This window comes from Pseudomonas sp. HD6515 (assembly GCF_024971855.1).
GTDB lineage: Bacteria > Pseudomonadota > Gammaproteobacteria > Pseudomonadales > Pseudomonadaceae > Aquipseudomonas > Aquipseudomonas alloputida.
Map to the genome: position 1 here is coordinate 662,501 of NZ_CP079827.1, position 109,938 is coordinate 772,438.

Annotated in this window: 118 protein-coding genes, 6 tRNA genes, 2 rRNA genes and 1 pseudogene (2 of these 127 only partly in view); 78 read left to right on the forward strand and 49 right to left on the reverse strand. The window is 61.7% G+C overall.

Annotated elements, in window-relative coordinates; genetic code table 11:
- The 5 genes from KW568_RS03015 to KW568_RS03035 form a co-directional block, all read left to right on the forward strand.
- A 23S ribosomal RNA gene (locus KW568_RS03015) occupies positions 1-504 on the forward strand (it extends 2,393 nt beyond the left edge of the window).
- 131 nt (positions 505-635) lie between these two features.
- Positions 636-751 (forward strand): 5S ribosomal RNA (gene rrf / locus KW568_RS03020).
- Positions 752-991: 240 nt separating this feature from the next.
- Positions 992-1,651: a paraquat-inducible protein A gene (locus tag KW568_RS03025; protein WP_003247631.1), complete on the forward strand. Its 660-nt coding sequence runs from the start codon at positions 992-994 to the stop codon at positions 1,649-1,651.
- The gene (locus KW568_RS03030) at positions 1,638-2,261 is read left to right on the forward strand and encodes a paraquat-inducible protein A (RefSeq protein WP_003247629.1); all 624 of its coding nucleotides are present in this window, start codon (positions 1,638-1,640) and stop codon (positions 2,259-2,261) included. The genes KW568_RS03025 and KW568_RS03030 overlap by 14 nt, the downstream gene beginning before the upstream one ends.
- Positions 2,254-4,554, forward strand: a complete 2,301-nt coding sequence (locus KW568_RS03035) for a PqiB family protein (RefSeq protein ID WP_004577289.1) — start codon at positions 2,254-2,256, stop codon at positions 4,552-4,554. Before KW568_RS03030 ends, KW568_RS03035 begins: the two co-directional genes overlap by 8 nt.
- A 247-nt stretch (positions 4,555-4,801) precedes the next feature.
- On the opposite strand, the gene rpsT is transcribed toward KW568_RS03035, so the two are convergent.
- Entirely contained in the window at positions 4,802-5,080 is a 279-nt protein-coding gene (gene rpsT / locus KW568_RS03040; RefSeq protein WP_003247625.1) for a 30S ribosomal protein S20, read from the reverse strand.
- Positions 5,081-5,330: 250 nt separating this feature from the next.
- Here rpsT and murJ point away from each other — a divergent pair, with 250 nt between their 5' ends.
- From murJ to ispH, 6 genes are all read left to right on the forward strand, one after another.
- A complete protein-coding gene (gene murJ, locus KW568_RS03045) occupies positions 5,331-6,869 on the forward strand; it encodes a murein biosynthesis integral membrane protein MurJ (protein WP_004577288.1) in 1,539 nt (512 codons plus the stop codon).
- A gap of 118 nt (positions 6,870-6,987) precedes the next feature.
- A complete protein-coding gene (ribF, locus tag KW568_RS03050; protein ID WP_003247613.1) occupies positions 6,988-7,938 on the forward strand; it encodes a bifunctional riboflavin kinase/FAD synthetase in 951 nt (316 codons plus the stop codon).
- The gene (gene ileS, locus KW568_RS03055; protein ID WP_003247611.1) at positions 7,935-10,766 is read left to right on the forward strand and encodes an isoleucine--tRNA ligase; all 2,832 of its coding nucleotides are present in this window, start codon (positions 7,935-7,937) and stop codon (positions 10,764-10,766) included. Before ribF ends, ileS begins: the two co-directional genes overlap by 4 nt.
- Positions 10,759-11,274 carry a signal peptidase II gene (gene lspA, locus KW568_RS03060; protein ID WP_003247609.1) on the forward strand — a complete coding sequence of 172 codons (516 nt, stop codon included), beginning with the start codon at positions 10,759-10,761 and terminating at the stop codon, positions 11,272-11,274. The genes ileS and lspA overlap by 8 nt, the downstream gene beginning before the upstream one ends.
- Positions 11,267-11,704 (forward strand): FKBP-type peptidyl-prolyl cis-trans isomerase, encoded by a 438-nt coding sequence (fkpB, locus tag KW568_RS03065; RefSeq protein WP_003247607.1) that lies wholly within the window; start codon positions 11,267-11,269, stop codon positions 11,702-11,704. The genes lspA and fkpB overlap by 8 nt, the downstream gene beginning before the upstream one ends.
- Positions 11,705-11,718: 14 nt before the next feature.
- A complete protein-coding gene (gene ispH / locus KW568_RS03070; RefSeq protein WP_004577287.1) occupies positions 11,719-12,666 on the forward strand; it encodes a 4-hydroxy-3-methylbut-2-enyl diphosphate reductase in 948 nt (315 codons plus the stop codon).
- Between the two features lie 76 nt (positions 12,667-12,742).
- Here the strand turns inward: ispH and KW568_RS03075 are convergent, their stop codons facing one another.
- Positions 12,743-13,225 (reverse strand): GspH/FimT family pseudopilin, encoded by a 483-nt coding sequence (locus KW568_RS03075; RefSeq protein ID WP_004577286.1) that lies wholly within the window; start codon positions 13,223-13,225, stop codon positions 12,743-12,745.
- Between the two features lie 109 nt (positions 13,226-13,334).
- On the opposite strand from KW568_RS03075, the gene KW568_RS03080 reads away from it, so the two are divergent.
- The 5 genes from KW568_RS03080 to thiO are packed head-to-tail and all read left to right on the forward strand — an operon-like array spanning position 13,335 to position 16,156.
- Positions 13,335-13,517, forward strand: coding sequence for a prepilin-type N-terminal cleavage/methylation domain-containing protein (locus tag KW568_RS03080; RefSeq protein ID WP_004577285.1), 183 nt, complete (start codon positions 13,335-13,337; stop codon positions 13,515-13,517).
- Complete coding sequence (locus tag KW568_RS03085) at positions 13,514-14,152, forward strand: PilW family protein (protein ID WP_004577284.1); 639 nt, start codon at positions 13,514-13,516, stop codon at positions 14,150-14,152. The genes KW568_RS03080 and KW568_RS03085 overlap by 4 nt, the downstream gene beginning before the upstream one ends.
- Positions 14,149-14,613: a hypothetical protein gene (locus KW568_RS03090; RefSeq protein ID WP_004577283.1), complete on the forward strand. Its 465-nt coding sequence runs from the start codon at positions 14,149-14,151 to the stop codon at positions 14,611-14,613. Before KW568_RS03085 ends, KW568_RS03090 begins: the two co-directional genes overlap by 4 nt.
- A gap of 1 nt (position 14,614) precedes the next feature.
- The gene (locus KW568_RS03095; protein ID WP_003247577.1) at positions 14,615-15,004 is read left to right on the forward strand and encodes a type IV pilin protein; all 390 of its coding nucleotides are present in this window, start codon (positions 14,615-14,617) and stop codon (positions 15,002-15,004) included.
- A gap of 54 nt (positions 15,005-15,058) precedes the next feature.
- The gene (gene thiO / locus KW568_RS03100) at positions 15,059-16,156 is read left to right on the forward strand and encodes a glycine oxidase ThiO (RefSeq protein WP_004577282.1); all 1,098 of its coding nucleotides are present in this window, start codon (positions 15,059-15,061) and stop codon (positions 16,154-16,156) included.
- Between the two features lie 212 nt (positions 16,157-16,368).
- Here thiO and KW568_RS03105 read toward each other — a convergent pair whose 3' ends face one another.
- From KW568_RS03105 to KW568_RS03150, 10 genes are all read right to left on the reverse strand, one after another.
- A complete protein-coding gene (locus tag KW568_RS03105; protein WP_004577281.1) occupies positions 16,369-17,778 on the reverse strand; it encodes an amidase in 1,410 nt (469 codons plus the stop codon).
- A gap of 1 nt (position 17,779) precedes the next feature.
- The gene (locus KW568_RS03110; RefSeq protein ID WP_004577280.1) at positions 17,780-19,057 is read right to left on the reverse strand and encodes a Zn-dependent hydrolase; all 1,278 of its coding nucleotides are present in this window, start codon (positions 19,055-19,057) and stop codon (positions 17,780-17,782) included.
- A 150-nt stretch (positions 19,058-19,207) separates the two neighbouring features.
- A complete protein-coding gene (locus KW568_RS03115; protein WP_004577279.1) occupies positions 19,208-19,903 on the reverse strand; it encodes an ABC transporter ATP-binding protein in 696 nt (231 codons plus the stop codon).
- Complete coding sequence (locus KW568_RS03120) at positions 19,903-20,655, reverse strand: ABC transporter ATP-binding protein (RefSeq protein WP_004577278.1); 753 nt, start codon at positions 20,653-20,655, stop codon at positions 19,903-19,905. The genes KW568_RS03115 and KW568_RS03120 overlap by 1 nt, the downstream gene beginning before the upstream one ends.
- Complete coding sequence (locus tag KW568_RS03125) at positions 20,655-21,674, reverse strand: branched-chain amino acid ABC transporter permease (protein ID WP_004577277.1); 1,020 nt, start codon at positions 21,672-21,674, stop codon at positions 20,655-20,657. The genes KW568_RS03120 and KW568_RS03125 overlap by 1 nt, the downstream gene beginning before the upstream one ends.
- 1 nt (position 21,675) lies before the next feature.
- On the reverse strand, positions 21,676-22,536 hold the full coding sequence (locus KW568_RS03130; RefSeq protein WP_003247565.1) for a branched-chain amino acid ABC transporter permease: 861 nt from the start codon (positions 22,534-22,536) through the stop codon (positions 21,676-21,678).
- 65 nt (positions 22,537-22,601) lie between these two features.
- Entirely contained in the window at positions 22,602-23,804 is a 1,203-nt protein-coding gene (locus tag KW568_RS03135) for an ABC transporter substrate-binding protein (RefSeq protein WP_003247562.1), read from the reverse strand.
- Between the two features lie 90 nt (positions 23,805-23,894).
- A complete protein-coding gene (locus KW568_RS03140) occupies positions 23,895-24,659 on the reverse strand; it encodes a FadR/GntR family transcriptional regulator (protein WP_003247561.1) in 765 nt (254 codons plus the stop codon).
- 221 nt (positions 24,660-24,880) lie between these two features.
- Positions 24,881-25,111 (reverse strand): PP0621 family protein, encoded by a 231-nt coding sequence (locus KW568_RS03145; protein WP_003247559.1) that lies wholly within the window; start codon positions 25,109-25,111, stop codon positions 24,881-24,883.
- A 94-nt stretch (positions 25,112-25,205) separates the two neighbouring features.
- On the reverse strand, positions 25,206-26,225 hold the full coding sequence (locus KW568_RS03150; protein WP_004577276.1) for an outer membrane protein assembly factor BamD: 1,020 nt from the start codon (positions 26,223-26,225) through the stop codon (positions 25,206-25,208).
- 147 nt (positions 26,226-26,372) lie between these two features.
- Here KW568_RS03150 and rluD point away from each other — a divergent pair, with 147 nt between their 5' ends.
- The 8 genes from rluD (at position 26,373) to KW568_RS03190 (ending at position 31,773) form a co-directional block, all read left to right on the forward strand.
- A complete protein-coding gene (rluD, locus tag KW568_RS03155) occupies positions 26,373-27,335 on the forward strand; it encodes a 23S rRNA pseudouridine(1911/1915/1917) synthase RluD (protein ID WP_003247554.1) in 963 nt (320 codons plus the stop codon).
- Positions 27,332-28,072, forward strand: coding sequence for a peptidoglycan editing factor PgeF (pgeF, locus tag KW568_RS03160; RefSeq protein ID WP_003247552.1), 741 nt, complete (start codon positions 27,332-27,334; stop codon positions 28,070-28,072). The genes rluD and pgeF overlap by 4 nt, the downstream gene beginning before the upstream one ends.
- A gap of 249 nt (positions 28,073-28,321) precedes the next feature.
- Positions 28,322-30,886, forward strand: a complete 2,565-nt coding sequence (gene clpB, locus KW568_RS03165) for an ATP-dependent chaperone ClpB (RefSeq protein ID WP_003247550.1) — start codon at positions 28,322-28,324, stop codon at positions 30,884-30,886.
- Positions 30,887-31,330: 444 nt separating this feature from the next.
- Positions 31,331-31,406, forward strand: a tRNA-Asn gene (locus tag KW568_RS03170).
- A 4-nt stretch (positions 31,407-31,410) separates the two neighbouring features.
- Positions 31,411-31,487 (forward strand) — tRNA-Pro (locus KW568_RS03175).
- A gap of 6 nt (positions 31,488-31,493) precedes the next feature.
- Positions 31,494-31,569, forward strand: a tRNA-Lys gene (locus KW568_RS03180).
- Between the two features lie 46 nt (positions 31,570-31,615).
- Positions 31,616-31,692 (forward strand) — tRNA-Pro (locus KW568_RS03185).
- A gap of 5 nt (positions 31,693-31,697) precedes the next feature.
- Positions 31,698-31,773 (forward strand) — tRNA-Lys (locus KW568_RS03190).
- Between the two features lie 191 nt (positions 31,774-31,964).
- On the opposite strand, the gene KW568_RS03195 is transcribed toward KW568_RS03190, so the two are convergent.
- The 4 genes from KW568_RS03195 to KW568_RS03210 form a co-directional block, all read right to left on the reverse strand.
- Positions 31,965-33,260: an NAD(P)/FAD-dependent oxidoreductase gene (locus KW568_RS03195; RefSeq protein ID WP_004577275.1), complete on the reverse strand. Its 1,296-nt coding sequence runs from the start codon at positions 33,258-33,260 to the stop codon at positions 31,965-31,967.
- A gap of 84 nt (positions 33,261-33,344) precedes the next feature.
- Positions 33,345-33,518 carry a DUF3094 domain-containing protein gene (locus KW568_RS03200; RefSeq protein ID WP_004577274.1) on the reverse strand — a complete coding sequence of 58 codons (174 nt, stop codon included), beginning with the start codon at positions 33,516-33,518 and terminating at the stop codon, positions 33,345-33,347.
- 132 nt (positions 33,519-33,650) lie between these two features.
- Positions 33,651-34,280: a DUF1780 domain-containing protein gene (locus KW568_RS03205; RefSeq protein WP_003247546.1), complete on the reverse strand. Its 630-nt coding sequence runs from the start codon at positions 34,278-34,280 to the stop codon at positions 33,651-33,653.
- 55 nt (positions 34,281-34,335) lie between these two features.
- A complete protein-coding gene (locus KW568_RS03210; RefSeq protein WP_004577273.1) occupies positions 34,336-34,767 on the reverse strand; it encodes a hypothetical protein in 432 nt (143 codons plus the stop codon).
- 86 nt (positions 34,768-34,853) lie between these two features.
- Here KW568_RS03210 and KW568_RS03215 point away from each other — a divergent pair, with 86 nt between their 5' ends.
- Positions 34,854-35,561 carry an energy-coupling factor ABC transporter permease gene (locus KW568_RS03215; protein WP_014755237.1) on the forward strand — a complete coding sequence of 236 codons (708 nt, stop codon included), beginning with the start codon at positions 34,854-34,856 and terminating at the stop codon, positions 35,559-35,561.
- A gap of 187 nt (positions 35,562-35,748) precedes the next feature.
- Here the strand turns inward: KW568_RS03215 and yacG are convergent, their stop codons facing one another.
- Genes yacG through KW568_RS03235 form a run of 4 tightly spaced genes read right to left on the reverse strand, consistent with a single transcriptional unit; the run spans position 35,749 to position 38,646 of the window.
- Positions 35,749-35,949, reverse strand: a complete 201-nt coding sequence (gene yacG / locus KW568_RS03220; RefSeq protein ID WP_003247540.1) for a DNA gyrase inhibitor YacG — start codon at positions 35,947-35,949, stop codon at positions 35,749-35,751.
- Complete coding sequence (coaE, locus tag KW568_RS03225; RefSeq protein ID WP_004575721.1) at positions 35,946-36,569, reverse strand: dephospho-CoA kinase; 624 nt, start codon at positions 36,567-36,569, stop codon at positions 35,946-35,948. Before coaE ends, yacG begins: the two co-directional genes overlap by 4 nt.
- Entirely contained in the window at positions 36,569-37,435 is an 867-nt protein-coding gene (locus KW568_RS03230; protein ID WP_004575720.1) for an A24 family peptidase, read from the reverse strand. The genes coaE and KW568_RS03230 overlap by 1 nt, the downstream gene beginning before the upstream one ends.
- A gap of 2 nt (positions 37,436-37,437) precedes the next feature.
- The gene (locus KW568_RS03235; RefSeq protein ID WP_004575719.1) at positions 37,438-38,646 is read right to left on the reverse strand and encodes a type II secretion system F family protein; all 1,209 of its coding nucleotides are present in this window, start codon (positions 38,644-38,646) and stop codon (positions 37,438-37,440) included.
- 216 nt (positions 38,647-38,862) lie between these two features.
- Here KW568_RS03235 and KW568_RS03240 point away from each other — a divergent pair, with 216 nt between their 5' ends.
- The 3 genes from KW568_RS03240 to KW568_RS03250 all read left to right on the forward strand — a co-directional run bounded on the left by KW568_RS03240 (position 38,863) and on the right by KW568_RS03250 (position 40,793).
- A complete protein-coding gene (locus KW568_RS03240) occupies positions 38,863-39,273 on the forward strand; it encodes a pilin (protein WP_004575718.1) in 411 nt (136 codons plus the stop codon).
- A 71-nt stretch (positions 39,274-39,344) separates the two neighbouring features.
- Positions 39,345-39,420, forward strand: a tRNA-Thr gene (locus KW568_RS03245).
- A 164-nt stretch (positions 39,421-39,584) separates the two neighbouring features.
- Positions 39,585-40,793 (forward strand): integrase arm-type DNA-binding domain-containing protein, encoded by a 1,209-nt coding sequence (locus KW568_RS03250; protein WP_259537605.1) that lies wholly within the window; start codon positions 39,585-39,587, stop codon positions 40,791-40,793.
- On the opposite strand, the gene KW568_RS03255 is transcribed toward KW568_RS03250, so the two are convergent.
- The 16 genes from KW568_RS03255 to KW568_RS03330 form a co-directional block, all read right to left on the reverse strand.
- Positions 40,794-41,006 (reverse strand): AlpA family transcriptional regulator, encoded by a 213-nt coding sequence (locus tag KW568_RS03255; protein ID WP_259537607.1) that lies wholly within the window; start codon positions 41,004-41,006, stop codon positions 40,794-40,796.
- Positions 41,007-41,015: 9 nt separating this feature from the next.
- Entirely contained in the window at positions 41,016-41,228 is a 213-nt protein-coding gene (locus tag KW568_RS03260) for a hypothetical protein (RefSeq protein ID WP_259537608.1), read from the reverse strand.
- Positions 41,225-42,172 carry a hypothetical protein gene (locus KW568_RS03265; protein ID WP_259537609.1) on the reverse strand — a complete coding sequence of 316 codons (948 nt, stop codon included), beginning with the start codon at positions 42,170-42,172 and terminating at the stop codon, positions 41,225-41,227. The genes KW568_RS03260 and KW568_RS03265 overlap by 4 nt, the downstream gene beginning before the upstream one ends.
- Positions 42,169-42,789 (reverse strand): hypothetical protein, encoded by a 621-nt coding sequence (locus tag KW568_RS03270; RefSeq protein ID WP_259537610.1) that lies wholly within the window; start codon positions 42,787-42,789, stop codon positions 42,169-42,171. The genes KW568_RS03265 and KW568_RS03270 overlap by 4 nt, the downstream gene beginning before the upstream one ends.
- 11 nt (positions 42,790-42,800) lie before the next feature.
- Complete coding sequence (locus KW568_RS03275; protein WP_259537611.1) at positions 42,801-43,118, reverse strand: hypothetical protein; 318 nt, start codon at positions 43,116-43,118, stop codon at positions 42,801-42,803.
- A 41-nt stretch (positions 43,119-43,159) separates the two neighbouring features.
- Positions 43,160-43,771, reverse strand: coding sequence for a 3'-5' exonuclease (locus KW568_RS03280; protein ID WP_259537613.1), 612 nt, complete (start codon positions 43,769-43,771; stop codon positions 43,160-43,162).
- 74 nt (positions 43,772-43,845) lie between these two features.
- Positions 43,846-44,676, reverse strand: a complete 831-nt coding sequence (locus KW568_RS03285; RefSeq protein WP_259537614.1) for a DNA translocase FtsK — start codon at positions 44,674-44,676, stop codon at positions 43,846-43,848.
- Between the two features lie 9 nt (positions 44,677-44,685).
- On the reverse strand, positions 44,686-44,886 hold the full coding sequence (locus KW568_RS03290; protein WP_259537616.1) for a hypothetical protein: 201 nt from the start codon (positions 44,884-44,886) through the stop codon (positions 44,686-44,688).
- A complete protein-coding gene (locus KW568_RS03295) occupies positions 44,886-46,562 on the reverse strand; it encodes a YqaJ viral recombinase family protein (RefSeq protein WP_259537618.1) in 1,677 nt (558 codons plus the stop codon). Before KW568_RS03295 ends, KW568_RS03290 begins: the two co-directional genes overlap by 1 nt.
- Positions 46,549-47,310, reverse strand: coding sequence for a recombinase RecT (locus KW568_RS03300; protein ID WP_259537621.1), 762 nt, complete (start codon positions 47,308-47,310; stop codon positions 46,549-46,551). The genes KW568_RS03295 and KW568_RS03300 overlap by 14 nt, the downstream gene beginning before the upstream one ends.
- Positions 47,307-47,621, reverse strand: coding sequence for a hypothetical protein (locus tag KW568_RS03305; RefSeq protein ID WP_259537623.1), 315 nt, complete (start codon positions 47,619-47,621; stop codon positions 47,307-47,309). The genes KW568_RS03300 and KW568_RS03305 overlap by 4 nt, the downstream gene beginning before the upstream one ends.
- Positions 47,618-47,767, reverse strand: coding sequence for a hypothetical protein (locus KW568_RS03310; RefSeq protein ID WP_259537625.1), 150 nt, complete (start codon positions 47,765-47,767; stop codon positions 47,618-47,620). Before KW568_RS03310 ends, KW568_RS03305 begins: the two co-directional genes overlap by 4 nt.
- A complete protein-coding gene (locus KW568_RS03315) occupies positions 47,757-48,014 on the reverse strand; it encodes a hypothetical protein (protein ID WP_259537627.1) in 258 nt (85 codons plus the stop codon). The genes KW568_RS03310 and KW568_RS03315 overlap by 11 nt, the downstream gene beginning before the upstream one ends.
- A gap of 59 nt (positions 48,015-48,073) precedes the next feature.
- Positions 48,074-48,214, reverse strand: coding sequence for a hypothetical protein (locus tag KW568_RS03320; protein WP_259537629.1), 141 nt, complete (start codon positions 48,212-48,214; stop codon positions 48,074-48,076).
- A gap of 326 nt (positions 48,215-48,540) precedes the next feature.
- On the reverse strand, positions 48,541-49,014 hold the full coding sequence (locus tag KW568_RS03325) for a hypothetical protein (RefSeq protein ID WP_259537631.1): 474 nt from the start codon (positions 49,012-49,014) through the stop codon (positions 48,541-48,543).
- A 3-nt stretch (positions 49,015-49,017) separates the two neighbouring features.
- A complete protein-coding gene (locus KW568_RS03330) occupies positions 49,018-49,752 on the reverse strand; it encodes a S24 family peptidase (protein ID WP_259537633.1) in 735 nt (244 codons plus the stop codon).
- Positions 49,753-49,856: 104 nt separating this feature from the next.
- Between KW568_RS03330 and KW568_RS03335 the strand changes: the two genes are divergently transcribed.
- From KW568_RS03335 to KW568_RS03510, 37 genes and pseudogenes are all read left to right on the forward strand, one after another.
- Entirely contained in the window at positions 49,857-50,087 is a 231-nt protein-coding gene (locus tag KW568_RS03335) for a helix-turn-helix domain-containing protein (protein WP_259537635.1), read from the forward strand.
- A gap of 2 nt (positions 50,088-50,089) precedes the next feature.
- Positions 50,090-50,401, forward strand: coding sequence for a transposase family protein (locus tag KW568_RS03340; RefSeq protein ID WP_259537637.1), 312 nt, complete (start codon positions 50,090-50,092; stop codon positions 50,399-50,401).
- Positions 50,402-50,403: 2 nt separating this feature from the next.
- Positions 50,404-51,348 carry a DnaT-like ssDNA-binding domain-containing protein gene (locus KW568_RS03345; protein WP_259537639.1) on the forward strand — a complete coding sequence of 315 codons (945 nt, stop codon included), beginning with the start codon at positions 50,404-50,406 and terminating at the stop codon, positions 51,346-51,348.
- Positions 51,305-51,892, forward strand: coding sequence for a hypothetical protein (locus tag KW568_RS03350; protein ID WP_259537640.1), 588 nt, complete (start codon positions 51,305-51,307; stop codon positions 51,890-51,892). Before KW568_RS03345 ends, KW568_RS03350 begins: the two co-directional genes overlap by 44 nt.
- Complete coding sequence (locus KW568_RS03355; protein ID WP_259537641.1) at positions 51,885-52,247, forward strand: DUF1064 domain-containing protein; 363 nt, start codon at positions 51,885-51,887, stop codon at positions 52,245-52,247. Before KW568_RS03350 ends, KW568_RS03355 begins: the two co-directional genes overlap by 8 nt.
- Before the next feature lie 9 nt (positions 52,248-52,256).
- The gene (locus KW568_RS03360; protein WP_259537642.1) at positions 52,257-52,526 is read left to right on the forward strand and encodes a hypothetical protein; all 270 of its coding nucleotides are present in this window, start codon (positions 52,257-52,259) and stop codon (positions 52,524-52,526) included.
- Positions 52,523-52,744, forward strand: coding sequence for a hypothetical protein (locus KW568_RS03365; protein WP_259537643.1), 222 nt, complete (start codon positions 52,523-52,525; stop codon positions 52,742-52,744). The genes KW568_RS03360 and KW568_RS03365 overlap by 4 nt, the downstream gene beginning before the upstream one ends.
- On the forward strand, positions 52,725-53,078 hold the full coding sequence (locus KW568_RS03370) for a hypothetical protein (protein WP_259537645.1): 354 nt from the start codon (positions 52,725-52,727) through the stop codon (positions 53,076-53,078). The genes KW568_RS03365 and KW568_RS03370 overlap by 20 nt, the downstream gene beginning before the upstream one ends.
- Positions 53,079-53,199: 121 nt before the next feature.
- Complete coding sequence (locus KW568_RS03375) at positions 53,200-53,448, forward strand: holin (RefSeq protein ID WP_259537646.1); 249 nt, start codon at positions 53,200-53,202, stop codon at positions 53,446-53,448.
- The gene (locus tag KW568_RS03380) at positions 53,445-53,954 is read left to right on the forward strand and encodes a glycoside hydrolase family protein (RefSeq protein ID WP_259537648.1); all 510 of its coding nucleotides are present in this window, start codon (positions 53,445-53,447) and stop codon (positions 53,952-53,954) included. The genes KW568_RS03375 and KW568_RS03380 overlap by 4 nt, the downstream gene beginning before the upstream one ends.
- Positions 53,955-53,963: 9 nt before the next feature.
- Positions 53,964-54,545, forward strand: a complete 582-nt coding sequence (locus KW568_RS03385) for a hypothetical protein (protein ID WP_259537649.1) — start codon at positions 53,964-53,966, stop codon at positions 54,543-54,545.
- A complete protein-coding gene (locus KW568_RS03390) occupies positions 54,542-54,982 on the forward strand; it encodes a lysis protein (RefSeq protein ID WP_259537650.1) in 441 nt (146 codons plus the stop codon). The genes KW568_RS03385 and KW568_RS03390 overlap by 4 nt, the downstream gene beginning before the upstream one ends.
- Before the next feature lie 74 nt (positions 54,983-55,056).
- Complete coding sequence (locus tag KW568_RS03395) at positions 55,057-55,464, forward strand: hypothetical protein (protein ID WP_259537651.1); 408 nt, start codon at positions 55,057-55,059, stop codon at positions 55,462-55,464.
- 4 nt (positions 55,465-55,468) lie between these two features.
- The gene (locus tag KW568_RS03400) at positions 55,469-55,672 is read left to right on the forward strand and encodes a hypothetical protein (RefSeq protein WP_259537652.1); all 204 of its coding nucleotides are present in this window, start codon (positions 55,469-55,471) and stop codon (positions 55,670-55,672) included.
- A complete protein-coding gene (locus KW568_RS03405; protein WP_259537653.1) occupies positions 55,669-57,288 on the forward strand; it encodes a portal protein in 1,620 nt (539 codons plus the stop codon). The genes KW568_RS03400 and KW568_RS03405 overlap by 4 nt, the downstream gene beginning before the upstream one ends.
- Complete coding sequence (locus KW568_RS03410; RefSeq protein ID WP_259537655.1) at positions 57,285-57,527, forward strand: hypothetical protein; 243 nt, start codon at positions 57,285-57,287, stop codon at positions 57,525-57,527. Before KW568_RS03405 ends, KW568_RS03410 begins: the two co-directional genes overlap by 4 nt.
- A gap of 2 nt (positions 57,528-57,529) precedes the next feature.
- On the forward strand, positions 57,530-57,967 hold the full coding sequence (locus KW568_RS03415) for a crAss001_48 related protein (protein ID WP_259537657.1): 438 nt from the start codon (positions 57,530-57,532) through the stop codon (positions 57,965-57,967).
- The gene (locus KW568_RS03420) at positions 57,964-58,806 is read left to right on the forward strand and encodes a hypothetical protein (protein ID WP_259537659.1); all 843 of its coding nucleotides are present in this window, start codon (positions 57,964-57,966) and stop codon (positions 58,804-58,806) included. Before KW568_RS03415 ends, KW568_RS03420 begins: the two co-directional genes overlap by 4 nt.
- A 203-nt stretch (positions 58,807-59,009) precedes the next feature.
- On the forward strand, positions 59,010-59,882 hold the full coding sequence (locus KW568_RS03425) for a phage capsid protein (RefSeq protein WP_259537661.1): 873 nt from the start codon (positions 59,010-59,012) through the stop codon (positions 59,880-59,882).
- Between the two features lie 36 nt (positions 59,883-59,918).
- Positions 59,919-60,380: a hypothetical protein gene (locus KW568_RS03430; RefSeq protein ID WP_259537663.1), complete on the forward strand. Its 462-nt coding sequence runs from the start codon at positions 59,919-59,921 to the stop codon at positions 60,378-60,380.
- Between the two features lie 73 nt (positions 60,381-60,453).
- A complete protein-coding gene (locus tag KW568_RS03435; protein WP_259537665.1) occupies positions 60,454-61,050 on the forward strand; it encodes a hypothetical protein in 597 nt (198 codons plus the stop codon).
- Positions 61,050-63,200, forward strand: a complete 2,151-nt coding sequence (locus KW568_RS03440) for a hypothetical protein (protein ID WP_259537667.1) — start codon at positions 61,050-61,052, stop codon at positions 63,198-63,200. The genes KW568_RS03435 and KW568_RS03440 overlap by 1 nt, the downstream gene beginning before the upstream one ends.
- Before the next feature lie 9 nt (positions 63,201-63,209).
- Entirely contained in the window at positions 63,210-63,665 is a 456-nt protein-coding gene (locus KW568_RS03445; RefSeq protein ID WP_259537669.1) for a GNAT family N-acetyltransferase, read from the forward strand.
- Positions 63,655-64,158: a hypothetical protein gene (locus KW568_RS03450; protein WP_259537671.1), complete on the forward strand. Its 504-nt coding sequence runs from the start codon at positions 63,655-63,657 to the stop codon at positions 64,156-64,158. The genes KW568_RS03445 and KW568_RS03450 overlap by 11 nt, the downstream gene beginning before the upstream one ends.
- Complete coding sequence (locus tag KW568_RS03455) at positions 64,158-66,176, forward strand: hypothetical protein (protein WP_259537672.1); 2,019 nt, start codon at positions 64,158-64,160, stop codon at positions 66,174-66,176. The genes KW568_RS03450 and KW568_RS03455 overlap by 1 nt, the downstream gene beginning before the upstream one ends.
- Positions 66,173-68,155, forward strand: a complete 1,983-nt coding sequence (locus KW568_RS03460) for a hypothetical protein (RefSeq protein ID WP_259537674.1) — start codon at positions 66,173-66,175, stop codon at positions 68,153-68,155. The genes KW568_RS03455 and KW568_RS03460 overlap by 4 nt, the downstream gene beginning before the upstream one ends.
- A 62-nt stretch (positions 68,156-68,217) precedes the next feature.
- Positions 68,218-70,656 (forward strand): hypothetical protein, encoded by a 2,439-nt coding sequence (locus KW568_RS03465; protein WP_259537677.1) that lies wholly within the window; start codon positions 68,218-68,220, stop codon positions 70,654-70,656.
- Position 70,657: 1 nt separating this feature from the next.
- On the forward strand, positions 70,658-70,996 hold the full coding sequence (locus tag KW568_RS03470) for a hypothetical protein (protein WP_259537679.1): 339 nt from the start codon (positions 70,658-70,660) through the stop codon (positions 70,994-70,996).
- Positions 70,986-72,614, forward strand: a complete 1,629-nt coding sequence (terL, locus tag KW568_RS03475) for a phage terminase large subunit (RefSeq protein ID WP_259537681.1) — start codon at positions 70,986-70,988, stop codon at positions 72,612-72,614. The genes KW568_RS03470 and terL overlap by 11 nt, the downstream gene beginning before the upstream one ends.
- Before the next feature lie 23 nt (positions 72,615-72,637).
- Positions 72,638-75,694: a phage tail fiber protein gene (locus tag KW568_RS03480; protein ID WP_259537683.1), complete on the forward strand. Its 3,057-nt coding sequence runs from the start codon at positions 72,638-72,640 to the stop codon at positions 75,692-75,694.
- Positions 75,695-76,160: 466 nt separating this feature from the next.
- Positions 76,161-76,297 (forward strand): annotated as a pseudogene (locus KW568_RS31020) (Fic family protein); the annotation flags it as partial.
- A gap of 139 nt (positions 76,298-76,436) precedes the next feature.
- Positions 76,437-77,837, forward strand: coding sequence for a PAAR domain-containing protein (locus tag KW568_RS03485; protein ID WP_003247530.1), 1,401 nt, complete (start codon positions 76,437-76,439; stop codon positions 77,835-77,837).
- A complete protein-coding gene (locus KW568_RS03490) occupies positions 77,830-78,219 on the forward strand; it encodes a hypothetical protein (RefSeq protein WP_003247529.1) in 390 nt (129 codons plus the stop codon). Before KW568_RS03485 ends, KW568_RS03490 begins: the two co-directional genes overlap by 8 nt.
- Positions 78,220-78,465: 246 nt before the next feature.
- A complete protein-coding gene (locus KW568_RS03495; RefSeq protein ID WP_176393428.1) occupies positions 78,466-79,830 on the forward strand; it encodes a type II toxin-antitoxin system HipA family toxin in 1,365 nt (454 codons plus the stop codon).
- Positions 79,827-80,294 (forward strand): helix-turn-helix domain-containing protein, encoded by a 468-nt coding sequence (locus tag KW568_RS03500; protein ID WP_003247525.1) that lies wholly within the window; start codon positions 79,827-79,829, stop codon positions 80,292-80,294. Before KW568_RS03495 ends, KW568_RS03500 begins: the two co-directional genes overlap by 4 nt.
- A 521-nt stretch (positions 80,295-80,815) precedes the next feature.
- Positions 80,816-80,944 carry a hypothetical protein gene (locus KW568_RS03505; protein ID WP_256559744.1) on the forward strand — a complete coding sequence of 43 codons (129 nt, stop codon included), beginning with the start codon at positions 80,816-80,818 and terminating at the stop codon, positions 80,942-80,944.
- Complete coding sequence (locus tag KW568_RS03510) at positions 80,937-81,164, forward strand: hypothetical protein (protein ID WP_003247523.1); 228 nt, start codon at positions 80,937-80,939, stop codon at positions 81,162-81,164. The genes KW568_RS03505 and KW568_RS03510 overlap by 8 nt, the downstream gene beginning before the upstream one ends.
- Positions 81,165-81,228: 64 nt before the next feature.
- Here KW568_RS03510 and KW568_RS03515 read toward each other — a convergent pair whose 3' ends face one another.
- Complete coding sequence (locus KW568_RS03515) at positions 81,229-82,614, reverse strand: GntP family permease (protein ID WP_033725223.1); 1,386 nt, start codon at positions 82,612-82,614, stop codon at positions 81,229-81,231.
- 432 nt (positions 82,615-83,046) lie between these two features.
- Between KW568_RS03515 and KW568_RS03520 the strand changes: the two genes are divergently transcribed.
- Complete coding sequence (locus tag KW568_RS03520) at positions 83,047-83,976, forward strand: malate dehydrogenase (protein ID WP_004575717.1); 930 nt, start codon at positions 83,047-83,049, stop codon at positions 83,974-83,976.
- 105 nt (positions 83,977-84,081) lie between these two features.
- Here KW568_RS03520 and KW568_RS03525 read toward each other — a convergent pair whose 3' ends face one another.
- Positions 84,082-84,903, reverse strand: a complete 822-nt coding sequence (locus tag KW568_RS03525; RefSeq protein ID WP_003247513.1) for an amino acid ABC transporter permease — start codon at positions 84,901-84,903, stop codon at positions 84,082-84,084.
- A complete protein-coding gene (locus KW568_RS03530) occupies positions 84,900-85,721 on the reverse strand; it encodes an ABC transporter substrate-binding protein (RefSeq protein WP_003247511.1) in 822 nt (273 codons plus the stop codon). Before KW568_RS03530 ends, KW568_RS03525 begins: the two co-directional genes overlap by 4 nt.
- A 118-nt stretch (positions 85,722-85,839) precedes the next feature.
- Between KW568_RS03530 and KW568_RS03535 the strand changes: the two genes are divergently transcribed.
- Complete coding sequence (locus KW568_RS03535) at positions 85,840-86,724, forward strand: homocysteine S-methyltransferase family protein (protein WP_193774180.1); 885 nt, start codon at positions 85,840-85,842, stop codon at positions 86,722-86,724.
- 147 nt (positions 86,725-86,871) lie between these two features.
- Here KW568_RS03535 and KW568_RS03540 read toward each other — a convergent pair whose 3' ends face one another.
- The 3 genes from KW568_RS03540 to KW568_RS03550 form a co-directional block, all read right to left on the reverse strand.
- Entirely contained in the window at positions 86,872-87,825 is a 954-nt protein-coding gene (locus KW568_RS03540) for an arsenic resistance protein (RefSeq protein ID WP_004575715.1), read from the reverse strand.
- A gap of 288 nt (positions 87,826-88,113) precedes the next feature.
- Positions 88,114-89,367 (reverse strand): serine hydroxymethyltransferase, encoded by a 1,254-nt coding sequence (gene glyA / locus KW568_RS03545; protein ID WP_003247505.1) that lies wholly within the window; start codon positions 89,365-89,367, stop codon positions 88,114-88,116.
- A gap of 306 nt (positions 89,368-89,673) precedes the next feature.
- Positions 89,674-93,504: an EAL domain-containing protein gene (locus KW568_RS03550; RefSeq protein ID WP_003247503.1), complete on the reverse strand. Its 3,831-nt coding sequence runs from the start codon at positions 93,502-93,504 to the stop codon at positions 89,674-89,676.
- A 248-nt stretch (positions 93,505-93,752) separates the two neighbouring features.
- Between KW568_RS03550 and KW568_RS03555 the strand changes: the two genes are divergently transcribed.
- The 3 genes from KW568_RS03555 to gdhA all read left to right on the forward strand — a co-directional run bounded on the left by KW568_RS03555 (position 93,753) and on the right by gdhA (position 97,692).
- Complete coding sequence (locus KW568_RS03555; RefSeq protein WP_004575714.1) at positions 93,753-94,157, forward strand: hypothetical protein; 405 nt, start codon at positions 93,753-93,755, stop codon at positions 94,155-94,157.
- A gap of 304 nt (positions 94,158-94,461) precedes the next feature.
- On the forward strand, positions 94,462-96,129 hold the full coding sequence (gene ettA, locus KW568_RS03560; RefSeq protein ID WP_003247499.1) for an energy-dependent translational throttle protein EttA: 1,668 nt from the start codon (positions 94,462-94,464) through the stop codon (positions 96,127-96,129).
- Positions 96,130-96,351: 222 nt separating this feature from the next.
- Complete coding sequence (gene gdhA / locus KW568_RS03565; protein WP_003247498.1) at positions 96,352-97,692, forward strand: NADP-specific glutamate dehydrogenase; 1,341 nt, start codon at positions 96,352-96,354, stop codon at positions 97,690-97,692.
- 196 nt (positions 97,693-97,888) lie between these two features.
- Here the strand turns inward: gdhA and KW568_RS03570 are convergent, their stop codons facing one another.
- From KW568_RS03570 to KW568_RS03585, 4 genes are all read right to left on the reverse strand, one after another.
- Entirely contained in the window at positions 97,889-98,386 is a 498-nt protein-coding gene (locus KW568_RS03570; protein ID WP_004575713.1) for a GreA/GreB family elongation factor, read from the reverse strand.
- A 67-nt stretch (positions 98,387-98,453) separates the two neighbouring features.
- Positions 98,454-98,810, reverse strand: coding sequence for a hypothetical protein (locus KW568_RS03575; RefSeq protein ID WP_004575712.1), 357 nt, complete (start codon positions 98,808-98,810; stop codon positions 98,454-98,456).
- Between the two features lie 101 nt (positions 98,811-98,911).
- Positions 98,912-100,765 carry a DUF4105 domain-containing protein gene (locus tag KW568_RS03580; RefSeq protein WP_004575711.1) on the reverse strand — a complete coding sequence of 618 codons (1,854 nt, stop codon included), beginning with the start codon at positions 100,763-100,765 and terminating at the stop codon, positions 98,912-98,914.
- A gap of 71 nt (positions 100,766-100,836) precedes the next feature.
- Positions 100,837-101,325 (reverse strand): DUF3015 domain-containing protein, encoded by a 489-nt coding sequence (locus tag KW568_RS03585; RefSeq protein ID WP_003247492.1) that lies wholly within the window; start codon positions 101,323-101,325, stop codon positions 100,837-100,839.
- Between the two features lie 249 nt (positions 101,326-101,574).
- Between KW568_RS03585 and KW568_RS03590 the strand changes: the two genes are divergently transcribed.
- From KW568_RS03590 to KW568_RS03610, 5 genes are all read left to right on the forward strand, one after another.
- Positions 101,575-104,013, forward strand: coding sequence for a Lon protease family protein (locus KW568_RS03590; RefSeq protein ID WP_004575710.1), 2,439 nt, complete (start codon positions 101,575-101,577; stop codon positions 104,011-104,013).
- A gap of 162 nt (positions 104,014-104,175) precedes the next feature.
- Entirely contained in the window at positions 104,176-104,514 is a 339-nt protein-coding gene (locus tag KW568_RS03595) for a hypothetical protein (protein ID WP_003247487.1), read from the forward strand.
- 191 nt (positions 104,515-104,705) lie between these two features.
- Positions 104,706-105,194 carry a TIGR00645 family protein gene (locus tag KW568_RS03600; protein WP_003247486.1) on the forward strand — a complete coding sequence of 163 codons (489 nt, stop codon included), beginning with the start codon at positions 104,706-104,708 and terminating at the stop codon, positions 105,192-105,194.
- 128 nt (positions 105,195-105,322) lie between these two features.
- A complete protein-coding gene (locus KW568_RS03605; protein WP_003247483.1) occupies positions 105,323-105,628 on the forward strand; it encodes a DUF6482 family protein in 306 nt (101 codons plus the stop codon).
- Between the two features lie 85 nt (positions 105,629-105,713).
- Positions 105,714-106,331 (forward strand): FKBP-type peptidyl-prolyl cis-trans isomerase, encoded by a 618-nt coding sequence (locus KW568_RS03610; protein ID WP_003247482.1) that lies wholly within the window; start codon positions 105,714-105,716, stop codon positions 106,329-106,331.
- Between the two features lie 26 nt (positions 106,332-106,357).
- On the opposite strand, the gene KW568_RS03615 is transcribed toward KW568_RS03610, so the two are convergent.
- The 3 genes from KW568_RS03615 to KW568_RS03625 form a co-directional block, all read right to left on the reverse strand.
- Complete coding sequence (locus tag KW568_RS03615) at positions 106,358-106,603, reverse strand: hypothetical protein (protein ID WP_003247479.1); 246 nt, start codon at positions 106,601-106,603, stop codon at positions 106,358-106,360.
- A gap of 84 nt (positions 106,604-106,687) precedes the next feature.
- A complete protein-coding gene (locus tag KW568_RS03620; RefSeq protein ID WP_003247477.1) occupies positions 106,688-107,029 on the reverse strand; it encodes a zinc ribbon domain-containing protein YjdM in 342 nt (113 codons plus the stop codon).
- Between the two features lie 159 nt (positions 107,030-107,188).
- Entirely contained in the window at positions 107,189-108,157 is a 969-nt protein-coding gene (locus KW568_RS03625) for a polyprenyl synthetase family protein (RefSeq protein WP_003247469.1), read from the reverse strand.
- Between the two features lie 244 nt (positions 108,158-108,401).
- Between KW568_RS03625 and rplU the strand changes: the two genes are divergently transcribed.
- From rplU to cgtA, 3 genes are all read left to right on the forward strand, one after another.
- Entirely contained in the window at positions 108,402-108,716 is a 315-nt protein-coding gene (rplU, locus tag KW568_RS03630; RefSeq protein WP_003247466.1) for a 50S ribosomal protein L21, read from the forward strand.
- A 38-nt stretch (positions 108,717-108,754) separates the two neighbouring features.
- Positions 108,755-109,012 carry a 50S ribosomal protein L27 gene (rpmA, locus tag KW568_RS03635; protein WP_003247464.1) on the forward strand — a complete coding sequence of 86 codons (258 nt, stop codon included), beginning with the start codon at positions 108,755-108,757 and terminating at the stop codon, positions 109,010-109,012.
- A gap of 188 nt (positions 109,013-109,200) precedes the next feature.
- Positions 109,201-109,938, forward strand: the 5' portion of a protein-coding gene (cgtA, locus tag KW568_RS03640; protein WP_003247460.1) for an Obg family GTPase CgtA. 489 nt of this gene lie beyond the right edge of the window; only the first 738 of its 1,227 coding nucleotides appear in the window; it begins with the start codon at positions 109,201-109,203; the stop codon falls past the right edge of the window.

A 109,938-nucleotide genomic window follows, 5' to 3' on the forward strand; every position in this document is an offset into this window, starting at 1 on the left:
TTCTGTATGGAAGGGCCATCGCTCAACGGATAAAAGGTACTCCGGGGATAACAGGCTGATACCGCCCAAGAGTTCATATCGACGGCGGTGTTTGGCACCTCGATGTCGGCTCATCACATCCTGGGGCTGAAGCCGGTCCCAAGGGTATGGCTGTTCGCCATTTAAAGTGGTACGCGAGCTGGGTTTAGAACGTCGTGAGACAGTTCGGTCCCTATCTGCCGTGGACGTTTGAGATTTGAGAGGGGCTGCTCCTAGTACGAGAGGACCGGAGTGGACGAACCTCTGGTGTTCCGGTTGTCACGCCAGTGGCATTGCCGGGTAGCTATGTTCGGAAGAGATAACCGCTGAAAGCATCTAAGCGGGAAACTTGCCTCAAGATGAGATCTCACTGGGATCTTGAATCCCCTAAAGGGCCGTCGAAGACTACGACGTTGATAGGTTGGGTGTGTAAGCGCTGTGAGGCGTTGAGCTAACCAATACTAATTGCCCGTGAGGCTTGACCATATAACACCCAAGCAATTTGCTGACGCAGATTGCGGTGGTGAAGACGAAAGACCCGAAAATTCGTAAGACCACAAATATCGCATATCCGAATTCGCTGGGCTGTCCATCTGGACATTCTGGCAACAGAATTTCTTGACGACCATAGAGCATTGGAACCACCTGATCCCATCCCGAACTCAGTAGTGAAACGATGCATCGCCGATGGTAGTGTGGGGTTTCCCCATGTGAGAGTAGGTCATCGTCAAGATTCATTTCGCAAAACCCCTATCTGCGCATGCAGGTAGGGGTTTTGTCTTTGTGGGCAAAAAAACTGGACCTGCTCGAGAGCGGAGATGGCACCGGCTTCGCCGGTGTTCGCGGGTAAACCCGCTCCTACGGGGAAGGGGGCAACGCCAGGCAGGGCGCATACCCTCCAGGCCAATGTCGCCTCCCACAATTCGAGCCAGAACACTAGAATAGCCACCACGCACCTATTCAGAAGCGCCATATGTCCAATTCTGTCGAACCTGAAACCCTGGACCAGCTGCCGTTGGACGAGCTTGTCGCCTGCCATGAATGTGACCTGCTGCTGCGCAAGCCCGTGCTGCAGCATGATGAGAAAGCCCAATGCCCGCGCTGCGGCTACGAGCTCTATGCCCACCGGCACAATGTGGTCAATCGCAGCCTGGCCTTGGTACTGGCGGCCCTTTTGCTGTTCGTGCCGGCCAATTTCCTGCCGATCATGCAGTTGCACCTGCTTGGTCAGACTTCGGACGATACGGTCTGGAGTGGCGTGCTAGGCCTGTACAACTCGGGAATGCGCGGTGTTGCCGTAGTGGTGTTGCTCTGTAGCATGGTCATTCCGCTGGCGAAGCTGCTCTGTCAGCTGGCCGTGCTGTTGAGCATCCGCTTGAACTTCGGACGTGACTACGGCCTGGTCTTCTACCGCATCTATCACCATCTGCGTGACTGGGGCATGCTCGAGGTCTATTTCATGGGGGTGCTGGTGGCCATCGTCAAACTGGTGGACCTGGCCGAACTGACCGTGGGCCTTGGGCTGTTCTGTTTCATCAGTCTGTTATTGATCCAGGTGTGGCTCGAGGTGGTGATGTCGCCCCACCAGATCTGGAGTGCGCTATCGGGGGAGGACCTGCATGCGGGCGATTGACGCAGGCATTGTTGTCTGCAATGAGTGTCACGAGCTGAACAGGCAAGAGCCAGACAGCACTTCGCAAACCTGCACACGCTGCGGCGCTATCGTGCATGCACGCCGGCCGAACAGTATCGCGCGCACCTGGGCGTTGCTGATTGCGGCGTCGATCCTCTACATCCCAGCCAACATACTGCCGATCATGACCGTGAGTACCCTCGGTCAGGGCAGCCCGGACACCATCATGTCCGGTGTCATCACCCTGCTCAAGCATGGCATGGTGCCCATTGCGGCTGTGGTGTTCATTGCCAGTATCCTGGTCCCCACGTTCAAGCTGGTGGGCATCGGCTTGCTGTTGTACTCCGTCCAGCGGCGGCAACCGCTTTCGGCCCGGCAGCGGATATTGATGTACCGCTTCATCGAATTCATCGGGCGCTGGTCCATGCTGGATATCTTCGTCATTGCCATCCTGGTGGCAGTGGTGAATTTTGGCCGAATAGCCAGTGTCGAAGCCAACCTGGGCGCTGTCGCCTTCGCAACTGTGGTGATCCTGACAATGCTTGCCGCTTTAACTTTCGATCCCCGACTGATTTGGGATAACACGGAGTCGGATGACGACCATGAGTGACCTGCCAACGGCTAAAACCCGCCCCGCCTCGAACTGGTCGGCCATCTGGATCCTGCCCTTGATTGCGCTAATGATCGGTGGCTGGCTCGCGTGGCAGGCCTACCGCGACGCTGGCGTGGAAATTGAAGTCCGCTTCGAGTCGGGAGAGGGTATCGTCGCCAACAAGACCGAGGTCATCTACAAAGGCATGCCGGTTGGCAAGGTGAAAAGCCTGGTGCTCGACGCCAAGGGCGACACGCAGGGGGTGATCGCTACCATCGAGATGAACAAGGCTGCCGAGCCCCATCTAACCAAAGGCACGCGTTTCTGGCTGGTGAAGCCGAGTGTCAGCCTGGCCGGTATATCTGGCCTTGAAACACTGGTGTCGGGTAACTACATCGCTGTTAGCCCGGGAGAGGGGGAGCGTACCAAACGCTTTGTGGCATTGAAGGTGGCGCCACCGCTCTCGGATTCTGAACCAGGCCTGCACCTGACCCTCAAGGCCGACAGGCTGGGCTCGCTCAACCGTGACAGCCCGGTGTTCTACAAGCAGATTCAGGTTGGCCGGGTGAAAAGCTACCGCCTGTCCGAGGACCAGAGCACCGTAGAGGTGAAAGTCTTCATCGAGCCGGCCTACGCCAGCCTGGTGCGCAAGCACACGCGTTTCTGGAACGCCAGCGGTGTCAGCATCGATGCTTCGCTTTCGGGTGTGAAGGTGCGCAGTGAGTCGTTGTCGAGCATTGTGGCGGGTGGTATCGCCTTCGCCACGCCGGAGTACCGCAAGGACAGCCCGCCCACCGATCCAAGCCTGCCGTTCCGCCTGTACGAGGACTTCGATGCAGCCCAGGCGGGTATCCGGGTAAAAGTGAAGCTGAGCGATTATGAAGGCCTGCAGGCGGGTCGCACGCCGGTCATGTACAAGGGCATTCAGGTGGGCTCGCTGAAAGCCCTGAAGATGGAAGACAACCTGGCCAGCGCTTCTGCCGAGCTGACACTCGACCCGCTGACCGAGGACTACCTGGTAGACGGGACGCAGTTCTGGGTAGTCAAACCGTCGATTTCCCTGGCGGGAATCACGGGCCTGGAAGCGCTGGTCAAAGGTAACTACATCGCCATTCGTCCTGGTGAGAAGGGCGCACGGCCAGAGCGTGAGTTCGAGGCGCGTGCCAAGGCGCCGCCGCTCGACCTCAAAGCGCCGGGCCTGCACATGGTGTTGTTCGCCGACACCTTGGGTTCGCTGGAAATCGGCAGCCCGGTGATGTATCGCCAGGTGAAGGTGGGTAGCGTGCAGAGCTATCAGTTCGCCCGTAACAGCAACCGCATCCTGATCGGTGTGCATATCGAGAAGGAGTACGAGAAGCTGGTCAATGGTTCGTCGCGCTTCTGGAACGTCAGTGGGATCACCCTGACCGGCGGCCTGTCGGGCATCAAGATCAAGAGTGAGTCGCTGCAAACACTGATGGCCGGCGGTATTGCGTTCGATACGCCACGGCCCGATGTACCGCTGAAGCGACACATTCCACGCTTCCGCCTGCATGACAGCCAGGAGGCGGTAAACCGTGCGGGTACGTTGATCACCATCCGTGTAGAGCGTGCTGATGGCCTGAAACCGGGCACGGCCATCCGCTTCCGCGGCCTGGATGTGGGCAGCATCGAGAGCGTCGACCTCACCGATGACCTGCAGGCGGTGCTGCTACGGGCGCGCATTACCGAAGCGGCGGATCGTATTGCCCGTGCCGGTACGCAGTTCTGGGTGGTCAAGCCGGCCCTGGGCCTGGTGCGCACTGAAAACCTGGACACCTTGATAGGTGGGCAGTACCTGGAAGTGCAGCCAGCAGCCAAGAACCGTGGGCCACAGCGCGATTTCATCGCCTTGGCCGAAGCACCGCAGGTAGCAGGGCCAGAGGTCGGCCTGCCATTGACGCTCAGTGCGCCACGCCGCGGCTCGATCAAGCCGGGTGTGCCGGTTACCTATCGTGAGGTTACGGTGGGCAAGGTGACAGGCTTCGAGCTGGGCCAGAGCGCTGACCGCGTGCTGATTCATATCCTCATCGAGCCGCGCTATGCCGCCTTGGTGCGCAGCGGTAGCCGCTTCTGGAACAGCAGTGGTTTCGGTTTCGACTGGGGTCTGTTCAAGGGCGCTACAGTGCGTACCGAGTCGGTGGAAACCCTGATCGATGGCGGTATCGCCTTTGCAACGCCAGATGGCGAGCAGATGGGTAACCCGGCACGGCCGCAACAGACCTTTGCCTTGTTCGAAAAGGCCGAGGATGAATGGCTGCAGTGGGCACCGAAGATTCAAATCGCCAAGTGATGTAAAAGTAGGGCCGCCAAACGCGGCCCCGCTTTTTTGTGGGAGCGGCCTTGCGTCGCGACAGGGGTGCGTAGCGGCCCCTCGGCCTCAGCGCAGAAGCTGAGATTGCCGGGGCTGCCCCGCAGCTCTTCCGCGACGCAAGGCCGCTCCCAAAGAGATCAAGTACCACATGGAGCTGTGCCCGCAAGCATAAATCGCAGGCAACAAAAAACCGACCCTAGGGTCGGTTTTTCGACTAGCGCGTCGCTTAGGCAGCTGCAGCTTCTTTCAGCGCCTTGATGTGGCCATTCAGACGGCCTTTGTGACGAGCAGCCTTGTTCTTGTGGATGATACCCTTGTCGGCCATACGGTCGATTACAGGTACAGCCAGAACGTAAGCGGCTTGCGCTTTTTCGGCGTCTTTTGCGTCGATGGCTTTAACTACATTCTTGATGTAGGTGCGGACCATGGAACGCAGGCTGGCGTTGTGGCTGCGACGCTTCTCAGCCTGTTTTGCACGTTTCTTGGCGGAAGGTGTGTTGGCCACCGTCGAGCTCCTCGAAAGACTTTAGGTAAATAGCAAACAAAATAGGCCGCGAATCATGCCGATCAGTCGAGCAGATGTCAAGGCCACCTGCAAGGTTCCGCCGAGCGGTGCGCCAACAAGCGGGAAAGATTCCTTTCTGCTGCGCGACCTGTACACTCGGGAATTTTTGGCTCCCCTGCGAAGGCGCGGGAGTATCGCACATTCGGACGCTATCTGGCAGCGTCCTCTGTCATTGGCGTGAATCTTTTCGATGAACCTGCTCAAATCCCTGGCTGCAGTAAGCTCGATCACCATGATTTCGCGGGTGCTGGGCTTTGTTCGCGACACCATCCTGGCCCGCATCTTTGGTGCTGGTGTCGCTACCGATGCCTTCTTCATCGCGTTCAAACTGCCCAACCTGTTGCGGCGCATCTTCGCCGAAGGCGCATTCTCCCAGGCCTTCGTGCCGATTCTGGCCGAGTACAAGACCCAGCAGGGCGAGGAGGCGACGCGCACCTTCATTGCCTATGTCAGCGGCCTTCTGACCCTGGTGCTGGCCCTGGTGACCGCCATCGGCATCCTCGCTGCACCGTGGGTGGTGTGGGCGACGGCCCCGGGTTTTGTCGACAGCACCGAAAAATACGCGCTGACCACCGACCTGTTGCGGGTGACGTTTCCTTATATATTCCTGATCTCGCTGTCTTCCCTGGCCGGAGCGATCCTCAATACCTGGAACCGCTTTTCGGTGCCGGCCTTCACGCCTACCTTGCTGAACGTGGCGATGATCGCCTTCGCCGTGTTGCTGACGCCGTACTTCAACCCGCCAATCATGGCGTTGGCCTGGGGCGTGCTGGCGGGTGGCCTGGCGCAGTTGCTGTACCAGCTGCCAGCGCTGAAGAAGATCGGCATGCTCGTGCTACCGCGTCTGAACCTCAAGGACGCGGGTGTGTGGCGGGTACTGAAGCAGATGCTGCCGGCGATCCTGGGGGTGTCGGTGAGCCAGATCTCGCTGATCATCAACACCATCTTCGCCTCCTTCCTGGTGGCCGGCTCGGTGTCGTGGATGTACTACGCCGACCGCCTCATGGAGCTGCCTTCCGGTGTGTTGGGCGTTGCTCTGGGCACCATCCTGCTGCCGACCCTGGCCAAGACCTACGCCAACAAGGACCGTGAGGAGTACTCACGGATTCTCGACTGGGGCCTGCGCCTGTGCTTCCTGCTGGTGCTGCCCTGCACCCTGGCTTTGGCCATTCTTGCCGAGCCGCTGACCGTTGCGCTGTTTCAATATGGCAAGTTCAGCGCGTTTGATGCGGCCATGACCCAGCGGGCGTTGATCGCCTATTCCGTGGGCTTGCTGGCGATCATTCTGATCAAGGTACTGGCACCTGGCTTCTATGCGCAGCAGAATATTCGCACGCCGGTGAAGATCGCAGTCTTCACCTTGGTCTGCACCCAGCTGTTCAACCTTGCCCTGGTCGGCCCGCTTGCACATGCCGGCCTGGCATTGGCGATCAGCCTCGGTGCCTGCCTGAATGCCGGTTTGCTGTTCTGGAAGCTGCGCAGTCAGCAGCTGTTCGAGCCTCAGCCTGGCTGGGCAGTGTTCCTGCTCAAGCTTGTGTTGGCGGTGACGCTGATGTCGGCAGTACTGCTGGCGGGCATGCACTATATGCCGGCCTGGGAGCAGGGCATCATGCTTGAGCGCTTCCTGCGGCTTGGGGCGCTGATCCTGGCGGGCGTCGTGACGTATTTTGGCTGCCTGTACCTGTGTGGCTTCAGGCCCCGGCATTTCGCTCGCAAGGCCTTGCACTGAGGCTTTTGGCGGGTCAGGCGTCGGTTTTTCGCATTCCACGCCGCCCTTGGGCGCTGCTGCCTGTCACCAGCGCCCGGGTGTGGTTATAATCGGCCACTTTATGAGCAAGAAGCGCGTTATGCAGCTGGTTCGAGGTCTTCACAACCTGCGCCCCGAGCACCGGGGCTGTGTCGCCACCATTGGCAACTTCGACGGGGTTCACCGCGGCCACCAGGCAATCCTGGCGCGCCTGCGCGAGCGCGGTCAGGCCTTGGGCCTGCCGACCTGCGTGGTGATCTTCGAACCGCAACCACGCGAGTACTTCGCACCCGATACCGCGCCAGCGCGCCTGGCCCGGCTGCGCGACAAGATAGAGCTGCTGGCGACCGAAGGTATCGATCGGGTGCTGTGCCTGGCGTTCAACCAGCGTCTGAGCAAGCTCAGTGCCGATGCCTTCGTCAAGGCCATCCTGGTCGACGGCCTGGGCGTGCGTCATCTCGAAGTGGGCGATGACTTCCGCTTCGGCTGCGACCGCGCTGGCGACTTCGCTTTCCTGGTCGAGGCCGGCAACGCGTATGGCTTTACCGTCGAGGCCGCCAACACGGTCATCCAGGATGGCCTGCGGGTCAGCAGCACCGAAGTGCGCAAGGCCTTGTCCGAGGGCAACTTCGAGCTGGCCGAACACCTGCTGGGCCGCCCGTACCGCATTACAGGCCGCGTGCTGCACGGCCAGAAGCTGGCCCGCCAGCTCGGCACACCAACCGCCAACATCCAGCTCAAGCGCCGTCGCGTGCCGCTGTCCGGGGTATACCTGGCCAGCATCGTGATCGACGGCAAAGCTTGGCCGGGTGTCGGCAATATCGGCGTGCGCCCCACCGTTGCCGGTGATGGGCGCCCGCACCTGGAGATTCATCTTCTGGACTTTGCCGGCGATCTTTACGGCCGGCGCCTGACGGTGGAGTTCCACCACAAGCTGCGTGAAGAGCAGCGATTCGCCTCCCTGGAGGCGCTGAAGTCGGCGATCGATGCGGATATCGCCGCCGCACGTGCACATTGGCACGCTCAACCGCTAACGAAGAGCCTGAAATGACCGACTACAAAGCCACGCTTAACCTTCCGGACACCGCCTTCCCCATGAAGGCCGGCCTGCCTCAGCGCGAACCGCAGATCCTGCAGCGCTGGGACAGCATTGGCCTGTACCAGAAGCTGCGCGAAATTGGCAAGGATCGTCCCAAGTTCGTCCTGCACGACGGCCCGCCCTATGCCAACGGCAAGATTCACATCGGTCATGCGCTGAACAAGATCCTCAAGGACATGATCGTCCGCTCCAAGACCCTGGCCGGCTTCGATGCGCCGTACGTGCCAGGCTGGGACTGCCACGGCCTGCCGATCGAGCACAAGGTCGAGGTTACCCACGGCAAGCACCTTTCTGCCGACCGTACCCGCGAGCTCTGCCGCGAGTACGCTGCCGAGCAGATCGAAGGGCAGAAGACCGAGTTCATCCGCCTGGGCGTGCTGGGTGACTGGGACAACCCATACAAGACCATGAACTTTGCCAACGAGGCCGGTGAAATCCGCGCCCTGGCCGAGATGGTCAAGCAAGGCTTCGTGTTCAAGGGCCTGAAGCCGGTGAACTGGTGCTTTGATTGCGGTTCGGCGCTGGCTGAAGCGGAAGTCGAGTACGCCGACAAGAAGTCGCAGACCATCGACGTGGCCTTCCCGGTTGCCGATGAGGCCAAGCTGGCCGCCGCCTTCGGCCTGGCCTCGCTGACCAAGCCGGCCGCCATCGTGATCTGGACCACCACCCCGTGGACCATCCCGGCCAACCAGGCCCTGAACATCCACCCGGAATTCAAGTACGCCCTGGTCGACACCGGCGAGCGCCTGCTGGTGCTGGCTGAAGAGCTGGTCGAGTCGTGCCTGAAGCGCTACAACCTGGAAGGTTCGGTTCTTGCCACCGCCCAAGGTTCGGCGCTGGAGCTGGTCAACTTCCGTCACCCGTTCTACGACCGCCTGTCGCCAGTGTACCTGGCTGACTACGTCGAGCTGGGCGCCGGTACCGGTGTGGTGCACTCCGCGCCAGCCTACGGTGAAGACGACTTCGTCACCTGCAAGCGCTACGGCATGGTCAACGACGACATCCTTACCCCGGTGCAGAGCAACGGCGTGTATGTCGAGTCGCTGCCATTCTTCGGCGGCCAGTTCATCTGGAAGGCAAACCCGGCCATCGTCGAGAAGCTGAGCGAAGTCGGTGCGCTGATGCACACCGAAACTATCAGCCACAGCTATATGCACTGCTGGCGCCACAAGACTCCGCTGATCTACCGCGCCACCGCGCAGTGGTTCGTGGGCATGGACAAGCAGCCGAGCACTGGCGAGCCGCTGCGTGAGCGTGCGCTGAAAGCCATCGAAGACACCAAGTTCGTCCCGGCCTGGGGCCAGGCGCGCCTGCACGCGATGATCGCCAACCGCCCGGACTGGTGCATCTCGCGTCAACGCAACTGGGGCGTACCGATCCCGTTCTTCCTGCACAAGCAGACCGGCGAGCTGCATCCGCGCACTGTCGAACTGATGGAAGAAGTGGCCAAGCGTGTCGAGCAGCAAGGCATCGAGGCCTGGTTCAAGCTGGACGCCGCCGAACTGCTGGGCGCTGAAGCCGACCAGTACGACAAGATCGCTGACACCCTCGATGTGTGGTTCGACTCCGGTACCACCCACTGGCACGTACTGCGTGGCTCGCACGACATCGGCCACGCTACCGGCCCGCGCGCTGACCTGTACCTGGAAGGTTCCGACCAACACCGCGGCTGGTTCCACTCGTCCTTGCTGACCGGTTGCGCCATCGACAACCACGCGCCGTACCGCGAGCTGCTGACCCACGGCTTCACCGTGGACGAGAACGGCCGCAAGATGTCCAAGTCGCTGGGTAACACCATCGAGCCGGAGAAGGTCAACAACACCCTGGGTGCCGATATCCTGCGCCTGTGGGTTTCGGCCACCGACTATTCCGGTGAAATGGCGGTTTCCGAGCAGATCCTGCAGCGCAGCGCCGATGCTTACCGGCGTATCCGTAATACCGCGCGTTTCCTGCTTTCCAACCTGTCCGGCTTCGACCCGGCCCGCGACCTGCTGGCCTCGGAAGACATGCTGGCGCTGGACCGCTGGGCCGTGGACCGTACCCTGCTGCTGCAACGCGAGTTGGAAGAGCACTACAGCGAGTACCGTTTCTGGAACGTCTACTCCAAAGTGCACAACTTCTGCGTACAGGAACTGGGCGGCTTCTACCTCGACATCATCAAGGACCGCCAGTACACCACCGGCGCCAACAGTGTCGCCCGCCGTTCCTGCCAGACCGCGCTGTTCCACATCAGCGAAGCGTTGGTGCGCTGGATCGCGCCGATCCTGGCATTCACCGCCGACGAAATCTGGCAGTACCTGCCGGGCGAGCGCAACGAGTCGGTCATGCTCAACGGCTGGTACGAAGGCCTGAGCGAGCTGCCGGAAGGCACCGAGCTTGGCCGTGCTTACTGGGACCGCGTGATGGCGGTGAAGGCATCGGTGAACAAAGAGCTGGAGAACCAGCGTACCGCCAAGGTCATTGGCGGCAACCTGCAGGCTGAAGTGACCCTGTACGCCGACGAAGGCCTGAGTGCCGACCTGGGCAAGCTGGGCGACGAGCTGCGCTTCGTGCTGATCACCTCGGCCGCTAGCGTGGTGCCGTTCGCACAGGCGCCTGCCGAAGCCGTAGCCACCGAAGTCGAAGGCCTCAAGCTGAAAGTGGTCAAGTCCGGTCACGCCAAGTGCGGCCGTTGCTGGCACTTCCGCGCCGACGTCGGCAGCCACCCGGAGCACCCGGAAATCTGCAGCCGTTGTGTCGACAACCTGAGCGGCCAGGGTGAGGTGCGCCACTATGCCTAACCCTGCAGCGGGGCGCTTCGGGCGCCTTGCATGGCTTTGGCTGAGCTTGCTGGTCCTGGTCATCGACCAGGCCACCAAGCTGTACTTCAACAACGCCCTGACCATGTACCAGCAGATCGTGGTCATTCCTGACTACTTCAGCTGGACCCTGGCTTACAACACCGGTGCCGCGTTCAGCTTCCTGGCTGATGGTGCAGGTTGGCAGCGCTGGTTGTTCGCCCTGATCGCCGTGGTGGTCAGCGCGGTGCTGGTGGTGTGGCTCAAACGCCTGGGGCGCAACGAGACCTGGCTGGCCGTGGCGCTGGCGCTGGTGCTGGGTGGGGCGATTGGCAACCTGTACGACCGCATCGTGCTGGGCCATGTGGTCGACTTCATCCTGGTGCACTGGCAGAACCGTCATTACTTCCCGGCCTTCAACGTGGCCGACAGCGCCATCACCGTTGGTGCGGTGATGCTGGCGCTGGATATGTTCAAGAGCAAGAAGTCCGAGGATCCGGTCCATGACTGACACCCGTATCGGCCAGAACACCGAAGTCACCCTGCACTTCGCGCTGCACCTGGAAAACGGCGACACCGTCGACAGCACGTTCGATAAAGCCCCGGCCACCTTCAAAGTGGGTGATGGCAACCTGTTGCCGGGTTTTGAAAACGCCCTGTTCGGTTTCAAGGCCGGTGACAAGCGCACCGTGGTGGTTGCCCCGGAGAACGCCTTCGGCCAGCCTAACCCGCAGAACGTACAGGTCATGCCGCGGTCCAACTTCGAAGGCATGGAGTTGTCCGAAGGGTTGCTGATCATCTTCAACGACGCCGCCAACACCGAGTTGCCGGGTGTGGTCAAAGCGTTCGATGACGACCAGGTCACCATCGACTTCAATCACCCACTGGCTGGCAAGACCCTGACCTTCGAGGTGGAGATCCTCGAGGTGAAGGCCCTGTAAGCCTGGAGCCGAGCATGCAAATCAAACTCGCCAACCCGCGCGGCTTCTGCGCCGGGGTCGACCGGGCGATCGAGATCGTCAACCGCGCGCTGGAAGTCTTCGGCCCGCCGATCTATGTGCGTCACGAAGTGGTGCACAACAAGTTCGTGGTGGAAGACTTGCGTAACCGCGGCGCCATCTTTGTCGAAGAGCTGGACCAGGTGCCGGACGATGTCATCGTCATCTTCAGTGCCCACGGTGTTTCCCAGGCTGTGCGCCAGGAAGCTGCTGGCCGTGGCCTGAAAGTGTTCGATGCCACCTGCCCGCTGGTGACCAAGGTTCACATCGAAGTGGCCAAGTACAGCCGCGATGGCCGTGAGTGCATTCTCATCGGCCACGAAGGGCACCCGGAAGTCGAAGGCACCATGGGCCAGTACGATGCCAGCAACGGCGGCGCCATCTACCTTGTCGAAGACGAGGAAGATGTTGCCAACCTGCAGGTGCGCGACCCCAACCACCTGGCTTTCGTCACCCAGACAACACTGTCGATGGACGACACCAGCCGCGTCATCGATGCGCTGCGTGCGCGCTTCCCGAACATCGGTGGCCCGCGCAAGGACGACATCTGCTACGCCACCCAGAACCGCCAGGACGCCGTCAAGCAACTGGCCGGCGAGAGCGACGTGGTGCTGGTGGTGGGCAGCCCGAACAGTTCCAACTCCAACCGTTTGCGCGAGCTGGCTGAGCGCATGGGCACCCCGGCCTACCTGATCGACGGTGCCGAGGACATGCAACGCGGCTGGTTTGATCAGACCGCGCGGATCGGCATCACCGCCGGTGCTTCGGCACCCGAAGTGCTGGTGCGTGGTGTGATCGAACAGCTCAAGGCCTGGGGCGCTACCGGCGCAGAAGAGCTGGATGGGCGCGAAGAGAACATCACCTTTTCAATGCCCAAAGAGCTGCGGGTTCGCTCGCTGATCTAACGGGCTGCACCGCTGCCAATGCTGGGGCTGCTTTGCAGCCCTTGCGCGACTCAAGACTGTTCCTGCAATGACCGCGCTAGCAGCGGTCATTGCTCCGGTCCTCCGTAAGCAACCTGACTCTGCCGCTTGATGCCAGCGCCACTTGATATCGGCTGCGAGCAGCGGCGCGTTCGCACATTTCCAGTGTTGCGCCCAACCAGCTGTTGCCCGACGTCATTGGCACGCCCAGCGCACTGAATTTGAACTGCTCGCCGCGATTGCTGGTTATTTTCAGCGGCTTTGAAAGGCGCTGTTCGCGTAGCACCTGCCGGTTATGCTCCAGCACTACCCGCCAACCATTCCCCCAATGACCGTCCAGCGCCAGCACCAGCACCGGCTGGCTTTGCAGCATGGCATGGCTGCGTGCACTGCGCAGCGCCTGCGCCAGATCACGGGCAGCCGCCGCCCGGTGCAGGTCATCGCTCATTCGGGCGTAGGCCGGCATGCCCAGTTGGGTCAGCAAGACCGCCACGGCCAAGGCCGACAACATTTGTATCAGTGTTACGCCGCGTTGCTTCACCGTGCATTCCTCCCTGGACGTGCTTGGCTATAGCTTCCTGGCGGTTGGACAAGAGGTCCAGTCGCCCAAGTTGAAAGCAATGACGGGAAAAGTCGCAGGAGGTGCAGGGATGCACGCAAGGCAAGGGGGCATGACGCTTCTGGAAGTGCTGTTGGCGATCGTGATCGTGGCCGCAGGTCTGTTCGCAACGGCTGCGATGCAATTGCAGGCATTGCAGGCTGCGGACAGCGCGCGCCGGGATGGCCTGGCGGCGATGGCGCTGCACAGCGAACATGAGCGCAGGCGGCGATGAGGCGCTGTCAGGCAGGGTTTGGCTTGCTTGAGATGGTGGTGGCGCTGGCGATCGGATTGATGCTGCTGGCGGCGGCCAGCCAGCTTTTTGTCTCCGCGCACCAGACTTGGCGCCTGCAAAGTACGGCAGTGCGCATGCAGGATTCTGCGCGGCTTGCATTGCTGCGCATGGCGCAGGATATCCGCATGGCCGGGATGTTCGGTTGCCTGCGCCTGAGCCCAGACGACTTTCTGGTCTCCGGCGCGGAGCAGGCCTTTGCCAGGCCCTTGGCGAGCGGCCCGTCAAGTTTGAGCCTGGTCGTCGCTGAGTTACCAGGGTATGCCGGCGACCCCGACTGGACCTTGCTGACAAACTGTATCAACACGGTGGAGGTACACAAGGAGCGCGCGCAAGGTAGCGACACGCTTATGGCTGTGCCTGTCAGCCGGCATCGCTATGCTCACGTTGGAAGTACGCTTTACTTCGAGCGGCGCGGCCGCAATCAGCCCTTGGTCGATCACGTGCGCGAACTGCGTGTGGTGCAGGTGGCTGGAGAGCGGATCGATCTTCAGCTGACATTGTATGAGCCGACCTTGCAGCTTGAGCAGCACCATGCGCTGAGCGTGGCATTGCGTAACCCGGTGCCGGCTTCATGAACCGCCAGCGGGGTGTTGTCCTGTTGTTGGCGTTGGTGCTCAGCGTCCTGCTGGGCCTGCTTGCCACATCTGCCCTGCGTGACGCGCTGGTGGAAACACGGATGACCGGCTACCTGAGCGATGGCCTGCTGGCGCTGGAAGAGGCTGAGGCCACTTTGCTGGCCGGGGAGCGCGAACTTGAACGGGCGCCCCCTGACGTTTGTAACGCGTGCCTGCCGCCGCCCAGGCCGCACGATCTGGTTGGGCAGTGGCAAGGTACCCAGACCGGCTTTTTCCAGCTGCAGAACCTGGGTGTCAGCAAACGTGCCGCGCACATGCCCGAAGGGCAGCTGGTTAGCCTGTTCCGGATTACCGCCGTCAGCAAGCAAAGCCGCTCACGGCATGTACTGGAAGCGGTCTACGCCGTGGCCGGCAATCAAACCCAGCGCATCACCTGGCGGCAAAGATTGCGAGGAGACTGACATGCAGCAAGGCTTGAGCCTGATCGAGTTGTTGATTGTGCTGGCCGTGACCGGCATTCTGGCAGCCATTGCCTACCCCAGTTACAGCGACCAGCTTCGGCGAGCCGCGCGCAGTGAAGTGGTTGGCCTGCTGCACGACGCTGCCCTGCGCCTGGAGCGCCACCGCGTGCGCACTGGCCAATACGCCGAGGGCGACCTGGTCTTGCCCGAAGGTACCCGCTACTACAGCCTTCAGGCCCAGCGCGACAGTGACACCTTCACGCTGCGCGCCCGGCGGCTACCGCATGGGCTGATGGCGCAGGATGGCTGTGGCGATTTCCAGCTCGACCAGGCTGGCATGCAGCGCAATCCGGGTGCCGTTGAGCACAGCACGCACTGCTGGGGAAGCTGAAGGTTCAATGATGCCCGGTGCATCGCGGTTTTACTTCAGGTGTTGGATCGACAGATGAGCAAGCAAGTAGTGGTGGTCGGCGGCGGGGTGATCGGCCTGCTGACGGCATTCAACCTGGCGGCTAAGGTCGGCCAGGTGGTGGTGTGCGATCAGGGTGAGGTTGGCCGAGAGTCGTCCTGGGCTGGCGGAGGCATTGTCTCGCCGTTGTACCCGTGGCGCTACAGCGCCGCAGTGACCGCTCTGGCGCACTGGTCGCAGGACTTTTATCCACAGCTGGGCGAGCGTCTGTTCGCCAGCACTGGCGTCGACCCCGAAGTTCACACCACCGGGCTGTACTGGCTCGACCTGGACGACGAGGCTGAAGCGTTGGCCTGGGCCGCGCGCGAGCAGCGGCCGCTGAGTGCCGTGGATATTTCGGCGGCCTACGATGCGGTGCCGGTGCTGGGCCCGGGCTTCAAGCACGCCATCTACATGGCTGGCGTGGCCAATGTGCGCAACCCACGCTTGGTCAAGTCGCTGAAAGCGGCGTTGCTGGCGCTGCCAAACGTGACCTTGCGCGAACACTGCCAGATCACCGGCTTCGTGCAGGAAAAGGGGCGCGTGACCGGTGTACAGACGGCTGATGGCGTACTGGCGGCGGATGAGGTTGTGCTCAGTGCAGGCGCCTGGAGTGGCGACCTGTTGCGTACCCTTGGCCTTGAACTGCCGGTGGAGCCCGTGAAGGGCCAGATGATCCTGTTCAAGTGTGCTGAAGACTTCTTGCCGAGCATGGTGCTGGCCAAGGGACGTTATGCAATCCCGCGACGTGACGGGCACATTCTGGTGGGGAGCACGCTGGAACACGCCGGGTATGACAAGACGCCGACCGGGGATGCGCTGGAAAGCCTGAAGGCATCGGCGGTGGAGTTGTTGCCTGAGCTTGAAGGCGCCACAGTGGTGGCGCACTGGGCGGGGCTGCGACCGGGGTCGCCAGAAGGCATCCCTTACATTGGGCCTGTGCCAGGGCATGAAGGGTTGTGGCTGAACTGCGGGCATTATCGCAATGGGCTGGTGCTGGCGCCGGCTTCGTGCCAGCTGTTTACCGATTTGCTGACAGGGGCCGAGCCGATTATCGACCCGGCGCCGTATGCGCCAGAAGGGCGTTTGGGCTGAGGGCCTCTTCGCGGGTAAACCCGCTCCCACACGAGCGGGTTCACCCGCGAAAGGGCCGCAGAAGCCCATACAGATTTCAGCCAGTAATCGGTGCGTGTAGGAGCGGGTTCACCCGCGAAAGGGCCGCAGAGGCCCATACAGATTTCAGCCAGTAATCGGTGCGTGTAGGAGCGGGTTCACCCGCGAAAGGGCCACAGAGGCCCATACAGATTTCAGCCAGTAATCGGTGCTTGCAAGTGCCGGCTCGGATAATGCTGCTCATACACCTTGCACACCCGCAGCACTTGCTCATCGGCAAAGCGCCCGGCCACCACCTGCAGCCCCACCGGCAACCCTTCGCGGGTAAACCCGCAGGGCACCGAGGCTGCCGGCTGCTGGGTCAGGTTGAAGGGATAGCTGAACGGCGTCCACTCCATCCATTGCGCCATCCCCGACCCAGGCGGCACGTTGTGTCCGGCTTCGAACGCCACCAACGGCAGCATCGGCGACACCAGCACGTCATATCGCTGATGAAAGGCATTCATCTTCGCAATCAATTCTGCCCGTGCCTCTAGCGCCTGGGTGTATTCGCCAAGGCTGATCTGTGCGCCTTGTTCGGCAATCCAGCGCAGCCCCGGGTCAAGCAACGCTTTCTGCTCATCGCTCAAGGCACTGGCCAACCGCGCCGCACCGGCAAACCACAGGGTATTGAAGGTTTCCAGCGGGTCGCTGAAGCCCGGGTCCACTTCCTCTACCTGCGCACCCAACCGCACCAGGCGCTGCACCGCTTGCGCCACCAGTGCCTGGATCTGTGGGGCGACCTGCACGTAACCGAAGTTGGCGCTGTAGGCGATGCGTAGCCCACTCAGATCTTGCTGCTGGCTGAGCCAAGGCGCCTGCCGGCGTGCGCCGGCCAAACCGTCGCGGGCATCGGGGCGCGCTACGCAGTCAAGCATCAGCACCGAGTCGTCCACGGTACGCGTCATCGGCCCCAGGTGCGACAGCACGGTCATGGCGCTGGCCGGCCATTGCGGCACATAGCCGAAGGTCGGTTTGATGCCGAAGGTGCCGGTGAAGGCGCAAGGGATGCGAATCGAACCACCGGCATCGCTGCCCTGATGCAGCACCCCCAGGTTCAGCGCGGCGGCTGCCGCAGCACCACCAGACGAACCACCGGCAGTCAGCCTGGTATCCCAAGGGTTGCGGGTAATGCCGTACAGCGGGTTGTCGGTCACGCCTTTCCAGCCGAACTCCGGCGTGGTGGTCTTGCCCACCAGCACAGCACCGGCTTCACGCATGAAGGCGCTGAAGGGCGCATCGATTTCCCACGGCCCGGAACCCGAGGTAGTACGCGAGCCCTTGCGGGTAGGCATGCCGCGGGTCAGGGTCAGGTCCTTGATCGAGGCGGGTACGCCATCCAGTCGGCCACAGGGCTCGCCGCGCTGCCAGCGTTGTTCGCTGGCGCGGGCGGCGGCGCGGGCACCTTCGCCGTCGACATGGCAGTAGGCGTTGACCGCCGGGTTATGCAGGTCAATGCGCGCCAGCACATCGTCGACCACCTCGACGGGTGACAACTGGCGGCGCTGGTACAGTTCGAGCAGTTCGACGGCGGTGAGTTCGCCAATCGCGGTTTTCTGGGTCATTTCAACGGGCTCCCGGGTTGGCGGCCTGGAACATGGCGCGCAACAGGACGTCGCAACCATCGGCCAGGTCCTGGGGCGCGGCATTTTCGATTTCGTTGTGGCTGATGCCGCCTTCGCATGGCACGAAGATCATCCCGGCCGGGCCCAGCTCGGCGAGGAAGATTGCATCGTGACCGGCGCCGCTGACGATATCCATGTGGCTCAGGCCCAGCGCACGCGCCCCCTGGCGCACGGCATCCACGCACTGCTCGGCGAAGTACAGCGGCGGGAAGTCGGCTGTCGGGGTTAGCTGATAGCTCAGGCCATGTTTCGCCGTGCTGTTTTCGATGGCTGCGCGCACTTCGCTGACCATGGCGTCGAGGTGCCCAGGGTCGAGGTGGCGCAGGTCGATGGTCATGTGCACCTGGCCGGGGATGACGTTGCGCGAGCCTGGGTGCAAGGTCAGGCAGCCGACCGTGCCGCAGGCATGTGGCTGGTGCGCGTGAGCGACGCGGTTGACCGCAGCCACCACCTCGGCAGCGCCGACCAATGCGTCCTTGCGCAGGTGCATGGGCGTGGGGCCTGCATGCGCCTCGACGCCGGTAAGGGTCAGGTCGAACCATTTTTGCCCCAGGCAGCCCTGGACCACGCCGATGGTGGTGCGTTGGTCTTCCAGCACCGGGCCTTGCTCGATATGCGCTTCGAAGTAGGCGCCCACGGCATGCCCGGTGGGCACGCGCGGGCCGGCGTAGCCGATGCGTTGCAACTCAGCGCCGACCGACAGACCTTGGTCATCGACCTTGTCCAGGGTTTCCTGCAGGCCGAACTTACCGGCAAACACGCCCGAGCCCATCATGCAGGGCGGGAAGCGCGAACCTTCTTCGTTGGTCCATACCACCACTTCCAGCGGGGCTTCGGTGGTCAGGTGCAGGTCGTTGAGCGTGCGCATCACTTCGAGGCCGGCCATGACGCCGTAGCAGCCATCGAACTTGCCGCCGGTGGGTTGGGTATCGATGTGGCTGCCGGTCATCACTGGCGCCAGGGCAGGGTTACGGCCGGGGCGGCGGGCGAAGATGTTACCGATGGCGTCGATGCTGACGGTGCAGCCGGCTTCTTCGCACCAGCGCACGAACAGGTCGCGCGCCTGGCGGTCGAGGTCGGTCAGGGCCAGGCGGCACACGCCGCCCTTGGCGGTGGCGCCGAGTTGGGCCAGGTCCATCAATGATTGCCACAGGCGCTCGCGGCTGACCAACGGGCCTTGGCCGAGCAGGTGCTGCGAGGGATCGATGCGGGTGTTCATGGTTCATCTCTCCTGAAATTACTGGGTGGCTTGTACCGGCCTATTCGCGGGTGAACCCGCTCCTACAAAGGCCTCGCAGGGCTGGGGGGGGACACCTTTGTAGGCGCGGGTTTGCCCGCGAAAGGGCCGGTACAGGTAAGCACGGTCGGGTCAGGCGCTAAGGGCCAGGTAACGGTTCTTGATGCTCGGGTCCTCGCGGAACTGCGCTGCACTGCCTTGGTAAGCGACGCGGCCCTGCTCCAGCACATAGTGGCGATCAGCAAGGGCATCGCAGACCATCAGGTTCTGCTCTACCAGCAGGATCGACAGCCCTTCGTCCTTGATCCGTCGCAGGATCTTCACCAGTTCATCGACAATCACCGGGGCCAGGCCTTCGGTGGGCTCGTCGAGGATCAGCAGCCTGGGGCCGTTGAGCAGGGCGCGGGCGATGGCGAGCATCTGTTGCTCGCCACCGGACAGGGCAAAACCACCGTTGCGGCGACGCTCCTGCAGGCGCGGGAACATGCTGTACACGTCCTCCAACTGCCAGCGGCTGGTCTTGCGCACGGCAATCTTCAGGTTCTCCTCGACGCTGAGCTGGCGAAAGATGCCGCGGTGCTCCGGCACCAGGGCAATGCCCTGCCGGGCGATATCGAAGATTTCGCGGCCGACCAGTTGCTGGCCGTTGAAGCTGATCTGCCCCTGCCGTGGGCGGACGATGCCAAGGATGCTGCGCAAGGTGGTGGTCTTGCCTGCGCCGTTGCGCCCCAGCAGCGTTACCAGTTCGCCAGCCTCAACCTTGAGCGAGACACCTTCGAGCACATGGCTCTTGTCGTAGTAGGAATGGATCGAATCGACGTTGAGCATCAGGCGGCCTCTCCAAGGTAGGCGGTGCGTACGCGCTCGTCGTTGCGCACCTGTTCAGGGGTACCCTCGACCAGGATCTGGCCGTGACTCATCACCGTGATGCGCTGGCTGATCGACATGACAATGCTCATGTTGTGCTCGATCAGTAGCACGGTATGGTCGCGGCCAAGGTCGCTGATCAGGTCGGTCATCACCGGGATGTCGTCGATGCCCATGCCCGAAGTGGGTTCGTCGAGCATCAGCAGGGAGGGCTTGGCGCAGATCGACATGCCCACTTCCAGCACCCTTTGCTGGCCGTGCGACAGCTCGCCCGCCAGTGTTTCGGCACGGGCGCTCAGTTTCAGGCGCTCCAGCACCTGGTCGGCGGTGTTCCAGTGGCTGCGCTTGTGCTCGACGCTGCGCCAGAAGTTCAGCGCGCCCAGGCCATCACGGCCTTGGGCTGCCAGGCGCAGGTTCTCGCGCACTGAAAGGTTCTGGAACAGGCTGGTGAGCTGAAACGAACGCGCCATGCCAAGTGCCACCCGCCCGTGGGACGGCTTGCGAATGATGTCCTGGCCATTGAACAGGATCTTGCCGGCAGTGGCCTGACGTTCGCCGGTCAGGCAGTGGAACAGGCTGGTCTTGCCGGCGCCGTTGGGGCCGATAATGGTGTGGATGGTGCCGGCTCGCACTTTGAGGTCAATGCCCGCGACCGCTTTGAACGGCCCATAGGCCAGCTCCAGGTCGCGGGTTTCCAGGAGGTAGTCGCTCATCACAGGGTCTCCTTGGTCTTGGCCTGGGGTTTGTCATCGGCATTGCGGGTGGCCAGCAGGCGCTTGCCCAGTTCGGTCAGGCCGCCCCACAGGCCGCCACGCATGAACACCACCACCAGAATCAGGATCACCCCCAGCAGCATCAGCCAGCGTGGCCAAAGTTCCGACAGCACGTCACCCAGCAGCACGATGGCGCCGGCCCCCAGCAGCGAGCCGAACAGTGAGCCGGTGCCGCCGACGATGGTCATGATCAGGATGTTCTCGCTCATCATCAGGTCGATGTTCGACAGCGGCGCAAAGTGCAGCAGCATGGCGTACAGCGCCCCGGCGATGCCGGTGATGGCGCCCGACAGCATGAACACCAGAATCTTGAAATGGCGGGTGTCGTAGCCGATGGCGGCGGCGCGGGTCTCGTTCTCACGGATAGCCAGCAGGGTGCTGCCGAATGGCGAACGGATCACCCGCAGGGCTGCGGCGAAGATCAACAGGAACAGCACCGCGACGAACACATAGAAGTGCCGCGGATCGGCCAGGTCGACCAGCACATGGCCGGCGATTTCGATATTCGGCCGTGGCACATCAAGCAGGCCGTTGTCACCGCCGGTCCAGCCGCTGAGGGTATAGGCCAGGAAGTAGGCCATCTGGCTGAAGGCCAGGGTCAGCATGACGAAGTAGATGCCCGTGCGACGGATCGCCAGTGCGCCCACCAGCAGCGCGAGGAAGGCGCCGAACACAGCTCCGCCAAGCAGCGCGGCGAACATGCCCCACTGCAGGTGGATCATCAGCAGCGCTGCGCCATAGGCGCCCACGCCAAAGAAGATGCCCTGGCCGAACGACAGCAGTCCGGTGTAGCCGAGCAGCAGGTTGCAGGCCAGTGCGGCCATGGCAAAGATCAGGATCTCGGTGGCCAGGGTGGCCGAGGGCAGCAACAGCGGCAGCGCCACCAGGCTGGCAACTACCAGCGACAGCAGCGCCGGGGCGCGGCCCTTGGCGACTGGCAATGGGTTTTTCTCGCTCATCTCAGGCTCTCCCGAACAGGCCGTAGGGACGGACCAGAATCACTGCTGCCATGGCGCCATAGATCATCAGGCTGGCGCCTTGCGGCCAGAGACTGGTCATCATGCTTTGCACCACACCCACCAGCAGGCCGCCAACCAGCGCCCCGCCGAACGACCCCATGCCGCCAATCACCACCACCACGAAGGCAATGCCGAGGATTTCCGGGCCGACGAAGGGCTGGGCGCCCCGTAGCGGCGCAAACAGCACACCCGCCACACCTGCCAGGCCCACGCCCAGGGCGAATGTCAGGGAGAACAGGCGGAAAATGTTGGTGCCCAACAGCGACACGGTCTCGGTGCTTTCGCTACCGGCCCGCACCAGTGCGCCGAAACGGGTGCGTTCCAGCAGCAGCCACAGGCCAATACCGATCAGCGCTGCGAAGCCGATCAGGAACAAGCGGTAGTAGGGGTAGATGAAGTCGCCAAGTATCAGCACCCCGCGCAGTTCAGGTGGTACGGCAATGTTCTTGCCCACCGGGCCCCAGATCAGCACCGACGCTTCCTGGATGATCAGCGCGATGCCGAGGGTGACGAGGATCTGGAAGGTGTGCGGCAGGTGGTAGATGCGTTTGATCAACAGGCGCTCGACCGCCCAGGCCAGCGCGGCCACCACCAGTGGCGCAATCAGCAGCGCCAGCCAGAAGTTGCCGGTGACGGCCACGGCGGTGTAGCACAGGTAGGCGCCCAGCAAGAAAAACGCGCCGTGGGCGAAGTTGACGAAGTTGAGCAGGCCGAAAATGATCGTCAGGCCCACGGCGATGAGGAAGTAGATCATCCCCAGGCCCAGGCCGTTGAGCAGTTGGAACAGGTACAAATCGAGCATGAGCGTGCCCTCGACAGCGCGCCGGGCGGCTGCCTGTACAAGTGTTTGTGACTAACGCCGCAGCTTCAGGCCAGGGCGCAACCGGTGTGATCGACCTCGACGAACGAGCGGCCCGAACTGATGACTTCGGCCAGGTCGTCCTCGTCGCGCATCTGCCCCTGGGGCTTGCCGCGCAGCAGGTAGTAATCCTTGAGCACCTGGTGGTCACCCGGGCGGATCAGTTCTTCGCCGGTCGGGCCCTGGAAGCGCATGCCCTGCAATGCCGCAGACACGGCGGCCCCGTCCAGGCTGCCGGCCTTGACGATGGCCTCGAGCATCACCTTGGTGCCGATGTAGTCGGCGGCCAGCGGGTAGTTGGGGTTGATGCCATAGGCCTTGCGGGTGGCGGCGACCAACTGTTTGTTCAGCGGGGTGTCGACCTGGTGCCAGTACTGCGCACCCAGGTACACGCCCTCGAGCACGTCGCTGCCCAGCTCCTGGAACTGGTCGAGGCCGGCAGACCACACCATCAGCACTTTCATGCGGTCCTTGATGCCGAAGTTGACCGCCTGGCGCAGGGCGTTGGAGGCCTGGCTACCGAAGTTGAGCAGCACCAGCACGTCGGGCTTGGCGGCGATGGCGTTGGTCAGGTAGCCGGAAAATTCCTGCTCCTGCAGCGAGTGGTAGCTGTTGCCGATGTGTTCCACGCCGAGCTCGGCGAACACTTTGCGGGCGTTGTCCAGCAGGGCATCGCCGAATACATATTGCGGGGTGATGGTGTACCAGCGCTTGGCCTGGGGCAGCTGGCGGCTCATCGGCACCAGGGTTTCGCGGATGGCACCATAGGTGGGCACCGACCAGCGGAAGGTTGAGGCATTGCAGTCCTTGCCGGTGATTTCATCGGCGCCCACAGGCGTCATGAACACGCCGCCGGCTTTGTGGATTTCCTTGGACACCGCCAGTGCCGAAGACGACAGGGTGCACCCCTGGAAGAAGCGTGCGCCATCCTGGCCGATGGCTTCCTGCACCTTGCGCACCGCCTTGCCGGCGTTGCCTTCGGTGTCGATGACTTTGTACTTGAGCGGGTGGCCGAGCAACTGCGGATGCTCGGCGATGGCCAGGCGCGAGCCCATGTCGGCGTACTTGCCGTAGCTGGCGAAGGCGCCCGACATGGACTTGAGCCCATAGAAGGTCAGCGGTTGGTCGGCGAATGCCCGGTGTGCCCCCAAGGGGAGGCTACCTAAGGCACCCAGGGCAAGGCCTGCCTTGAGCAGGGTACGTCTTTGCATGAGTAACTCCTTGTTTGTGGTTATTAGGCAGGAGTGGCAATGACAAAGCGGGTACGGCCGGGCCTGTGTGCAGGCCTCTTTACAGGCGCATCAGTGGTGGTGATCGAACTCCAGCAGGAAGTTACGGGCAACCTCGCCTTCCAGCGCGGTCATATGGTGCTCGGCGTCGCACATGTGTTCGTGCATCAGCCGGCGTACGGCGGGTTCGTCGCTGGCGCGCAAGGCGGTCAGCAGTTGCTTGTGGTAGTCGATGTTGGCGGCGGCGAACTGCTGGCGCTTGGGCAGGTAGGCCTTTTTCAGCACCACCAGGTCGCGCAGCAGGTCGTTGAGGAACACCGCCATGAAACGCAGCAACGGGTTGGGGCAGCGGTCGGCCAGCAGGGTGTGGAATTCAAGCTCCGCCAAGCGCTGCTCACGCTGGCCTTCTTCGCTGTCTTCCGGCGCGCTGCAGAAGTCGATGTTGGCCTGCAGCGCGGCATAATCGGCCTCGCTCAGCTTGCCCATCACCGACACCGCCAGTTCTACCTCGATGACTTTGCGCAGCTGGTACACCTGTTCGCCGTCCAGGTGCTGGAAATGCAGGTAGTTGCGCAGCGCGCGGCTGGCTGGCTCGGTGCCCACTTCGTTCAGGTAGGCGCCCCCGGTCGGGCCGGTGCGGGTGCTGACCAGGCCTTCGACTTCGAGCGCCTTGAGCGCTTCGCGGGCGGTGCCCTTGGAACATTCGAAATGCTCCATCAGCTCACGTTCGGTGGGCAGGCGGTCGCCGGGGTGCAGCGCTTCGGTGACGATCGAGCGCTTGACTGATTCGACGATCACATCGGACAGCTTCTGGCGCTTGCGTTTGGGTTTGAGCATTTCGCTATTTTTCATATTTATGCGGATAAATAGGATTTAGCGAGTTTTGCCCAGGCGGGTCAATGCTGGCGGTGGGGAGGGGTCGTAAATGGTGTGAAAGGGTCGGGGAGGGATATGTGGGGAGGGGCTGTAAGGGGGGGCCGCGAATGCTGCAGTGGCGCTACTGACGCATTCGCGGGTGAACCCGCTCCTACACAGGGGGGGCTGGGTGTACCCGGGGATCAGCCCTTGTGGCCAGGGCCCTGCTGCAGGTGGGCCTGGCTGCAATACCACTCATTACCCTGCTGCAGCGCCCGGTCGTTGGGCAGGTGCACGCCGCAATGGGCACAGCGCACCATCTTCAGCGGCGCATCCAGCTTCGCCTCGGGGTGCGACTGCTGGCTGACTTTGAACTTGCGCCACAGCCAGAACGCGGCGGCGATCAGGGCGATCCAGAAAAGTAGGCGAACCATGGTGTCCAGCTTGTCGATTGAAGAAGCCAACAGTCTAGGACGCGGCCAATAAAAAAGGGAGGCCCAAGGCCTCCCTTTCATTCACCGCTGAAGGTCAGTCGAACAGACCAAAGGTCATGTAGCTGAACCAGGAACGGTCTTTCTCGGCTTCTTTCGGGCCTTCCGGCACGATCGGGTCGCCGTTCTCGTCTTTAGGCAGCAGCTCTCGCGGCATCTCGTCGCGCGCGTCCTGGAACTGCTTGACCACGTCCTGGTTGGCGCGGGTTTCGCCTGGCGGCAGCGGAGTATCGGTTTCGATCAGGCCCAAGGTGGCCTTGGACAGCCAGCCGCGGCCGTCAGACTCGGTCTGCTTGGGCTGGAACTCGCCATCGACCAGGCTCGGGTGGTCCGGGTAGTTGAGCTTGAGGGTTTCCAGGCTCGTGGCGGCCAGTTCGTCCAGGTGCAGCTTCTGGTACGACTCGACCATCACCGCCAGGCCGTCACCGACGGACGGGGTTTCCTGGAAGTTTTCGACCACGTAGCGGCCACGGTTGGCAGCCGCTACATAAGCCTGGCGGCTCAGGTAGTAGTCGGCCACGTGGATTTCGTACGAAGCCAGCAGGTTGCGCAGGTAGATCATGCGCTGCTTGGCGTCTGGCGCGTAGCGGCTGTTGGGGAAGCGGCTGGTCAGCTGGGCGAACTCGTTGTACGAGTCGCGGGCGGCGCCCGGGTCACGCTTGGTCATGTCCAGCGGCAGGAAGCGCGCCAGCAGGCCACGGTCCTGGTCGAACGAGGTCAGGCCCTTGAGGTAGTAGGCGTAATCGACGTTCGGGTGCTGCGGGTGCAGGCGGATGAAGCGCTCGGCGGCCGACTTGGCGGCCTCGGGCTCGGAATTCTTGTAGTTGGCGTAGATCAGCTCGAGCTGCGCCTGATCGGCATAGCGGCCGAACGGGTAGCGCGACTCCAGGGCCTTGAGCTTGTTCACGGCGCTGGTGTAGCTGGAGTTGTCCAGATCAGCCTGGGCCTGCTGGTACAGTTCGGCCTCGCTGAGGTTCTCGTCAATGACCTCTTTATTAGAGGAACAGGCCGCGGTAAGCCCGAGGATGGCGATCAGCAGCAGGTGTTTCACTCGCATGGCGGCTTGCGTCCCTTTGACGGCCGCTGTCTTGGGCGGTGCCGTCCTGTTATGATGAGCGCCCCGGCCAACCCCGGGACAAAAGAAGCCGTATTTAACCACAAGCTCGCAGCCGAAACCAAAGGCTGTGCGCCCGCCGAATCGAGCATGTCCGAGATCATTCAACTTAGCGCAGAGGTACCGTCCGAACTGGGCGGCCAACGCCTCGACCAGGTCGCCGCCCAATTGTTCGCCGAGTACTCGCGTTCGCGGCTAACTTCGTGGATCAAAGAGGGCCGCCTGACGGTCGATGGTGCAGTCGTGCGCCCTCGAGACCTTGTTCATGGTGGCTCTCTGCTTGCCCTGGAGGCCGAACAAGAGGCCCAGGGCGAGTGGATCGCAGAAGATATCGAACTGGATATCGTCTACGAAGACGACCACATCCTGGTGATCAACAAGCCTGCCGGGCTGGTTGTGCACCCGGCGGCCGGGCATGCCAGCGGCACCCTGCTCAACGCGCTGCTGCACCATGTGCCAGACATCGTCAACGTGCCGCGCGCCGGTATCGTGCACCGCCTGGACAAGGACACCACCGGCCTGATGGTGGTGGCCAAGACCCTGCAGGCGCAGACCAAGCTGGTCGAGCAGATGCAGGCCCGCAAGGTCAGCCGCATCTACGAGTGCATCGTGATTGGCGTGGTGACTGCCGGTGGCAAGATCGACGCGCCCATCGGTCGTCATGGCGGCATGCGCCAGCGCATGGCTGTAACCGACGGCGGCAAGCCGGCGGTCAGCCACTACCGCGTACTCAAGCGCTTCCGCTCGCACACCCATGTGCGGGTCAAGCTGGAAACCGGCCGTACCCACCAGATTCGCGTGCACATGGCCCACGTGGGTTTCCCGCTGGTTGGCGACCAGACGTACGGCGGGCGCTTCCGTATTCCGCCCGCTGCCAGCCCGACCATGGTCGAGGCGGTCAAGACCTTCCCGCGCCAGGCGCTGCATGCGCGTTTCCTCGCCTTGGCCCACCCGATTACCGGTGAAGTCATGAAGTGGGAATCGCCACTGCCGGATGACTTCGTCTGGTTGCTGTCGCTGCTGAACCAGGACCGCGAGAGCTTCATCGGATGAGTGACCTGACGCAGGCGTTGCTGTTCCCCGACTGGCCGGCCCCGGCCTCGGTACGCGCCTGTGTCACCACCCGTCAGGGCGGCGTCAGCCTGCCGCCTTACGAAACCTTCAACCTCGGCGACCATGTTGGGGATGACCCTGCCGCGGTCGCCGAGAACCGCCGCCGCCTGAGCGAACAGTTCACCATCCAACCGGCCTGGCTCAAGCAGGTGCATGGGCGGGTGGTGGCGGATGCCGACCCGGCGGTGGTCGCCGAGGCCGATGCCAGCTGGACCCACCAGCCTGGCATTGCCTGCACCGTGATGACCGCCGATTGCCTGCCTGCGCTGTTCTGCGACCGTGCCGGCACCCGCGTGGCGGCGGCACATGCGGGCTGGCGCGGGCTGGCGGGTGGCGTGCTGGAAGCCACGCTGGACCGGCTGGCGCTGCCGCCAGAAGAGGTGCTGGTGTGGTTGGGGCCTGCCATCGGCCCGCAAGCGTTCGAAGTGGGGCTGGAAGTGCGTGATGCCTTTACCGCCGTGCACCCGCAAGCAGCTCGGGCATTCGTCGACGGCGAACGGCCAGGCAAGCTGTTGGCGGATATCTATGAGCTGGCGCGTATTCGCCTGGCTGCCCGTGGCGTGACTGCTGTTTATGGCGGTGGTTTGTGCACGGTCAGTGATGCGCGGTTCTTCTCCTATCGCCGTACCCCGCAGGGTGGGCGTTTTGCATCGTTGGTCTGGCTGGACCCGCGCTAGCCTGTACCGGCCTCTTCGCTGGCACGCCCGCTCCTACAGTGATTCTGCAAACATTGAAACCGGTGGTGTACCTGTGGGGGCGAGCATGCCCGCGAATGGCCCCCGTTAATCCAACAGGTTGACTTTGGTCAACCCCGCTACGCTTGAATCTTCCAGAATCAGCCTTATCTATAAAGTCATCTCAGGCAGGTTTCTTTATAAACAGGCGCTGTCCATCGCTCCGACCTGCCCTTTAAAGGAAGGTACACCATGCGAATAGACCGTTTAACCAGCAAGCTGCAACTTGCAATATCCGATGCCCAATCTTTGGCCGTTGGCATGGACCACCCTGCCATAGAGCCCGTGCACCTGTTACAGGCGCTGCTCGAACAGCAGGGCGGCTCCATCAAACCGCTGCTGATGCAGGTAGGCTTCGACATCAATGGCCTGCGCCAGGGGCTGGTGAAAGAGCTCGACCAACTGCCAAAAATACAGAACCCTACCGGCGACGTGAACATGTCGCAGGACTTGGCACGCCTGCTTAACCAGGCAGACCGCCTGGCACAGCAGAAGGGCGACCAGTTCATTTCCAGCGAGCTTGTGCTGTTGGCCGCCATGGACGAAAACAGCAAGCTCGGCAAGCTGCTGCTGAGCCAAGGCGTGAGCAAGAAAGCGCTGGAAAATGCCATCAACAACCTGCGTGGCGGCGCGGCAGTGAATGACGCCAACGCCGAGGAATCGCGCCAGGCGCTGGACAAATACACCGTCGACCTGACCAAGCGTGCCGAAGAGGGCAAGCTGGACCCGGTCATTGGCCGTGACGATGAAATCCGCCGAACCGTGCAGGTGCTGCAACGCCGTACCAAGAACAACCCGGTGCTGATCGGTGAGCCTGGCGTGGGTAAAACCGCCATCGCCGAAGGCCTGGCCCAGCGCATCATCAATGGTGAAGTGCCCGACGGCCTCAAAGGCAAGCGCCTGCTGGCGCTGGACATGGGCGCGCTGATTGCCGGTGCCAAGTACCGCGGTGAGTTCGAAGAGCGCTTGAAAAGCCTGCTGAACGAACTGTCCAAGCAGGAAGGCCAGATCATCCTGTTCATCGACGAACTGCACACCATGGTCGGCGCCGGCAAAGGCGAGGGTGCCATGGACGCCGGCAACATGCTCAAGCCGGCTCTGGCCCGCGGCGAGCTGCATTGCGTAGGTGCCACCACGCTGAACGAGTACCGCCAGTTCATCGAAAAGGACGCCGCCCTGGAGCGCCGCTTCCAGAAGGTGCTGGTCGAGGAGCCGAGCGAGGAAGACACCATCGCCATCCTGCGTGGCTTGAAAGAGCGCTATGAAGTGCACCACAAGGTGGCCATCACCGACGGTGCAATCATCGCTGCGGCCAAGCTCAGCCACCGCTACATTACCGACCGCCAGCTGCCGGACAAGGCCATTGACCTGATCGACGAAGCGGCCAGCCGCATCCGCATGGAGATTGACTCCAAGCCAGAAGTGCTCGACCGCCTTGATCGCCGCCTGATCCAGCTGAAGGTGGAGTCGCAGGCGCTGAAGAAAGAAGAAGACGAAGCGGCGAAAAAGCGCCTAGAGAAGCTGACCGAGGAAATCGAGCGGCTGGAGCGTGAGTATTCCGACCTGGAAGAAATCTGGGCTTCGGAGAAAGCTGAAGTGCAGGGCTCGGCGCAGATCCAGCAAAAGATCGAGCAGTCTCGCCAGGAGCTGGAAGCCGCCCGTCGCAAAGGCGACCTGAACCGCATGGCCGAACTGCAGTACGGGGTGATCCCGGACCTGGAGCGCAGCCTGCAGATGGTCGACCAGCACGGCAAGACCGAAAACCAGTTGCTGCGCAACAAGGTCACCGAGGAAGAAATTGCCGAAGTGGTGTCGAAGTGGACCGGCATTCCTGTGGCCAAGATGCTCGAAGGCGAGCGTGAGAAGCTGCTGAAGATGGAAGAGCTGCTGCACCAGCGCGTGATTGGCCAGAGCGAGGCGGTAACCGCCGTAGCCAACGCCGTACGCCGCTCGCGTGCCGGCCTGTCCGACCCGAACCGGCCAAGTGGTTCGTTCCTGTTCCTCGGCCCGACCGGTGTGGGCAAGACCGAACTGTGCAAGGCGCTGGCCGAGTTCCTGTTCGACACCGAAGAGGCGATGGTGCGCATCGACATGTCCGAATTCATGGAGAAGCACTCCGTAGCGCGCCTGATCGGTGCACCGCCAGGCTATGTAGGGTATGAAGAGGGCGGTTACCTGACCGAGGCTGTGCGGCGCAAGCCTTACTCGGTGGTGCTGCTGGACGAGGTGGAAAAAGCCCACCCGGATGTGTTTAACGTGCTGCTGCAGGTGCTGGAAGACGGCCGCCTGACTGACAGCCACGGGCGCACCGTGGACTTCCGCAACACCGTGATCGTGATGACCTCCAACCTGGGCTCGGCGCAGATTCAGGAACTGGTGGGTGACCGCGAGGCACAGCGTGCGGCAGTGATGGATGCGGTGGGGGCGCACTTCCGTCCGGAGTTCATCAACCGCATCGACGAAGTGGTGGTGTTCGAGCCATTGGGCCGCGAGCAGATTGCCGGTATTACCGAAATCCAACTCGGCCGCCTGCGCAGCCGCCTGCTGGAGCGCGAACTGTCGCTGAGCCTGAGCCCAGAGGCGTTGGACAAGCTGATTGCTGTGGGTTACGACCCGGTGTACGGCGCACGGCCGCTGAAGCGGGCGATCCAGCGCTGGATCGAGAACCCGCTGGCGCAGCTGATTCTGGCCGGCAAGTTCCTGCCCGGTACGGCGATCACCGCCAAGGTGGAAGGCGACGAAATCGTCTTCGGCTGATTGTGTTGCACCATGAGCCCCGCGTTTGCGGGGCTTTTTTCTGCCTGTTGCCCATGTCGGCCCCTTCGCGGCCAACCCTGCGCAGATTTTTGCAGGCTAGGCAGCCCCTCGTAGGCGCGGGTTTAGCCGTGAAAGGGCCGGCACAGCCCAGCTATTTCGGGCCTTTGCGCCAATCTTGGATAACCGCCTGAAATTTTTGAAATTTTTGCTTGCATCAAATTTAGAGTGCCCCTAATATACGCCGCGTTGTCAGGCACTAAGCGAATCACCAGCAACATCAGTGATCGCAAAACAACTTACAAATCAGTAAGTTGAATGAAAAAAAGTGGTTGACAAGCAAAACGAAGAATGTAGAATAGCCGGCCTCAGCAGCGACAACGCGAAAGCGAAGAAGCTAAAGAGTCCGAAGCGAACACAGTCTTCGGAGTTGTACCGAAGTTCAGTTCCGCGATAGCTCAGTCGGTAGAGCAAATGACTGTTAATCATTGGGTCCCTGGTTCGAGTCCAGGTCGCGGAGCCAATCTCGGGGTGTAGCGCAGTCCGGTAGCGCGCCTGCTTTGGGAGCAGGATGTCAGGAGTTCGAATCCCCTCACCCCGACCATTTTCCGGGTCGTTAGCTCAGTTGGTAGAGCAGTTGGCTTTTAACCAATTGGTCGTAGGTTCGAATCCTACACGACCCACCATGTAGAAAAGGGCATCTCAAAGAGATGCCCTTTTTTTTGAAACACTCGGGGTGTAGCGCAGTCCGGTAGCGCGCCTGCTTTGGGAGCAGGATGTCAGGAGTTCGAATCCCCTCACCCCGACCATTTTTGGGTCGTTAGCTCAGTTGGTAGAGCAGTTGGCTTTTAACCAATTGGTCGTAGGTTCGAATCCTACACGACCCACCATGAACAAAGGGCATCTCGCATGAGATGCCCTTTTTCTTTTGCCCCGAAAAATGCGCCCATCGGTGCAAATCCCACCTGCATCTATTTGCCACACCGCCCCTTTGTAGGAGCGGGTTCACCCGCGAATGCGGCAGTGCAGCCACCATCGCATTCACAGGTAAACCCGCGCCTACAGGGCATGGGGGCGCCTGTTAGTGCAACTTCAGGCGCGGCTCGGTACCCCGGCCAATCTTGCTGCCCAGCATCATCAACGCCGTGCGGAAGAACCCGTACAGCGCCATCTGGTGCATGCGGTACAGCGACACATAGAACATCCGCGCCAGCCAGCCTTCCAGCTTCACGCTGCCCATCAGGTTACCCATCAGGTTGCCCACCGCCGAGAAGCGCGACAGCGACACCAGCGAGCCATAGTCCTTGTACTCGTAAGTCGGCAGGGCCTTGTTCTCCAGGCGCGCCTTCAGGCTTTGCGCCAGCATCGAAGCCTGCTGGTGCGCCGCCTGTGCGCGCGGCGGCACGTTACGGTCGCTGCCAGGTTGCGGGCAGGCGGCGCAGTCACCGAAGGCGAAGATGTTGTCGTCGCGGGTGGTTTGCAGGGTAGGGCGCACGACCAGCTGGTTGATGCGGTTGGTTTCCAGGCCATCGATGTCCTTGAGGAAACCTGGCGCGCGGATACCGGCTGCCCACACCTTCAGGCTGGCCTGGATCACTTCACCGTCCTTGGTTTTCAGGCCGTCCTCGGTCACTTCACTGACTGCGGCGTTGGTCATCACCTTCACACCGAGTTTTTCCAGGGTTTTGTGAACCGGTACGCTGATGCGCTCCGGCAGCGCCGGCAGAACGCGCGGGCCCGCCTCGATAAGGGTGATGTGCATGTCCTTGGGCTGGATGCGGTCCAGGCCATAGGCCGCCAGCTCGTGGGCAGCGTGGTGCAACTCGGCCGCCAGCTCTACACCGGTGGCACCGGCGCCGACAATGGCCACGCTGATTTTCTCGCTGGCCACGTCGCCGGCGTGGGCACGCAGGTAGTGGTTCAGCAGTTGCTGGTGGAAACGCTCGGCCTGCTTGCGGGTATCCAGGAACAGGCAGTGCTGCGCTGCGCCCAGGGTGCCGAAGTCGTTGGTGTTGGAGCCCACGGCAATCACCAGGGTGTCGTAGCTCAGGGTGCGCGCAGGCAGTAGCTCGCGGCCCTCTTCGTCGAGGGTGGCAGCCAGTTGAATCTGCTTGCCTTCACGGTCCAGGCCGCTCATGCGCCCCAGCTGGAAATTGAAGTGGTTCCACTTGGCCTGAGCCACGTAGTTCAGTTCGTCTTCCGAGGAGTTCAGCGAGCCGGCGGCCACTTCGTGCAGCAGTGGCTTCCAGATGTGCGTGAGGTTGGTGTCCACCAAGGTGATTTCGGCCTGCTTGCGCTTGCCCAGGCTTTTACCCAGGCGGGTCGCCAGTTCCAGGCCGCCGGCGCCGCCGCCGACAATCACGATGCGATGAGTCATGGGAATATCTCATAAGGTTTACGGAATTCGTGGCCCTGGGGGCCGGCCGCAAACTGCACGAGGGGAGGGCGAGCGCGAAGCAGCTCATAGCACCAGTCCACTCAGCAGGCGGCTGATGAGACCCAACCCGATGGTCACGGCCAGCACCAGCAAAAGGAGCAGCCACGGCCGGAAGGGCCTGCGCTCGACTTGGTGCTGGGGGGCTCGCAGATACTCATCGACACGACGCTGATCTTCCGGGTTCAGGCGACTGGTCATGGTGGGCCTCGTCAGGTAGACGTTTGTGACTGCGCAAACGCTACAGCGTTCGCGCAGGCGCTTGAAACAAATGATAATGCTTTCTATCCCTGGCGCCGAGTGTACGCCATCGCAAACAGTCGCTGCACTGGATCAAAGACTGATGCCTACGTCGAAGACGATGCTGCGGCCCAGGTTGCCGCGCAGGAAATCCGGCGCATCGGGGTGGGCAAACAGTACCCGGGCAAAGGTTGGCCCGACCAGCGACAGCGAACGCCAGCCTTGGCGCAGGTATTCGGTAGGCGGCGGGAAGTGGGTGTTGAGGTCGAGCACTTCGCGCTTGAGGCTGGAGAACGCGATGATGTCCAGCTCGTTCAGCTCCAGCCCGCGTTCCCGGTAATTGTGTGCCTTTTTGCGCAAGGTGGGCGCCAGGCGCCCCAGCAGTTCGGTGGCACTGATGCGCCGCGGGCGTGCTTCGCGGCGTACCAGCTGCGCCAGGGAAAACGCACTGCGCCGCCGCTGCAGCTCCTCGCGCCATTCATCGTTCAGCCTGCGGCCCTCGTCGAGCACGAAAAACACCTCGAAGGCGGCGTCGCGGAACAGCACGTCTGGTGGCTCCTGCCCCGCCGGGGTGAAGTCCTCGCTGCGGTAGGGAATGTTCAGCCCCTGCAACAGGCGCTGGCACACCCAACGCTCCCGCTCCCACTTACGGGCGTTGGAGAGAAAGGCATTGGCTTGTTCGGCCTGGATGGTAAGCAGGCGCAGGTAGTCTGAGTCATCCATGCAGACAAGCTTAGCCGCTAATCGATGACGGTAAGATGCTGTTTAAGCGTGAAAATCAGCCCAGCACCGGCCACTGCTGCACCAGCCCGACCAGATGCACCACGCCAAAGCCCAGGCAGATCAGCGAACTGACCACGATAAAACGCTGCGAACGCCCGGTGCCCGCCAGCAATCCTGGCCCCAGCAGGCCGCGTAACAAGTACACCAGGGTGATCAGGCAAATGACTGGCAGCAGCAAGGGCAGCCGCCCGATCGCCCCGGCAGCCGACAGCGCATAGGCCGACCAGGCCAGCAACACGCAGGCGATGGCGGCGGTGATCAGCGCCGGGTAGCAGCGGCCGTTTTCGGCGGCCACCGCCATGCGCTCACCGGCCCCGAACAAACGGTACCAACGCGGCCCCACGGCGATGATGGCCAGGTGAAGTACGCCGATGATGGCGTTGAGTGCCGCTGCCAGTAGCAGGGCGGGGTTGGTTCCTTCCAGCATGACCAATGCTTCCTGCATCGAACGGAAGCGTCAGCCTACCGCAGCCGAAGGAATGGGAGAATGGGTGTAGACTCGGTTTTATCCACATGGCCGCAAAGGGTATTGTTCAGGTGATCAGCGCGCAGGTGTTATCCGGCACCACCCTTACCCTTGGCTGGCTGGGTTATGTGCCGTTGTTGATCTGGGCGGTGAGCCGTGTTCGCTGGGTTGAACTGTTTACCGACCGGCGCCGCCAGCATTTGCTGTTTGGCACGGTGTTCTGCCTGTTTGCGCTGTGGCTGGTGCGGCGCGACTTTGATACCGGGGTGTCGTACCACTTTATTGGCATGACGGCGGTCACCCTGTTGCTGGACTGGCCGCTGGCGGTGCTGGGTGGCTTCATGGCCCAGCTTGGCTTGCTGGCGCTTGGGCGACAAGACCTGGCGGCGTTGGGGGTGAACGGCTTGTTGCTGATTGGTTTGCCGGTGCTGATTACCGAGGTGTGCGCGATAGTGGTCGAGCGCGCCCAGCCGCGAAACCTGTTCGTTTATATCTTCTGTTCGGGGTTCTTCCCGGCAGCGCTCACCGTGCTGGTTTGCGTACCGGCGGCGCTAGGGTTGTTGTGGCTCGATGGGCGGTTTGCCCTGCCGGAATGGCTCAGCGACTTTGTGGGCTACCTGTGGCTGATGATGTTCCCCGAGGCGTTCATCAACGGCATGGTGATCAGTGCGCTGGTGGTGTTTTGCCCCGAGTGGCTGGAAACCTTCAACCGCACACGGTATTTGCAGGCGCCCTGGAAGGAAGAGGAGCGATGATCATGCGGCGGCTCTGCCATCACATCTAAAACCTGACGCGGTCTCTGTGGGAGCGGCCTTGTGTCGCGAAAGGGCTGCGAAGCAGCCCCAGATTCGGTGGTAACTCAAAAAATGCCGGGGCTGCTTCGCAGCCCTTTCGCGACACAAGGCCGCTCCCACAGGCCGGCACAGCCGCCTTGCAATCAGCTCAATGCCGCGGCTCCAGGTCCCCCGAATACAGCTCATCTTCGGACCCTTCCGACCCCGCAATCTTGTGCTCCTCGGCTGCCCAGGCGCCCAGGTCGATCAGCTTGCAACGGTCCGAACAAAACGGTCGGAACGCGTTTTTTTCGCTCCATTCCACAGGCGCGCCGCAAGTCGGGCAATCGACGGTCAATGGCTGGCTCATGGCTGGCCTCCTTTCAAAGTCAGGTAAAAGTGGTGCAGGCGGTCAATCTGCTCATGCAGCGCGGCCAGGCCGCCGTCATTGACTACCACATCATCGGCATGGCGCAGGCGATCCTCACGGGCCAACTGCGCCTGCAAAATGGCCTGCACGTGCTCGGCACTGGTGTTGTCCCGCGCCAGGGTACGGGCTATTTGCAGGTCCTGCGGCGCATCGATCACCAGTACGCGTTGGGTCTTATGGTGCTGGCCCGATTCGATCAGCAGCGGCGACACATAGACCGCATAAGGCGACTGCGCCTTGGCCAGATAGCTGAAAATCTCCTGACCGATCAGCGGGTGCAGCAGTTGCTCCAGCCATTTGCGTTGCGCTGGGTCGGCGAAAATCAGCTGGCGCAGGGCGGCGCGATCGAGCTGGCCGTCGCCCTGCAGCACGCCCGGGCCGAAGCGCTCGACGATGCTGGCCAGGGCCGGGCGACCAGGTTCGACAACCCAGCGCGCCGCCTGGTCGGCATCGACCAGGTGCACGCCAAGCTCGACAAAGCGCTCGGCAGCGGCGCTTTTGCCGCTACCAATGCCGCCGGTCAGGCCGAGAATCCAGGGGGTAAAGGCCGCAGTGGTCATCAGTATCCAAGCAGTTGTATGTATGAGGCGTATATTTCATCACCCCAGAGCACGGCAATCCACCCCGCAATTGCCAGATAAGGGCCAAACGGGATAGCCGTGCCCAAGGCATGCCGGCGAAAACGCAGCAAGCACAGGCCAACAAGCGCCCCCACCACCGACGACAACAGCAGCGTCAACGGCAGCACCTGCCAACCCCCCCACGCCCCGATCAGCGCCATCAGCTTGAAATCGCCATAGCCCATGCCTTCCTTGCCGGTGACCAGCCTGAACACCCAGTACACCGTCCACAGGCTGAGGTACCCGGCCACTGCGCCCCACAGTGCGTCGGCCAGGGGCACATGGATGCCAAAGGCATTGACGATCAGCCCTAGCCACATGGTCGGCAGCACCAGCACATCCGGCAGCAGCTGGTGGTCCGCATCGATCAGGCTCAGCGCCAGCAGGCACCAGGTCAGCGGCAACGCCAGCAACGCCTCTACCGAAGCGCCGAAGCGCCAGGCCACTACCAGCGACAGCAGCGCGCTGGCCACTTCCACTACCGGGTAACGCAGGCTGATGCGGTTTTTGCAGGACGAACAGCGCCCGCCCAAGGCCAGGTAGCTGATGACCGGAATGTTCTCCCACGCACGAATCCGGTGCGCGCAGTGTGGGCACCGGGAGGCGGGCAGGCACAGGTCGAAACGCGCGTGCTGCGTGGTCGGCAGCCCCAACACCTCTTGCGCCTCACGCTGCCATTGGCGCTCCAGCATGATCGGCAGGCGATATACCAGCACGTTGATAAAGCTGCCCACCAGCAGGCCGAGCACCGTGGCAAGGGTGAGGAAATACGCTGGCTGTTCAGCCAGCAAAGCCCATAAAGTCATGTTCAGATCAAACTACCCAACTGGAAGATTGGCAGGTACATCGCCACCACCAGGCCACCCACCAGCAAGCCCAGGATCAGCACGATGGCCGGCTCCAGCAGGCTGGTCAACTGGTCCAGCGCCTGGCTGACCTGTTCCTCGTAATGGCTGGCGGCTTTTTCCAGCATCTGGTCCAGCGTGCCGCTGGATTCACCGATGGCCGTCAACTGCACCAGCAAGGGGGGAAACAGCGGTTCACCGGCCATCGCCTGGTTCAGCCCTTGCCCATTGGCCATGCCTTGGCGCAGCCGCAACACCGCCTGCTCGTGCAGGTCGCCACCCGTTACCCGCGCCACCGTACCCAGCGCATCCAGCAACGGCACCCCGGCGCCGTAGGACGTTGCCAGGCTACGCGCAAACCGCGCCAGCGCGGCCTGCCCCAGCAACTTGCCAAACACGGGCAAGCCCAGCACCCGCCGAGATATCCACAGGCGCGCTGGCGCGTGCTGCCGGTAAAGCTGACGCACGGCAACACCCTGCACCAAGCCCATCACCAGCAGCAGCGGCGCAAACCGGCTCAGCCCTGTGGACAAGTTGATCACCCATTGGGTAAATGCCGGCAACGCCGCGCCCATGCCCGAGAACATGCTCTCGAATTTCGGAATCACCTCCAGCAACAAGATCGCCGACACCCCCAGCCCGGTCAGCAACAGCAGCAGCGGGTAGATCATCGCCTTGCGCACCTTCTTGTGCAGCACCCGACGCTGTTCCAGCATGCCGGCCAGCTGCTCCAGCTGCCGGTCGAGCGTACCGGACTGCTCGCCCACCCGTACCAGGTTGCAATACAGCGCATCGAACCATGCCGGGTGACGCTGCAACGCATCCGCCAACCCCAGGCCCGAGGCCACATCCTGTTTCAATCTTTCCAGCAACCCCGCCTGCGCCGCATCGCAACCACTGCGGCCCATCACCTCGAACGCCTGCAGCAGCGGCACCCCGGCCTTGAGCAACGTCGCCAACTGCCGGCTGAACCCCGCCGGGTCAGCCTTTTCGCGCCGCTTTGGCAAGCTGAACGCCAGCCCGCTGGCCGGCCGCAAACTCGCCACCGTGATGCCCTGGCGAATCAGCCCGGCGCGCACATAAGCCGGGCTGCGCCCGGGTGTTTGGCCGCTGACCGGCGTGCCGTTGGCGTCGGTGCCGTGCCAGCGGTAGAGAAGTGAAGATGAAGTCATGCAAAGGTCCTTGTTCAGCCCCGGCGACAAGCCTGGAAACAGCTTGCCGCGTCCATGCAAGGGCAGGCGTCCGTGATGCTCACTAGAGTAGTTCAGCGAAGATGACGCCCGTGCGGGCAGGGGTGACAAAAGGTGTCTGTTCAGGCCTACTGCGCCGCTGCCGGTTGGGGCGCAACTGACCTCAATGTGTAAGCGAATCAAAAAGGAACTACGTTCATGAAAGGGCAACGCGGTATCACCCTGATCGAACTGATGATCGTCGTCGCGATCATCGGCATTCTGGCGACCATCGCCTTACCGATGTACACCAACCACCAGGCACGCTCCAAGGCCGCGGCCGGGTTGCTGGAGATCAGCGCGCTGAAGACGGCGATGGATCTGCGGCTGAATGATGGGAAGGATGTAGCGGATGTCGCCGCGCTGGGTGGCCAGCCAGCGACGGCGCATTGTGCGATCGCGGCCAGCGGCAAGGCCGCAGATGGCAGCGGCAGCATTGTCTGCACCCTGGTGGATGCGCCGGCCAACGCGCTGGGCAAGGCCCTGACCCTGACGCGTTCGGCCAGCGGCTGGGCGTGCACGACCGACATCGAGGAAGACCTGGCGCCCAAAGGGTGCAAGGGGGCTTGAGGGCAGGGCAATAAACCAGTGGAAACAGGGGTTTGCGTTACGGGTGTGAGCAGTGGTACGTTGCGCTACACGCCGGTGTAGCTCAGTCGGTAGAGCAGCGCACTCGTAACGCGAAGGTCGCAGGTTCGATTCCTGTCTCCGGCACCATGACATTTTCCGCGACGGACCATAACCTTCCGGAAACCCCAATGAAACCGCCTACTTGGCGGTTTTATTTTTCCCGTAACTTTGTGCAATCTTCCGCCGCGTTCCGCAAATTTTTAGTACATTGCGCAGCACATCCTAGATTCGGTGCCAAGGTGATGTACTAAATGCCCCTCACAGACACAGCGGCCAGGCAGGCCAAGCCCCAGGACAAGCCCTATTCCCTCAAGGATGGTGATGGCCTTTTTCTTTACGTCGCCAAGAACGGCACGAAGTCGTGGCACTTCCGGTTCACCTGGCACGGCAAACAGGAGCGCATATCGATGGGTACATACCCGGAGATCAGCCTGCGCGATGCACGCGACCGCCGGGATGAGGCCAGATCGCAGGTGGCCAAGGGCGTAGACCCGCGCATCGAGCGCCGGCAGGCCAAGGCCGAAGCCGCCGTGCACCAGCAAAACACCTTCGAGGCCGTGGCCAACCGTTGGCATGAGTTCAAGCTGCCGCGCTGGGCTGCAGCCCGGAAAGGCTCAGCGGTGCAATCCCGCTTCTACCTGGACAAGGACCTGATACCGGAGCTGGGCAAGCTGCCCATTGCCCAGATCAAGCGTGGCGATGTACTGGAGGCCATGCGACGGGTCGAGCGCCGTGGGGCGCTGAACTCGGCCCGCAAGTGCCGGTCCTGGCTGCATGAGATCTTCCGGTTTGGCATGGCCGAAGGCCTGCTAGAGGTGAACCCGGCCGCCGACCTGGACATTGTCGCGGTCCCGGAGCCGCCAGAGCAGCACAACCCATACCTGCGCCGGCATGAGCTGAAAGAGTTCCTGGTGACGTTGCGCGACTTCAAGTGCGCCGAGTACGCCCGCAGCGCGGTAAAGCTGCTGCTGTTGACCGGCGTGCGTACGATCGAGCTGCGTAGCGCGACCTTTGACCAGTTCGACTTTGTGGAGGGGCTGTGGACAATCCCGCCGGGGATCGTGAAGCAGTTGCAGAAGAGAGTAAGGACGAAAAGCGGGGAGATTCCACCGTACCTGGTGCCGTTGTCGCGGCAGGCGATGGAAGAGGCGAAGCGCGCTCACGAGGTCACCGGACGGTATCGCATGCTTATCGCGGGCCGAAACGACCCGCGCAAGCCTATAAGCGATGGCACGGTGAATAGTCTGTTAAAGCGCATGGGATACCAGGGACGGCTGACCGGGCACGGAATACGCGCAACGATCTCAACCGCACTGAACGAGATGGGATACAACGAGAAGTGGATCGACGCTCAGCTGTCGCACATCGGCGACGCATACAACCATGCTGAGTTCGTGGAGCAGCGGAGGGGGATGATGCAAGACTGGGCCGACTACCTGGACGGCCTGCTGGCTGAGTGATCAACCGCCGCGGGCGGCGGTGATCTTGGCTTGGGCCCAGGCCTGCACCTCAGATTTCACCCACACAACAGAGCGTGGGCCCAGCTTTACCTGCTTGGGGAAGGTGCCTTCCATCATGCGCTCGTAAATGAAGCTGGTGCCCATGCCGGTGATCTTGCGGACCTCGGCAATCTTGATGAACTCAACGTCATCGGGGATTTGTGCGGCGTTCATAGGTACCTCTCAGAAAATGTAACGGACAGGGGCAAGGTGTGCGGCCGGCAGTCGGGCCAGCACCGGCCCTTCGTCGAACTGGTCGCCCGCGGGTGGTGGCGGGTGCTGGTCATCGGCCTGGGCAACGCGCTGGTTGGTGGCGTAGATGGTGAGAACCACGCCGATCAGGAAGGCAAAGGCTGCTGCGGTGAGGCAGGCCCAGAAGACGGCGAGGGGCCTCATGGCTCACCCCGCGATTCCATCAGGGCTGCGACCTTGGCGCCTGGGCTGGTGGCCGTGGCCTCGATCTGCTTGCCCTTCTCGCACTCGGTGCATGGTGTGGTGATGTACTCGGGCTGGGTGTCATCGACGATGATGTAGCCAGTGTCGCTGCAGAAGCAGCAATCAGGCGTTTCGAACAGATCATCAATGTCGATCAGTTCGGCTTCTTTCGCTGCCCTGACCCTGGCTTCTGCTTCATCCGCCCAGGGGAAACGGTCGTAAGACTCGAAGGCTAGTTCCCAGTGGGCTGGCTCCGTCATCCCGACGTTGTCGTAGTGCGCCTCGTAGTGGTCGCACCTGAACACATAGAAGCCCGGGCCTCTTTCAAGCATGTCCTCGGCACCGGTCACAATGTCTTCTTGGATCAGGGTGAGTTGTTCTATGCAGATCGCGCCACTTACAGCGCTGATGAACGGATCGTCTCCTTCGCCATGGAATACCTGAACCCAGAGCGATTCTTCATGGTTCTTCCAGGCATCCTTGTCGTACTGGGCTTGGTCCAGATCATCGACGAGAGTGTCGATACGTTCGTCCCGCGCCGTCAGGTCGGCCTGCAGATGGTCGCACAAAACACATTTGGACAGGACGGTTGGCTTGGATCCTTCAAGCCAGGCGCGCATACGCCAGCCAACCCAAGCCCGCTGCAATGGCTCGTCGCAGTAATCGCCGTAGCAGGGATCATCCTTGGGCAGCAGGTCGCGCTTTCGGATGAGAGGGGCCTGTGGCCATTCAGCGACAATGGCACGCTCAAACGCTGCCCGCTCATCGCGCTCAACAGGTGGCGAGGGCCTGGCCAGGATGGCGCGCAACTGCTTCGAATCCTCGGCAAACATGGTGAACATGCAGACCTTGGCGATGCGCTCGGCCAGATCGCGGGGCAGGTTGACTGTCTGGTAGTCGCTCATTGCTGATACCCATCCTGTTGCATCATGAAAGAGAGCCGTTCGGCCGTGAGGGGAGCTGCATTCCTGGTACGGCCTTTTACCGACTGGTGATCGCGGCAGAACATGGTCGCGTCGACGCGAGGTAACTGGCAGTCCTTGGCAGCGCAGGATCTTTCTGGCTCAGCAGGTTCGGCCTGGATGGCCAGCTTGCCCAAGGCCCTGACCAAACGCTTGGCCTGGCCGAACTCCTGGCGCGCCAGCTTCCGGCGCTCGATCAGCAGCCAAGCGGCAAGGCAGTGCTCGCACTTGTACGGGTCGCCCGCTTCGAAGCTGAGGCCGCGCAGCTCGTCCTTGACCTCGTAGTCGTGAAGGCCGCGCTCAATGTCGTATTCGCCGCCATCGGTGGTGCGCATCTTGAGCACCTGGTGCAGGTGATGACGAACGCGTGAGCCATCCCACAGACGGTCAATATCAGCTTGGCTTTGCTGGCGGTACACGCCGTCAATGCTGTTTCCCTGGTACGCCTCAATAGTGATCGGGCACTTCTCCAGCTCTGCCACGATCCCTTTCTTGATGGCGCCAAGTTCGCCGGCCGCGCGCTCATACCGAGCAATGGCTGCAAGCGCGCGCTCGGCCAATGGTGGTTTCTTCATTGCCCTTGCTCCAGTAGTTGAATGACGTCCAGGTAACCGGCGATGTGGCTGCCGGGCTTGTCGGCGGCGGTGCGCTTGAGGTGTTCCACGACCAGGGCCACGCCGTTGGTTGCGGCCAGCGTGCGGTGCATGGTCATGACCGTGGCGATTGCCTCGTCCCGGGCCTGCTTGCGCATGAAGTTGTTGATGGGGCCGCGAACCACCAGCACCGGGATGGGCTTGGGGCGGATGGCTGATTCGGTGGAGTAGGCTGGTGCCGGCGCAGGGGCAGGCTGGCGGGCCCGGTTAAGGGCCTGCTGGGCGATTGGGTTCATGGAAGGCTCCAGCAAGCGCCGGTTGCCCGGCGCGGTGATGATCAGGCAACCGACTGGAAAGCCTGCAGGGCGAAGTACACGCGGGCGCAGGCCTCTGCGTCCGGACGAGCGCGGTGGGCACCCACCAGGTCCTCACCGGTGAAGAACTTCAAGGCTTCGGCCACGCTGGGCTGCTTGAACTGGCGGCCCCGGCCGGCGGCGATCATCTTGGGCGTGGGCGGGCACTTCACGATGTTGGTGGTGGACTGGCAGGTGCAGAACTTCGGCGCATCGCGGAAGGCTTCGGCCACCCAGGCATCCTGGAAGCGCTTGAGGGCGATGCGCATGATGCGGTCGTCGAACGACACGTTGTGGGCTACACGCAGGCCTGCTCGGTTGGCGATGGCGAGGAAGCCTTCGACGGCCACCGCTTCGGGGATGCCGTGCTCGAGCGCGATTTCGTTGGTGATGCCGTGGATGGCGGCCACCTCGTCGGGGATGCTCCAGCCATCAGGGCGGACCATGGCTTCGAAGCTGTCGACCAGCTCGCCCTCAGGGGTGAAGAGCAGGGCGCAGATATCGACCAGGTGCGGCTGGTCTGGGTGGTCGCTTGGGTCGCGGAAGTTCGGCAGGCCGGATGTTTCCGTATCGTAGATGCAGATCAAGTTGGACATTTGAGATTCCTCGGGGCATGAAAAAGGCGCCTTGCGGCGCCGGTTGTGCATATTTCGCTGTGGATAAGTGGGGGTCAGACCACGACGTCTTCCAGGGTGGCGATGACCTTGTAACTGTGGTCCAGGGCGGACTCGCCTTCCTTGTCCACTGCGATGACCTGGTCGTCGAGCAGACGCAGCAGCAGGCTGGTTGCCTGGTCGCTGCTGATCGACAGCCGGGCCTGTGCCCAGTGGGCCTTGAACGGCTTGCCGTTGGCCTTGAGTACGATCAGCTGCTTGGCGTCGTCGTAGTCGAAGTCGCCGAACTCCTTGCTTACAGGCACGCTGCCCTCAATGAACTCAGCGTCGACAACGTCGCTATCGTCCTTAGGGTTCTGCTGGGCCTGCTGTTCAGCCAGATCCAGCTGCTGCTCTTGGCGACGGTCCAGGCCGGCGCCGGCGATGATCTCGGCCGCGCTCAGCGGTAATTCGCCCTGGTCGCGTTCAGCACGGATGCCGTCCAGGCCTTCGGCGTAGTCATTCGGCGCCAGCACCAGGAGCGCCAACTTGCCTGAAAGATCGATCAGGCCATGCCGGTTGGGGTCTTGGGCATCCACCACCCCGGTCACGGTGATGTTCTTCTCCTTGAACTTGGAGTCGGCAATCTTGATCGGGATGGTGTCGACGCTGCGGGAGCTGATGATGCCGACTGCCGTCCACACCACCTCTTCTGCCTGCTTGGTGATGCGGTCGATTACTTCCTGCTGATCGTCTTCACCCAGGCGGGGGAAGGGCACCTTGATGTTGCGCAGCTCGAACAGAGCGGCCTCAACCAGGTCGTGCACCATCAGCTGATGGGCAAAGATCATCGAATCGGTTCCGTGCAGCTTGGCGCGCTCGATGGCTTCGCGGTGTTCTACTTTCATGGGGTTTCCTCAAGACTTGGCGATCTGTTCCAGCTTCTTCTGCTGGTGAACGCTCAGAAGGGTGCGCGGGCCATAGCGCTTGAAGCTGGCCCGCATGTTTTCGACGAACTCTTCTTCCCAGCTGCCGTTGGCGTGCAGCTCGGCAGCAGCCAGCAGGGAAGTGAACTCTTCGACCTGGTCGTACAGTTCTTCCACGCTCTGGCTGGCCATTACGCTGCTGCCTGGCTGTGCCGAACCGATTGGATGTGGTGGATGAGCGCGGTGCAGATGGCTTCAAAGTCGCTGGCGCGGTACAGCTTGGCCGAACGCTCTTGCGCGACCGCCTCAAAGCCCAGCGAGGCCAGGAAGTCGGCGGTGAGGGTGAAGCCCAGGGTGGTGCTGATATCGCCAAGCTTGATGCGTCGGCCATCGTCACCGGCCGCCTGTGCAGCTGGCGTTGCGCTGGTGATCGGCGTAACTGCTGGCGCCGGATCTGCCTGAGCCACCTGCTGCACTGCCGGCTGTTCTTGCATCTGCTGCTGAACTGGCTGTTGCTGGGAGGCCTGCTGCGCCGCTTGCTGGCGCGCCTGATCTTCCTGCTGGCGCTGCAGCTCAAGGTCACGCTTCTTCTGCTCAGCCTGTTCGTGCTCGCTGATGCGGACCTTGACCAGCGCCACCAGCGCATCATTGTCCTTAAGCACCAGATCCTGCGCATCGCTGAACAGGAACTTGTGGTTGGCCGCCAGCTCGTTGAGGCTGACTAGGTTGGTGCGGATCAGGTCGCCGATGCGGCTGGCCTCGATCTTGGCCCGGGCCAGCTCGCTGTCGGCCGCTTCGTTCAGGCTGTCGATGGTGCGCTTGCCCTTGATGGCTTCGGCGAAGTTGGCGTGCACCTTCGGCATGCGGATGCGGCCACCCAGGGTGGCGTCGATCTGCTCGATGTGCGACTGCAGTGCCTTGGCGGCATCCATCACGATCTCGGTGCGGATGGTGTCCTTGCGGGACTTGACCAGCTTGTCGAGCTCCAGGCGCTTGCGGCGTGCCTCGGCCGCAATGTCGTCGATAGCCTTGAACAGTGCGTCGATGCTTTCGGTCTGGCTCAGGGCGTGCTCTTTGGCTGCCTTGAGCTTGTCCTCGACCTCGCCGCACCATTTGACGGTCTTCTCAGCGTCCGCGAAGTCCTGGTCGGTTTTCAGGTCGGTATTGATGCCGCCGAACACCTGCAGGGCGTGGGACTTGAAGGCGTCCAGGTTGCTGGCGGTGACCATGCCGGTCACCTCAATGCGCAGGGCCGGCAGTTGATCAGGGGCGGCACCGATGACCTCGACCTTGGCTTCCTTCACCTCAAAGCTGCCCAGGTCTTCCTCGAACTGGGCCCATCCGGCCACCAGCTGCTCCCGGCGACCTGCGACTGGCGTGTACTCCAGGTGTTCGAAGTTGGCCTTCGTGCCGTCCGAACACACGAAGATCACCCGCTCGGCGCCGCTGACCAGCAGCTGCTGCTCAAGCTGCCAGTAGTAGTGCGGATCTAGCTCGCCGGCGCGAATCATCGCCACCACCTTCTGGTTCCACAGCTTGTGCTCGAAGAGCGTGTCGCCAAGCATCGTGGCCCCGTCCATCGAGGCCAGCAGGTTGCCGCTGGTACCGACGATTGGATACAGCTCTTCGCCCAGCATTTCCTCAACCAGGGGGCGGGCCAGCTCTTCGGTAGCGTGGCCACGGTCGAAGATGGCCTGCAGCTGAGGCGTGACCTCTTCAACAATGCCGGTCTTCTTCATCGCCAGCAGGTCGTTGCGGGTCTGGTACTTCGAAGCGCCCATCATCGCGGGCGCCTCCGAAGCGGTGAAGTAGCTGGAACGAAGGGCATGCCACTCGGGCGTGCCTTGTTGGACGTTATGCACTTGCATCGGCGTGATCTCCTTCAATAGGCGCCAGAGCGTGGATGCGCTCGATTTGCTCGGGGGTGATGGTGTATTTGCTGGAAAGGTTGGCCAGCAGATGTTCGGGGCTGGTGCGGCCTGCCGAAATCATTCCGCGCCACTTGTCCGCCATTTCATCCAGCTTGCTGTCGGGGTAGGCCGGCAGCTGCTTGGGCTCGTCGGCCTTGCGCACGTGGGCCTGGTTCAGCTCACGTTCGGTGGGAATGTCCTGGACTTCCTCGGCCACCGGCATGCCGCGCAGCACATCGGGGAAGACGTCACGCAGGGCGAATGCCCGGGCGCGCATCTGCCGCATACGCTTCGGGTACTGGGTCCAAGGGCCAGACTTGCCGGCCAGGCCTGCCAGCTTGGCGTCTGTCATGCTGAACGTGCGCACCTGCTCTTCCTCGCCGCGGCGCTTTACGCGGCAGGTGGCTGTCTCGCCGTCGTCCGTCTCGGTGATGTACTCACACATCGGCGAGCTACGAGCCAGGGCGATAACCGCGTCACCCCACAGGGAAGGGCGGCCGTTGATGACGGCGATGCTTTGCATGGCCTGCATGGGCTGCAGGCCCAGCTCCATGCCCCACTGCACAGCCACCAGGATGTTGGCCGGCTTGCGTTGGAAGTCCTTGGGGACAATGTCGGAATTGGCCAGGTAGTCGGCGAACTTCAAGGCTTCGTCGAGGTTCTGCGGGGCCAGGCTGAATGTGGGCTTGATGGCGAGATCGCTCATGGTGCTGGGTCCTGTTTCTGGTTGCGGGCGGAGAGCATCGCGTCGGCGTAGGCATATGCCCGGCCCGCTACGTTCTCGCGATGGGGGAAGTCAGCGTCGCTGGCCAGCGCGCCTTCGATCAGGGCATGCATGGCCTTGGCCGCGAAGTAGTCGCGCAAGCTCATGCCTTTCACGGCCTCACCTCGCGCGTGGATGTATGCGGTTTCACGCTCTTCGTGATCCTTCACGCCATGGCTGGCAGCAAGGGCGTAGGCGTGAATTGCGTTGCCGTCCTGCATAGGGAAGGCGGTACCGCCGTCTCGCTTACTCATGGAAACCTCACAACGCACATGTCACCGCGGAAGCGGATCGTTGTGCCGAGTGGAAGATCGCGGAACAGAAAAAAGCCCTGACGATGCAGGGCTTCAACGATCAGCGGGAAGTTAGGGGCGATGACCGCCCGGCATTTATTGGGCATGGCTCGGCTCCTGGTGTACGAGCGGGCGGTGGCAGAGCAGGGCAACACGACGGTGGCGGGCCGACTGGATGCGCATATGCATCAACTTGGCCTGATCGTGCGTGATATCGCCACGAAACAGCGCGTAGCTGATCATGCCGGCGGCGTAGCTGAGTTCGGTTTCAGAGGCCACCAGTTCGCCTGGCGGCACAGCAAGCGCTCTGTCGATGCTCTCGTCGAACACCTTCTGCGCGGTTGGGTTGAACATGGTGGAGTCCTCGGTTGATTCCCCGTCTGGCCCTTGTGAGAAGGCCAGCCAGTGGAATCTCAGGCCTTTCGTGCTTCGGCCATCGCTTCGTTGCGGGTGTCTGCAGCCAGATCAGCGGCCCAGAAGCGGCCGGCTTTCACGTGCGCCACCAGGTGGTGGTTGTACTCACGGGCTTTTTGTACGAGCTGTTGCTTGGTCATTGGGTGATCTCCGGTTGATTTCCCGCCTGGCCCTTAGCTTCAAAGGCCAGGTAGTGAAATCCTGTGCGATGGCCCCGAGGTCTATACGGCGCAGCCAGTGTGGGAGTCGCCCACGCCCAGCGCGTCAAAGCCTTTCCAAGCCATCGCGGTGAATCGTCTGGTTGTGTAAAGAGCTCATCTGGTCTTCCGCGAAGGTTCGGGGAGGTCCGGATGAGCGAAAGTTACCGCTTGGTAATGATTGCAGTCAATACCGTTTGGTAATAATTTTATTTGAGGCACGAAAAAACCCGCTTGCGCGGGCGTGTTCGAGCTAGACGGAATGCAGGTTACGTGGGGGTAGGTGTGAGGCCTTGGGGATACTGGTCATATCCCGAGGTGTTTGGGAATTTGTTCGTTAATCGATACACATCGACAGAGGCACCGACCACGTGCGGCATGCCACGGGCTAATTCTCCCCACATTTTTCGAGCAAGACCGCGTAACTCGTGCTGTCCTCCAACGCGCATAGTGTGCATCCAGACCATCGCACCTGCCGCATCACTCATGGCACCTGTGCGTTGAAACTCACGGATTAGCCGTTGAAGGCGGATCACAACAGTGGGATCGGCCGGATAATCAATCAAGGGGTCCATCAGCCGATAGCCGCTCTCCTCTAGGTTGTTTCGAAGATGAGTGGCGATCGCCAAGACAAAGCCAATCTCGCCACTGTCCATGGCAGCAAGCTGGTCAATGAATCGTTGCAGGTCTTTTTTCTGGCCTTTGATGGCCCAAGAGCTGATCAACCTCGCAAACATCCCCATGCTTTAGAAGCTCCTGCCAGTCCACCAGTAAATGATTTGAGCGAGGATTCGGATATCGGCCTCTCGGTCTGCGGGTACGACGATCTCTCGATACTGAGTGTTGTCCGAGATGATTGTGAGGCCGTCTAGATTCCGCTGGATGCGTTTTACATGCAGGCGACCACCCATTTCGAAGTAGTAGATCGCATCCGACTCCACACTGCAGACACCCACGTCCACGAGCAGCGCGTCTCCGTTTCTGATCGTCGGCGCCATGCTGTCGCCACGCCCGCTAATGAGCTTCAGATTCGCCGTTGCAGAGTAATTCAGGTTCTGCCGAACCCAATTGGCATCCAGGCCCATATGCTCAACCACCATGTTTACTTCGGGAACCTCCATCCCTGGTCCCATCGATCCTGCAACGTCGAATCGTTCGACCTGCACAATTGGTCGGTAACTGGTGATCTTCTTGGCCAGCGGCTCTGGCAGGCCTGCAACGTCGATAACCTCACCAAGCCCCATGCCCGGTATATCCAGGGCATACCGGCTCAAGCCGAACGCCTCTTCGATCTCGCGCGCAAAATCCTCCCCTATGGATTTCGCACCTGCGCGGCCTGGTTCTGCCAGGCAGCGCGACACGAAGTTCTGGGGCTTATCAAGTTTTTCGGCCAAGCGAGACTGGGCACCACGGGCGCCAACACCGTACTCGCGGTCCATGAGTTTCTGCAGGTTCTGCCTGCGCACCAAGCGTAATTCCATTAGCCGATTCTCTACACCCATTACTTCCCGGTAAATGACCGTTAGGTATTGATAAATCAATTACCAAGCGGTAATAATCTGCGCATTAACTAGGAGGTCCCGCTATGCGCACCAAACACACCAAGCTGCTGGACTGGCTGAAGACCGCGACGGACGAAGCGGTAGCAGCCACCGGCACCACCCGCGGTTACCTGCGCCAAATTGGCTATGGCAACAAGATTTCTTCAGCTGAAATCGCGACTTCAATCGAGCTCGCCACCGGCGGCGCCGTTACTCGCCGAGAGCTGCGCCCGGATGATTGGTCGCGAATCTGGCCAGAGTTGACGGCGGCCTGATCATGACGACGAACTCATTAAGCCAAGAAAGGCATGACATCACCCGAGAGATCGAAACCCTGATCTTGCAGCGCGTTGCACGGGTGAGCCAAAAGCAGATCGCACTGGAAGCGGGTTGCAGCGAGTCGACGGTTTCACGGTGGAATGATGGCGAGTACCAGCGCTGGGCCCAGGTACTGGCAACGCTGGGTCTTCGCGTTGTCCCTGAGGACGCAATGGTGGTCACAGCCGACTACCTGTCAGCCTTGGAAACCATGGCGCGGATCGGCCTCAAGGCCGAGAAGAAGCGGCCTGGCCCGCTGGGCTGGGACTGACCATGATCGCCATCCGTCTTGATCAATCCGAGTGGGATCTGCTGGCAGGTGAGCCGGCAGAGCTGCTCAAGTTATACTGCGCCCTCAAGCGCCGTATGGACTTCTCGACGGGCATAGCAGGGCGCAAGACCCTGATCAATGAGGTGGTGCTGCGCGAAGGCTTCACCGTTGACCCTATCCGCGGTCGAGCCACCCCCAAGCCTGTTACGCGCGAGCAGTACCGCTCAGCTGTCCGCAGGCTTGAAACACTTGGTCTTCTCAATTCAATTGGCCCCTTGGTCTTCGAGTTCCCGCAAGCTCGAAGTGATCGTCCGTCCAAATCATTTGCAACCGATCTACAACCAAATGAACAACCAGATCAGCAACCACTAGGGAATGATCTGGAACCCAGTGATTCCGGGGCTTTTGGTGGATCTGGCGACGATCTACAACCAAATCAGCAACCGCCCACTTCGCCGATCAGCAACCTACTTCCGGAATCCGGTAAAAGCCCTACTACTCTCTCCGCGCGCGGCTACTTCGCGATGCACGACGGCTGGCAGCCACAGGCAAAGACCTGGGGCCCAACCGCGCTTCGCAACGCCATCCCCAAAGCCGTTCCCGCAGAAACCCTCAACGAATTCCGCTCGTACTGGATCGCACGCCCCGACAAGGAGCAGTCGCAGGCCCAGTGGGAGCATCAGCTCGCCCAATCCCTGAAACACCACATTCGCCAGGCGCAAGCCGGGGGGTATACCCATGGAAACTCAAGAGCAGGCTCAGGCGGCAGTGCAGCGCCTGGTCAACAACGTCGTCTCTCTGCCGTCGACAGGGTCGAAGCGAACGTCGCAGCCCAGCGAGCAGCCCGCGGAGAAGGCCCCGGAACCCCTGAGCCTTGGACTGCTGGAGAAACTCTGGATCACGATGACCCAGACGTATGGCCACAAGTGGACCAGCAACTTCGGTGACGCCCCGAAGGCTGATCACGCTTGGGCAAAGATCCTCGGTGGGCTCAACGGCAAGCAGATCGCCAACGGCCTGCATCGCATGATCGAGGTTGCAGCTGCCAACGCAGGCTCCGGCAAAGAATCGTGGCCGCCTGACGCAACCGAGTTCCGCGCCATGTGCCTGCATGTGCAGGGGCTTCCCACCGTTGCCGAGGCCTGGACCGAGGCCCTGATGGGCAAGTACAGCCACGAAGCGGTGAAGGTCGCAGCCGAAGCCACGGGTACGTTCGACCTGAGATCGGCCAAGCACAGCGACAAGGCCCTGTTCCAGCGCTTCGAACGCAACTACGCCATCGTTCAGCGCCGAGCACAGAACGCGCAGCCCCTCGACGGCAAGATCGCCCAGGGCATCGAGCATGACAGCGGCATGAAGGCCCAGCTCGCTCGCTCCCACCAGGAAGCCCGCGACCTGATCGCGGCACAGAACATCCCAACAGATCCAAAGGCCGCACGCGCATTGCTGCTGGCCAAGCTCGGAATCAAGCGAGAACCGTCCCATGGCTGAACGAAACGGAATGAAGCGTGGCCTGCAGGCCCTTGGCCGACTCAAAACCGGCGAGATGAACAAGACCGAGGCCGCCTACGAGGAATACCTCAAGGATCGCCAGTTTGTGGGCCATATCGCCTGGTACAAGTTCGAGGGCATCAAGCTTCGCCTGGCTGACAACACGTTCTACACGCCCGACTTCGCCGTGATGCTCGCCAACGGTGAGATGCAACTGCATGAGGTCAAGGGCTTCTGGACTGACGACGCCAAGGTCAAGACCAAGATCGCGGCCAACATGTACCCCTTCAAGATCATTGCCGTCACCGCCAAGACCAAGAAGGCAGGCGGTGGCTGGGCATACCAAGAGTTCTAGGGGAAGGACATGAACAAACTGACGTGGTTCGCGCAAGAGATCGGTGTTGATGGTTGGCTGCTTCTGGCTGTTGACCTCGACATGACCAGGCATGGGGAGCCCGAGAACATGATCAGCCACCGCCGAGCCTTCCACCCCTTCCAGCTCGACGAGAACCCGCTGGCGCTGGCCGTGGCCATCGAAGAAATGACCGAAATCATGGGGCGGCTGAGTGCGCCGCCTCGCTCTGTCTCGCGCGCGTGCGCGTTTACCCCCGCCATCCAGGAGCAACAGCGATGAACAAGCCAACCCCAACGATTGACCTGACCAACGCCTGCACCATGGCCATCGCGGCCGGTACCGCGAGCGATTACGCCTGCCGCGCTCAATCTGCCGGGTACAACCCAGATGTAGCCCGGGCACTCGAAAAGGTCTCCCTGCGCTTTGCTGAGCTGGCGCTGGAAGCCCTGGGCGGCGAGGCAGGGAAGGGCGCCGGCGATGAAGCCGCCAGTGCCTGACCAGCTGACCCTGTTCGCAGAGCCGGTGCGCACCGCTGTCATGGCGGTGCGCCCGGTTGTGCTCTGTGAACCACCACCCTCCAGGCCCGGGCCCAAGCGCATCGATTGGTTCCGGGTCATCACCACCGTGCTGCGCTCTGGGTATTCAATCCAGGCGCTGGCGGACGAGATCGGCGTTGCCCGCACCACGCTCATTGGCTGGCGGCAGGGCGCAGAGCCGCGTTACAGCGAAGGGGAGCGTCTGGTACTGCTCTGGTGCCAGAAGACCGGGCAAGGCCGCGAGAGCATGCCCATGTGCACCACCAGCGACTGGTGGGCCTACCACGCGAAATAGTCGGGAACCCGACGCCCAGCTGCACCGACCCTGTGTGTCATCGATGCCCCGCCACCGAGCGGGGTTTTCTTTGTCACCAGCCTGGAGGCGCCCAATGAAAGCCCCAGTAAGGAGCAGAAGTATGGCGAGCAGCCCAGAAGGGATCGTAGAGGCAGTAGGTGCATCGGTGGCCAGCAAGGGTCTGTACGCGGGCGGCGTGGCTGGCTTTGTGGGATGGCTGACCCAGGTGAACTGGGTTGGCGTAGGTGGTGTGGCCCTGGCCCTGCTGGGCTTTCTGGTCAACACGTACTTCCAGGTGCGCAAGGACAGGCGCGAGGCCGCCGAGAGCCAGGCCCGCATCGAAGCGCTCAAGGGGCAGTGCCGCCCATGAGCAACCGCAACCGCATTGCGGTCGGCCTGCTGACGATGAGCCTGGCCGGGTTCGGCGTCTGGAAGGCCAACGAGGGCTTCACCGACGTGGCGGTCATCCCCACCAAGGGCGACGTTCCCACCATCGGGCACGGCTCGACGCGCTGGGAGGACGGCACCCGCGTCCGCATGGGCGACACCATCACCCGCCAGCGTGCCGAGGTGCTGGCCCGCAACCTGCTCACCGAAGACGAGAAGGCCTTCGCCGCCAGCCTGCCGGGCGTGAAGCTCCACCAGGACGAGTTTGATCTGTACATGGACTTCATCGGCCAGTACGGCATCGGCACCTGGCGCGCTGGTTCCCCTCGCCGCGACCTGCTGGCCGGCAACTACGTCCAGGCCTGCCACGACCTGCTCAAGTACAAGTACGCCGCCGGCTACGACTGCAGCACACCGGGCAACAAGCGGTGCTGGGGCGTCTGGCAGCGCCAGCTCAACCGCCATGCCAAGTGCATGGCCGCGCAATAGGAGCGAGTTATGGACAGTGTTCTGGGGCCAAACGGCTGGGTTGTCCCGGCCGTTGATGTATTTACCGACAACCACGGGCCAAGCCAGCGCTTGCGCGTTGACCCAGGGCAAACCGGGTTCTTCGCTGGCCGGATGTTCCGCACCTTCGCCCAGGGCGTCATGCCCGTGGCTGGGCCAAGCGTGCAATTCCGCTTCACCTCGCCCATCGACTTCATCGTGTGGCTGAACAAGCTGGACGTCACGCAGGGCGCTGTGCAGCTGGACGTTTACGCCGGTGCCACTTCCTCGGGCACCTGGACTGCGCTGCCGGTAATCCCGCTGAACAGCATGGCCAGCAGGCCGCAGCCCTACTACGTGCCTGTGTGCGTGGCAGAGACTGGCGGCGACTTCACCGGCGGCACGCTGATCGATCCCATGAAGCTGCGCACGTCCTCGGCCAACAACACGGCCAACAACGTGGGCGGCGAGTTCAGTGAGCGCGGCAGGCCCGCCAGTGTGCTGCATGCCAGGCTCAGCACGCTGACCGGTGGCCTGGCCGTCAACGATGCCGCGCAATGGGTCTGGAATCTCCAGTGGGAAGAGCGGCCATGACCAAGTACCTACTCGCAGCCATCGCAGCGCTCTCTCTCGTCTCGATTCTGGCGTTTTGGCGTCTCGACCATGCCACGACCGCCCTTGATGCCAGTTCGTCGCGTATCGAAGAGCTGGAGGCCTCAGAGCGCAGCCGCAAGGAAACCATTCGCCTACTGGGCGAACTTGACACCCAACACACCCAGGAGCGTGAACGTGCGAACCAAACCAATGCCGATCTGCGTGCTGCTGTTGCTGCTGGCCAGCGCCGGCTGTCAGTCCTCGCCAAGTGCCCCGGATCTGCCACCGCCGGCGTGGGCCATGCAGAAGCGCGAGCCGAACTTGACCCAGCGGCTGCTGAACGAATTGTCCGAATCGCCAACGACGGCGACGACGCCATCCGCCAACTGACCGCGCTCCAGGACTACGTCCGCACCGCTTGCCCCGCTGGCAAATAGTCGGGATCCCGACGGCTCCGCCCACTGATGCTTTGGTCTCACAACGTCTCAGTGGGTCTCCAGGAGTCTCCGACATGCCAGCACCCGACAACCTCACCGTCCAAACCCCGGGCGAGCCGATCACCCAGCCCACCACCACGCAGACGACCAGCACCGAGCAGCAGTCGGAGCCCGAGTACGTCGGCAAGCACAACGGTGGCGGGCGCTACCGTATCTTCCGCACGCCTGCCGGCGCCGAGCATGGCGACTGGTTCAGCGACTTCGTGGCCACTGGCGAAGGTGCCAAGGAAGCCGCCCAGGTCGAGGCTGACCGCCTGACCGCTGGTGGTGATCCCTTCTTCAAGCCCGAAGAAACCCAGCAGGCCACCGCTCAGGTCGCCGCCACCCAGCCCACCACCACGCAGGCGAAAACCCCGAGCTATGCCGCCGTGCTGACCGACGAAGGCTGGCTCGTCCCCGATCTGCCGGCGCGCAAGGAGTAACCCCATGGGATCGAAGCCGAAGAAGCCGAAGGTCGTTCAGACCGAAGACCCGGCAGTCACCGCCCAGAAGGCAGCCGACGAGGCCGCCCAGAAGGCCAACGAAGAAACCGCCGCCCAGCGCCGCCGCAAGGGCCAGAGCAGCCTGCTGTCATCCGCTGGCGCCTCGGGCACCGTCATCGAGCAAGGAAAAAGGACCCTCGGGGCATGAACGCTGACCAGATCTGCAAGACCCTGAGCACGCTCAAGTCGTTGCGCTCGCCGCATGAGCAGGTCTGGCGCGACTGCTACGACCACACGTACCCGATGCGCGGGAACGGGTTTTACAACGACCGGATGGACGCCCAAGAGGCGCTGAACCGCAAGGCGCGCATCCTCGACGGCACCACCACCGATGCGGCCCGCACCCTGTCTTCGTCCGTGCAGTCGGGCCTGACCCCGGCCAACAGCCTGTGGTTTGGCATGGACGTGGCCAACGCCACCGAGGACGAAAAGCGCTGGCTCAGCAATTCCGCTGAGATCATCTGGGAGAACATCCACGCATCGAACTTCGACGCGGCGGCTTTCGAAGGCCTGCTCGACGTGGTGTGCGCTGGCTGGTTTGCCCTGTACATCGACCAGGACCGTGAGAAGGGCGGCTACGTCTTCGACCTGTGGCCGATCTCGGGTGTGTACTGCTCGGCCTCCAAGCCTGGCGGCAAGATCGACACCGTCTACCGCTCCTACAAGCTGACCGCCGAACAGGCGGTTAACGAGTTTGGGGAAAGCAACGTCAGCGAAACTACCCGCAAGCTGGCCAAGGACAAGCCGCAGGACCTGGTCGAGTTCGTCCATGCGATCTACCCGCGCACCACGTACATGGTCGGCGCCCGCCTGGCCAAGAACATGCCGATCGCTTCGTGCAAGGTTGAGGTGGCGGCCAAGAAGACCGTCAGCGAGTCCGGCTACCACGAAATGCCTGTGGTCGTGCCGCGCTGGATGATGATCCCGGACAGCGTGTACGCCACTGGCCCTGTGGCCGAGGCCCTGCCAGACGCTCGCACCCTCAACGAGATGGTGCGCATGGACTTGGCCGCGGGTGACCTGGCCATTGCCGGCATGTGGATTGCCGAGGATGACGGGGTGCTGAACCCCCGTACCGTCAAGGTCGGCCCGCGCAAGATCATCGTGGCCAACTCCGTCGACAGCATGAAGCCGTTGCAGAGTGGGTCCAACTTCAACTACTCCGACAGCCGCATCACCCGGTTGCAGGCCGCCATCCGCAAGACCCTGATGGCTGACCAGCTGCAAGCCCAGGACGGCCCTGCCATGACCGCCACTGAGGTGCATGTGCGGGTGAACCTTATCCGTCAGCTACTGGGCCCAGTCTATGGCCGGCTCCAGACCGAGTACCTGCAGCCCCTGATTGAGCGCTGCTTCGGCATCGCCATGCGCGCCGGCATCCTCGGCCAGCCGCCTGAGTCGCTGGCAGCAGGCCGCCCCTACACCGTGCGCTACCTCTCGCCGCTGGCCCGCGCCCAGAAGCTGGAAGAGGTCACCGCCATTGACCAGTTCGTGGCTGGTTGTGCCCAGGCAGCACAGGCACAGGCAGCGGTTGGCCAAGCACCCGACGCCATGGACAACGTCGATCTGGACGCCGCCGCCCAGTTCCGCGGCGAAGCGCTTGGCGTTCCCTCCGGCGTCATGCGCAACCAAGCCGACCGCGACCGTGTGCGCAAGGAACGCGCCGAAGCCCAGCAGGCAGCCGTTGAGCAACAGCAACAGATGGCCATGCAGCAGGCCGTCACCCAAGCCGCAGTCAAGCAAGCACCAGGAGCAGCAGCGTGACCCAGTACACCGTCGAGCAGCTGGACGCGATGTTCAAGCGGGTGTTCGAGCAGCACGCCGAGGGCGTGATCGTGCTCGAGCACCTGATCCAGCGTTTCAGCAAGAACGCCGTAACCGTGGGCGGCATCGATGCCGTCCTTCGCACCTACCTGCAGGCCGGCCACCGCGAGGTGCTGGACCACATCCTGCTCCGCATCAACCGCGCCAATGGCGTGCAAGACCAACCAGAAGAGAACTGACCATGACTCACTACATCGGCACCAAGATCGTCGTTGCAGTAGCGATGAACCGCGCAGCCTTCCTGCAGTACATCGATCGTGCCATTGATCCAAACACTAATGGGGCGGACGAAGGCTACTTGGTGGAGTACACCGACGGTGGCACGCCGAATCATCCAGCACACAAAGGTTTCATCAGCTGGTGCCCCAAGGAGCAATTCGAGGCCGCCAACCTGAAACTGGGTGACATCGGTCACCTTCCGCCTCACCAGCAGCGCGTGGTTGCCGAGTGCGAGCAGCTGGCCGACCGCATCACCAAGCTGGAAGCGTTCCTGGCCACGCCCCTGTATGCCAGTCTCCCCGAGCGTGAACGCCAGCTGCTGAAAATGCAGGCTGATGCCATGGTCGTCTACCTGGGCATCATCAACACCCGCGTTGAAGACTTCGGGGGTGCCAAGTGAACTGGTTCATCCACGGCCGTCTCGGCCATTTCCTGCACCAGGAAGCAGGCGAGGGCGGCGACCCAAGCGGTGGCGCCCCTGCAGCAACCCCGCCAGCAACCACCGTGCTGAACGCTGGCGCCACCAACGACTGGATTCCCGAGAAGTACCGCACCAACAAAGAGGACGGCAGCCTTGATCTTGAAGCATCGTCGCGGAAGGTTGCCGAGGCCTACAAGCACCTGGAAACCCGCATGGGCTCCGGTGATGCGCCACCCAAGGACGCTGGCGAGTACTCGGTCAAACTGGAAGGCGTCGAGGGCTTCAACTGGGACGAGTTCAAGGCTGATGAATCCACTCAGTCGTTTTTGAAGGGTGCCCACGCCAAGGGCATGACCAATGCCCAGGTCGAATACGTGATCGGCGAGTACATGAAAGTGGCGCCTGGCCTGGTCGAAGGCGGCGCCCAGCTCAGCAACGAAGACTGCACCACGGCGCTCAAGGGCATGTGGGCCGACGACCAGACCTTCAGCACCAACGTGAAGGCGTCGTACCGCGCTGCCGAGGCCTTTGCCAGCGCCGAGGGCCAGCCCGGCAACTTCCAGACCCTGATGGCCAAGTACGGCAACGATCCTGACTTCATCGCGTTCACTGCCAACATCGGCAAGGAGCTGGCCGAAGACACGCTGATCAGCCAAGGCGTAATCAGCGAGCAGGACTTTGCGACCAAAACGGCAGACCTGCGCGCCCAACTGGATGCGCTTCCGGCGCATGATCCGAAGCGCGAACAGATCCGCACACAGCTCGACCAGCTCTACGCCGCCAAATACAACAAGCAAGCCTCTCGTCTCGGCGCTTAAGCGCTCCCGCCAAATAGTCGGGATTCCGACACCTCATAACTCCGACCATCACAGGCACCCGGTAGCGATACCGGGCCGGCCTGCGGTGGCGCGCAGATACCCGGAATGCCCCAGGCGAAGCAATGCCGATGCACGCCAGGAATCCCGGCCCGCACAGCGGACACCCGGAAGGCAATCCCTGAATTCGCATTGGAGTGCACCATATGTCTTTCCAAATCACCGAGGCGTTCATCCAGCAGTTCGCCGACAACTTCCGCCACGTTGCCCAGCAGATGACCTCCCGCCTGGAGCGCTGCGTATCCATCGAGCCCAACATCGTGGGTATGTCCAAGTCGGTTAACCGCCTTGGCCAGCGTACTGCGCAACGCCGCACCCAGCGCCACGCTGACACCCCTATCAACGATCAACCGCACTCGACCCGGTTTGTCGACCTGTTCGACTGGGACGATGGCGACATGATCGATGACCTGGACAAGGTCCGCATGCTGGTCGATCCGACCTCGGATTACGTTAAGGCCATGGTGGCTGCTCTCAACCGCGCCAAAGACGACGAGATCATCGCGGCCTTTGGTGGCGGTTCCCGCAGCACCCAGGGCGGCGCCGTGATCCAGCTGCCGAACACCCAGAAGATCGCCGTCGGCGGTACCGGCCTGACCAAAGCCAAGATCATCCAGGCGCGCAAGCTGTTCCGGAAGAACGAGGCAGACAACCATAACGGCGAAGAACTGTTCATCACCTACAGCGCCCAGGCTGCAGCAGACATCCTCGCTGACCCGCAGCTGACCAGCGCCGACTACCTTGCCGGCAAGTTCCTCCAGGAAGGTGACGTGGAAGGTAAGTGGATGGGCTTCACCTGGGTTCCATCCGAGCGCACCCCGTACGACGGTGCAACCCGTCGCCTCTACGCCTGGACCAAATCCGGAATGATCCTGGGCAAGGGTAAGGACGTCACCACGAAGGTTGGCGAGGATCCGGGCAAGGGCTTCAACACCCGCGTGTACGCCAAGATGGCCATCGGCGCCGTGCGTGTTGAAGAGGAAAAGGTCGTCGAGATCTCCGTCACTGAGGCCGCGTAAGCGGCTTCGGTCATCCATTCCTGAAAGGAGCCAACTATGGCAACCGTAAACGCTTCTGTAGCCGCCGCCCGTGCGGCCCTCCCGCAGCAGCTGGTCAAGCTCAACCAGCAGGGCGCAGACGTGCAAATCCTCGTCAGCACCTACACCGTGCCGGCCGGTGGTGTGCCCATTGGGGACAAAATCAAGTGGGGCTCGCTCCCACTGGGCGCACGCCTTCTGCCCACCACCAAGCTCTATTTCGGGGCGGGCGCTGCTTCTTCCACCCTCAACCTGGGCGACACCGTCAGCCAGGCGCGCTATCTGGCCGCGACGTCGGTAGCTGGGGCTGGTAACGCAACCGCTGAGGCGGTCTATGCCAACGGCGGCCTATTCGATGTTGCCGTCGTGGCGCCAGGCCAAGCCACTGACCAAAGCGAACTGTTCTCCACCGTAGCTGGCGCGCCCCTGCAGGCCGGGCAAGTGATCACCCTGGTGGCGCAATACGCCGGCCAGAACTGAGCGCGACTGCCATGGATGGCGTTTCACCTGCCGGGGCCTGATGGCCCCGGTGCTTTTTCAGGAGACACAAAGCATGGCAATGGCAACTGGCGTCACCATTTGCTCCAACGCGCTGTTAATGCTGGGCGCCCAGACCATCAACGACTTTGCCGACCAGAACAACCTCGATCGGGCGAAGCTGTGCGCGAACCTGTACCCCTTCCAGCGTGACAGCATCCTGCGGGCCCACCCGTGGAACTGCTGCATCAAGCGCATCGTGCTGGCGCCACTGGCCGAGATTCCCCCTTTTGGCTACCCGCATGCGTTCGCACTACCGGCCGACTGCCTCCGTGTGCTGGAGGTGGGCACCAAAGACATGCAGATCGATTACCTGGTCGAAGCGCGGCGGATTCTGGCCGACACCTCTGTCCTGGAACTGCGCTACGTGTTCCAGAACGAGGTAGAGGCGACTTGGGATTCCCACTTGGTGGACCTGATGACCGCGGCCATGGCTGCGGTTTTGGCGTATCCGATCACCCAATCGACCTCGGAACGGGACAGCCGTGAAGCCAAGCTGGCCCAGCTGCTGCGCCAGGCCAAGGCTGCCGATGGGCAGGAAGACCCGCCGCAGACCCTCGGCAATGAGCACCTGCTGCAGTCGCGCTTCGGCAATGGCTGGGGTATCCGCTGATGGCCAGGGTCACGCTGATACAGACCAACTTCACCGCCGGCGAGCTGTCGCCCCGCATGTATGGCCGTGTCGATATCGCCCGGTACCAGAACGGCGCCATGACGATGGAGAACGTGTGGCCGGTGGTGCACGGCGGCGGTGTGCGCCGTTACGGCACGCTGCACTGCGGTTCGGCCAAGTACGCAGACCGTGGTGCGATCCTGATTCCCTACGTGTTCAACACCGCTCAGGCCTACATGTGTGAGTTCGGTGACCTGTATGTGCGCATCTACTTCCCGGACGGCACGTACTCTGGCGTCGAGCTGGTGAGCCCCTACAGCCAAGCCATGCTGCGGCAGATCGAGTTCGTGCAGGGCGCCGACACCATGTTCCTGTTCCACCAGGGCGTGGAGATCAACCGCCTGCGCCGGATCACCAATACCGAGTGGAGCCTGGCCCCGGCGCCATTCGTGACCAAGCCTTTCGACGAGCGCGGCATCGACTTCGCCACCGGCATCACCCTGAGTGATCCATCGGTGGGCACAGGCCGCACGCTGACTTCGGCGGTTTCTGCCTTCCTGGCTGCTGACGTTGGCCGCGAGGTCTGGTCAGGCGCCGGCGTGGCCAGGATCACTGGCGTCACCAGCGGCACGGTGGCCACAGTTGACGTGCTGAACGCCTTCCCGTCGGCCAGCCTGCCGTCGTGGTCGATGAAGGGCAGCCCGCAGACCACCAATACCCTGAGCGCTTTCAGCCCCGTGGGCGCAGTGGTGACCATGACGCTTGGCGCTGCTGGCTGGCGTTCCGACGACGTGGGTAAGTTCGTCAAGATCAACACCGGCCTGTTGGAGATCACCGCGTTCACGAGCACAACCGTTGTCTCGGCTGTAATCAGGGTTGCCCCTACGTCTGCCACGGCGGCGCCAGCCAACGCATGGACCCTTGAGGCTAGCGTCTGGAATGCCGTTGACGGCTACCCAGGCAGCGGCACTCTGTACCAGCAACGCCTGGCCGTGGCCGGCTCCCCCAGTTTCCCCCAGACCATCTGGGAGTCTCGCACCGGCGAGTACCTGAACTTCGAACTGGGCACCAAGGATGACGATGCCTTCTCGTTCAACCTGTCCTCCGACCAGATCAACCCAATCCTGCACATGGCGCAGATGAACGCCTTGATCCCGCTGACCTACGGCGGCGAGTTCACCCTTACTGGTGGCGTCGAGAAGCCCATAACCCCAACCAACATCCAGTCGAAGAACCCCTCGGTTTACGGCTGCAACCGAGTGCGCCCAGTCCGGATCGGCAACGAGCTGTACTTCATACAGCGCGCCGGCCGCAAGCTGCGGGCCATGGCCTACAAGTACGACTCCGACAGTTACGGTTCGCCCGACATGTCTGTGCTGTCCGAGCACGCCACCAAGTCGGGGATCATTTCGATGGCCTACCAGCAGGAGCCGGAAAGCATCTTGTTCCTGGTCAGGTCCGACGGGGTGATGGCAACCATGACCGTGGACCGTGACCAGGACGTGGTCGGTTGGGCCCGCCAAGTCACGGACGGATACTTCGAATCCGTGGCAGCCATACCAACCGAAGACGGCGACCAGATCTGGGCGATTGTTCGCCGGAACATCAATGGCCAGAACGTGCGCTATATCGAGCGCTTCGTCGATGGCTGCCAGGTTGACGGCGGGATCTTCGCAACCAGCGAGGCCGGGCAGGCGACCTGGGGCGGCCTGGCTCACCTGGAAGGAAAGACCGTCGATATCGTCGCAGACGGCGTGGTCATGCAGCAGCAGGTTGTGGTCGGTGGCCAAGTCACCATCCCGCGCAATGCCTTCGATGTGCAGATCGGCCTGCACTTCACCAGCACCATCAAGACCCTCACCCCTGAAGTTCAGGGCGGTACCGGCAGCGCCCAGGGCAACAGCATGCGCTGTGCAGAGGTAACCCTGCGCTTCCTCGAAACCACAGGCTGCAAGGTGAACGGCCAAACCATCGCCTTCCGCAACCTTGGCTCCAACACCTTGGACAAGCCGCCACCGCTATTCAGTGGTGATCACCGACTAGAAAACCTTGGATGGGAGCGGGGCGCGTCCTCGATCGAGATCACCCAAGACCAGCCCCTGCCGTTCCACCTGCTCTGCGTCATCAAGAAGATGACCATCAACGACTGAGGAATCACCATGATTCGGCCTGCTACACATGACGATATCCCGCGCCTGGTCGAACTGGGCACTTTGCTGCACGACACCAGCGCCTACGCGAGAACAGGTTTCAACGCCGAGAAGGTCGGCAACTTCCTTGGGCAATTGATTGATGGCCTGGGCGTGGTCTTTGCTGCCGAGGTCAACGGCGAAGTGGTAGGCGGGTTCGCCGGCGCCGTTACCGAACAGTGGTTCAGCGACGACCTGCTGGCCTACGAGTACTCGATCTTCATCGAGCCCAGCAAGCGGCAGGGCTTAATTGCCTTGAAGCTGGTGCTGGCGTTCCAGGCGTGGGCCAAGGCCAAGGGCGCCAAGGAAATTCACATGGGCATCACTACGGGGATCAGCGTGGAAGGTACCTCCCGGCTGTACCGCCGGCTTGGCTTCACCTACATGGGGCCGCTTTTCAAGATGGAGGTAGATCATGGGAATTGAAACCGCTGCAATGGTTGCCCTGGTGGCTTCCACTGCGTATTCGGCCTACTCGTCAGTACAGCAGGGTAAGCAGGCCCAGCTCAACGCTGACGCCCAATCGGAACAAGCGCAGATCGATGCGGACAACGCCGCGAGCGCAGCGAAGGTGCAGGCCGACCGTATCCGGAAACTGGCGCGCAACCAGGCCGGTGAGGCCAATGCTGCGCTTGCTGCATCTGGCGTCGAGGTCGGCGCCGGTACCGCCCTGAATATCAACCAGGAGATCTATCAGAACGCCGAGGAAGATGCGGTGATGACGATCCTGAACGGGGAAGAGCAGCGCAAACGCGGCTACACCGATGCGGCGAACATGTCGATCTACGGCCAGCAGCAGAAGTCGGCGGCGAACTCCCAGGCAATCGGTTCGGTCCTCTCGGCGGGCGCCCAGTACGGCATGTGGAAGGCCAGTGCCAAGGGCAAAAACGGCGACGTAACGCAGCCAGGGGGTAACTGATGGCAACCATTCCAACCGGGCCAGCAGTGCCCCGCGTCCTTCCTGATGCCCAGCAGAACCGCGTCATCACCATGGACACCCGGGCGCAGAACCAGGCTGCCCAGCAGTTGGCCGGTGATGTGCAGCGCACGGCCTTTGGCGTTCTGGAGCAGAAGCAGCGCGAGGATTCTGCACTGGCCCGCGTGAAGGCCAGCAACGCGCTGTTCGAGCGCGAAACCCAGATCAGCACCATCAACAGCGATTTGGCCGAGCAGGTCAGGCTGGGCAGCCTCAGCCACGACAAGCTGGAAGAGGCCTACACCAGCGCAGTGTCCAAGCTTGAACCCTTGCAGTTCAATGGCTTGTCAGAGCCAGAGATCGAGCGGATGGGGCTGGCGCAGCAGCGGCTGCAACTGGCTGGCCAAGAGGGCATCCGTAAATTGGCCATCGGCGCCCGTGCTGACGCTGCCAAGGGCGATTTGGCCACGCGGTTGGACCTGATAGGCAAAGAGGCAGCCATGCCCGGTGTCGATATAGGCAAGCTGAATTCGCGCCTTGATGGTGAGGACATGGACATGGCTGGGCGCTTGGCTTACGGCGAAATGTGGCCGGCCAAGAAGCAGGAAGCCAAGGACGCCAACTGGACCACCCAGGCCACCCAGCGTGTGGTCGCTGCGCGTGATGGCCTCGGCACCTTGCAGCAGATCGAGCACGACCTGACCGCAGCTGACGGCTTCTATGCTGGCAAGCTGGACCCGGATAAGCGCAATCAGCTGCTGAACACTGTCACCGGCCGGATCTACCAGGTGAAGGAGCACGCCCAGCGCCAGGCGGAAATGCGTGAAATGAAGGCCATGCGGGTGCTGGACCAGATGGACAAACAGTCGGCTACCGGTATCCCGCCGAGCGTTGCAGAGCAAACCCGGTGGCAATCAGCGCTTTCTGGTACCTCCTTCGCCGGTGAGTACAACACTCGCATCAAGCAGATGAACGAGGTTCAGCAGGTTCTGCGTATGCCTCTAGCGGAACAGCAAGCGTACATACAGCATCAGCGCCAGCAGGTGGCCGCCAATGGTGCATCGGTTGAGCAGATCAACAACCTTGAGCGGCTCGACCGGGCCGTCACCTCAAACATGCAGCAAATGCGTGACCAGCCTTTGGAGTGGAATGCCACACGTACAGGCACTCAGGTAGAACCATTGGACTTCAGCGGTATTGGCACGCCAGAAGGGCAAATGACACTTGTGGGCCAGCTGGGCGGCCGCTTCGATACCTTGAACGCCATGCGCCGGCAGGTCGGTATCGAAGTCAGTCGAAACCCGTTCCTCCCGCAAGAGGCATCAATGCTAACAACCGCGCTTGAGCAGTTCGACGACGGCACCAAGCTGCAGATACTGGGGGCGATTGCTGGCGCGGCGCCCAGCGGGAATGATCTTACGGGCACGCTCAAGACGCTAGCCGCCGACAAGCCGCCACTGTTGATGGCCGGCCTGGCCCAGGCCCAGCAGCTAAAGGCCTCCGATGGTACCGAGGTGGCCCCCACCATTCTGCGCGGCGCCAGAGTTCTAGCCGATAAGTCCAGCGTCATGCCAAGCGACACGCAAATGAGCGTGGCGTTTGATGCGCTGGCTGGCCAGTCCATCCCGGCCGGCACCCAAGAGCGGGAGCGGGCATTCGGCGTGTTCAAGTCCCTATATGCTGGCCTGGCAGGACCTGCTGGCGTTAAACACGAACAGAGCAGTGACCCCTTGAATGAGGAGGTAGCGGCTAAAGCCATGGACATGGCCACAGGCGGCATCACGAACTATGCCGGGTCCAAGGTGGTAAAGCCCTACGGCTGGAGTGACGGCCGATTCACTGACTCAGTAGACAGCCAACTCCAAGGGTTCGCTGAGAGCACCAAGATCCCGCTCACCTCGCTTGAGCGTTTGCCGCTCTCGCCAGTACCTGGGCGCGATGGATCCTATTACTTGATGAATGCAGGGCGCCCCCAAGCTGACCCGCAGACCGGTAACCCTATCGTGGTGAAACTCCAATGACCTGGCTGAATGGTGCTGTAGACGATTCCGACATTCTCAACCGCCAGCAGGCGTTAGAGTTCACCAGCGAGACTCCGCAGCCTGGGTTCTTACAAGGCAGCCTCGACATCATCGGCCCTAGTCTCAAGCGTGGCGGTATTGAGGCCGTCAATAGCATCGAAGCTGGGGTCGTCAACCTCGCTGGTACTGAGGTGATGAGCACCATTGCCACTGGCATGGGTGCCGGTTATGCCCCCGGGTTCGACGCTGAGAAGCATGCGGCCGAGGCTGCGAGAGGGGCGGAAGAGCTTTCAGCAGAAATCGGTAGAGACACCGCCGCATCAGTGAAAGACCTTCGTCCTGACCCCGTAGAAGTCGGTATGGCTGGCCAGGTCATCGGCGAGCTTGCGGCGGTTCTGCCGCGTGCAATTGCTGGTTCGGTAATTGCGGGTCCCGCCGGTCTATTCACTGCCGCAGGTGCGCCGGCAGGTTACTCGCGTACTCAGGTCTCTACGTCGGAAGGTATTGACCCTGAAACTGCTATGAAGCTTGGTGCAACCGAGGGCCTCACCATTGGTGTTGGCGCAGTTCTGCCGGCAGCACGCTTTGTGGGGCCGGCGCTTGGTGATGCCGCCATTGCCGTAGGAGCGAACGTTGGCCTCGGGATTGCGCACAGGGGCGCCTCGGCCGAGATCCTGCGCGCCAATGGGTATGAGGCTCAGGCGGCTCAATACGAGATGTTGAACAAAACTGCCTTGGTCACGGATGCGGTGTTGGGTGTGGCTTTCTTTGGCGTTGGTCGTGGATATGTAGGGAAAAGCTATGGGGCAGTTAAGGAATTTGCCGGGCGTGCTGCGGAGAAAGTGGGCCTTAAAAGGCCTACACCTGACCAGGTCGACGCCGCGCTAACTGACCGCAACGCCCAGCACGCTGATATCGACACTGCTCCAGGCCTGGCGGTTGATGCTCGATCGGCCGTTGCCCACCAGGATGCTCTGGCTGCTGCCATTGCATCGATCAACCGCGGCGAGCCGGTCATACTTCCAGATAGCATCCACAGCGCTGAATTCCTCCGTAGGAGCGAGGCACCCGCACCTAAGGTACCGACCCGCGATGAGGCACTGGCAACTGCACGGGAAGAACTTGAGCCGGCAATCCGCACTGATCTGGAAGGGGAGGTTGCGGGCTTGCTGCCCAACGTAGCGGACGTGCGCACTGAGCTCGCCAGCGTGCAGCGCACCCTGGGCGACCTGGACGGCACATTCCGCGAGCGGGCCCGGCAGGCCCAGGGCGAAGGCATGAGCCGCAAGAAGGCGGAGGCTGCCGCCCGCCAGGAGATCGCGCAGGAACGTCAGCAGCTTACCGACCGCATTACGGCGCTGGAGGATGCTCTGCAGGGCAACCGTTCCGGTGAGCTGGCGCGGGGTGAACTGGCAGCCATTGCACGCGGTGAAACCCCGGAGCGCCTGCAACCACGGATCGAGGCCAGAGCCGACGAGATCATGCGTGGCTTTGACCGTTCGCCCTTGGCTGCTGGCGTTGCTCGAGCAGGTGAGCGGCTCACCCCTCGACAGCTGAACGAGCGGGCAGCGCGGGAAGAAATCGACACCCTGATGCGCGAGCATGAAGCGACCTTGCCGCGTGAGCCTTCCGCCACGCCAGCATCAAGACCTGGTGAAACAGCGGCGGCCAGACCTGCAACAAATGCAGCGGAAAGCGGAACACCACGGGCCGAAAGCGAAACAGCGCAGGCCGCTGCCCCAGCAGCTCGCGAAGGTGGCGAGGCTCGCTCAGATGCCGAGCCGCCAGAGTTGCAGGTGCTGCGCGACACAGTGGCGTGCAACCCGGAAGCCGTGGTGAACACCGGCTACGATGCCGATGGCAAACCAACCACGGCTCGGGCTGATGAAGTGCTGGCAGAGATCGAGGCCGAGCATCAGGCCGGTACCCGCGAAGCCCAGTCATACCTCGCTGCTATCACCTGCATGCTGAGGTTCTAAATAGTCGGGAAACCGTCTATCCCCCGCCCATAGGCTTGCTCCATTCCCCCAGGAGCAAGCCCATGCGCCCCGAATGCATCAGAGAGGTGGAGCAGGCTATCGGCCGCCCCCTCAAGAACTCCGAAGCCCAGGCAATCGAAGACAAGATCAGCTTCCACATCCGTGACCTGGCGCGCACCGACCCAACCAAATTCAGCTCAATGACCGATGCCCAGCGCCAGCTGGCTGCCGCCCAGGCAGCAATGGCCGATCACATGGCATCCGTCGACAAGGCCGCGCAGCGCAAGGGGCTGAACCTTCTCGCACAAACCCGGGAGCTGGCCAACCAAGCTGATCGTGCCGTTGTGCTGGGTGGCAAACAGCCCTTCACCTCCGCGCTTTTTGAGCGCATGCGGCAGATAGATAACCGAATCAAGGGCGAGCGCAACCGGGCTTTCAGCTCGATCATGGACGTTATCGATGCAGCGGCTCCACGCTTCCTCGGCATGATCACCAACAAGGCCGCCGAGCGGGATTTCGTGCATGAGGTCTTTGGCCAGGACACCGGCAATCAGGTCGCCGCCAAGGCGGCCAAGGCCTGGCGAGAACAGATGGATGCCTTGCGTGAGCGTATGAACAGTGCCGGCGCCAAGATTGGTCGCTTGGATTATGGGTGGCTGCCGCAGCCTCACAGCCTGGTAAAGGTGCGCAACGCCACACCGGACGCCTGGGCAGCCTTCGTGCTGAACCGCTTGGACCGCCGCCGCTACCTCAACGAGGACGGCACGCAGATGAACGACGCCCAGGTGACGGACTTCCTACTAGCAGCCAACGAAACGCTGCGTACCGATGGGCTGAACAAGATGACGCCAGGCTCTGGCCAGGGCGCGAGCCGTGCCGGAAAGTTCGACGAAGCCCACCGGCAGATCCACTTTCGTGACGGTGATGCCTACCTGGAGTACATGCGCGACTTTGGCCCGACCTCGGTATTTGAAGCCATGCAGGGCTCGGTGCATGCCCAGGTCAAAGACTCGGTATTGATTGAGCAGTTCGGCCCGAACTCGTCGCAGACCTACCGCCTGCTGCTGGATACCGCCCGGGTCAAGGATGGCATCGGTGATGGGTACTTCTCCGGCACCGAGTTTGGCGCAACCCCGGACATGGTCTGGAACGTGCTCAATGGAAGTTTGGGTGTTCCGGTTAATGCTCGGTTTGCTGAGTTCAACCAAGGCATTCGGAACTTCATGGTAGCGGCCAAGCTGCAGGCTACGCTGATTGCCTCTGTGGTCGGCGACCTTCAATCGCTCGCCATTACCAGTGTTTATCACGGCCTCCCCTTCGGGAAAACGCTTGTCAGTGCAGTGAAGAGCATTTCAGCCGATTACCGTGCCGAAGCTGCCCGCATGTCGCTGGGCATGGACAGCATCACCAATGATCTGGTGACGTTCCATACCGACAACCTCTCGGCCGGCTGGACCAGCAAGCTTGCCAACGCAACCATGAAGATGACCCTGCTTGAAGGCTGGACCACTGCCATGCGGCGTGGCTTCTCCGTGCAGATCATGTCCCGCATGGCGACGGACACCCGCAGCGCTTGGGGGGCTGATCCGAAGCTACAAGCCCGGCTGGAGCGCTATGGCATCAATGAAAAGGACTGGGAGGTATGGCAGGCAGCGCAGCCAGAGGATTGGCGCGGCCAGCAGATGCTTACGCCTGAGTCGATTGGCAGCCTTCAAGGCTTCAGCACGAAGCAGAAGAACGACGCCATCGGCAAGCTGCTGGGTTATATCCAGAACGAATCCGAGTTCACCTCAATCCTCCCGGGCTTGATGACCCGAGCAACCATGCGGCAGAACACCCAGTCTGGCTCGCTGGGCGGGGAAGCTCTGCGCCACCTGACCCTGTTCAAGTCTTTCGGCGTTGCCATGTTCGAGAGGCACTGGACCAGGGCAATGCAGATTGAGAGCACGGCCGGGCGCCTGGCCTATTCGGCATCCCTGTTTTCGGGCCTGCTGATGGCTGGTGCAGTGACCAATCAGCTCATGGACATCATGAACGGGCGTGACCCACGCCGAATGGACGACGCCAAGTTCTGGGTTCAGGCCATTCTGCGTGGCGGTGGCGTTGGGATCTTGGGCGACATAATGAATACCGGGCTGGGCGGCGATAACCGTGGCGGTCAATCGAACCTTACAGGCTTGCTCGGGCCGGTCTATGGCACCGCTGCCGACATTGGCCTGACTGCCGGCAGTGTCTTTAAGGAAAAGACCGAGCCTGCCGATGTGGGGGCGAACCTGTTGAGGATCGGTTACCAGAACACTCCATTCATTCGTAGCTGGTACACCAAGGCAGCTTTCGAGCACGCAGTCTTCCATGACATGCAAGAGCTGCTTTCGCCAGGCTATCTGCAGCGCATGAAGCGCAGGGCCAAGAAAGACTTCGGCCAGGGCTTCTGGTGGTCGCCTGGCAAGGCTGTGCCGGAGCGCGCCCCGAACCTCAACACCGCAGTAGGAGGCCGATGATATGCGCGACGATCAGATCGTAAGACTGCAGGCGCTGACCGAGCGCCTGGGCGAAGTAGTCATCACCGAGGTGGACCCGCACCAGTGGCCCGGTGCCGACAAGCCGCCGGCCGAGCTGACCCAGCAGGAGCGAGGCGACCGCTACTGGTGCAAGAAGAACGCTGCGGCCACCATGACCTTGCTGCTCAAGGTGGTGAACATCGCCGGCATCCTGAACCGCCAGAAGCCTGCGCCGGACGCCGGCAAGGAGATCGACGAGCTGGACGGCGAGCTGGCGGCGGCAGAGCGCGAAGCCCAGGCCATCATCGAGCGGATGCAGAAGGGCGGGAATGTCCACTGAGCCAGAGAAGAAAGTAAGCCTGCTGGTCTTCTTCCTGATTTGGGCAAAGCGGATGCGGTGGGAGGTCCCGGATATTCACGTCCGGGCGCTGATATGGCTGGAGGCCAAGGGCCATCTGGCCGTTTTGCGTTGTTTCCGGGGCTTCGGCAAGTCCACCATCCTGGCGATTTACAACGCCTGGCGGTACTACAAGGAGCCAGCCTTCCGGATCCTGCACCAGTCCGAGGCCGACAACACGGCCTACAAGACCAGCCGCGATACCCAAAACGTCATCCGCAACCATCCGCTGACCCGCCATCTGCTGCCACCCAACCAGGGCACGGTCGAACAGTGGTGGGTTGAAGGCGCTGCCGACTTCCGGAACGCCAGTATGTTTGCCAAGGGCATTCTGTCGAACGTCACCTCGGCCCGTGCTGACGAGTGCCAGAACGACGACGTTGAGGTGCCCAGAAACATCGCCACCCCGGAGGCCCGGGAGAAGCTTCGGTACCGCCTGGGTGAGCAAACGCACATCCTGGTGCCCGGTGGCAGCAAGCTGTATATCGGCACGCCGCATACCCATGACAGCCTGTACGACGAGATCGAGGCCATGGGTGCGGACTGCCTGACCATTCGCATGTTCGCCCAGGAGCACAGGATTCAGCTGGCCAAGGAAACCCACTACACCCTGCCGTTCGTGCCGGAGGTCGTGTTCTCTGGCATCGGCAAGCATGCCCGCGTGCTGATCGAGGGCAAAGACTTTCTGCTCAAGGGGCTGCAACTGGAGTTCCTGGAGGCCCCGGGCACGCTGATCGACTGCTATGCAGGCAGCGCCTGGCCCAAGCGTTTCGACCTTATCGAATTGCAGAACCGCCGGGTGGAAACCCGCACCATCAACGAATGGGATAGCCAGTACCAGCTGCACAGCAAGCCGGTTACCGATGTACGCCTCGACCCGGCACGCATGATCCCTTACGCCATCGAGCCGGAAATCCGCTACGCCAACGGCGCTTGCGCCATGTACCTGGGCACCACCCAGATCGTCGGGGCCGCGGCGTACTGGGACTGCTCCCTCGGCAAGATCAAGTCGGACGCGTCGGCTTTCTCGCTGATCCTGACCGATGCCCGTGGCCAGCTGTATTGGCAGGTGTGCAAAGGCCTGGAAGGCGAGATCGCCGAGTTCGATGAGCGTACCGAGAAGATCACTGGCGGGCAGGTGAAGCAGGTCCGCGACCTGGTCATCAAGTACCAGATCACCCGTGTGGTAGTGGAGACGAACGGCCCTGGCGGTTTCGTCCCGACCATTCTGCGCCAGGCCCTCAAGGGTACGGGGTGTGGTGTAGGGGAAGAGCACAGCAGCACCAACAAGCAAAAACGCATCCTCGACGCCCTGGAGTCGCCACTGTCGGCCAGCTTCCTGTGGGCCCACGTGGACGTGCTGCGCGGCCCGCTCTGGGACCAGATGCGCGACTTCAACCCAGCGCTCACCGATCAGGATGATGACTACCTCGATTCTGGTGCTGGCGCTATCGCCCAAACCCCTGTGCGCATTGGCCGGAACGTCGGGAAACCGACGGAAGTACGGCGGGACGATTGGCGCACCAACGCGGGCGTGCACGAGGTGCAAGTCGACTACTAGCCCGCCAGCACCAGGGGGCCACCATGGCAGTTCCAGCAGGACCAACAGAAGCACGCTACGTCGGGAACGGGGTGACCAACAGCTTTACCATCCCATTCCTGCTCATCTTGCCCACCGATCTCGACGTCTTCCTCAATGGGGTAGAGCAGACGTCGGGATACGTCATCACCGGCGCAGGCAATCCCACCAGCACCATCACCTTCACCACGGCGCCAGCAGTCGGCGCCGATGTGTACCTGGTCCTCAACGTGCCGTTCGAGCGCCTGAACGACTACCAGGAGAATGGTGATTTCCTCGCTAGCACGGTGAACCGTGACTATGACCGGATCTGGCAGGCGCTCAAGCAACTGTACCGTGGTGCAGTGCGGGCGCTTACCCTGGGTTCTACTGATGTGGACGGTCGTGGATGGTACCGCGCCAAGGGCAATGGCATCCGTGATCTGGCAGACCCGGTTGCCGAACAGGATGCGGTGAACTTCCGCTTCATGCGGACGGCCATTGAGCAGGCTGTTGCTGGCGTGGTCGGTGGCTTCGGCTGGTTTATCCAGGCTGGTGTGGGCGCGATTGTCCGGACGTTCCAGGAGAAGATGCGCGAGCGCGTCAGCGTGTACGACTTTGGCGCCATCGGTGACGGTGATATCCACCCGCTGTCCGAGAGGTTCGGATCAGACCTTGCTGCAGCGCAAGCCCAGTATCCGTTTGTTACATCTCTCACTCAGTCCATAGACTGGGCCGGGATCTATGCCGCCCAGCTCACTGGCAAGCCAGTCGATTTCGGTCACGGCATATTCTTGTGTAGCGACGAGCTTTTGCCTTTTGACTCAGGGAAATGGTTCTATGCCCCGCCAGCGCTGGATACCTGGGAGCATCTAGACCCGAGCGTGCCCAAAAAGAATAGTTCTGGTACGCACATTATTTTCTATGGTGCTGGTGCCAAGACCAGGACGCTCTATGGCGTCACCGACATGCGTACCGCTGGCGGCGTTCTGGATAACCCTGATTCGGTAAACGCACTGGACACACAGTATTCACTAGAGAGCTTTCATAACGACGATGCGGCAGATGGCGTGCCGTCTACTCTCCGGCAATTCTCCTGCGGTATTTATGTTAAGCCGAACGCTCAAAATGCCGGCATCAAGAACATCCGAATTCACCCGAACTTCGATGGCATCGACGGCTATAACGATCTGATGACCACCGATCTTGGTGACCCTTGGGATGTCGGCATATTCGTCGACAATGCCCCGTTCTTCAACTTGGAAAACTCTCAGGTTGTTGGGTACTGGCGCATAAAGGGCATGCTTGTAGCGTGCGCGACACGCACCGGTGTTCAGGGCAAGAACTTCTTTACCAGGATCAAAGGCAGCGTGATCCAGGCCGGCTTGGCTATTCGTGGCGGTGACCAGTCCAAGGTGGTGGCCATCACCACCACCACCATCGACATCCCTTGGGCTGACAACCACCCTTATCCGAACTCGGGTTCGGTCAACACCCCGAAAGGCTCGTTCGCGTTCACCTCGACCAACAAGGTCACAGGCACCCCGAATGGAACTGTCCTGCGCTTCAACAACGTAACCCCTGACCCAGTAGCTGCTGTTCTGGGCAACGGGCCGGTGCGAATCAGCTCGGGCTCAGGTCTTGGAGGTATGTCGATCAGCGAATCGGTGATCACCGGGCTCGACCACAGCAGCATGTGCCTGGCATCCAACCCGCTGATTGGGCTTGGCGTATCGAGTGCCTTGGAGATCAGCGGCACTTTCCGCCAGATATGGATCGACAAAACCTATATCCAAACCCGTGAGGACGTAGTCGGGCATTTCCATGCCATTGATGACCTTCGCCTGTCGCAGACCCAGTTCGAGGCCAACGATTTCAGGTTGGTCCCTGGTGGACCGTTCTCGCCTGTGCATGGTGGCCGCTTGATCTGTGCCCCTCAGGACATTGCCAACCCGCTGGCCACCGCCACTGGCGATACGTCGATCTCCATGTATCAACATCACACGGCCCCATACGTGGACATGTTCCCTTACGTGCCTCGGGCTGCCGGTAGCAAGTTCAGCTCCAGCTTCGCTTTCTTCAAGCCGCGCCGTTTCCAGTATCCAGACTTGCAAATTCCTGACAGCGATCATTTGGACGTGCAGGCGCTTGAAACCCAGGACATTCGCATCCGGATGGCAACCAGCCGTGCAACTTTCTTCCAAGACTCGAACAACGTCACGAAGGTGACGATTGGTTCGTCTGGCAGCATTTCGCTTGCAGCGGCAGCTCAGATTACTTACGGAAATGCTGCGGCTTTCCTAAACATTGCGGCGGGCCAGGTATACAGCATTCGCCACGGTACAACGCTCCGGTGGCAAATGACCGCTGCAGGGTCGTGGATTCCAGGGCAAGACGCGGGGCAGAACTTGGCTGCTGCGGATGCCAGGATCAATAACTCCTTCTTCGCGGTGGCCCCTACGGTTAGCTCGGATCGCAACCTGAAGAAGATTCGGGGCATGCTGAACGACGCAGAGTTGGCTGCTTGCGAGGCCATCCTCCCTCAGGTCTATCAGATGCTCGACATGATTGATGATAAAGGTGAAGACGTGGCCCGCCTGCACTTCGGATACATCGCGCAAGATGTTCAGCAGGCCTTTATCGACCAGAACCTGGATCCAGCGCGTTACGCCCTGTGGGGCGAGGATGCTGTCACCAAAAAGGTGAAGAAGAAGGTGAAGGTTGAGCGCCAGAAGATTGAAAAGGTTCGTGAGCCGCGTGAGCGTATCGAGATTCGCGACGGACAGCCGGTGCTTGTTCATGACCTAGAAGAGGTCGATATCCCAATCAGCGTGCAGGTCCCGCTGAAGAACGAGGACGGCAGCCAAGTCCTGGATGACAAAGGGCACCCGCGCTATGCGAGCGTGCCGGTCATGGAAGAGGTCGAGGAAGAGATCGAAGTCGAAGAACCCGATGGGCTCCGGCAGAGCCTGCGTTACACCGAGCTGCAGGTGCTAAAGGAGGCGTACCTGTGCACGCTCATCTCGAAACAAGGTGGACTGATCGAGGCCCTGGAGCAACGCGTCAAGAGCCTTGGAGGCTGACCGCTTCCCGGTTCGATGACGCAACCGGGAGTCGAACTGACAGGGTAATGAGATACGGGTATCCTGCAGTTCGACTAAGGCCAGCCCAAGGCTGTAGTGAGTGGCCAGCGTGATGCCAGAAGTACAGTGATCAGTACATTGGCTTGAGGCCCTGAAAGCAAAGGCCAGCAAACACGGATGTTTCCGGCTTAGATTGGGTGCCTGTCTCCGGCACCAGAATCAGTTGGCCTATGGCGATTTATCGCTACCTGGCACCAATAGAAGCCCGCCTTGTGCGGGCTTTTTTGTTCCCGCTTTTTCCCCAGGGATCTGCGTGTTTTTGACTTAACGGTTCGCAGTTTTCCACTTAGGGTTGGACGTATTTTTAGATAATGGTTAGCTGTCGATCAGGTTTTGGCCAGTGTTTACGGGGTGAGACCCGAAATTTTTCTAGATAATGATTTTCCCGTTTAAAGATAATTTTGAGATGCCCCAGTTTTCTCACCACGACTGCAGCTACTGAACCCATCCGTCGACTCGCCGCTGGTTGACGCTCTGGCCGAGCTCGAATTTCTGCGCAGGCTGAGGCTGGAAGGGGACGACGGCTTTTTTCAGACAGAGTCTAGTTCTCAAACCGCTAGGTCGTGCCTAGTCCTAAATCCGCGTTGCTCGTAGGAATCGTCTCGTTAGCTGCTCGAGGCCTCATTTGCCCCTTCTTAGCTGTTAGGTTCTTTCGCTCCTACAGTTCGAAAGGGACTCTGAAATGCGCGTCAGTCTGGATGGGCTTGGCCAAGCAGTAGACGGTGATGTGACCACCACAGGTGCGATTTGCATCGCTACCGGGGAAGGTTACCTCGACGAGGGACGAATGGTCCTGAGGATGGGGGATCCCACCACACCTTGTCCACTTTGCGGGCTGGAAGGAAAGGTCGTCGAAGGGGTGTGGCACTTCATCTCGGATGGCCAGCCAGTCGCGATGGATGGCGCGTTAGTTGATTGCGGTTGCCCAGAGGGTAGCAACCGGGTGGTGGCGCCTTTAGGGGAAATGCCCCCGCCGCGGCTGCCGGTTGCCGTACGCACTAGCCTCACACCCGCTGGCCCTGGGAGCTCTAGCGCTTTGGCAGGGGCTTCGCCCGCCATGGTTGGCGGGTTGCCTGGGCAGATGCAGCCGGGATTCTATGTGGTGCCCCGGAGCATGTCGTTCCCGCAGATTCTGTTGGAGCTGGCTAGCCATGATTCAACCTTGCCCATTTCGTACCTGCAGCGCCTGAACCCGACTTTCGAGCGGGGGTTCAAGGCAGGGGAAATCTTCGTCATCGGCGATCCGGATAACGGTTATGCCTGCACTCAGGAGGAGGGCCAACTCATGGCGGCCGCCGAGCGCGCGCGACGTTCCTTGGCTGTACTCGATTTTGCCGAGTCAGATTTCATGATGGAGTATCAGGCTGAAATTGCCGGACTGCTTAGTGACGCCAGTCTCTCCATGGGGGTGGGTAAGGACATGATGGACCACGGCCTCCGGCAGCTTCGCAGCACACTTGGCAACATCGAGCGTTTGCATCAGCAAGAATTTCTGCGCCATGGCCATCTGAATAGTCCATCGTTCTTCGCCGAACGACGGCTGTTATTGGAGCAGCTAGATGGTCAGCTGAAGGCGACTTTTCTAAATAAACATCTGAATCTAGGGGCCTACGAGCGGCTGAAGAAAAGCTTGAATATCTCGACCAAGAGTCTTGTGCATCATTGGTCAAAAGCCGGTGGGCCAGGGCAGATTCCTGGGTACGCCACATACTTGGACAAAGTGGCGAAGCTTAGTAAGTACCTTCGGTATGGTGGGCATGTCGGAATTGGCTTAGGTGGTACATCTTCCTATCTGAAAGTCCAAGAGGCCTGCCGTGCAGGGGAAACCGAAGCCTGCAAAAAAATTCGTTTGTCTGAGGCAGGTGCTTTCGCTGGGGGGCTGGCGGGAGGGATCGTGGGTGGCAAGATTGCTGGGATCACTGCGCTCGCTGTATGTGGGGTGTTCTCTGCTGGTACCGCGGGTTTCGGGGCGCCGGTATGTGGCATTGCGCTGGTCGGGGGAGGGGCTTTTGCTGGGAGCATCGCCGGTGCGGAGGGCGGTGAGCAAATGGGCGAGCTAATCTACGAATCACATTATGACTGAGTTCGAGAGTTGGCCCGTGTGGCTGAAGTGGATAATGCTGGCGTGTCCGTTCGTGATCGCGTTGGCCGGTTGTGCGGTCAGTGCATTCATCGCGGGTACAAGAAATTTCACTGTTGCAACCTCGGCTATCCAAAGTCATCCCGGCCTGGAGCAAATGAAACTGTTTTTGGGCACGCGGCGCTTTGGCGCTCGGTGGCTGCTGATAACGTTTCTTTGTGGAATACTCATTTGGCCTGGCGTACATATGCGCCGAGGGCATCTGGACATCGAAGAGCTAGAAAACTTCCCTGCAAAACTTAAGTTGGCTCTACAGGTATCCACGTGGCTGACGGCCTTTGGCTTCGCTTGGATGTGGGTGACCTATGGATTCATCAAGGCGTAGCCGTTCCACCCCCCTGTAGGAGCGGGTTTACCCGCGAACGCGGGCGAAGCCCGTGCCATCCACCACCTACCCAACGCAATTAAACATGGTCCTATAACCCAAAGGTTGAATCACACTTCCTGCCTTCCAGGCGCAGCAACGACCTCTAGCCCCCCTCCCGCGCGCTGTGAATGCATAATCGGTAGTGTGATGCCGGTTTTATCCGTGCTTAAGCTTTTAATCAGCAAAATATTGCCGATTACTGCCATGCGCACTATGATAATCAGCATTAAAGTACTGATTAATGGTGTCCCGATGCCGCTCAGACTCACGATCCAGGCTTTCTCCGATGGTGCATGGCGCGATGCAGCGACACTCACGGTTGAGAACCCCGAGCGTGTTGCTGATGGAAGGTGCCTTGTCGCCTACGACAGCGACTACATCATCGCGAACGTTGATCGCATGGAAGATCGTTGCGAACTCGCCCTAAGCGTTAACCTTCCGTTGAACTGGGACCACCATGACGTCAAAGGGTATCCAGCATTCCTCTACGACATCATTCCCTCTGGTGCTGCCAAGGACTCTCTTGAATCCCGCTATGGGCGTCTTAAGCCCGAAGGTGTGGAAATGGGGTTGTACCTTCTGGAGCGCTTCACGCCGGCGCCTATTGGGCACCTGCGCATCAAGGAATCGGTGGAAGGCCTTCAGCCGGATCGGAGCGAGGCTTTCGCGCATGCTGAGGTCGTGGACAGGACGAACGAATTTCTTGAGTACGCCTATGAAACCGGCGCGGCGTTGGGCGGTGCTACCGGTGCCAACGGGCAAGCCCCCAAGCTAGTCATGACCGAAGCCCACGGCGGTGCTCTGTATGCGGATGCGATGCTCCCCGATGACCAGGCGTGCCGTCACTGGCTGATCAAGTTCGCGCGTAATCGAGGCGGCGAGCGCGACCAAGACATCCTGCGAACAGAGTTTCATTACTACAAGGCGGTTGCTGCCCTCGGCCTTGATACGGTTGCCACTGATGGTTTGGCGCTTGAAGAGGCATTGAAGCCAAGCCTCTGGATGCCACGATTTGATCGCCGAGTAGTGGATGGCATGGTGGAGCGGATACCCCTGGAGTCGGTGTACTCGATCTGCGGTATTACCGGCTACGCGCATCCGATGGCGCATGCCGAAGTGGTTCACCGACTGGTAGGCCTATGGATCGATAACGGCCAGCAGGATGAGGTGGACGACCTGGTGTTCGAGTATGTGCGGCGCGATCTGCTGAACCGCATTTTAGGGAACACCGATAACCACGGCCGCAACACTTCCATCATGCGTGTGGGTGGGAGGTTTTGTTTGGCGCCAATCTATGACCTCGCGCCAATGATCCTCGATGAAGAGGGCATCACACGGACGACGAAGTGGGCGGCAGAGCGCAAGGGGTCTTCTAATTGGCGCGACAACTGCGCTGAGCTTGTTGGTTACACTGATCCCGATGTCCTGCTGCAACGGTTGATGAATGCGGCTGAGGCATTCCGGGCGTTGCCCGATTTGCTGACCGATGCGCCCGAATCGATGCGCAATGCAGCCTCTCTACCCGTGAATAACCTGGACAAGCGACTCGTGGAGTGGGGACTGCGATGAAAAAACTACAGCCTGAAGAGCGCGCCCAGCTTGTAGAGGATATCGTCAAGCGCAACGCGGCGGGGCTCGATCCAATTGGCACGTCCATCCGCCGTCTGCGGCTCGAAGTCACCGGGCTTGACCAAGAGACCTTCGCGGCCATGTGCAAGATGTCCACGAAAAGCCTGTACGAACTGGAAAGCGGGAAGTCGAATCCGAAGCTCAGCACTTTGGAGGCCGTGCTGCGTCTCTTTGGTGTGCGGATGGGGATGGTGATGACTGCCAAAGATAAGCCCACTGCAACGCTCGTCGGCAACACTGTCGGCCAGTTGAAGACTGGTGGGCCAATCGCTGTGGCCGCGCCGCTAGCCAGTTCCTGCGTGGTGGCCGGACCGAAACGAGGGAAAAGCCCTGCGGCAGCCAAAGCGAAGAAGGCAGTGTCGAGGCCGGCATCGTCACGGGCACGGAAAAGCAGTCAGGAATAACTACAACTGGGATTCATCAAGCGATTCGGATTATTAGCCGGTTGGCCAGGTATCGCATGTTGCGCCTGGCCTAGTCTGCTTAAGGCCGCTGAAGGATTATTCCAGTCATATCGGGGTATGGGGCTGCTGCGCAGCCCTTCGCAGGCAAGCCAGCTCCTACACGGACCGCATTTATCCTGGGAAGTACATGTGACCTGTGGCAAGCCGTTTTCCTACGGCGCGCGTTGGCTATTCGTGCCCCGAGAAACTTGCGAAAACCGCCACCCAGGAATAAAGTCCCTCTGTCGCCGAAGCATCGGCGATGCGACCTTGGCCGGTCGGAATCGAAAGGCGCATCAGCGCCCAATCTCCATCGCAGGCGCTTTTTTTGTGCCCGCGATGTTGCGTTATGGCGGTGGTGCGCGGGACACCTTCGGGTGTGCCGGGCTCCTTTCGTCCCGGTCGGCCAACCCGCGTACTGCTGCCACCTTAACTTGCTTGGCCGCGAGCGGTGGCAGTTCCATCACGAAAGGAACTCATGCATGACCACCGTAAACCCGTTACAGATCCGCGTATCCGTTCGCCGCCGTTGTTCTTCGGCCGCCCTGAGTGAGCTCACCGTCGGCAAACCTTTCTTCACCTCCGTCCAATCGGAGGCCCGCCATGTCTGACCAAGAACGCCTCTCCACCATCCAAAGCTACGCCTGGACCCTGGAGCTGCTAGGCGAAGCCCTGGTCCAGCACGACGAAATGCTCGAGTGCGAACACAACCCGCGGCTGAGTTTTCGCAACACGGCCGGTATCCATCAGGCGATCCGGATCATCAGCCGGTTGGCCAGTGAGCAGTGTGGGAAGGTAATGGAACGAAGCGAGCAGGATCTGGAACGTTAGGCCAGATCGTTGCTCGAGGGTGGGGCCAGATTGGGGCTGCTGCGCAGCCCCCGTTGACTCGAGTTCAACCTATGGTGATGGCCGCATTCAACATCAACACCACAATCAGCCCGACCACCGCCACGATGGACTGCACCACCGAGATGGTCTTGGTGGCTTCGCCCATGGTCATGCCAAAGGATTCTTTCACCATCCAGAAGCCTGCATGGTTCGCATAGTTGAAGAACAGCGAACCGCAGCCGATGGACAAGGCCAGCAAAGGCAGGTTGAGGCTGGGGTCTGCACCTGCCAGCGGCGCCAGCAAGCCGGCAGCACCCACAATACCGACCGTGGCGGAACCGGTAGACACCGAGAGCAGCATCGCGATCAGCCACCCCAGAATCAGGGGAGGGAAGGCAGATTGCTGGGTCAGGTGCACAATGGCATCGCCTACCTTGGCGCTGGTCAGCATCTCTTGAAAGGCACCGCCACCGGCAATGATCATGATGATCGAGGCGATTGGCTTGAGGCTTTTGCCCAGTGCATCGCGCAGCTGTTCGGCGTCGCCGCCGCGCGCAAGCACCAGGCTGGCGCCGGCGAACAGCACGCCCAGCAGCATGGCGATCAGCGGGTTGCCCAGGAAACTGGCCAGTTCCAGCAGCGCATTGCCTTTGGGCAGCAGCATCTCGGCGACGGCATGCACCAGCATCAGGATGGCCGGCAGCAATGCGGCCAGCACGCCGACCATTACCCCGGGGCGGGGCTGGCCATCGGCTTTTTCAGCCAGTGTGAACTGGTCCAGCAATGCCTGATCGGGCCGCGTGTTCATGCGCGGTGAAATGAACATGCCGTACAGCGGGCCGCCCAGGATCATTGCCGGAATGGCGGCAAGGAAGCCATAGAGCATGGTGGGCCCCACCGAGGTCTTGAGCACGGCGATGGCGGTCAGGGGGCCTGGGTGCGGCGGTACCATGCCGTGCATGGCGGCAAGCGCCGAAATGACCGGCACACCTACGTACACATACGCCGAGCCTTTGAAGCGCGCCTTGCTTTCCAGTTTGCGCGCCACGCTGAATATCAGCGGCAGCATGATCACCAGGCCGACTTCGAAAAACATGGGGATGCCAATGACGAAGGCAACCAGCATCATGGCCCAAGGGATCATGCGGTCGGAGGTGCGCTTGAGGATGACATCCGCGACCTGCTCCGTGACGCCTGCGTCAGCCAGGATCTTGCCAAGCATCGCACCCAGCGCGATCACCACCCCCACTGCGCCCAGTGTCTTGCCGGCGCCGGTGAGCAGGTGGGAGACGATGCTGCCTGGCGCCATATGCGTTGCGAAGCCCACGCCAATGGACACCACCAGCAAGGCCAGCAGCGGGTGCATCTTAAGGCGCGAAACGATGAGCGCCACCAGCACCAGAACGCTGGCCAAGGCTGTCAGTAATAGCTGTATATCTAAGGGAGTCATTCAAGGAGTCTCGGTTGGGCTGGCGCTCGGCTGCACTCAGGGTTTGAAGGCGTGACGGGCGTTTCCACGGGGCATGCCCAGGTGGCTGCCGTTGGGGCTGCTGCTACGTTTTCGAGGAAGGGGACGCGGCTTTGCGCTAGCTGCCGCTCACAGGCGGGCGCCTGGTAACGGAAGATGGGCAGCAGGGAGGCGTGGCGCTGAGGCCGGTGTGCGGCGGTGTGGCGACGGGGCGCTTGGGCAGCATGGTCATCGATTGATTCACCTTGTTGTATGGTCATCTATATGAATCTGGCCAAAGTATTCGCGCTGCCATGGAATACTGTCAAGTGAAGGTAGTCGCATCGTCTTGGGTGGCCATTTAGCCCCGGCAGGCAATACTTCTCTCTATACGCAGGCGTGTTCCTGGTGGCGCGCGCCGCTGGGAGGTGTCTGGTGAACAAATTAACGATTGTGGGTGCCGGCCTGGTCGGCGAGGCGGCGGCGCAGATCATCGCCCGGGATGAGTTGTGCCGTGAGCTGGTGTTGATGGACGTGCAGGGTGAACTGGCGCAGGGCAAGGCGCTGGACGTTTGGCAGGCTGCGGTGGATTCAGGTTCCGATACCCATGTTCACGGCGGGGCCAAAGCCGAGATGCTGGAGGGCTCCGAGCTGGTGGTGATCACGGCGGGTGTGCCGCGCAAGCCCGGCCAGTCACGCCAGGATGTATTGAGCACCAACCTGCCAATCCTCGACAGCATCATGGCGGATATCAAACACCACGCACCCACAGCGACGGTGCTCGTGGTGTCCAACCCGGTCGATGTGCTCACCTATCGCGCCTGGAGCGTCAGCGGGCAGGGGCGCGACAAGGTGTTTGGGCAGGCGGGGGGGCTGGATACCGCGCGCATGAAGTGTTTTATCGCTGAGCAAACCGGGTTTTCTGCACGGGATATCACGGCGCTGGTGCTGGGCGGGCATGGCGACAGCATGGTGCCGCTGATGCGCTACTGCCAGATCGGCTCGGTGCCGCTGTCGCACTTCCTGTCCAGCGAGCAGATCGAACAGATTGTCGAGCGCACCCGTAAGGGCGGCGGCGAGATTCTGGGGTTGAAGAAGACGGGGAGCGCCTGCGATGCACCGGGCGTGGCCATTGCGCAGATGGTTGATGCGATCGCCAATGGGCGGAACCGTATTTTGCCGGCGGTTGCGATTCTTGAGGGCGAGTATGGGCGAACGGATATCGCCATGGGGGTGCCCTGCGTACTGGCAGAGAAGGGGCTTGAGCGGATTATCGAGTTGCCGCTGGATGCGCAGGAACAGGCGATGTTCGACCACTCTGCAGACCAGGTGGCGCGGGATATTGCCGAGATGAAAGCTTTGTGAGCGGCAAAGCGGCTTCAGTTGACGCGTTCGATGCAGGAGCGCCCTGGTGGCGCTCCTGCACGTCGTGCCTGCATAGATGATTCTGCAAGGGGCCGTGTGCAGCCCTCAGCGCTGATAAGCCTTGCCGAAATGCCGTTCCAGGCGTGCCTGCAGCAGCTCCAGCAGTATCGACAGCACCCAGTAGATCACGGCGGCGGTGGTCAGCATTTCCAGGTAGCGATAGCTCGAACGCCCATACGACTGCGCCAGAAACATCACCTCCCAAACCCCCATCACGGAAATCAGCGACGAGTCCTTGAGCATCGAAATGAACTGGTTGGCGGTGGGCGGAATGATCACCCGCATGGCCTGGGGCAGGATGATGTGGCAGAAGATCTGCGGTGTGCGCATGCCCAGTGCCAATGCTGCTTCACGTTGCCCACGGGCCACACCGAGGATGCCGGCGCGGAAGATCTCGCTCAGGTAGGCCCCGTAGTTCAGCGACAAGGCAATGATGCCGGCGCTGATGGCGCCGGGTACCAGGCCCACCTGCGGCAGCCCCAGGTAGATCAGCAGAATCTGGATCAGCAGCGGCGTGCCACGGAAGAACGAGGTGTAGAAGCTGGCCACACCCACCAGCACCGCGCTGTTGGATAACCGTGCCAGCGCGGCGGCAAAGCCGAGCAGCACGGATACCACCATCGAGCACAGGCACAGGAACAGGGTCAGTGCGGCGCCTTGCAGAAAACCATTGGGCCCCAGCTTGAAACCGGCCAGGTTGGGAAACTTCTCCAGAATGATGGCGAACTTCAGGTCAAAGCTGAGGAAGAAGGCGACAAACAGCCCGAACAGCGCCAGCCAGGTCAGCAGTAACCGGGTGCGAAAGCCGAACAGGCCGGCGCCCGCTGGCTTTGCCACGGGCTTGGGGGAGGGGGGGAAGGTGCTCATTTGCTGATGTCGGCGCCAATCCATTTCTGCGACAGCTTGGCCAGGGTGCCATCAGCCTTCAGCTCGGCGAACACCTGGCGTACCTTGGCATCCCACTCAGGGTCGCCTTTTTCGATGGCCACCGCGTTGGGCTCTTCATACAGCGGCGCGCCGGCCAGCTTGAAGCGCTTGTCTTGCTGCAGGCGCGGCTGCGCGGTCACCAGGTTGGTAATGATGGCGTCCAGGCGCACGCCAGTGCCCAGGCCCAAGTCCTGGAAGGCGACGTTTTCAGTGTCGTAGGGCGCAGCCTGCACGAAGTCGAACGGGTAATCGATCTTCTGGTCTTCCTTGCCTTCAATGACCAGGTTCTTGTTCAGGTAGCTTTCGTAGCTCGATGCACTGATCGAACCCACCTTGCGGCCTTCCAGGTCTTTGGCGCCATGGATGCGCTCATCCGAGGCATTGACCACGATCACGGCGGGCGATGCGTAGTACTCCACGGGGAAGTCGAACACCTCGGCGCGTGCCTTGCTCGGGGTCATCGAGCAAATGCAGATGTCGTAGCGCCCGCTCCAGCGGCCAGCGGCAATCACGTCCCAGGACGGTGTTTCCAGGCGCAGTTTGACGCCGAGCTTGTCGGCCACTGCCTTGGCCACGTCCACGTCGTAACCGTCGAGCTGGTTGTGGTCATTGAGGAAGGAAAACGGCGGGTAGCTTTCCATCAGCACGTTAACCATTTCCTTGCGCGATTCAACCCGCTCCAACGTGGCGCCAGCAAAGGCTTGGGTGGCAGTTGCGAGCAGTACAAGGCCCGCACCCAGCAGAGAAGAAAATCGCATGTACATACCTGATATGTTGGGCAAATGGGTGATAGGGTATTTAATAGTTATAACCCCAATCCCCATAATGAATTTTATTCATAAGAACCTTCAGAGAAGTTATATGGCAGAGCGAACGATGGTAATTCTGGACGGTGGCATGGGCCGAGAGCTGCAGCGCAGCGGTGCACCGTTTCGCCAGCCCGAGTGGTCGGCGCTGGCGCTGAGCGAGGCGCCGGAGGCGGTCGTGGGCGTGCATGCAGCCTTCATCGAGGCGGGTGCGCAGGTCATCACCAGCAACAGCTATGCAGTAGTGCCGTTCCACATCGGTGAAGAACGCTTTGCCGCCGAAGGGCGACAGCTGGCCCATATCGCAGGCCAGCTTGCGCGGCACGCGGCAGATAGCGGCGCGCACCCGGTCAGGGTGGCCGGTTCGCTGCCGCCGCTGTTCGGGTCCTACCGCCCCGACCTGTTCCAGCCCGAGCGTGTGGCAGAGGTGCTGACCCCGTTGCTCCAGGGCCTGGCCCCGCATGTTGACCTGTGGCTGGCCGAAACCCAGAGTTCCGTGGCCGAAGTGCGGGCCATTCATAGCCATTTGCCGGCAGACGGCAGGCCGTTCTGGGTGTCCTTCACCCTGCAGGACGAGGACGTCGACGAGGTTCCGCGCCTGCGCTCCGGTGAACCGGTGGCCGACGCCATCGAAGCCGCAGTCAGCCTGGGGGTGGCTGCGGTGTTGTTCAACTGCAGCCAGCCGGAGGTGATCGGCGCCGCCATTGATGTTGCGCGCTCCGTCATCGAGCGGCACAACGCCGAGATTGCCATCGGTGCCTATGCCAACGCCTTCCCGCCGCAGCCCAAAGAAGCCACTGCCAACGATGGCCTGGACGAACTGCGCGAAGACCTCGATCCGCCGGGTTACCTGGCATGGGCCAAGGACTGGCGTGCGCGGGGTGCCAGCATGGTCGGCGGTTGCTGTGGCATCGGCCCGGAACATATCGCCGAGCTGAAGCGCAACCTGGCTTAAGCGCCCACGTGGCCGGGCGGCTTTGCTAGAGGCGAACAGTCGCTGACGTTGAGCCTGGCCCGGCGTATCGAGGTCGGCTATCTGGAAGAGGTGCGGATGTTTGCTATGTGCCTCGAATAGTCTTTTCTCTATGACGAGTGCCACGGGTCAACGCACAAACCGTGGTACCGCCCGTACATAGATCAGTTCGCTCACCAGCTCTACCAGGGTTTGCGTGATCACCGCCGCTGCCGCCAACCCGCGCATCTCTTCTGGCAACGCCAGCGCCAGCGGCAGCACCACCAGCGAGTTGCGCGTGGCTGCGCTGAAGGTCACCGAGCGTGCCTCGCTGGCCGGCAGGCGCAGCAGGCGCGCACAGATGAAGCCGAGCACCGGCGCCAGCAGCATGAAGCCGATGTATACCGGAACCACCGGCAGTAAACGGTCGAAATCACGCAGTACCACGACAATCTGCGAAGCGATCACCACCATCAGCACCAAGGCCATCGCCGGCACCGGCAACCACGCCCAGGCGTCGTTCCAGGTCGCGACTGCGCGCGAGCGCCGGGCACCGGCGCTGGTGAGCACCGCGAGGGCCATCGGCAACACGATCAACAGCACGAAGGCTTCCACGAACGGGGTGATGGAAATTGCCACCTGGCTGCTGCCACCCAGCATCAGGGCCAGATACACCGGCAGCAGCACCAGTTGCGCCAGCAATAACAGGGGGGTTGCGGCCAGTGTCAGGCGTGAGTCGCCTTTGCCAATGTGGGTGAACACCACCACGTAGTCGATGCAGGGCGTAAGCAGCACCAGCAAGGCACCGACGAGGATCGCCGGGTGTTCCACCAGCCCGCGGGTGATGGCCCAGACAAGCAGCGGAACGAGCATGAAATTGGCCAGTAGCAGGGCCGTGATGAAGCGGCGGTTACCCAGGCCCTGGCGCAGGTCGAGGAAGGGTATTTGCAGGAACATCGCGTACATCAGCACGGCGATGGCCGGAGTGATCAGGGCTTCCAGATGCCGTGCGCTGTGGCTGGCCATCAAGCCGAAGGCAACGGCTGCGAGCACGGCAGCGAAGTAGATCGGGATCTGGTGGGTCTCGAGTTGTTCTCTGGTCAAGGTGTGGCCTGTGCGGTGATCAACTGGGAACGCGGTCTTTGTGGGAGCGGCCTTGCGTCGCGATAGGGCCGCAAAGCGGCCCCTGCAATCTATGCATGATGCCGCGATCCTGGGGCCGCTACGCGGCCCTATCGCGACGCAAGGCCGCTCCCACAGGGATCGCGCCAGCTTTTACAAATTGAGCAAGACAGTTGCTCCTCCAAAGAGCAGCAGTGCGTGTGAAACAAACGAAATCAAACGAAAAAGCCCGGCACTGGGCCGGGCTTTTTCACTTCAGGCAAGCGCCAATCAGTTGCCGTAAACCGGCAGCTTCTTGCAGATGGCCTTGACCTTCTCACGGACAGCGTCGATCACCGCTTCGTTGTTCAGGTCGGCCAGGATGTCGCAGATCCAGCCGGCCAGTTCCTTGCACTCGGCTTCCTTGAAACCACGGGTGGTCACGGCTGGGGTGCCGAAACGCAGGCCCGAGGTGACGAACGGCGAACGCGGGTCGTTCGGTACCGAGTTCTTGTTGACGGTGATGAAGGCTTTGCCCAGTGCGGCGTCAGCATCCTTACCGGAGATTTCCTGCTTGATCAGCGACAGCAGGAACAGGTGGTTCTGGGTGCCACCGGAAACCACGTCGAAACCGCGCTCGATGAACACGCTGGCCATGGCCTGGGCGTTCTTCACGACCTGCTGCTGGTAAGCCTTGAACTCTGGCTGCAGGGCTTCCTTGAAGCAGATGGCCTTGGCCGCGATGACGTGCTCCAGCGGGCCGCCCTGGGCGCCCGGGAAGACGGCGGAGTTCAGCTTCTTCTCGATGTCGGCGTTGGCACGGGCCAGGATCAGGCCGCCGCGCGGGCCGCGCAGGGTCTTGTGGGTGGTGGTGGTGACCACGTCGGCGAACGGAACAGGGTTCGGGTACACGCCAGCGGCAACCAGGCCGGCAACGTGGGCCATGTCGACGAACAGGTAGGCACCGACCTTGTCGGCGATGGCGCGGAAGCGGGCGAAGTCCAGAACCTGCGAGTAGGCCGAGAAGCCGGCAACGATCATCTTGGGCTTGTGCTCGACAGCCAGGCGCTCGACTTCGTCGTAGTCGATCAGGCCGTTGCCGTCGATGCCGTACTGGATAGCGTTGTACAGCTTGCCCGAGGAGCTTACCGAAGCACCGTGGGTCAGGTGGCCACCGTGGGCCAGGCTCATGCCCAGGATGGTGTCACCGGCAGACAGCAGGGCCAGGTAGACGGCAGCGTTGGCCTGGGAGCCAGCGTGCGGCTGTACGTTGGCGTAGTCGGCGCCGAACAGCTCCTTGGCACGGTCGATGGCCAGTTGCTCGACGACGTCGACGTACTCGCAACCGCCGTAGTAGCGCTTGCCTGGGTAGCCTTCGGCGTACTTGTTGGTCAGGACCGAGCCCTGGGCTTCCATGACTGCCGGGCTGGTGTAGTTTTCCGAAGCGATCAGCTCGATATGCTCTTCCTGGCGCAGAGCTTCTTGCTGCATGGCTTCGAAGAGCTCGGCGTCGTACTTGGCAATGGTCAAATCACGGCTGAACATGGCGGTCCTCAAGGATCGGGGTAATTTGGGTGTGCATTCTAACCGATTGATTCGCGGCTGGCATATGAAGTGGCGTCAAGTCGCAGACCAATGGGCTTCATCTTGCATCCCGCGCCGTTTCTGGGCTGGGCGGGGGCAGGAGTTGACCTGGAAGTCCGCTTTTTATGCAGGATTGTGTCGCGACATCGTACTTGTCGGAACGGGTTTACCCGCTAAGAAGGCGGCGCGGTGGATGGCACCGGCTTTGCCGGTGTTCGCGGGTAAACCCGCTCCTACGGGGGACCTTGCGAGCAGGCAGCGTGCGGGTCAATGGAACATGAACAAGGTCTCGTTGGAGAATTGCGCCTCGAACTGATGCGCCGGCATCGGCCGCCCGAACAGATAGCCCTGCACCTCGTCGCAACCATGCTCGCGCAGAAACTCCAGCTGTTCGTGGGTTTCCACGCCCTCAGCGATGACTGCCAGGTTGAGGCTGTGGGCCATGGCGATGATCGCCCGGGCAATCTGCGCGTCCTGTTCGCCTTCGGGCAGGCCGTCAACGAAGGTACGGTCGATCTTCAGGACGTCGATGGGGAACTGCTTGAGGTAGTTGAGCGACGAGTAGCCGGTGCCGAAGTCGTCTACCGCAATGCTCAGGCCGAGGTTCTTCAGGCTGGCAAGAATCTGCAGCGCCTCGTTCACCTCACGCATCAGGATACTTTCGGTCAACTCCAGTTCCAGGCACGCCGGCGGCAGGCCGCTTTCTTCCAGGATGTTGGCAATCCGCGTGCCCAGTTGGCCGTCTGAGAACTGCCGCGCCGAAATATTCACCGACACTTTCGGCACTCGCACCTTGGCCTTGTGCCAGGCCTTGAGCTGGCGGCTGGCCTCGCGCAGCACCCAGTCGCCCACGTCCACCACCAGGCCCAGTTCTTCGATCACCGGGATGAAGTCACCCGGCGGCACCAGGCCACGGGTTGGGTGACGCCAGCGCAGCAGCGCTTCGGCGCCCGTCAGGCGCTTGCCGTCGCCGCTGAACTGCGGCTGGTAGTAGAGGATGAACTCGTTCTGCTCCATGGCATGGCGCAGGTCGCTTTCCAGCTCCAGACGCTCCAGGGCGCTGGCGTTCATTTCGGCCTGGTAGAACTGGAAGTTGTTCTTGCCGCGCTCCTTGGCGTGGTACATGGCGGTGTCGGCGTTCTTCATCAGCTGGCTCAGCTCACTGCCATCCTGCGGGCTGAGGGCGATGCCGATGCTGGCGGTGACGAAGAACTCGCGGTTTTCCAGCACGAACGGCCGCACCAGGCTGCCGAGGATGTTCTCGGCCACGTGGATGGCGCGGTTCAGGGCCATTTCGCGGGTGGGGCGCGGCTGCAGCAGCAGGGTGAACTCGTCGCCGCCCATGCGTGCCACCGTGTCGTCGTCATCCACGCAGGCCAGCAGGCGCAGGGCCATGTCCTTGAGCATGCGGTCGCCGGCCGCATGGCCGAGGGAGTCGTTGATCGGTTTGAAGCGGTCGAGGTCGAGGAACATCAGCACCACCCAGGCCTTCTGCCGCTCGGCCTGCTGCAGGGCATTGTACAAACGGTCCTGGAACAGTGTGCGGTTGGGCAGGTGGGTAAGGGCGTCGTAGTAGGCCAGGCGGTGGATGCGCTGTTCGCTGGCCTTGCGTTCGCTGATGTCGGTGAAGAAGCACACGTAGCTGGCCAGGTCGCCTTCGTCGTCCAGTACCGCGGTGATGCCGACCCAGGCCGGGTAATGGTCGCCGTCACGGCGCTTGAGCCACACCTCACCTTCCCAGCTGCCGCGCTGGTGCAGTTGCTTGACCACATAGCGCAGGTGGCCTTCCTGCTGTTCATCGACAGTGAGCATGCCCGGCAATTGGTCGAGCACTTCACTGACGGCGTAACCGCTGACGCGGCTGAACGCCTCGTTGGCCTGGACGATATAGCCGGCCGGGTCGGTGATTAGGATCGCCGACGTGGAATGTTCGAATACGGTCGCGGCCATGCGCAGGTCTTTTTCGGCACGACGTTGCTGGCTGATGTCGCGGCCCACCCCGAGTACGCCTTCGAAGCGCTGGTCATCGTCCCACACCAGCACCAGGCGCAGCTCGATCGGGATCTTGCGGCCATCGGCACGCAGGCAGTCGAACAGGAACAGCTGGGTGGGTAACTGGCTGCACAGTTGCGCCATCTGCGCCGGATCGCCCATGGCCTTGCTGACACGCTCCATCAGGCTGTAGATGCCAGTGAGCTGGGCCGGGTTGGCGACGATCGACTGCCAGCCGTTGGCGAAGATCCAGTCGGCCTGGTAGCCCAGCACGCTCTGTACCGAGGGGCTGACATAATTGAGCTTGAGCTGGTTGTCGGTGGAAAAGATCACGTCGCTGATGCTTTCGGCGAGCATGCGGTAGCGTTGCTCGCTGTCACGTAGCGACTGGCTGGCCTCGATCTGAACGGTGACATCCTTGCCCACACCGATGATGCGCGTCACCAGGCCTTCGGCGTTGCGGGTCAGCACTTGCTCGCGGATGTCGTAGCAGCGCCAGCTTCCGTCGCGGTGGCGGAAGCGCAGCTGGCAGTGCAGCGGTTGGTCATGACCGCTGTCGCGCTGTTGCTGGCGCAGTGCCTGGTAGTGTGCGGCGTCCTCGGGGTGCAGCAGCAGCTCCCAGAAGCGGTCGCCCATCTGTGCCAGCTCGGTGCGGTCGTAGCCCAGGGTCTGGCCGAGGTGGCGGTTGCTGAAGATCATCCGCTGGCTGGGCACATCCTGCACATACAACTGGTCGGGTACGGTGCGTACCACGTCCGACCAGAAGCTTTCGCGTTCCAGTAGCGACAGCTCCACCTGTTTGCGGCTGGTGATATCGCTGATGCTGAGGATCACCGCCTGGTGATCACGACGCTGCAGCGGCAGGCGGGCCATCAGCCACAGGTGCAGCTCGTCGCCCTGCGGTGTCGGCAAGCGCACTTCCAGCTCCAGCAGCGGGCGTTGTTCGATCAGTGCGTCGATCAGTTGCATGCCGACGCTGTCTCGGCTGTCGCCAGTGCCATTGATCAGCCGCTGCCAGGCACCTTCGTGGCAGTCGATGTTCAGCAGCTGGCGCGCCACTTGGTTGACCTCGGTGATCTTCAGCTCCAGCAGCAGCGAGCGGCGCAGGTTCGGGTCCAGCGCCAGGCTGTGCTTGAGTGCGGCCCGGTTACGCAGGTGGTAGCGATCGAGCTGGCCAGGCAGGCTGGACAGGTCGAGCACGCACAGGGCAACGCCGGTGCCTTCAAAAATTTCCTGATAACGCCGACGGTCTTCCTGCAGCGCCCGCTGGCGGCGACGCATGTTGATCAGCGCCAGCACCGGCAGCAGGGCGCAGAACAGCACCAGCAGGCATTTGCCAAACAGCGCCGGCAATAATTTTTGTCGGGCCAGTTTGGCGTCGAACAGACCGCGTAGCTGCCAGGTGCTGTTTTCGATAAAGGCCAGCATCACGCTTTGCAGCGGCTCGTCGCTGGTGTCGGTTGCGGTATGGCGCTGCAGCACCTCGCCGCTGCGGCTGTTTTCCAGCAGCCACTGCGGGTGGCCACTGCCCTCGAGGTGGAGGGTAAGCTCGCGGTAATAGTCCGGTGACAGGCGCAGTAGCCAGTAGCCGCTACCCTGTGAGGCATCCTGGCGCAGCAACAGGTACAGGATGTGGTTGTCGGCCGAATTGGTGAAGAAGTACGGGCGTCCCTGGCTCAGCACGAGCAACTCGTCAAGCGACTGGCGGTCGGGGCTGCCGGCCAGGCTGTCGGCGCGTAGCTGCCCGGTGTTGTTCAGCCAGGCCATGCTCTGCAGGGCGGGGAGGCGCTCGCGCAGGGTACCGAGCAGGCTGGGCAGGGCGGCAGGTGTTGGTGCATCAAGGTAGGGTTGCACCACGTTTACGGCCTGTTGCGCCTTGAGCGCCATGTTCAGGCTCAGATGGTCGGCCAGTTCCGCGGAGGCGTCCAGGCTCTGTTTGCGCAATTCGGCCTGGGTATGATTGAACTGGGCGAACAGCTGCCACAGCAGCAGGCCCAGCAGGATCAGGGCCAGCAGCGCCAGCGCACCCTTGATCGACCCGCGCAGGATAGTTGCGGGTGCTTGTGGGGCGGAACGCAATGACGACGGATGAGTAAGGTTGGTCAAGCGTTGATCCTGCGATTGGGCTGGCGATGGCAGGGAATGATCGTGCACGGAGCGTGCCGGCGCCGGGCTTGCGCACCGCGGTGGCGCACTATAAAGCCGGACACCCGAAACCGGCTAGCATGCCTCGGATTATGGCGAAGTGCCAGCCATGTTGACCGGTGGTGGCTGCCCGGTGGTTCGGCAAGCCCCTGTAACCTGTGCGAGAATAGCGCCCGCTATACATGACAACGCATCGGAGATGTTCGCTTTTGGTTACTCACTTTTCCTCCAATGGCCTCGATTCCGCCTGCGGGCGCAGCAGTCAGACCCTTGTCAGTACTGCCGTGACCGAGGACGTATCCTGCAAGTCTTGCCAGCGTTCGCTGGGCAAACCCGAGGCGGCCGCTGCCGCCAAAAGCAAGGCCCCATCGCTGGCTGAACTGCGCAAGACCGCCAAGGTGGCAGCAGAGCCGGCTGTTGCAGTACCGGCGGTCAAGCCGGCAGCCAAGGTGGTCAGCACTGCGCCTGCACCTGGCAAACCGGCCAAGGCGGCCGAGCAGCACCCTGCCCGCAGCGGCGGCTTCAGCGTGAAGTCCGCCTGGGCCGCACGCCTGGCCGAGCAGGGCGACCGTTGCCGCTTGCCGCGGGGCAAGGCCAAGCAGCGTCACGTCTGAGCCTCTTCGGCTGCTGTGCCGGCCCTTTCGCGGCTAAAGGCGCTCCCACAGGTACTGCATTGCCCTTGAAGGCAGTCAGATCCCTGTAGAAGCGGCTTTAGCCGCGAAGAGGCCAGCACAGGCAATAGATTCCCCCCAGGGATCACCCCGATCACACCCCACTATCGGCCCCTCCTATGCAACGCCGCGCGTTGGCGTAGAATGGTCGACTTTGTTCAATGACACCCCGTAAACACATCCCACTGGCCACCGCGTGCCGGGGCGATCGGCGATGTCTTTACCTATCTGATTAGAGGGCTTGGTTTTGGCTCAATACGTCTACACCATGCATCGGCTGAGCAAGGTCGTGCCGCCGAAGCGGGAAATTCTCAAGAACATTTCCCTGTCGTTCTTCCCTGGCGCCAAGATTGGCGTACTTGGCCTGAACGGCGCCGGTAAATCGACCCTGCTGCGGATCATGGCGGGCGTCGACAAGGAATTCGACGGCGAAGCCCGTCCGATGCCCGACATCAACGTGGGTTACCTGCCACAGGAACCGCAACTGGACCCAACCAAGACCGTGCGTGAAGTGGTCGAGGAGGCGGTCAGCGTAATCAAGGACGCCCAGGCCCGCCTGGACGAGGTCTACGCGGCCTACGCCGAGCCGGATGCCGACTTCGACAAGCTGGCCGCCGAGCAGGCCAAGCTGGAAGCCATCCTGCAGGCCGCTGATGGCCACAACCTGGAGCGCCAGCTGGACGTCGCTGCCGACGCCCTGCGCCTGCCCGCCTGGGATGCGCGCATCGAACACCTGTCCGGTGGTGAGAAGCGCCGTGTGGCCCTGTGCCGCCTGCTGCTGTCGGCACCCGACATGCTGCTGCTGGACGAACCCACCAACCACTTGGACGCCGACTCGGTGGCCTGGTTGGAGCGCTTCCTGCACGACTTCCCGGGTACCGTGGTAGCCATTACCCACGACCGTTACTTCCTCGACAACGTCGCCGGCTGGATCCTGGAGCTGGACCGCGGCGCCGGCATCCCGTACGAAGGCAACTACTCGGGCTGGCTGGAAGCCAAGTCGGAGCGTCTGGCGCAGGAATCCAAGCAGCAGAGCGCCCACGAGAAGGCCATGAAAGAGGAACTGGAGTGGGTGCGCAAAGGCGCCAAAGCCCGCCAGTCCAAATCCAAGGCCCGTCTGCAGCGCTTTGAAGAAATGCAGTCGCAGGAATTCCAGAAGCGCAGCGAAACCAACGAAATCTACATCCCGGCCGGTCCGCGCCTGGGTGACAAGGTTATCGAGTTCAAGAACGTCACCAAGGGCTACGGTGACCGTGTGCTGATCGACAACCTGTCGTTCGCCATGCCCAAAGGCGCCATCGTTGGCGTGATCGGTGGTAACGGTGCCGGTAAGTCGACCCTGTTCCGCATGTTGATGGGCAAGGAGCAACCGGACTCGGGCAGCATCGAGATCGGTGAAACCGTGCAGTTGGCCTGTGTTGACCAAAGCCGCGAGGACCTGGACGGCGCCAAGACCGTGTTCCAGCAGATCTCCGACGGTTCCGACCAGATCCGCATCGGCAACTACGAGATCCCTTCGCGTACCTACGTTGGCCGCTTCAACTTCAAAGGTGGCGATCAGCAGAAGTTCGTCAAGGACCTGTCCGGTGGTGAGCGTGGCCGCCTGCACCTGGCCCTGACCCTGAAGGAAGGCGGTAACGTTCTGCTGCTCGACGAACCGTCCAACGACCTCGACGTCGAAACCTTGCGCTCGCTGGAAGAAGCCCTGCTGGACTTCCCGGGCGCCGCGATCGTGATTTCCCACGACCGTTGGTTCCTGGACCGTGTGGCTACTCACATCCTGGCGTACGAAGACGACTCGAATGTGGTGTTCTTCGAAGGTAACTACACCGAGTACGAAGCCGACCGCAAGAAGCGTCTGGGTGATGCTGCAGCCCAGCCGCACCGTGTACGGCACAAGAAACTGGCCCAGTAAGCCGGTTTTCTGATGCACAAGAATGGGGCCCCAAGGGGCCCCATTTTTGTGCCTGGCGGGCCGCTATAAAGGGCGAGGCGAAGGTGTATTTTGTATACACTTACATAAAACGCACCAAATAATTTCAAAAAAACGACATTTCGCCCTATTCCGGTGCGATTGCTTCTTGGTACATTTCTGAAAAAAACCAATAAGTCCAATCCTCTTGGTGAGATGTCTACCATGATCGAATCTGTCGACAATTTCCTTGCACGCCTAAAGCAGCGTGACCCAGGCCAGCCGGAATTCCACCAGGCGGTGGAAGAGGTGCTGCGCACCCTGTGGCCATTCCTTGAAGCCAACCCCCACTACCTGCAGTCCGGCATCCTCGAGCGCATGGTCGAGCCCGAGCGCGCCGTACTGTTCCGCGTCTCGTGGGTCGACGACCAGGGCAAGGTGCAGGTCAACCGCGGTTACCGCATTCAGATGAGCAGTGCCATTGGCCCGTACAAGGGCGGGCTGCGCTTCCACCCGTCGGTGAACCTCAGCGTGCTGAAGTTCCTGGCGTTCGAACAGGTGTTCAAGAACTCGCTGACCTCGCTGCCCATGGGTGGCGGCAAGGGCGGCTCGGACTTTGACCCGAAAGGCAAGAGCGACGCCGAAGTGATGCGCTTCTGCCAGGCGTTCATGAGCGAGCTGTATCGACACATTGGCGCTGACTGCGACGTACCGGCCGGTGACATCGGCGTGGGTGCCCGCGAAATCGGCTTCATGTTCGGCCAGTACAAGCGCCTGGCCAACCAGTTCACCTCGGTGTTGACCGGCAAGGGCATGACCTATGGCGGCAGCCTGATCCGCCCGGAAGCCACCGGCTATGGCTGCGTTTACTTCGCCGAAGAAATGCTCAAGCGTCAGGACAAGCGTATCGACGGCCGCCGCGTGGCGGTGTCTGGTTCGGGCAACGTCGCCCAGTATGCTGCGCGTAAGGTCATGGACCTGGGCGGCAAGGTGATCTCGCTGTCTGACTCTGAAGGTACCTTGTATGCAGAAGCCGGGCTGACCGACGCCCAGTGGGACGCCTTGATGGAGCTGAAAAACGTCAAGCGTGGACGTATCAGCGAGCTGGCCGGGCAATTCGGCCTTGAGTTCCGCAAGGGCCAGACCCCGTGGAGCCTGCCGTGCGACATCGCCCTGCCATGCGCCACGCAGAACGAGCTGGGCGCCGAAGATGCCCGCACCTTGCTGCGTAACGGCTGTATCTGTGTGGCCGAAGGCGCCAACATGCCGACTACCCTCGAGGCTGTGGATATCTTCCTGGACGCCGGCATTCTGTACGCCCCGGGCAAGGCCTCCAATGCGGGCGGCGTAGCCGTGTCGGGCCTGGAAATGTCGCAGAACGCCATGCGCCTGCTGTGGACGGCCGGTGAAGTGGACAGCAAGCTGCACAACATCATGCAGTCTATTCACCATGCATGCGTGCACTACGGTGAAGAGGCGGATGGCCGTATCAACTACGTCAAAGGGGCGAACATCGCGGGCTTCGTGAAAGTGGCCGATGCGATGCTGGCTCAGGGCGTGGTCTGATCTGAGACCGTAGGGGGCCGCTTTGCGGCCCATCGCGACGCAAGGCCGCTCCCACAGGCTCTCACAGGCTCTCACAGGCTCTCACAGGCTCTCACAGGCTACCAAGGGTTGGATTGGTGTCCAATTTCTCGGTGGCAGTCCAGCTTGTGGGAGCGGCCTTGCGTCGCGATGGGCTGCAAAGCAGCCCCCAGGGCCCTCAACCCTCGCCCAGAATCTCAACCACCTCTATCACCTGTTCCCCCACCGGCCGCCGCCAGACCACCTCATCCCCCGGCCCAGCCCCGAGCAAAGCCCGCCCCAATGGCGAACCCCAGTTGATCAAGCCACGCCCGGCATCCGCCTCATCCTCGCCCACCAGCTGCACCACCTGCTCCTGGTCCTGCGCGTCGACAAATCGCACCCGGCTACCAATCTGTACCTTGCTATGCGAAGTCGCCGCGGGTACCACCTGGGCGCTTTGCACCCGCGCGCTGAAGTAGCGCAGATCCCGCTCGGTATCGGCCAGCCGTTGTTTGTCGCCCTGTTCGCCCTGCGCCTGCAGTTCGCTGCGCAAGGCATTCAGCTCGGCCACCCGCGTCTGCAGCTGGCGCAGGCCGCTGGCCGTCACATAGTTGGGCTGTTCGCTGATGCGCCGCTCGACCGGCTGGTCGGCCTGGTCGGCGGCTTGGTCTTCGTTGACGAATGCTCGGCTCATGCAGGGCCTCCTTGTGCGTGAGACCATCATGGCAGGCCGCCGGTTTAAAGGAATGTCCGTTTGCGACTCAGTTGTGGCGATAGGCCTTGGCAGCGCCGCGGTCCTTTTCCTGTTCCCACTCGCGGTCGCGCTGGTCCCAGAAGCGCTCGTGGTATTGGCGCTGTTCTTCGCTGTTCTGCATGGCGTGACACTGGCGGAAGCCATCGTCCCAGCCGGTTTCGTACTGACGCTCGTGCAGGTAGCGCGGTACGTTTTTGCGAAAGTTGCCCACCATCAGCCCGGCCGCCTGGCGGCCACTGCTGCAGCCGTCCTGGAAGCCATCCGCATAGGCGGGCGGGTAACCGTGGTTGACCATCTGCTCGTGGGTGGTTTCGCAACCTGACAGCAACACCGCAATGCACACGCCGAACCAGTACCGCGACATAGCCACAAAGCCCTCCAGTTGATGATGGGAAGTCTAGGTGGCGGTTTGTCGGGTAGGTGTCAAAACAGTGTCAAAGAGTCGGATGGCTCCCACAATTCACGTCAGTAGTGATACCACTTCAGCTCGAGCATCACCTCGTTCTGTGCCGTGGCCAGGTGGCTGAACTCACGCGAGGCACTCAACCGAAGCCCAAGGTTCTGGCTGATTTCCCACTGCTGGTTCAGGCTCACACTGCGTCGCACTTCGCCGTTGGTGAAGTAATCGCCCTTGGCCTCCAGCGTCATGTTGCCCAGTCCGTTGCGCCACAGCAGCCCGCCATTGAAGCCAGCCGCCGGGGCAATGAACTCAGCGAAGTCGTTGTGATGCTCGACCCGCACCGTGCCCAAGGCAAACCCCAGCAAACCGTCGGCCAGCTGCCAGGTGCCGCCAGCGCCACCATTCACATGGCTCACCAGCACTTCGTCATCATGCTTGCCCGGCACCCGCTCCAGCCCCCCAGCCACTTGCCATGACCAAGGCTTGAGCAGCTCGTTACGGGGTGTCAGTGAACGGATGGTGGCCAGGTCCAGGCGCTGCACCTGCCAATCGTTTCCTTCGTACTGGCGCAGCTTCAATTGCAGGATTTCGATCTGTGCGCCCAGCGGGAAGCCATAGGCGTTGTCATTCAGGTCGTGGTAGGCCATGCGCAGGCCATATTCGGCGTAGGCGCGGTCTTCACGGGTGCCCACGCCCAGTTGCCAGGTGCGCGAGTCATGGCCATCCTCGGGCAGGCCGGGGCGCTCGATCTGCAGGGGCGGCGGCGGGTTGCTGTTGATCGCCCGCAGCAACTCGAAGCTGCGTTTGGCCTGCCCTGGATCGCGTTCCTGGCCATTGGCCCGATACCGCTCAAGACGATACGCGGCATCTTGCACCAACGCTTGGCGTTCGCGAGGCAGGGCCTGGAATTCAGGGCTTTGCAATTGCGCAGTGTCGGCGCTTACAGCCAGCACCTGGCGCTTTTCGTTGGGGTCGAGTGGCTCGGCCCTGGCCAGCAATTCACGTTCGCGAGAGGGGCGGTAGGTTTCGCTGGCGACCAGGCCGGACTGCTTCACGGCTTTCACCGTGTCGGTGGGAATGGCGGTCAGCGGGAACTGAGACGTCAGGTCCAGGCTTGGCCGGGCCACTTGCAGCAGCTCCAGCAGGCGATAGGAGCAGTTTTCGTCGAAGAAGAAGTAGTCGAACTGGATCTGCTTCAGCTCCCACACATGCTCGACCATACGTCCGGTTTCTTCGGGGGTCAGGTCCAGCTGGTATTCCCACAGGTCGCGGTTTTCCAAGCTGCGGTATTCGGACAGTTTTTCCTGGTAGGGCATCAGCGCGAACAGCCCCGGGTAGCCACCCATCAGGCCTTTCCAGGCGTACAGGATGCTGTTGTCGCTGCCTTCGATATAGGCACCGAAGTTGATGGCGTAGCTCAGCAGCGTGGTGTCGTCGCTGCGGGTGTTGGACTGGTCGATGCGCAGCAGGGTGTGCCCGAACATCGACGACGGGCTGTTCAGGTAGGCTGCCGGGAAGATCAACGCGGCGCTGTGCGGGTCGATCGACTGGTACCAGGTCTTGAATTCCTGGCAGTCCGGTTGTGGCAAGTCTTGCAGATCGAGCTGTTCGCGCAGCCAGCGGGTGCGCGCGGGGAATACGCACTGGGCGTGCTTGTCACCGAGGCTGGCCGGGGCATACAGCGCAGCGACCGTAGCCTTGAGTTCCTGGTCCGGATGATGCGCGCCATCTTCGGCGAGGAAGAACGCATCATCGTCCACATAGCTGCGCCAGCCGCCGAGCTTGGCGGTTTCGTAATGTCCAATGGCGAGCCAGTAAGGGGTATTGGCCAATTGCTGGAGACGGCCTGGATCCAGCAGGGGGGCGGCATGAACAGGGGCGCAGGCACACAGCGCCAGGGCAGCGAGGCGTTTGAGCATATCGGGCAACTACTTCTTGACGATGCCGAAAAAGGCGAAACCCGCCCCGGGTGGGGCGGGAGCAGCTGTGCTTAGGCCTCGGTAGCGTATTTGGCCAGGCGGGGGTCGCTCTTCAGAACGGCCAGGGTGTTGCTGTGGACAGTTTCGGCAGTGACGTCGGCGCTGCTGAAGATCTGGTTGAAGTGCTGGTGGGTGACCGAGTTGAAGTAGCTGCGGTCCTCCGGTGCTACGCCGAGAACGACGGCATAGGTGGTCAGTGCTTCGCCCTGGCCCATGGCCATGTCTTCGGAAAGCTCGTTCATCATGCCGTTCATGGCGAACCAGGACTTGCCGCCGTAGGTCAGCGAAGCCTTGGTCGAGCAGCCGTTGGTGCCGGAGGTCATGCCGAAGGTGGCGTTACCGGAGGTGCCGTTGGTGGTAGAAGCCAGGAAGTGTGCCGGCGTGCCGCGCTGGCCTTCGAACAGCATGTTGCCCCAGCCGCAGTTCGGGCCGCCCGGCGCTTCGGCCATGGCGTTCAGCGAGACCACGGTGAACAGAGTACCCAGAAGAATCCGTTTCATAGCATTTGTTCTCTTTGTCTTAACCAAGGGTCAGGGTTTCTGGCAACTCGGTTGCCAGGTCGGGAAAGCGTTTCACCCACCCGCGCAGTTTGGAGTTTAGGCACGATCTAAAGGTTGCGTTGTTGATTGCGAAAAATTTGCTGTCACAAGACTGCACCGGCTGCGACATAAAGTCCTGTGGAGCCTTGCAAGGCGCGCGCGGGCAGCGCCAGAATGCTGCGTATCTGCCCGCCGAAGTAAGGAAACCCAATGCCCGATCCTGTCGCTGCGCGCCTGCGTCTTGCGCCTGAAGCCCTGACCCGGCGTTTCTCCCCCGAGCAGTTTGCTTTTACCCATACCGACGATCTGGAGCCGTTTCGCGGAGTTCTGGGCCAGGAACGTGCTGTCGAGGCCCTGCAGTTTGGCGTGGCCATGCCGCGTCCTGGTTACAATGTGTATGTGATGGGCGAGCCCGGCACCGGGCGCTTCTCGTTCGTCAAGCGCTACCTCAAGGCCGAGGGCAAGCGCCAGCAGACCCCGGCCGACTGGGTCTACGTCAACCACTTCGACGACACCCGTGAACCACGCGCACTGGAGCTGCCGTCCGGAAGCGCCGCCGAGTTCATCAGCGACATGGGCGGATTGATCGACAACCTGCTGTCGACGTTCCCGGCGGTGTTCGAACACCCGTCCTACCAGCAGAAGAAGGGCGCCATCGACCGCGCTTTCAACCAGCGTTATGACCGCGCTCTGGATGTGATCGAGCGCGCGTCGCTGGAAAAGGACGTGGCCTTGTACCGCGATGCCAGCAACGTCGCCTTCACGCCGATGGCTGATGGCAAGGCGCTGGATGAAGCTGAATTTGCCCAATTGCCGGAGGAGGTGCGCGAGCAGTTCCACGAGGACATTGCCCTGCTTGAGGAGCGCCTTAACGAAGAGCTGGCCAGCCTGCCGCAATGGAAGCGCGAATCGAACAACCAGCTGCGCCAGCTCAACGAAGAAACCATCACCCTGGCGCTGCAGCCGTTGCTGGCGCCGCTGTCGGAAAAGTACGCCGAAAACGCGGCGGTTTGCGCCTACCTGCAATCGGTGCAGTTGAACCTGTTGCGTACGCTGGTCGAGCAACTGGTCGATGACAGCAAGTCCGACGCCGTGGCCCGCAAGCTGCTCGAAGAGCAGTACGCGCCCAGCCTGGTGGTGGGCCATCACGCTGACGGTGGTGCGCCGGTGGTGTTCGAGCCGCACCCGACCTACGACAATCTGTTTGGCCGTATCGAATACAGCACCGACCAAGGTGCGCTGTATACCTCCTATCGCCAACTGCGCCCAGGCGCGCTGCACCGGGCCAACGGCGGCTTCCTGATTCTGGAAGCCGAGAAAATGCTGGGCGAGCCGTTCGTATGGGACGCGCTCAAGCGTGCGCTGCAGTCGCGCAAGCTGAAGATGGAGTCGCCGATCGGTGAGCTGGGCCGTGTTGCCACTGTCAGCCTGCAGCCGCAGGTGATTCCGCTGAACGTCAAGCTGGTGATCATCGGCTCGCGCCAGCTGTACTACGCACTGCAGGACCACGACCCGGACTTCCAGGAGATGTTCCGCGTGCTGGTGGACTTCGATGAAGACATGCCGATGGTCGACGAGAACCTGGAGCAGTTCGCCCAGCTGTTGCGCACCCGCACCAACGAAGAGGGCATGGCGCCGCTGACCAGTGACGCGGTGGCGCGTCTGGCCACCTACAGTGCGCGTCTGGCTGAAAACCAGTCACGCCTGTCGGCGCGTATCGGCGACCTGTTCCAGCTGGTCAGCGAGGCTGATTTCATTCGCCAGCTGGCCAGTGACGAAATGACCGACGCAGGCCACATCGAGCGTGCGCTCAAGGCCAAGGCCACCCGTACCGGCCGTGTGTCGCAACGGGTGCTGGACGACATGCTCGCCGGCATCATCCTGATCGACACAGAAGGCGCGGCCATCGGCAAGTGCAACGGCCTGACCGTGCTGGAAGTGGGTGACTCGGCGTTCGGCATGCCCGCGCGTATTTCGGCCACCGTCTACCCCGGCGGCAGCGGTATTGTCGATATCGAGCGTGAGGTCAACCTTGGCCAGCCGATCCACTCCAAAGGGGTGATGATCCTCACCGGTTACCTGGGCAGCCGCTATGCCCAGGAGTTCCCGCTGGCGATCTCCGCGAGCATCGCCCTGGAGCAGTCCTACGGCTACGTGGACGGCGACAGCGCCTCGCTGGGCGAAGCCTGTACGCTGATCTCGGCCTTGTCGCGCACGCCGCTCAAGCAGTGCTTCGCCATCACAGGTTCCATCAACCAGTTCGGTGAAGTGCAGGCGGTGGGGGGGGTGAACGAGAAGATCGAGGGCTTCTTCCGCCTCTGCGAGGCGCGTGGCCTGACCGGCGAGCAGGGGGTGATCATTCCGCGTGCCAACGTCGCCACCCTGATGCTTGATGAGCGCGTGTTGCAGGCGGTGGAGAACGGCATGTTCCACGTCTACGCGGTCAGCCAGGCTGATGAGGCGCTGAGCCTGCTGGTGGGCGAGGAGGCCGGGGTACTCGACGACAAGGGGCTGTTCACCGAGGGCAGCGTCAACGCTCGGGTGGTGGAGCGCCTGCGTGAAATTGCCGAGATGATCAGCGAGGAAGACATCGAGAAGGCAGAAAAGGAACGCCTGGAAGAGGTAATTGCCCAGGCCAAACCGGCCTGAGTCAATAAACTGGCGCTGGCGGCGATGTGCTACCGTTCAGCGCCAGTTTTCCATCTTTCTGTACTGTTCCTCTATGCTGGAACTTAAGGACGGTACAGCGTTCAGGATGGAAACAGCCTGAGGGTTTCGGGCTGAACAAGGCTCATTGGAGGGGACGCGGCCATGCGCAACCTCAGCCTCACACGCCAGTGCCTGGGCCTGGTGACCCGTATCGAATGCAGCATTCGCCCGCTGGCCGGTGACAACGGCATGTGGACGTTGCTGTTCGCCGCCGGCATGGCCGGTGAACAACCCTCCGCGATCAAGGCGCAGGGCCCGTTTCATGGGCCACTGGTGGCCGAGTCGGTGCTCAATGCCATTGTCGACAGCCTGACCCTGCATGGGTACCAGGTGGCCGAGGACCCGCAGATCTGGTGTTTGCATTTGCAGGCGCAGTTGCGACGGATCAATGGTGAGCGGTGTCGCAACCTGGGGGATTACCAGTTTCATCCTGAGACCTGAAAAATGCCGGGGCCGCTTTGCGGCCCATCGCGACACAAGGCCGCTCCCACAGGTACAGCATCGCCTTGCTGTGGGAGTGTGGCCTTGTGTCGCGATCAGGCTGCGGAGCAGCCCCCGGGCTTTTGCTGTAACAGGTGGCTGGCTATACTCGCCGTCGTTTTTCAGTCACCTGACGAGTCTCAAAACCCTCCATGGAACGTATCCTCGAAAATGCGATGTACGCCTCGCGCTGGCTGCTCGCCCCGATCTACTTCGGCCTGTCCCTCGGCCTGCTGGCCCTGGCGCTGAAATTCTTCCAGGAAGTGGTCCACGTCCTGCCCAACGTCTTTGCCCTCAGCGAAGCCGACCTGATCCTGGTGATCCTGTCGCTGATCGACATGTCGCTGGTCGGTGGCCTGCTGGTGATGGTGATGATTTCCGGTTACGAAAACTTCGTCTCGCAGCTGGACATTGATGAAAGCAAGGAAAAGCTCAACTGGCTGGGCAAGATGGACTCCTCGTCGCTGAAGATGAAGGTTGCCGCGTCGATCGTGGCGATTTCGTCCATTCACCTGCTGCGGGTGTTCATGGATGCGCAGAACATCTCCACCGATTACCTGATGTGGTACGTGATCATCCACATGACCTTCGTGGTCTCGGCGTTCTGCATGGGCTACCTGGACAAGCTGACCAAGCACTGAGTCCGCTTGCTGCTTACACCGCTCGGCCGTTGCCAAACGGACGGGCGGTGTCGTTTCTGGCTTGTGCTTTTAGCCGGTCTGTACAAAAAATGAGCTCTCATGCGTGGTTCCTATCGCGAGGTGCTCTCATGAACCTGCATCAGCTCAATACCGAGGCCAGGGCTGGCCATGTCGACGAACTGAACCTGATCGCCATCGAAGGCGGTGACTACCTGCTCGAGGCTCGGGTCAAAGGCCATCCTCACCCCCTGTCCGATACCCGCGGTGAACGCTTGCGCGTGCACTCGGTGGAAGATGCGCGCAAGTTGCTGCAAACCATTCCCTTGCTCTCGATGAACCTGGTGCACTGGTCGGTGCAGGACGAAATGTGCGGCATGGGTACGCACCCGGAAGAAGACCTGAAGGTGCCGATTTCCCAGCGTTCGGCCTGGTAGCTGCTCGCAGCGCCCCAGTGTGCTAGGCTGCTCGCCCTTTTTATCAAGGGCGCGGCTGCATTGCGCCCTGCAGTGGAGCACGACAATGTCCGAACTCAACCTGTCTACCGACGAAACGCGCGTCAGCTACGGTATCGGCCGTCAGCTGGGCGGCCAGCTGCGCGACAACCCGCCACCAGGCGTTAGCCTGGAAGCCATCCTGGCCGGCCTGACCGACGCCTTCAACGGTGCCGACAGCCGCGTCAGCGAAGCCGACCTGTCGGCCAGCTTCAAGGTCATCCGTGAGGTGATGCAAGCCGAAGCTGCAGCCAAGGCCGAAGCCGCCGCTGCTGCTGGCAAGGAGTTCCTGGTCGAGAACGCCAAGCGTGAAGGCATCACCACGCTGGCTTCGGGCCTGCAGTTCGAAGTGCTGACCGCTGGCGAAGGCGCCAAGCCGACCCGCGAAGACAACGTGCGTACGCACTACCACGGCACCCTGATCGACGGCACCGTGTTCGACAGCTCCTACGAGCGTGGCCAGCCGGCTGAATTCCCGGTCGGCGGCGTGATCGCTGGCTGGACCGAAGCCCTGCAGCTGATGAACGCTGGCAGCAAATGGCGCCTGTACGTGCCAAGCGAGCTGGCTTACGGCGCCCAAGGCGTTGGCAGCATCCCGCCGCACAGCGTACTGGTGTTCGACGTCGAGCTGCTCGACGTTCTGTAATGCCCTAGAGGCCGGCCCTGCCGGCCTCAATTCCAGTCTGTCCCCTCAGGGCGCAATGCCCGCGCATAGCAGAACAGAAACAGATTCCGTACCAGTTCCTTGAGCACCCCCGGCTCACTCGAATTCAGCCCGCTCATGTCCAGGTCACCCTGGTCACGCAGTTCGTCGAGGGCTTCTTCTTCAAGCACCGCGCACACTTCGCCGGTTTCCCGATGAAGAATGCGCAGGTAGGGGTGAGGGCGTTCCAGCCAGGCGTCGATCAGATAAGTCATGGCTATTCTCCTTGGACAGCAGTTCCAATGAGAATAATTCTTATTACGTAAATGGCAAGCGCCAATTGCCGGATTTTTGTGTAATCAGACTTTGCGGACGAACTCGGACTTCAGTTTCATGGCACCGATGCCGTCGATTTTGCAGTCGATGTCGTGGTCGCCGTCGCACAGGCGGATGTTCTTGACCTTGGTGCCAACCTTGACCACCAGGGACGAACCCTTGACCTTGAGGTCCTTGATCACGGTGACGGTGTCACCGTCTTGCAGGATGTTGCCGACCGAATCCTTTTTCACCACCTCGTCACTGGCCGCCTCGGCATCGCCGCCGGCCGACCACTCGTGGGCGCATTCAGGGCAGATCAGCTGAGTGCCATCCTCATAGGTGTATTCGGAGTTGCATTTTGGGCAGGGTGGCAGAGTGCTCACTTCGGTTCCTCAAACAAACAGACGGGCGGTTAAAAGCCCACATTGTAAAAGGTAATTTCCCGGAAGTGATTATGTCCGGACAAAAAGCATCGCGGGCAAGCCGGCTCCCACAAATGGTGTAGGAGCGGGCTTGCCCGCGAATGAAGGCGACTCGGTCTGTCAGTGCGTACGCGCGACCGCAAACTCGCTCAGTTCAACCAGCGCATCCCGGTATTCACTGGCAGGCAGCACTTCGAGGCAGGCGATGGCACGCTTCACGTAATCGCGCGCCAGCTCGGCGGTGTACTGCAGCGCGCCCGACTCTTCGACCGCGACGCGAATCTGTTCCAGATCTTCCAGGCCACCCTTCTGGATCGCCTGGCGTACCAGCGCCGCCTGCTCGGCAGTGCCTTCGCGCATGGTGTAGATCAGTGGCAGGGTAGGTTTGCCCTCGGCCAGGTCGTCACCGACGTTCTTGCCCAGGGTCTGCGAGTCACCCTTGTAGTCCAGCAGGTCGTCGACCAGTTGGAAGGCCACGCCCAGATGGTCGCCAAAGGTACGCAGGGCTTCGCGCTGCTCGTCGGTGGCCTGGGCCAGTGCCGCAGCACTGTGGGTAGACGCTTCGAACAGCATCGCCGTCTTGCCGCGAATGACCTCCATGTAGACTTCCTCGGTGGTGCTGGCGTCGCGTACGCGCGACAGTTGCAGCACTTCACCTTCGGCAATCACCCGGGTGGCCTTGGACAGAATCTGCATGACCGGCATCGAGCCCAGTTCGACCATCATTTCGAATGAGCGCGAATAAAGGAAGTCGCCCACCAGCACGCTCGGCGCGTTGCCCCACAGGGCATTGGCAGTAGAGCGGCCACGGCGCATGCCGGACATGTCGACCACGTCGTCGTGCAGCAGGGTGGCGGTGTGCAGGAACTCGATGGTGGCGGCCAGCAGGCGCAGGTCGTCGCCTTCGCGGCCCAGGGCCTTGCCACACAGCAGTACCAGCAGGGGACGCAGGCGCTTGCCACCGGCGGACGTGATATAGTCGCCGATCTTCGATACCAGCGGCACGCGCGAGGTCAGCTGCTTCTTGATGATCTCGTCGACGGCGCTGAAATCATCAGCCACCGCGCGGTAGAAGGTTTGGGGTTGCATCGGCTGCTCCAGTGAGGTTGCGCGGCATGCTAGGTCGCAGGTCCCGGTGTGTCAAGGCGCGGTGCCCGCAGGCCGGGGGCGGCACTTGCAAGCAAAACCGCGGTTGCGTACAATCGCGCACCCTAACTTCCTGGGCAGCACCTGCCTTACGCAATTGCGCCGGGCCGTTCCAGCCCTGTGCAGCCATGCCAGCCAATACTCATCATATAAAGCGCTGGGTGAGCAGGATTATCGGAGAAATACCATGTCTTACGCAGTAATCGTTACCGGCGGCAAGCAGTACAAAGTCGCTGAAGGTGAATTCCTCAAGATCGAAAAACTGGAAGTCGCCACTGGCGAATCCGTGACCTTCGATCGCGTTCTGCTGGTCGCCAACGGTGAAGAAGTCACCATCGGTGCTCCAGTTGTTGCTGGCGCTAAAGTAGTGGCCGAAGTCGTTTCGCAAGGCCGCCACGACAAGGTTCGCATCATCAAGTTCCGTCGTCGTAAGCACCACATGAAGCGTATGGGCCACCGCCAGTGGTTCACCGAGATCAAAATCACCGGCATCCAGGCTTAATCCCCTAGATCCCCTGAATTTATTTGGAGAATTGAACCATGGCTCACAAGAAGGCTGGTGGTAGTACTCGTAACGGTCGCGACTCAGAATCTAAACGCCTTGGCGTGAAGATGTATGGCGGCCAGGTTATCAAGCCAGGCAACATCATCGTCCGTCAGCGCGGTACCGAATTCCACGCTGGCTACGGCGTTGGCATGGGCAAGGACCACACCTTGTTCGCCAAGATCGAAGGCGTGATCAAGTTCGAGAAGAAAGGCGAGTTCATGCGCCGTTACGTGAGCATCGTCGCCGCTTAATCGCGACGTCGCTCCAGAAGCCCCGTCATGCGACGGGGCTTTTTCGTTTGTGGTGAGCCTCTTGCAAAGCTGTTTGTCTGGGTTGCCGGCGTTGGTTTCTACGGTCGTACGGGGCCGCCGCGCTCATTTTTGCAAGAGCCTCATGTTTTTGAGTCATTCAGCTCGTCTACCGACGAGAGGCGGTTTTAATGAAGTTTGTTGACGAAGTATCCATTCGGGTCAAGGCCGGTGACGGTGGCAACGGTTGCATGAGCTTCCGTCGCGAGAAGTTCATCGAGAACGGCGGCCCTAACGGCGGTGACGGCGGTGACGGTGGCTCGGTGTACATGATTGCCGACGAAAACCTGAACACCCTGGTCGACTACCGCTACACCCGTCACCATGAAGCCCAGCGTGGCTCCAACGGCGGTAGCACCGACTGCACCGGCAAGAAGGGTGAAGACCTGTTCCTGCGCGTGCCGGTCGGCACCACCGTGATCGATGCTTCCACACAGGAAGTGATCGGTGACCTGGTTACCCCTGGCCAGAAGCTGATGGTCGCGCAAGGTGGCTGGCACGGGCTGGGCAACACCCGTTTCAAGTCGAGCACCAACCGTGCACCGCGCCAGACCACCCCAGGCAAACCGGGTGAGCAGCGTGACCTGAAGATGGAAATGAAGGTGTTGGCCGACGTCGGCCTGCTGGGCTTGCCGAACGCTGGCAAGAGTACCTTCATCCGTTCGGTCTCGGCCGCCAAGCCGAAAGTCGCCGACTACCCGTTCACTACCCTGGTGCCAAACCTGGGCGTGGTCAGCGTCGACCGCTGGAAGAGCTTCGTCATCGCCGACATCCCCGGCCTGATCGAAGGCGCCTCTGAAGGTGCCGGTCTGGGTATCCGCTTCCTCAAGCACCTGGCGCGTACGCGCGTGCTGCTGCACCTGGTGGAC

Bases quoted from the DNA above. Each gene is read 5' to 3' on its own strand.
- KW568_RS03025 (WP_003247631.1), top strand. From the start codon at position 992: ATGTCCAATTCTGTCGAACCTGAAACCCTGGACCAGCTGCCGTTGGAC.
- KW568_RS03030 (WP_003247629.1), top strand. From the start codon at position 1,638: ATGCGGGCGATTGACGCAGGCATTGTTGTCTGCAATGAGTGTCACGAG.
- KW568_RS03035 (WP_004577289.1), top strand. From the start codon at position 2,254: ATGAGTGACCTGCCAACGGCTAAAACCCGCCCCGCCTCGAACTGGTCG.
- murJ (WP_004577288.1), top strand. From the start codon at position 5,331: ATGAACCTGCTCAAATCCCTGGCTGCAGTAAGCTCGATCACCATGATT.
- ribF (WP_003247613.1), top strand. From the start codon at position 6,988: ATGCAGCTGGTTCGAGGTCTTCACAACCTGCGCCCCGAGCACCGGGGC.
- ileS (WP_003247611.1), top strand. From the start codon at position 7,935: ATGACCGACTACAAAGCCACGCTTAACCTTCCGGACACCGCCTTCCCC.
- lspA (WP_003247609.1), top strand. From the start codon at position 10,759: ATGCCTAACCCTGCAGCGGGGCGCTTCGGGCGCCTTGCATGGCTTTGG.
- fkpB (WP_003247607.1), top strand. From the start codon at position 11,267: ATGACTGACACCCGTATCGGCCAGAACACCGAAGTCACCCTGCACTTC.
- ispH (WP_004577287.1), top strand. From the start codon at position 11,719: ATGCAAATCAAACTCGCCAACCCGCGCGGCTTCTGCGCCGGGGTCGAC.
- KW568_RS03080 (WP_004577285.1), top strand. From the start codon at position 13,335: ATGCACGCAAGGCAAGGGGGCATGACGCTTCTGGAAGTGCTGTTGGCG.
- KW568_RS03085 (WP_004577284.1), top strand. From the start codon at position 13,514: ATGAGGCGCTGTCAGGCAGGGTTTGGCTTGCTTGAGATGGTGGTGGCG.
- KW568_RS03090 (WP_004577283.1), top strand. From the start codon at position 14,149: ATGAACCGCCAGCGGGGTGTTGTCCTGTTGTTGGCGTTGGTGCTCAGC.
- KW568_RS03095 (WP_003247577.1), top strand. From the start codon at position 14,615: ATGCAGCAAGGCTTGAGCCTGATCGAGTTGTTGATTGTGCTGGCCGTG.
- thiO (WP_004577282.1), top strand. From the start codon at position 15,059: ATGAGCAAGCAAGTAGTGGTGGTCGGCGGCGGGGTGATCGGCCTGCTG.
- KW568_RS03105 (WP_004577281.1), bottom strand. From the start codon at position 17,778: ATGACCCAGAAAACCGCGATTGGCGAACTCACCGCCGTCGAACTGCTC.
- KW568_RS03110 (WP_004577280.1), bottom strand. From the start codon at position 19,057: ATGAACACCCGCATCGATCCCTCGCAGCACCTGCTCGGCCAAGGCCCG.
- KW568_RS03115 (WP_004577279.1), bottom strand. From the start codon at position 19,903: ATGCTCAACGTCGATTCGATCCATTCCTACTACGACAAGAGCCATGTG.
- KW568_RS03120 (WP_004577278.1), bottom strand. From the start codon at position 20,655: ATGAGCGACTACCTCCTGGAAACCCGCGACCTGGAGCTGGCCTATGGG.
- KW568_RS03125 (WP_004577277.1), bottom strand. From the start codon at position 21,674: ATGAGCGAGAAAAACCCATTGCCAGTCGCCAAGGGCCGCGCCCCGGCG.
- KW568_RS03130 (WP_003247565.1), bottom strand. From the start codon at position 22,536: ATGCTCGATTTGTACCTGTTCCAACTGCTCAACGGCCTGGGCCTGGGG.
- KW568_RS03135 (WP_003247562.1), bottom strand. From the start codon at position 23,804: ATGCAAAGACGTACCCTGCTCAAGGCAGGCCTTGCCCTGGGTGCCTTA.
- KW568_RS03140 (WP_003247561.1), bottom strand. From the start codon at position 24,659: ATGCTCAAACCCAAACGCAAGCGCCAGAAGCTGTCCGATGTGATCGTC.
- KW568_RS03145 (WP_003247559.1), bottom strand. From the start codon at position 25,111: ATGGTTCGCCTACTTTTCTGGATCGCCCTGATCGCCGCCGCGTTCTGG.
- KW568_RS03150 (WP_004577276.1), bottom strand. From the start codon at position 26,225: ATGCGAGTGAAACACCTGCTGCTGATCGCCATCCTCGGGCTTACCGCG.
- rluD (WP_003247554.1), top strand. From the start codon at position 26,373: ATGTCCGAGATCATTCAACTTAGCGCAGAGGTACCGTCCGAACTGGGC.
- pgeF (WP_003247552.1), top strand. From the start codon at position 27,332: ATGAGTGACCTGACGCAGGCGTTGCTGTTCCCCGACTGGCCGGCCCCG.
- clpB (WP_003247550.1), top strand. From the start codon at position 28,322: ATGCGAATAGACCGTTTAACCAGCAAGCTGCAACTTGCAATATCCGAT.
- KW568_RS03195 (WP_004577275.1), bottom strand. From the start codon at position 33,260: ATGACTCATCGCATCGTGATTGTCGGCGGCGGCGCCGGCGGCCTGGAA.
- KW568_RS03200 (WP_004577274.1), bottom strand. From the start codon at position 33,518: ATGACCAGTCGCCTGAACCCGGAAGATCAGCGTCGTGTCGATGAGTAT.
- KW568_RS03205 (WP_003247546.1), bottom strand. From the start codon at position 34,280: ATGGATGACTCAGACTACCTGCGCCTGCTTACCATCCAGGCCGAACAA.
- KW568_RS03210 (WP_004577273.1), bottom strand. From the start codon at position 34,767: ATGCTGGAAGGAACCAACCCCGCCCTGCTACTGGCAGCGGCACTCAAC.
- KW568_RS03215 (WP_014755237.1), top strand. From the start codon at position 34,854: ATGGCCGCAAAGGGTATTGTTCAGGTGATCAGCGCGCAGGTGTTATCC.
- yacG (WP_003247540.1), bottom strand. From the start codon at position 35,949: ATGAGCCAGCCATTGACCGTCGATTGCCCGACTTGCGGCGCGCCTGTG.
- coaE (WP_004575721.1), bottom strand. From the start codon at position 36,569: ATGACCACTGCGGCCTTTACCCCCTGGATTCTCGGCCTGACCGGCGGC.
- KW568_RS03230 (WP_004575720.1), bottom strand. From the start codon at position 37,435: ATGACTTTATGGGCTTTGCTGGCTGAACAGCCAGCGTATTTCCTCACC.
- KW568_RS03235 (WP_004575719.1), bottom strand. From the start codon at position 38,646: ATGACTTCATCTTCACTTCTCTACCGCTGGCACGGCACCGACGCCAAC.
- KW568_RS03240 (WP_004575718.1), top strand. From the start codon at position 38,863: ATGAAAGGGCAACGCGGTATCACCCTGATCGAACTGATGATCGTCGTC.
- KW568_RS03250 (WP_259537605.1), top strand. From the start codon at position 39,585: ATGCCCCTCACAGACACAGCGGCCAGGCAGGCCAAGCCCCAGGACAAG.
- KW568_RS03255 (WP_259537607.1), bottom strand. From the start codon at position 41,006: ATGAACGCCGCACAAATCCCCGATGACGTTGAGTTCATCAAGATTGCC.
- KW568_RS03260 (WP_259537608.1), bottom strand. From the start codon at position 41,228: ATGAGGCCCCTCGCCGTCTTCTGGGCCTGCCTCACCGCAGCAGCCTTT.
- KW568_RS03265 (WP_259537609.1), bottom strand. From the start codon at position 42,172: ATGAGCGACTACCAGACAGTCAACCTGCCCCGCGATCTGGCCGAGCGC.
- KW568_RS03275 (WP_259537611.1), bottom strand. From the start codon at position 43,118: ATGAACCCAATCGCCCAGCAGGCCCTTAACCGGGCCCGCCAGCCTGCC.
- KW568_RS03280 (WP_259537613.1), bottom strand. From the start codon at position 43,771: ATGTCCAACTTGATCTGCATCTACGATACGGAAACATCCGGCCTGCCG.
- KW568_RS03285 (WP_259537614.1), bottom strand. From the start codon at position 44,676: ATGAAAGTAGAACACCGCGAAGCCATCGAGCGCGCCAAGCTGCACGGA.
- KW568_RS03290 (WP_259537616.1), bottom strand. From the start codon at position 44,886: ATGGCCAGCCAGAGCGTGGAAGAACTGTACGACCAGGTCGAAGAGTTC.
- KW568_RS03295 (WP_259537618.1), bottom strand. From the start codon at position 46,562: ATGCAAGTGCATAACGTCCAACAAGGCACGCCCGAGTGGCATGCCCTT.
- KW568_RS03300 (WP_259537621.1), bottom strand. From the start codon at position 47,310: ATGAGCGATCTCGCCATCAAGCCCACATTCAGCCTGGCCCCGCAGAAC.
- KW568_RS03305 (WP_259537623.1), bottom strand. From the start codon at position 47,621: ATGAGTAAGCGAGACGGCGGTACCGCCTTCCCTATGCAGGACGGCAAC.
- KW568_RS03310 (WP_259537625.1), bottom strand. From the start codon at position 47,767: ATGCCCAATAAATGCCGGGCGGTCATCGCCCCTAACTTCCCGCTGATC.
- KW568_RS03315 (WP_259537627.1), bottom strand. From the start codon at position 48,014: ATGTTCAACCCAACCGCGCAGAAGGTGTTCGACGAGAGCATCGACAGA.
- KW568_RS03320 (WP_259537629.1), bottom strand. From the start codon at position 48,214: ATGACCAAGCAACAGCTCGTACAAAAAGCCCGTGAGTACAACCACCAC.
- KW568_RS03325 (WP_259537631.1), bottom strand. From the start codon at position 49,014: ATGGGGATGTTTGCGAGGTTGATCAGCTCTTGGGCCATCAAAGGCCAG.
- KW568_RS03330 (WP_259537633.1), bottom strand. From the start codon at position 49,752: ATGGAATTACGCTTGGTGCGCAGGCAGAACCTGCAGAAACTCATGGAC.
- KW568_RS03335 (WP_259537635.1), top strand. From the start codon at position 49,857: ATGCGCACCAAACACACCAAGCTGCTGGACTGGCTGAAGACCGCGACG.
- KW568_RS03340 (WP_259537637.1), top strand. From the start codon at position 50,090: ATGACGACGAACTCATTAAGCCAAGAAAGGCATGACATCACCCGAGAG.
- KW568_RS03345 (WP_259537639.1), top strand. From the start codon at position 50,404: ATGATCGCCATCCGTCTTGATCAATCCGAGTGGGATCTGCTGGCAGGT.
- KW568_RS03350 (WP_259537640.1), top strand. From the start codon at position 51,305: ATGACCCAGACGTATGGCCACAAGTGGACCAGCAACTTCGGTGACGCC.
- KW568_RS03355 (WP_259537641.1), top strand. From the start codon at position 51,885: ATGGCTGAACGAAACGGAATGAAGCGTGGCCTGCAGGCCCTTGGCCGA.
- KW568_RS03360 (WP_259537642.1), top strand. From the start codon at position 52,257: ATGAACAAACTGACGTGGTTCGCGCAAGAGATCGGTGTTGATGGTTGG.
- KW568_RS03365 (WP_259537643.1), top strand. From the start codon at position 52,523: ATGAACAAGCCAACCCCAACGATTGACCTGACCAACGCCTGCACCATG.
- KW568_RS03370 (WP_259537645.1), top strand. From the start codon at position 52,725: ATGAAGCCGCCAGTGCCTGACCAGCTGACCCTGTTCGCAGAGCCGGTG.
- KW568_RS03375 (WP_259537646.1), top strand. From the start codon at position 53,200: ATGGCGAGCAGCCCAGAAGGGATCGTAGAGGCAGTAGGTGCATCGGTG.
- KW568_RS03380 (WP_259537648.1), top strand. From the start codon at position 53,445: ATGAGCAACCGCAACCGCATTGCGGTCGGCCTGCTGACGATGAGCCTG.
- KW568_RS03385 (WP_259537649.1), top strand. From the start codon at position 53,964: ATGGACAGTGTTCTGGGGCCAAACGGCTGGGTTGTCCCGGCCGTTGAT.
- KW568_RS03390 (WP_259537650.1), top strand. From the start codon at position 54,542: ATGACCAAGTACCTACTCGCAGCCATCGCAGCGCTCTCTCTCGTCTCG.
- KW568_RS03395 (WP_259537651.1), top strand. From the start codon at position 55,057: ATGCCAGCACCCGACAACCTCACCGTCCAAACCCCGGGCGAGCCGATC.
- KW568_RS03400 (WP_259537652.1), top strand. From the start codon at position 55,469: ATGGGATCGAAGCCGAAGAAGCCGAAGGTCGTTCAGACCGAAGACCCG.
- KW568_RS03405 (WP_259537653.1), top strand. From the start codon at position 55,669: ATGAACGCTGACCAGATCTGCAAGACCCTGAGCACGCTCAAGTCGTTG.
- KW568_RS03415 (WP_259537657.1), top strand. From the start codon at position 57,530: ATGACTCACTACATCGGCACCAAGATCGTCGTTGCAGTAGCGATGAAC.
- KW568_RS03425 (WP_259537661.1), top strand. From the start codon at position 59,010: ATGTCTTTCCAAATCACCGAGGCGTTCATCCAGCAGTTCGCCGACAAC.
- KW568_RS03430 (WP_259537663.1), top strand. From the start codon at position 59,919: ATGGCAACCGTAAACGCTTCTGTAGCCGCCGCCCGTGCGGCCCTCCCG.
- KW568_RS03435 (WP_259537665.1), top strand. From the start codon at position 60,454: ATGGCAATGGCAACTGGCGTCACCATTTGCTCCAACGCGCTGTTAATG.
- KW568_RS03440 (WP_259537667.1), top strand. From the start codon at position 61,050: ATGGCCAGGGTCACGCTGATACAGACCAACTTCACCGCCGGCGAGCTG.
- KW568_RS03445 (WP_259537669.1), top strand. From the start codon at position 63,210: ATGATTCGGCCTGCTACACATGACGATATCCCGCGCCTGGTCGAACTG.
- KW568_RS03450 (WP_259537671.1), top strand. From the start codon at position 63,655: ATGGGAATTGAAACCGCTGCAATGGTTGCCCTGGTGGCTTCCACTGCG.
- KW568_RS03455 (WP_259537672.1), top strand. From the start codon at position 64,158: ATGGCAACCATTCCAACCGGGCCAGCAGTGCCCCGCGTCCTTCCTGAT.
- KW568_RS03460 (WP_259537674.1), top strand. From the start codon at position 66,173: ATGACCTGGCTGAATGGTGCTGTAGACGATTCCGACATTCTCAACCGC.
- KW568_RS03465 (WP_259537677.1), top strand. From the start codon at position 68,218: ATGCGCCCCGAATGCATCAGAGAGGTGGAGCAGGCTATCGGCCGCCCC.
- KW568_RS03470 (WP_259537679.1), top strand. From the start codon at position 70,658: ATGCGCGACGATCAGATCGTAAGACTGCAGGCGCTGACCGAGCGCCTG.
- terL (WP_259537681.1), top strand. From the start codon at position 70,986: ATGTCCACTGAGCCAGAGAAGAAAGTAAGCCTGCTGGTCTTCTTCCTG.
- KW568_RS03480 (WP_259537683.1), top strand. From the start codon at position 72,638: ATGGCAGTTCCAGCAGGACCAACAGAAGCACGCTACGTCGGGAACGGG.
- KW568_RS03485 (WP_003247530.1), top strand. From the start codon at position 76,437: ATGCGCGTCAGTCTGGATGGGCTTGGCCAAGCAGTAGACGGTGATGTG.
- KW568_RS03490 (WP_003247529.1), top strand. From the start codon at position 77,830: ATGACTGAGTTCGAGAGTTGGCCCGTGTGGCTGAAGTGGATAATGCTG.
- KW568_RS03495 (WP_176393428.1), top strand. From the start codon at position 78,466: ATGCGCACTATGATAATCAGCATTAAAGTACTGATTAATGGTGTCCCG.
- KW568_RS03500 (WP_003247525.1), top strand. From the start codon at position 79,827: ATGAAAAAACTACAGCCTGAAGAGCGCGCCCAGCTTGTAGAGGATATC.
- KW568_RS03505 (WP_256559744.1), top strand. From the start codon at position 80,816: ATGACCACCGTAAACCCGTTACAGATCCGCGTATCCGTTCGCCGCCGT.
- KW568_RS03510 (WP_003247523.1), top strand. From the start codon at position 80,937: ATGTCTGACCAAGAACGCCTCTCCACCATCCAAAGCTACGCCTGGACC.
- KW568_RS03515 (WP_033725223.1), bottom strand. From the start codon at position 82,614: ATGACTCCCTTAGATATACAGCTATTACTGACAGCCTTGGCCAGCGTT.
- KW568_RS03525 (WP_003247513.1), bottom strand. From the start codon at position 84,903: ATGAGCACCTTCCCCCCCTCCCCCAAGCCCGTGGCAAAGCCAGCGGGC.
- KW568_RS03530 (WP_003247511.1), bottom strand. From the start codon at position 85,721: ATGCGATTTTCTTCTCTGCTGGGTGCGGGCCTTGTACTGCTCGCAACT.
- KW568_RS03535 (WP_193774180.1), top strand. From the start codon at position 85,840: ATGGTAATTCTGGACGGTGGCATGGGCCGAGAGCTGCAGCGCAGCGGT.
- glyA (WP_003247505.1), bottom strand. From the start codon at position 89,367: ATGTTCAGCCGTGATTTGACCATTGCCAAGTACGACGCCGAGCTCTTC.
- gdhA (WP_003247498.1), top strand. From the start codon at position 96,352: ATGATCGAATCTGTCGACAATTTCCTTGCACGCCTAAAGCAGCGTGAC.
- KW568_RS03570 (WP_004575713.1), bottom strand. From the start codon at position 98,386: ATGAGCCGAGCATTCGTCAACGAAGACCAAGCCGCCGACCAGGCCGAC.
- KW568_RS03575 (WP_004575712.1), bottom strand. From the start codon at position 98,810: ATGTCGCGGTACTGGTTCGGCGTGTGCATTGCGGTGTTGCTGTCAGGT.
- KW568_RS03580 (WP_004575711.1), bottom strand. From the start codon at position 100,765: ATGCTCAAACGCCTCGCTGCCCTGGCGCTGTGTGCCTGCGCCCCTGTT.
- KW568_RS03585 (WP_003247492.1), bottom strand. From the start codon at position 101,325: ATGAAACGGATTCTTCTGGGTACTCTGTTCACCGTGGTCTCGCTGAAC.
- KW568_RS03590 (WP_004575710.1), top strand. From the start codon at position 101,575: ATGCCCGATCCTGTCGCTGCGCGCCTGCGTCTTGCGCCTGAAGCCCTG.
- KW568_RS03595 (WP_003247487.1), top strand. From the start codon at position 104,176: ATGCGCAACCTCAGCCTCACACGCCAGTGCCTGGGCCTGGTGACCCGT.
- KW568_RS03600 (WP_003247486.1), top strand. From the start codon at position 104,706: ATGGAACGTATCCTCGAAAATGCGATGTACGCCTCGCGCTGGCTGCTC.
- KW568_RS03605 (WP_003247483.1), top strand. From the start codon at position 105,323: ATGAACCTGCATCAGCTCAATACCGAGGCCAGGGCTGGCCATGTCGAC.
- KW568_RS03610 (WP_003247482.1), top strand. From the start codon at position 105,714: ATGTCCGAACTCAACCTGTCTACCGACGAAACGCGCGTCAGCTACGGT.
- KW568_RS03615 (WP_003247479.1), bottom strand. From the start codon at position 106,603: ATGACTTATCTGATCGACGCCTGGCTGGAACGCCCTCACCCCTACCTG.
- KW568_RS03625 (WP_003247469.1), bottom strand. From the start codon at position 108,157: ATGCAACCCCAAACCTTCTACCGCGCGGTGGCTGATGATTTCAGCGCC.
- rplU (WP_003247466.1), top strand. From the start codon at position 108,402: ATGTCTTACGCAGTAATCGTTACCGGCGGCAAGCAGTACAAAGTCGCT.
- rpmA (WP_003247464.1), top strand. From the start codon at position 108,755: ATGGCTCACAAGAAGGCTGGTGGTAGTACTCGTAACGGTCGCGACTCA.